This is a genomic window from Bacteroides caecigallinarum (assembly GCF_016902295.1).
In the GTDB taxonomy this organism is placed as follows: Bacteria; Bacteroidota; Bacteroidia; order Bacteroidales; family Bacteroidaceae; genus Phocaeicola; species Phocaeicola caecigallinarum_A.
Genome location: NZ_JACJLQ010000012.1, coordinates 1 through 84,503 on the forward strand (window position 1 = coordinate 1; position 84,503 = coordinate 84,503).

General features: G+C 40.3%; 73 protein-coding genes and 3 tRNA genes. 52 read left to right on the forward strand and 24 right to left on the reverse strand.

What is annotated here, in order from left to right; translation table 11 throughout:
- Positions 1-281 precede the first annotated feature (281 nt).
- From H6A27_RS05465 to H6A27_RS05480, 4 genes are all read left to right on the forward strand, one after another.
- Positions 282-1,370, forward strand: coding sequence for a LacI family DNA-binding transcriptional regulator (locus H6A27_RS05465; protein WP_204507986.1), 1,089 nt, complete (start codon positions 282-284; stop codon positions 1,368-1,370).
- A gap of 8 nt (positions 1,371-1,378) precedes the next feature.
- Entirely contained in the window at positions 1,379-2,680 is a 1,302-nt protein-coding gene (locus tag H6A27_RS05470) for a Na+/H+ antiporter NhaC family protein (protein ID WP_204401241.1), read from the forward strand.
- Between the two features lie 118 nt (positions 2,681-2,798).
- Positions 2,799-2,872, forward strand: a tRNA-Arg gene (locus tag H6A27_RS05475).
- A 28-nt stretch (positions 2,873-2,900) separates the two neighbouring features.
- Positions 2,901-2,974, forward strand: a tRNA-Arg gene (locus H6A27_RS05480).
- A 66-nt stretch (positions 2,975-3,040) separates the two neighbouring features.
- Here the strand turns inward: H6A27_RS05480 and H6A27_RS05485 are convergent.
- Both H6A27_RS05485 and H6A27_RS05490 read right to left on the reverse strand, forming a co-directional pair.
- Positions 3,041-4,003: an alpha/beta hydrolase gene (locus H6A27_RS05485; RefSeq protein ID WP_239469584.1), complete on the reverse strand. Its 963-nt coding sequence runs from the start codon at positions 4,001-4,003 to the stop codon at positions 3,041-3,043.
- Positions 4,004-4,259: 256 nt separating this feature from the next.
- Complete coding sequence (locus H6A27_RS05490) at positions 4,260-4,820, reverse strand: sugar O-acetyltransferase (protein WP_204401245.1); 561 nt, start codon at positions 4,818-4,820, stop codon at positions 4,260-4,262.
- Positions 4,821-4,976: 156 nt separating this feature from the next.
- On the opposite strand from H6A27_RS05490, the gene H6A27_RS05495 reads away from it, so the two are divergent.
- The 5 genes from H6A27_RS05495 (at position 4,977) to H6A27_RS05515 (ending at position 10,166) form a co-directional block, all read left to right on the forward strand.
- Positions 4,977-5,879 (forward strand): helix-turn-helix domain-containing protein, encoded by a 903-nt coding sequence (locus H6A27_RS05495; RefSeq protein ID WP_204401247.1) that lies wholly within the window; start codon positions 4,977-4,979, stop codon positions 5,877-5,879.
- Positions 5,880-5,942: 63 nt separating this feature from the next.
- Complete coding sequence (locus H6A27_RS05500; protein ID WP_204507988.1) at positions 5,943-7,931, forward strand: OPT family oligopeptide transporter; 1,989 nt, start codon at positions 5,943-5,945, stop codon at positions 7,929-7,931.
- A 6-nt stretch (positions 7,932-7,937) separates the two neighbouring features.
- Positions 7,938-8,777 (forward strand): alpha/beta hydrolase, encoded by an 840-nt coding sequence (locus H6A27_RS05505; RefSeq protein ID WP_239469585.1) that lies wholly within the window; start codon positions 7,938-7,940, stop codon positions 8,775-8,777.
- Positions 8,778-8,897: 120 nt separating this feature from the next.
- On the forward strand, positions 8,898-9,437 hold the full coding sequence (locus H6A27_RS05510; protein WP_204401251.1) for a 30S ribosomal protein S16: 540 nt from the start codon (positions 8,898-8,900) through the stop codon (positions 9,435-9,437).
- Between the two features lie 189 nt (positions 9,438-9,626).
- A complete protein-coding gene (locus tag H6A27_RS05515; RefSeq protein WP_204401253.1) occupies positions 9,627-10,166 on the forward strand; it encodes a sigma-70 family RNA polymerase sigma factor in 540 nt (179 codons plus the stop codon).
- A gap of 436 nt (positions 10,167-10,602) precedes the next feature.
- Here the strand turns inward: H6A27_RS05515 and rplT are convergent, their stop codons facing one another.
- The 9 genes from rplT to H6A27_RS05560 all read right to left on the reverse strand — a co-directional run bounded on the left by rplT (position 10,603) and on the right by H6A27_RS05560 (position 18,695).
- Complete coding sequence (gene rplT / locus H6A27_RS05520; RefSeq protein WP_072542913.1) at positions 10,603-10,953, reverse strand: 50S ribosomal protein L20; 351 nt, start codon at positions 10,951-10,953, stop codon at positions 10,603-10,605.
- Positions 10,954-11,061: 108 nt separating this feature from the next.
- Entirely contained in the window at positions 11,062-11,259 is a 198-nt protein-coding gene (gene rpmI, locus H6A27_RS05525) for a 50S ribosomal protein L35 (RefSeq protein ID WP_204401255.1), read from the reverse strand.
- Positions 11,260-11,335: 76 nt separating this feature from the next.
- A complete protein-coding gene (infC, locus tag H6A27_RS05530; RefSeq protein ID WP_204401257.1) occupies positions 11,336-11,929 on the reverse strand; it encodes a translation initiation factor IF-3 in 594 nt (197 codons plus the stop codon).
- A 108-nt stretch (positions 11,930-12,037) separates the two neighbouring features.
- Entirely contained in the window at positions 12,038-13,978 is a 1,941-nt protein-coding gene (gene thrS / locus H6A27_RS05535; RefSeq protein WP_204507989.1) for a threonine--tRNA ligase, read from the reverse strand.
- Positions 13,979-14,067: 89 nt separating this feature from the next.
- Positions 14,068-16,068, reverse strand: a complete 2,001-nt coding sequence (locus tag H6A27_RS05540) for a tetratricopeptide repeat protein (RefSeq protein WP_204507990.1) — start codon at positions 16,066-16,068, stop codon at positions 14,068-14,070.
- Positions 16,065-16,619: a peptide deformylase gene (gene def, locus H6A27_RS05545; RefSeq protein WP_204401263.1), complete on the reverse strand. Its 555-nt coding sequence runs from the start codon at positions 16,617-16,619 to the stop codon at positions 16,065-16,067. Before def ends, H6A27_RS05540 begins: the two co-directional genes overlap by 4 nt.
- 21 nt (positions 16,620-16,640) lie before the next feature.
- Complete coding sequence (ruvX, locus tag H6A27_RS05550) at positions 16,641-17,057, reverse strand: Holliday junction resolvase RuvX (protein ID WP_204401265.1); 417 nt, start codon at positions 17,055-17,057, stop codon at positions 16,641-16,643.
- Between the two features lie 71 nt (positions 17,058-17,128).
- A complete protein-coding gene (locus H6A27_RS05555) occupies positions 17,129-18,079 on the reverse strand; it encodes a PCMD domain-containing protein (protein WP_204507991.1) in 951 nt (316 codons plus the stop codon).
- A 112-nt stretch (positions 18,080-18,191) separates the two neighbouring features.
- Complete coding sequence (locus H6A27_RS05560) at positions 18,192-18,695, reverse strand: SPOR domain-containing protein (RefSeq protein WP_204401269.1); 504 nt, start codon at positions 18,693-18,695, stop codon at positions 18,192-18,194.
- A 301-nt stretch (positions 18,696-18,996) separates the two neighbouring features.
- On the opposite strand from H6A27_RS05560, the gene H6A27_RS05565 reads away from it, so the two are divergent.
- The 10 genes from H6A27_RS05565 (at position 18,997) to H6A27_RS05610 (ending at position 27,942) form a co-directional block, all read left to right on the forward strand.
- Complete coding sequence (locus tag H6A27_RS05565) at positions 18,997-19,200, forward strand: YtxH domain-containing protein (protein ID WP_204401270.1); 204 nt, start codon at positions 18,997-18,999, stop codon at positions 19,198-19,200.
- Positions 19,201-19,366: 166 nt separating this feature from the next.
- Entirely contained in the window at positions 19,367-19,738 is a 372-nt protein-coding gene (locus H6A27_RS05570; RefSeq protein WP_204401272.1) for a phage holin family protein, read from the forward strand.
- Positions 19,739-19,750: 12 nt separating this feature from the next.
- Positions 19,751-20,011, forward strand: coding sequence for a hypothetical protein (locus tag H6A27_RS05575; protein WP_204507992.1), 261 nt, complete (start codon positions 19,751-19,753; stop codon positions 20,009-20,011).
- Positions 20,012-20,181: 170 nt separating this feature from the next.
- Positions 20,182-20,769 carry a LemA family protein gene (locus tag H6A27_RS05580; RefSeq protein ID WP_204401276.1) on the forward strand — a complete coding sequence of 196 codons (588 nt, stop codon included), beginning with the start codon at positions 20,182-20,184 and terminating at the stop codon, positions 20,767-20,769.
- A gap of 7 nt (positions 20,770-20,776) precedes the next feature.
- Positions 20,777-21,712, forward strand: coding sequence for a TPM domain-containing protein (locus H6A27_RS05585; RefSeq protein WP_204507993.1), 936 nt, complete (start codon positions 20,777-20,779; stop codon positions 21,710-21,712).
- Positions 21,713-21,901: 189 nt separating this feature from the next.
- Positions 21,902-22,981, forward strand: coding sequence for a chorismate synthase (gene aroC / locus H6A27_RS05590; RefSeq protein WP_204507994.1), 1,080 nt, complete (start codon positions 21,902-21,904; stop codon positions 22,979-22,981).
- Between the two features lie 2 nt (positions 22,982-22,983).
- Positions 22,984-24,348: a dipeptidase gene (locus H6A27_RS05595; RefSeq protein ID WP_204507995.1), complete on the forward strand. Its 1,365-nt coding sequence runs from the start codon at positions 22,984-22,986 to the stop codon at positions 24,346-24,348.
- An 18-nt stretch (positions 24,349-24,366) separates the two neighbouring features.
- Positions 24,367-25,320: a HaeIII family restriction endonuclease gene (locus H6A27_RS05600; RefSeq protein ID WP_204507996.1), complete on the forward strand. Its 954-nt coding sequence runs from the start codon at positions 24,367-24,369 to the stop codon at positions 25,318-25,320.
- A 122-nt stretch (positions 25,321-25,442) separates the two neighbouring features.
- Positions 25,443-26,453: a DNA cytosine methyltransferase gene (locus H6A27_RS05605; protein WP_204507997.1), complete on the forward strand. Its 1,011-nt coding sequence runs from the start codon at positions 25,443-25,445 to the stop codon at positions 26,451-26,453.
- Complete coding sequence (locus H6A27_RS05610; protein WP_239469586.1) at positions 26,431-27,942, forward strand: DNA cytosine methyltransferase; 1,512 nt, start codon at positions 26,431-26,433, stop codon at positions 27,940-27,942. The genes H6A27_RS05605 and H6A27_RS05610 overlap by 23 nt, the downstream gene beginning before the upstream one ends.
- A 131-nt stretch (positions 27,943-28,073) precedes the next feature.
- Here H6A27_RS05610 and H6A27_RS05615 read toward each other — a convergent pair whose 3' ends face one another.
- The 3 genes from H6A27_RS05615 to H6A27_RS05625 form a co-directional block, all read right to left on the reverse strand.
- Entirely contained in the window at positions 28,074-31,028 is a 2,955-nt protein-coding gene (locus H6A27_RS05615) for a PEP/pyruvate-binding domain-containing protein (RefSeq protein WP_204507998.1), read from the reverse strand.
- 103 nt (positions 31,029-31,131) lie between these two features.
- Positions 31,132-32,154: an endonuclease/exonuclease/phosphatase family protein gene (locus H6A27_RS05620; RefSeq protein ID WP_455577796.1), complete on the reverse strand. Its 1,023-nt coding sequence runs from the start codon at positions 32,152-32,154 to the stop codon at positions 31,132-31,134.
- On the reverse strand, positions 32,151-33,608 hold the full coding sequence (locus H6A27_RS05625) for an aminoacyl-histidine dipeptidase (protein ID WP_204507999.1): 1,458 nt from the start codon (positions 33,606-33,608) through the stop codon (positions 32,151-32,153). The genes H6A27_RS05620 and H6A27_RS05625 overlap by 4 nt, the downstream gene beginning before the upstream one ends.
- 235 nt (positions 33,609-33,843) lie before the next feature.
- Here H6A27_RS05625 and H6A27_RS05630 point away from each other — a divergent pair, with 235 nt between their 5' ends.
- The 3 genes from H6A27_RS05630 to trxA all read left to right on the forward strand — a co-directional run bounded on the left by H6A27_RS05630 (position 33,844) and on the right by trxA (position 35,164).
- Positions 33,844-34,071 carry a hypothetical protein gene (locus H6A27_RS05630; RefSeq protein WP_154043896.1) on the forward strand — a complete coding sequence of 76 codons (228 nt, stop codon included), beginning with the start codon at positions 33,844-33,846 and terminating at the stop codon, positions 34,069-34,071.
- Between the two features lie 24 nt (positions 34,072-34,095).
- Positions 34,096-34,698 carry an OmpH/Skp family outer membrane protein gene (locus H6A27_RS05635; protein WP_204508000.1) on the forward strand — a complete coding sequence of 201 codons (603 nt, stop codon included), beginning with the start codon at positions 34,096-34,098 and terminating at the stop codon, positions 34,696-34,698.
- Between the two features lie 166 nt (positions 34,699-34,864).
- Positions 34,865-35,164, forward strand: a complete 300-nt coding sequence (gene trxA, locus H6A27_RS05640; RefSeq protein ID WP_204508001.1) for a thioredoxin — start codon at positions 34,865-34,867, stop codon at positions 35,162-35,164.
- Between the two features lie 101 nt (positions 35,165-35,265).
- Here trxA and H6A27_RS05645 read toward each other — a convergent pair whose 3' ends face one another.
- On the reverse strand, positions 35,266-37,521 hold the full coding sequence (locus H6A27_RS05645) for a S9 family peptidase (protein WP_204508002.1): 2,256 nt from the start codon (positions 37,519-37,521) through the stop codon (positions 35,266-35,268).
- A 110-nt stretch (positions 37,522-37,631) separates the two neighbouring features.
- Positions 37,632-39,002: an MltF family protein gene (locus H6A27_RS05650; RefSeq protein WP_338083596.1), complete on the reverse strand. Its 1,371-nt coding sequence runs from the start codon at positions 39,000-39,002 to the stop codon at positions 37,632-37,634.
- A 95-nt stretch (positions 39,003-39,097) separates the two neighbouring features.
- Here H6A27_RS05650 and H6A27_RS05655 point away from each other — a divergent pair, with 95 nt between their 5' ends.
- The 6 genes from H6A27_RS05655 to hisB all read left to right on the forward strand — a co-directional run bounded on the left by H6A27_RS05655 (position 39,098) and on the right by hisB (position 44,481).
- Positions 39,098-39,397: a Dabb family protein gene (locus tag H6A27_RS05655; protein WP_204508004.1), complete on the forward strand. Its 300-nt coding sequence runs from the start codon at positions 39,098-39,100 to the stop codon at positions 39,395-39,397.
- Positions 39,398-39,409: 12 nt separating this feature from the next.
- A complete protein-coding gene (locus H6A27_RS05660) occupies positions 39,410-39,901 on the forward strand; it encodes a PaaI family thioesterase (RefSeq protein WP_204401296.1) in 492 nt (163 codons plus the stop codon).
- 252 nt (positions 39,902-40,153) lie between these two features.
- Positions 40,154-41,005 (forward strand): ATP phosphoribosyltransferase, encoded by an 852-nt coding sequence (gene hisG, locus H6A27_RS05665; RefSeq protein WP_204508005.1) that lies wholly within the window; start codon positions 40,154-40,156, stop codon positions 41,003-41,005.
- Positions 41,006-41,023: 18 nt separating this feature from the next.
- The gene (gene hisD / locus H6A27_RS05670; protein ID WP_204508006.1) at positions 41,024-42,301 is read left to right on the forward strand and encodes a histidinol dehydrogenase; all 1,278 of its coding nucleotides are present in this window, start codon (positions 41,024-41,026) and stop codon (positions 42,299-42,301) included.
- An 11-nt stretch (positions 42,302-42,312) separates the two neighbouring features.
- Positions 42,313-43,350 (forward strand): histidinol-phosphate transaminase, encoded by a 1,038-nt coding sequence (gene hisC / locus H6A27_RS05675; protein WP_204508007.1) that lies wholly within the window; start codon positions 42,313-42,315, stop codon positions 43,348-43,350.
- Between the two features lie 9 nt (positions 43,351-43,359).
- A complete protein-coding gene (gene hisB / locus H6A27_RS05680) occupies positions 43,360-44,481 on the forward strand; it encodes a bifunctional histidinol-phosphatase/imidazoleglycerol-phosphate dehydratase HisB (RefSeq protein WP_204508008.1) in 1,122 nt (373 codons plus the stop codon).
- A gap of 324 nt (positions 44,482-44,805) precedes the next feature.
- Here the strand turns inward: hisB and H6A27_RS05685 are convergent.
- Positions 44,806-44,879, reverse strand: a tRNA-Thr gene (locus H6A27_RS05685).
- 301 nt (positions 44,880-45,180) lie between these two features.
- Between H6A27_RS05685 and H6A27_RS05690 the strand changes: the two genes are divergently transcribed.
- The 18 genes from H6A27_RS05690 to H6A27_RS05775 all read left to right on the forward strand — a co-directional run bounded on the left by H6A27_RS05690 (position 45,181) and on the right by H6A27_RS05775 (position 66,195).
- Positions 45,181-45,708 (forward strand): DUF4199 domain-containing protein, encoded by a 528-nt coding sequence (locus tag H6A27_RS05690; RefSeq protein WP_204401306.1) that lies wholly within the window; start codon positions 45,181-45,183, stop codon positions 45,706-45,708.
- An 86-nt stretch (positions 45,709-45,794) separates the two neighbouring features.
- Positions 45,795-46,745: a glycosyltransferase gene (locus H6A27_RS05695; RefSeq protein WP_204401308.1), complete on the forward strand. Its 951-nt coding sequence runs from the start codon at positions 45,795-45,797 to the stop codon at positions 46,743-46,745.
- Positions 46,746-46,754: 9 nt separating this feature from the next.
- Positions 46,755-47,303, forward strand: a complete 549-nt coding sequence (locus tag H6A27_RS05700; RefSeq protein ID WP_204401310.1) for a DUF6452 family protein — start codon at positions 46,755-46,757, stop codon at positions 47,301-47,303.
- Positions 47,254-47,961 carry a DUF6048 family protein gene (locus H6A27_RS05705; RefSeq protein WP_204508009.1) on the forward strand — a complete coding sequence of 236 codons (708 nt, stop codon included), beginning with the start codon at positions 47,254-47,256 and terminating at the stop codon, positions 47,959-47,961. Before H6A27_RS05700 ends, H6A27_RS05705 begins: the two co-directional genes overlap by 50 nt.
- A gap of 3 nt (positions 47,962-47,964) precedes the next feature.
- Positions 47,965-48,531, forward strand: a complete 567-nt coding sequence (locus tag H6A27_RS05710) for a manganese efflux pump MntP (protein ID WP_204401314.1) — start codon at positions 47,965-47,967, stop codon at positions 48,529-48,531.
- Positions 48,532-48,546: 15 nt separating this feature from the next.
- Positions 48,547-49,560 (forward strand): FAD:protein FMN transferase, encoded by a 1,014-nt coding sequence (locus H6A27_RS05715; protein WP_204401316.1) that lies wholly within the window; start codon positions 48,547-48,549, stop codon positions 49,558-49,560.
- Positions 49,561-49,886: 326 nt separating this feature from the next.
- Complete coding sequence (gdhA, locus tag H6A27_RS05720) at positions 49,887-51,224, forward strand: NADP-specific glutamate dehydrogenase (protein WP_204508010.1); 1,338 nt, start codon at positions 49,887-49,889, stop codon at positions 51,222-51,224.
- Between the two features lie 158 nt (positions 51,225-51,382).
- Entirely contained in the window at positions 51,383-53,089 is a 1,707-nt protein-coding gene (locus H6A27_RS05725) for a fimbrillin family protein (RefSeq protein ID WP_204508011.1), read from the forward strand.
- An 88-nt stretch (positions 53,090-53,177) separates the two neighbouring features.
- On the forward strand, positions 53,178-54,050 hold the full coding sequence (locus H6A27_RS05730) for an intermediate filament family protein (protein WP_204401322.1): 873 nt from the start codon (positions 53,178-53,180) through the stop codon (positions 54,048-54,050).
- A 19-nt stretch (positions 54,051-54,069) separates the two neighbouring features.
- The gene (locus H6A27_RS05735) at positions 54,070-55,434 is read left to right on the forward strand and encodes a S41 family peptidase (protein WP_204508012.1); all 1,365 of its coding nucleotides are present in this window, start codon (positions 54,070-54,072) and stop codon (positions 55,432-55,434) included.
- 103 nt (positions 55,435-55,537) lie between these two features.
- The gene (locus H6A27_RS05740; RefSeq protein WP_204508013.1) at positions 55,538-57,001 is read left to right on the forward strand and encodes a TolC family protein; all 1,464 of its coding nucleotides are present in this window, start codon (positions 55,538-55,540) and stop codon (positions 56,999-57,001) included.
- Positions 57,002-57,010: 9 nt separating this feature from the next.
- Positions 57,011-57,997 carry an HlyD family secretion protein gene (locus H6A27_RS05745; RefSeq protein WP_204401328.1) on the forward strand — a complete coding sequence of 329 codons (987 nt, stop codon included), beginning with the start codon at positions 57,011-57,013 and terminating at the stop codon, positions 57,995-57,997.
- A gap of 11 nt (positions 57,998-58,008) precedes the next feature.
- Positions 58,009-59,181: an ABC transporter permease gene (locus tag H6A27_RS05750; RefSeq protein ID WP_204508014.1), complete on the forward strand. Its 1,173-nt coding sequence runs from the start codon at positions 58,009-58,011 to the stop codon at positions 59,179-59,181.
- 14 nt (positions 59,182-59,195) lie between these two features.
- Entirely contained in the window at positions 59,196-60,455 is a 1,260-nt protein-coding gene (locus H6A27_RS05755; RefSeq protein ID WP_204401332.1) for an ABC transporter permease, read from the forward strand.
- Between the two features lie 103 nt (positions 60,456-60,558).
- Positions 60,559-61,959 carry an energy transducer TonB gene (locus H6A27_RS05760; RefSeq protein ID WP_204508015.1) on the forward strand — a complete coding sequence of 467 codons (1,401 nt, stop codon included), beginning with the start codon at positions 60,559-60,561 and terminating at the stop codon, positions 61,957-61,959.
- A gap of 45 nt (positions 61,960-62,004) precedes the next feature.
- A complete protein-coding gene (locus tag H6A27_RS05765; protein ID WP_420867844.1) occupies positions 62,005-64,179 on the forward strand; it encodes a S9 family peptidase in 2,175 nt (724 codons plus the stop codon).
- Positions 64,180-64,319: 140 nt separating this feature from the next.
- A complete protein-coding gene (gene lipA, locus H6A27_RS05770; protein WP_204508017.1) occupies positions 64,320-65,171 on the forward strand; it encodes a lipoyl synthase in 852 nt (283 codons plus the stop codon).
- Positions 65,172-65,238: 67 nt separating this feature from the next.
- Complete coding sequence (locus H6A27_RS05775) at positions 65,239-66,195, forward strand: hypothetical protein (RefSeq protein ID WP_204508018.1); 957 nt, start codon at positions 65,239-65,241, stop codon at positions 66,193-66,195.
- Here the strand turns inward: H6A27_RS05775 and H6A27_RS05780 are convergent.
- From H6A27_RS05780 to H6A27_RS05810, 7 genes are all read right to left on the reverse strand, one after another.
- A complete protein-coding gene (locus H6A27_RS05780; protein WP_204508019.1) occupies positions 66,186-66,890 on the reverse strand; it encodes an SAM-dependent methyltransferase in 705 nt (234 codons plus the stop codon). The two genes, H6A27_RS05775 and H6A27_RS05780, sit on opposite strands and share 10 nt — an antisense overlap.
- Positions 66,891-66,906: 16 nt before the next feature.
- On the reverse strand, positions 66,907-67,902 hold the full coding sequence (locus H6A27_RS05785) for a gliding motility protein GldB-related protein (RefSeq protein ID WP_204508020.1): 996 nt from the start codon (positions 67,900-67,902) through the stop codon (positions 66,907-66,909).
- A gap of 11 nt (positions 67,903-67,913) precedes the next feature.
- Positions 67,914-68,771, reverse strand: a complete 858-nt coding sequence (locus tag H6A27_RS05790) for an enoyl-ACP reductase FabI (protein ID WP_204508021.1) — start codon at positions 68,769-68,771, stop codon at positions 67,914-67,916.
- 171 nt (positions 68,772-68,942) lie between these two features.
- Positions 68,943-70,178: a sodium ion-translocating decarboxylase subunit beta gene (locus tag H6A27_RS05795; protein ID WP_204508022.1), complete on the reverse strand. Its 1,236-nt coding sequence runs from the start codon at positions 70,176-70,178 to the stop codon at positions 68,943-68,945.
- Between the two features lie 7 nt (positions 70,179-70,185).
- Positions 70,186-72,030 carry a biotin/lipoyl-containing protein gene (locus tag H6A27_RS05800; protein ID WP_204508023.1) on the reverse strand — a complete coding sequence of 615 codons (1,845 nt, stop codon included), beginning with the start codon at positions 72,028-72,030 and terminating at the stop codon, positions 70,186-70,188.
- Between the two features lie 27 nt (positions 72,031-72,057).
- Positions 72,058-72,318: an OadG family protein gene (locus tag H6A27_RS05805; RefSeq protein ID WP_204508024.1), complete on the reverse strand. Its 261-nt coding sequence runs from the start codon at positions 72,316-72,318 to the stop codon at positions 72,058-72,060.
- A gap of 265 nt (positions 72,319-72,583) precedes the next feature.
- The gene (locus tag H6A27_RS05810; RefSeq protein WP_204508025.1) at positions 72,584-73,348 is read right to left on the reverse strand and encodes an SDR family NAD(P)-dependent oxidoreductase; all 765 of its coding nucleotides are present in this window, start codon (positions 73,346-73,348) and stop codon (positions 72,584-72,586) included.
- A gap of 328 nt (positions 73,349-73,676) precedes the next feature.
- Between H6A27_RS05810 and H6A27_RS05815 the strand changes: the two genes are divergently transcribed.
- From H6A27_RS05815 to H6A27_RS05840, 6 genes are all read left to right on the forward strand, one after another.
- Positions 73,677-75,053 (forward strand): TolC family protein, encoded by a 1,377-nt coding sequence (locus tag H6A27_RS05815; RefSeq protein WP_204508026.1) that lies wholly within the window; start codon positions 73,677-73,679, stop codon positions 75,051-75,053.
- A 17-nt stretch (positions 75,054-75,070) separates the two neighbouring features.
- Complete coding sequence (locus tag H6A27_RS05820; protein WP_204508027.1) at positions 75,071-76,330, forward strand: efflux RND transporter periplasmic adaptor subunit; 1,260 nt, start codon at positions 75,071-75,073, stop codon at positions 76,328-76,330.
- 67 nt (positions 76,331-76,397) lie between these two features.
- Complete coding sequence (locus H6A27_RS05825) at positions 76,398-78,743, forward strand: ABC transporter permease (protein WP_204508028.1); 2,346 nt, start codon at positions 76,398-76,400, stop codon at positions 78,741-78,743.
- Positions 78,744-78,889: 146 nt separating this feature from the next.
- Positions 78,890-79,570, forward strand: a complete 681-nt coding sequence (locus tag H6A27_RS05830; RefSeq protein ID WP_154043934.1) for an ABC transporter ATP-binding protein — start codon at positions 78,890-78,892, stop codon at positions 79,568-79,570.
- 126 nt (positions 79,571-79,696) lie between these two features.
- Complete coding sequence (locus H6A27_RS05835; protein ID WP_204508029.1) at positions 79,697-82,048, forward strand: ABC transporter permease; 2,352 nt, start codon at positions 79,697-79,699, stop codon at positions 82,046-82,048.
- A 135-nt stretch (positions 82,049-82,183) separates the two neighbouring features.
- On the forward strand, positions 82,184-84,503 hold a 2,320-nt coding region (locus H6A27_RS05840; RefSeq protein WP_204508030.1), incomplete at its 3' end, for an ABC transporter permease.

An 84,503-nucleotide genomic window follows, 5' to 3' on the forward strand; every position in this document is an offset into this window, starting at 1 on the left:
AGGACTCGCTTTTCTATTGTACAAACAGGGCACTGGCATCTGTAGGTACGAACTTATTTGTGAATTACTCATATGTATAAAATTAATTTTGAATAGTTACTTAATATTTTACTTATATCACTTTTAGTTTACATAGGATTGATATTGGTTAAGAAATCAATCCGTGTGCGCACACAAAGGTACGACTTATTTTTATAATACCAAAAAAAGTTGTAATTTTGTGACGAATTTTTTATCTCCTACACAACTCAATCCTAAGCATATATAATAAGGTATAGAAAATGAAAGAAAACAAGTCTGAAAGAATACGTATAAAGGATATAGCCCTAAAAGCAGGTGTATCTGTTGGAACAGTCGATAGAGTCATACACGGAAGATCAGGCGTTTCAAAATCAAGCAAAAAGAAAGTTGAAGAAATTCTTGAACAAATGAATTACCAGCCCAATATGTACGCCAGTGCATTGGCTTCAAACAAAAAATATAACTTCGCCTGTATTCTTCCGTCACATACCCAAGAGGATTACTGGATAGATATAGAAGCCGGAATGGAGCATGCAGTATCTGTATATAAAGATTTCAATATCAGACTTAACATAATGTATTATGACCAGTATGAACCAGGAGCATTTGCTCAAGTAGGAATGAAAATGCTTGAGACAATGCCTGATGGTGTAATTATGGCGCCAAGTTCTGAAGATGAGACAAAATCGACAGCGCTTGAACTCAATGCAAGGAATATTCCTTACGTTTTTATAGATTCGAATATCAAATCACTCTCTCCACTGAGTTTCTATGGACAGAATTCCCACAGCAGCGGATATTTTGCAGCCAAAATACTAAGTCTTATGGCCGAAAAGAATGATTCTGTAGTTATTTTCCGACTGATTTACGGCGGAAGACTCGGCTCAAACCAGCAAAGAAACCGTGAAGAGGGATTCAGAGAATACATTAAGAACAACTGCCCCGGCATCAAACTTTATGAGCTGGATTTCTACGTAAACAAGCCTGAGGACAATGAAAAAATAATGGAAGAATTTTTCGCAGCTCACCCTGAAATTAAATGTGGAATAACTTTCAATTCGAAGGCTTATATCGTAGGAGAATATATGCAAAAGATAAATCGAAAAGACTTCAAGATGATTGGATACGATTTGCTGAGAAGAAATGTGAAATGTCTCAAAGAAGGCAGTATAGAATTCGTAATAGCCCAACAGCCTACAGAACAAGGACAAAGTTGTATAGAAACGCTGTTTGAACATCTTATATTAAAGAAAGAAGTCAAGCCATACAATTATATGCCTATATCTCTCATCTCGAAAGAGAATATGGATTTTTACCTTGACGCACATGTAAGGACAAACAATATCTGAATTGTATAATGAATTTAAACAAACTTACCCCTATTATAAATAAGCCAAGTGGTGCGGCGCTAATGCCTCTTGTGGTATTTCTATGCTTGTATCTGGTGACATCATTAATAGTAAATGACTTTTACAAGGTACCAATAACTGTAGCATTTCTTGTTGCATCCATTTATGCTGTAGCGACAACCAAAGGGCTTAGCCTGAATGACAGAATAATACAGTATTCAAGCGGTGCGGCAAACAAAAACATAATGATGATGATATGGATTTTCATACTGGCAGGAGCTTTCGCACAGTCTGCCAAAGCTATGGGAGCCATAGACGCCACAGTAAACCTTACGCTTCATCTATTACCAGGAAGCCTACTGCTTGCAGGTGTATTCCTTGCGTCATGCTTTATTTCGCTGTCAATAGGAACTTCCGTTGGAACAATAGTAGCATTAGTTCCCGTTGCTGTAGGAATAGCTTCAAAAACTGATGTAGGGATACCTTTTATGACAGCACTCGTAATAGGAGGAGCTTTCTTCGGCGACAATCTCTCATTTATATCGGACACCACAATTGCCGCAACAAGAACGCAGGGTTGCCAAATGAGAGATAAATTCAAAATGAATATGCTTATAGCCCTACCTGCAGCTATTTTGGTATTTGCATATTATATATTCTATGGTAATAATGTAGAGGCACTTACTTCCGCCAACGTCATAGAATGGGGAAAAGTTATACCTTATATAATAGTACTTGTTACCGCTATTGCCGGTCTGAACGTCATGCTCGTATTACTGCTTGGAATAATATCAACAGGAATTATCGGTATGGCATACGGTACTTTCGACCTCTTCGGATGGTTCGGCTCAATGGGGCAAGGTATTACCGGTATGGGTGAACTTATAATTATAACCCTCATGGCAGGTGGAATGCTGGAACTGATACGATTCAACGGCGGTGTGGACTATATTCTCCATAAACTGACCAAAAAAGTAAACGGTAAACGTGGGGCCGAATTCAGTATCGCGGCATTGGTAAGTCTGGCAAATATGTGTACGGCAAACAATACGATTGCAATTATTACCGTAGGACCGCTGGCAGCTGAAATTGCTGATCAATACAAAATAGACAAAAGGCGAAGCGCAAGCATACTTGACATATTCTCATGTGTGATTCAAGGTATTATACCATACGGAGCGCAAATGCTGATAGCAGCCGAACTGGCTTCCGTCTCACCGTTAAACATCATCGAATATTTGTATTACCCTATAGTTCTATGTATATTCGCTATACTTAGTATCATACTCAGAATACCAAAAACTGTATAATTCAATTTATACAACGACACATCGAGTAATAGTTTATACTGACTTTTTTCACAAAAAGAAGTATAAAACATTTGTATAATTAAAAAATAACATCTACCTTTGCACCGCAATTAAGGATGGTTCCGTAGCTCAGCTGGATAGAGCAACGCCCTTCTAAGGCGTGGGTCCTGCGTTCGAATCGCAGCGGAATCACTTAAATGCAGACAAACATAATAAGGATGGTTCCGTAGCTCAGCTGGATAGAGCAACGCCCTTCTAAGGCGTGGGTCCTGCGTTCGAATCGCAGCGGAATCACAAAAAAGAGAAAATCAAAAGGCAGTGCCAAATGATTTTCTCTTTTTTGTTTTTATCAAGCGGCAATCACTCCATATTGTCGCGGATGAATTTCTCTATCTTGTCGAAAGGTATCAATTCCATATTGTCGTACATATCAACATGGCTTGCTCCCGGAACAATGAGCAACTCCTTATTGTTACCCTTAAGCTTCTTGAAGGCATCTTCAGAGAAATAGCGCGAATGGGCTTTCTCGCCGTGGACAAGCAAAACCGCGCTTCGTATCTCGCCGCTATAAGCCAGCAGTGGAGTATTGATGAATGAGAGCGATGAAGTGACGTTCCACCCGTTGTTAGAGTTGAGCGAACGTGGATGATAGCCGCGCGGAGTCTTGTAGTAAGCATAATAATCCTTAACGAACTGAGGCGCATCTTCAGGCAGCGGGTCAACCACACCACCAGCCAGAGCGTATGTTCCATTCTTGACATCAACGGTACGCTGTTCGTTAAGTTTCTTGCGGAGTTCATAGCGTGCATCCTCGTCCATGGAATCGAAATATCCGTTTGCCGTCACACGGCTCATGTCGTACATGGTCACTGCCACAGTAGCCTTTATTCTGGTATCAATGGCAGCCGCATTAATAGAGAATCCTCCCCAGCCGCATATACCTATTATTCCTACTTTAGCAGAATCTACATCCTGACGTGTCATCAGATAATCCACCGCAGCACTGAAATCCTCGGTATTGATGTCAGGCGATGCAACGTAACGTGGTTCTCCCCCACTCTCGCCTGTGAAAGATGGGTCGAAAGCTATTGTCAGGAACCCGCGTTCAGCCATTGTCTGTGCGTAAAGTCCGGACGACTGTTCCTTCACAGCACCGAAAGGACCGCTCACAGCCAATGCAGGCAACGGACCTTCCACGTCTTTAGGACGATACATATCTGCAACGAGAGTTATGCCGAAACGGTTCTTGAACGACACTCGTTCTGTCACGACTTTATCGCTTGGCACGAAAGTCTTCTTGTCTTGCGCATTTAGATTTGTCATAGCACTTATTATTAGAATTTGAACAATTAAAAGTAGTTTTATCTTCATATTGGTATATTTATTGAAACATTAGGAAAAATAGTTGTCTTTCATATTCAGTGAAGCCAGCCCGCAGATAGAGTGATACGTTCGTGTTACACGCGTTGCACGACTGTGTTTCGCGCGTTACACGTTCGTGTTACGGTCGTTACACGTACGTGTAACGCTAATTTATTACAGGAGTTTCTGATATTCTGCCAGCAAATTCAGAAAAACACTATATCTTCTTGATGAAGCGTGCAGGCACTCCGCCTACTATGGTTCCTGCCTCTACATCCTTTGTCACCACAGCTCCGGCAGCTATCACGGCATTGTCGCCAATAGTCACTCCCTGAAGTATAGTAGAGTTTGAGCCTACCCACACGTTCTTGCCAAGAACAATCGGAGCAGGATAAGTAATGCCACGTTCCTCCGGCTGCAATCCGTGATTGAGAGTGGCAAACACCACATTATGACCTATCTGGCAGCCGTCGCCGATAGTCACACCTCCATGATCCTGAAAATGACAGCAGGCATTTATGAAAACATTTTCGCCCACATGGATATTCTTCCCGAAATCAGAATAGAATGGAGGAAAAACACGCAGCGATTCAGGCACTTTATATCCGAACAGTTCGGAAAGCAATTCTCTCACCTCTTCCGGAGTGTGATAAGATGAGTTCAGACGGAATGTCACACGGCGAGCCTCCTCGCTCATCTCGCCCATAAGAGCGTGTATCTCGTCTGTGCCCAGCGCCTTACCGGTCTTTACCCATGATAAAAATTCGTTTAAAAGCATATCTGTTATAATATATATTGATTCATGATACAAAAGTACATTATACACTCCGACAACCCTGTATATGGATTACGGCTCTTTGTACCAATTTTACCGAATGTTGCCAATACGGATAATATGTATTAAATTTGCTACGGAACACAAATTATTCGTAGCATGAAACAGGAAGTTATAAAAATTGACACAGTAAAGAAATTCAACGATATATTCGGACTGGAGACCATGCATCCAATGGTAAGCGTCATCAATCTGTCCGAAGCCACCCGATGGCCGGAGACTCTAACCGTAAATTATGGTATATACGCCGTTTACCTGAAAAAGACGAAATGCGGCGATCTGACCTACGGACTTCAGGAATACGATTATCAGGAAGGAACAATTGTATGTTTCGCACCGGGACAAGTAGTAACATCGTACATGAATTCTGACACCAAACCGGAAGGATACGGCATTCTTTTTCATCCGGACTTTATACATGGTACAAATTTAGGCAAGGAAATAAAGAAATATTCATTCTTTTCGTACAACTCGAAAGAGGCACTGCATCTTTCGGAAGAAGAAAGAAAGATCATTATAGAATGCTTTGGCAATATAGAAAAAGAGCTTAAAAACAAACAGGACAAACACAGTAACAGAATAATAACGACCAACATAGGACTCATGCTCGACTACTGCTTGCGTTTCTACGACAGACAGTTTGAAACGCGAGAAAAATCGAACAAAAATGTAATCGTGCAGTTCGAACAATTACTCGACGATTATTTCGAGAGCAAGGCTCCGGTAGAAAACGGATTGCCTACAGTGAAATATTTTGCTGAAAAAGTTTTTCTGTCACCAAACTATTTCGGCGACATGATAAGCAGGCAGACAGGTAAAACGGCGTCAGAGTATATTCATGGAAAGGTTGTGGACAAGGCGAAAGAAAAGCTCATATCTACACAAATGACAATGACAGAAATAGCCTACGAATTAGGATTCCAGTATCCGCAACATCTGAGCAGAATGTTCAAAAAAGAAGTCGGATGTACACCAAACGAATACAGAATGCAAAGGGTATAAGTTTTTTTATTACTTTTGGGCACGAAAAAGAATAATATTAACATCATTAATAACAAATCTCACATGAAAACAGAACAAGAAAAGCCGACGGGGCTGCCTGAAAACGCGTTCCGTCCGCTTAAACCGGGCGAGAAATATGAACCACTCATGTCGCCTTCAAAAAATTATCCCGAAGTAAACTTGTGGTCAGTAACATGGGGTATTGTAATGGCTGTAATATTCTCGGCGGCAGCCGCCTATCTGGGACTTAAAGTAGGCCAGGTGTTCGAAGCCGCAATACCTATAGCTATAATCGCAGTAGGAGTGTCAAGCGCTACAAAACGTAAGAACGCTTTAGGCGAAAACGTAATGATACAGTCTATAGGAGCTTGCTCCGGAGTAATTGTAGCAGGTGCCATATTCACTCTGCCCGCGCTCTATATCCTTCAGGAAAAATATCCGGAAATGACAGTGAACTTCATGCAGATGTTCATCAGCTCACTCCTTGGAGGTGTACTTGGCATCCTGTTCCTTATTCCATTCCGTAAATATTTCGTAAAGGACAAGCATGGCGAATATCCTTTCCCTGAAGCTACAGCCAGCACACAGGTCCTTGTTTCGGGCGAGAAAGGCGGCGACCAGGCTAAACCTCTTCTCATGGCTGGACTTATAGGAGGTCTGTACGATTTCATAGTAGGTACATTCGGATGGTGGAACGAGAATTTTACAAGCCGTATATGCAGTGCCGGAGAAATGGTGGCAGAAAAATTCAAGCTGGTATTCAAAATCAATACAGGTGCCGCCGTACTTGGTTTGGGATATATAGTCGGTTTGAAATATGCAGCCATAATATGTGCCGGCTCTCTCGTTGTCTGGTTCATAATAGTTCCAGGGTTTGCACTTGTATTCGGCGACCAGGTTCTCAACACATGGAATCCTAACATAGCCATAGCAGTTAAGGACATGTCGCCCGAAATGATATTCAGCGAGTACGCCAAGAGTATTGGCATAGGCGGTATAGCCATGGCGGGTATCATAGGTATAGTACGCTCTTGGGGAATAATCAAAGGAGCAGTCAGCCTTGCGGCAAAAGAAATGGGTGGCAAAAAATCTGAAGGAACCGTAGAACGTACGCAGCGCGACATCCCTATGAAGATTATCGCTTTCGGCTCTATATTCACATTGCTGCTTGTCCTGCTGTTCTTCTACTTCGACGTGATGCAGGGCAACGTGCTTCACACTGTAGTGGCACTTCTGCTTGTGGCTGGTATAGCATTCCTATTTACAACAGTAGCGGCAAACGCAATAGCAATAGTCGGTACAAACCCTGTTTCCGGTATGACGCTTATGACTCTTATCCTTGCATCGGTAATCATGGTGGCAGTCGGACTGAACGGAGCTACAGGTATGGTTGCGGCATTGGTAATGGGCGGTGTGGTATGTACAGCACTGTCAATGGCAGGAGGATTTATCACTGACCTCAAGATAGGTTACTGGCTGGGAAGCACTCCTAAGAAACAGGAAACATGGAAATTCCTCGGAACATTAGTTTCGGCTGCAACAGTAGGAGGAGTAATCATGGTCCTGAACGACTCATACGGATTTACAAGCGGACAGCTCGCCGCACCTCAGGCAAACGCTATGGCTGCTGTTATCGACCCTCTGATGAACGGTGTAGGTGCTCCATGGGCTCTTTACGGAGCAGGTGCTGTACTGGCAATCGTACTTACATACTTCAAGGTTCCTGCTCTGGCATTCGCCCTGGGTATGTTCATACCGTTGGAACTTAACCTCCCTCTTCTTGTAGGTGGTGCCATAAACTGGTACGTGACAACAAGAAGCAAGGACGAGTCAGTAAATCAGGAACGCGGCGAAAAAGGAACACTACTCGCATCCGGTTTCATTGCAGGAGGTGCATTGATGGGTGTAGTAAGCGCAGTGATGAGATATTGCGATATCAACCTTATCAACGAGTCATGGCTTACCAATCCTATGAGCCAGGCAGTATCGCTCGTAGCATACGCACTTCTTATTATATATTTGGTTAAAGCCAGCATGTCTATCAAAAAATAAACTGTTATGAAAAAGAATTTATTGATTATGAGTTTCATTATAATCTCATCAGTCCTATGCGCACAGAAGCCTATAGAAATAAAACTTTGGCCTGACGGTGCACCAAATGATAATGGAATAAAAGAACAAAAGGAAAACAGTCCTCTTTACGTAGCTGAACCTACATTATATATATATCCTGCAGAGAATCCTAACGGAATGGCTATAGTGGCATGTCCCGGAGGAGGGTATTTTACCCTTGCATCAGGTCACGAAGGACATGACATGGCTGCATGGTTCAACAGTTTGGGTATAACCTATTCAGTTCTTATTTACCGCATGCCTAACGGCAACAATGAAGTTCCCCTGAGCGATGCACATCAGGCTATCAGAATAATGCGCGAAAAAGCACATGAATTGAAATTCTCAAGACTCGGAATCATGGGCTCATCGGCAGGAGGACATCTTGCCAGCACAGCAGCGACACATTTCGACGAAAGTACAAGACCTGACTTCCAGATTCTGTTTTATCCTGTAATAACGATGGATAAAAGATACACTCATGAAGGCTCCAGATTTTTCCTGTTAGGCAATAATCCTGACGAGAAACTTGTGGACTTTTACAGCAACGAAAAGCAAGTAACAGCCCAAACCCCACCCGCTTTCATAATGCACAGCAGTGACGACGCCACAGTACCTGTAGAAAACAGCATAAACTACTACATGTCGCTCGTAAAAAACGGAGTTCCAGCCTCACTGCATACCTATCCTATAGGTGGACACGGATGGGGATTCCGCGACGACTTCATCTACAAGAGACAGTGGACCGGCGAACTGGAGAAATGGTTGAGGGAAATAAACAAATAAATATACAGAAAAATCCCACAACTATTTGTAAAACAAAAGAAAAGCAGTATCTTTGCAGCCGCTATTACGAGATAATAGCATAATTCAAATCATTAACATTAAAAATTTAACGTTTAAAAAATGGCAACTAAAATCAGATTGCAGAGAAACGGACGCAAAGGTTATGCGTTCTATTCAATTGTTATTGCAGACGCAAGAGCACCACGTGATGGTAGATTTACTGAGAAAATTGGTACTTACAACCCTAATACCAATCCTGCCACAGTAGATTTGAATTTTGAACGTGCATTACACTGGGTATTGGTAGGTGCACAGCCTACAGACACAGTTCGCAACATCCTTTCTAAAGAAGGTGTTTACATGAAGAAACACTTGCTTGGCGGTGTTGCTAAAGGTGCATTCGACGAAGCTCAGGCTGAAGCTAAGTTCAACGCTTGGAAAGAAAACAAGCAGAACGGTCTTGCCGCTTTGAAAGCAAAACAGGAAGAAGCAAAGAAGGCAGAAGCTAAAGCACGTCTTGAAGCTGAAAAGAAAGTAAACGAAGAAATCGCTAAGAAAGTAGCTGAAAAGAAAGCTGCTGAAGCTGCTGCAAAAGCTGAAGCTGAAGCCGCTACAGAAGAACCAGCTGCTGAAGCTACAGAAGCTCCTGCAGAAGCTTAATTCTTCTACTTGTCTTAAAAGAAATTTTAAAGATGTCTCACTAAGAGGCATCTTTTTTTATATCTATATTATAGCAAAAATCTCATTGGCAATAAAAAAATCATAATAATATAAACATTTTATATATAAAATATTTGATTTTTCTTATAATTTGCTTTATATTTACAATGTGATAAAAATCTATTATTTATGAAAGAACATAATTTAAGCAATGAAGAATGGGAGAGAATCTATAGTGTTATTAAAAACGTCGTCAATAAAATTCCATGTAATCCATGCGACAAAGAAGATTTAATACATGACGTCCTAAAACACGTAATCAAGCGTTTAAAAACAAGTTACAAAGAAGAGGGAAAACTGGAAGCATGGGTTAAAATATTAACAAAAAACTTCTATATAGACAGAATAAATGAAAAACGTAAAATAAATATGGTCTATTTTGAAGACATTAAAGCAACTTTCAGATCACCTCAATATGCCAACGATGATTTAAGGTCAACATTAGCTATAGAAATTGTAATAGAGTCCATAGAAGAACTTGAATATTTGGACAAAGAAATCATTAAAGGGAAACTGAATAAAGAATCAAACGACGAAATTTCAATCAGATTAAAAAAGTGTAGAAATACTATTAAAAGGCATTGGGCAAAGATAAAGAAAACACTGCCATTAATCATCAATAGAAAATTCATTGAAAGGTATGGGGAACCATACATATACATCAGATAATCGTCCTACTGTCGCAATTAAAGCGCATACAACTATAAAATAACAGCAGGCTATATTTATTTCAATTTCGAAAATATAGCCTGCTGTTAAAGTGTATATGTAATTATACTATTGGAGAAATACAGACATAAAAAAGCCGCACCCGAGGCGTGACGAAACTCCGATAGACATGATTTGAGAGCTCATTTCCTTTGTAATCCACCGGCATAAATGCTACCCGAAGGCGTGGCCCGCCATTAGAATATGAAGCTTGTCTCGGTATTTCTTATAATTTGATGAGTTTCCCGATTCTGCAAGTGCGGCTATATTCTTTTAGTATTACAAATATAATACAAAAAATTAATATTACAAAGATTTGCCATCATTTTAATACAAAAAAAGCTGTCCTTCCTACGAAGAACAGCTTTTTCAATAACATTATTCCTTAGAAGCTTAATTAAGCAGCTTTTGCTTTAGCAACAACAGCCTTGAATGCTTCTGGGTGATTCATAGCTAAATCAGCTAAAACCTTACGGTTGATTTCAATACCTGCTTTGTGCAAAGCACCCATCAGTTTAGAGTATGACATACCTTCCAAACGTGCAGCAGCATTGATACGCTGAATCCACAATGCACGGAAGTTACGTTTCTTATTCTTACGGTCACGGTAAGCATAAGTCAAACCTTTTTCCCAAGTATTCTTGGCAACTGTCCATACATTTTTTCTTGCACCAAAGTAACCTCTGGTTAAACCTAAAATTTTCTTTCTTTTTGCTCTTGAAGCAACGTGATTTACTGATCTTGGCATAGTTTTAATTCTTTTTTGAATGAAAGCGCCGATATTTCACAACCGGACTTAAAGCTATTACATTCAGTTAATAATTTAAATGATACAAAATACGCTTTTAAGCTAAAATTACTTCATGCAAAGAAGTTCCTTAACCTGGCTTAAGTTAGAGCTGTGTACTAATCCAGCATGTACAAGGTTTCTTTTTTGCTTTTTAGTTTTCTTAGTCAAAATGTGACTGTGAAAAGCGTGCTTTCTTTTGATTTTACCTGTTCCGGTAAGAGTAAATCTTTTTTTAGAACCGGAGTTAGTCTTGATCTTTGGCATCTTGTTTAAATTTTTAATTATTATTATTCTAAAGGCAATAACGCACTATACCTGCGCGCTATACGCTCTTGTTATTTTATTCTTCGTCCTCTTCAGTCTTTACGGCTTTTGCTTGCGGAGCCTGTGGAGCAGCCTTCTTTGGTGCAGGTCCTTTTTTAGGAGTCAAAGAGATAATCATTCTCTTACCTTCAAGTAACGGCATCTGCTCTACCTTAGCATATTCTTCAAGATCGTTTGCGAAGCGTAACAACAGGACTTCACCCTGTTCCTTGAAAAGGATTGAACGTCCTTTAAAGAATACATAAGCCTTAACTTTGTCTCCGTCCTGCAAGAAACCTATTGCATGTTTAAGCTTGAAGTTATAATCATGTTCGTCTGTCTGAGGTCCGAAACGTATTTCCTTCACATTCACTTTAACCTGCTTAGCCTTCTGTTCCTTAGCACGTTTCTTTAACTGATAAAGGAATTTAGAATAATCTATAATTCTACAAACCGGTGGAACAGCATTGGGTGAAATCTCAACTAAGTCAGCTTCATGCTCTTCAGCCATTTTCAAAGCCTGAGCCAACGGATAAACTGCTGATTCAATATCATCGCCCACTATGCGGACTTCTTTGGCACGAATCTGTTCATTGATTCGATGTTGCCCTTTTAAATTGTCATTCTTCATTAATAACTTTTATTCCAGTTTGAATTACTTTTTATAAATTATTCTTTTTAATAGTTTTTACACCGTTTTCACGAATACTTTCACATATTCATGAAAACGGTTGCAAAGTTACCATTTATTTATCATATTATGAACTTCTTCTGCAATATTTTTTGCAAAATCTTCGATTTTCATGCTTCCTTTGTCGCCTTCACCCTGTTTTCTTACAGCAACTTCACCATTTTCAGCTTCTTTCTCACCTACGATAAGCATGTAAGGAATACGTTTCATTTCGTTATCACGTATCTTGCGGCCAATCTTTTCGTTTCTGTCGTCAACCAAAGCACGGATGTCATATTTCTTGAGTTCCATACGAACCTTATCCGCATATTCATTGAATTTTTCAGAAATAGGAAGAATTGCTACCTGATCAGGAGTCAACCACAATGGGAACTTACCTGCTGTATGTTCGATAAGAACTGCAACGAAACGTTCCATTGATCCGAAAGGTGCACGGTGAATCATTACCGGACGGTGTTTCTGGTTGTCAGAACCCATATATTCCAATTGGAAACGTTCAGGCAAGTTATAGTCCACCTGAATTGTACCCAACTGCCAACGGCGTCCGAGTGCGTCCTTTACCATAAAGTCAAGTTTAGGACCATAGAAAGCAGCTTCACCATATTCGATTTTTGCAGGTAATCCTTTTTCCTGACAAGCTTCGATAATAGCCTGTTCAGCTTTTTCCCAGTTTTCTTCCGATCCGATATATTTTTCGCGGTTCACTTTATCTCTCAATGAAATCTGAGCCTCAAAGTTTTCAAGTCCCATAGAAGTGAACACGATTGAAATGATATCCATTACACGCAAGAACTCGTCTTTTACCTGGTCAGGACGGCAGAACAGGTGAGCGTCATCCTGAGTAAAGCTACGTACACGAGTCAATCCGTGCAACTCACCGCTCTGTTCATAACGACATACAGTACCGAATTCTGCGATACGCAAAGGCAGGTCACGATAAGAACGTGGAGAGTTCTTATATATCATACAGTGATGAGGACAGTTCATCGGTTTCAGGAAGTACTCCTCTCCTTCTTCCGGAGTGTGTATTGGCTGGAATGAATCCTTACCGTATTTAGCATAGTGTCCAGAAGTGACATAAAGAAGTTTGTTACCGATTGGCGGGCACATTACTTCCTGATAGTCATATCTTGACTGGATACGACGCAAGAAGTCCTGCAGACGTATACGTAGAGCTGTACCCTTTGGCAACCACATAGGCAAACCCTTACCTACTGTATCAGAGAACATGAACAAGTCCATTTCTTTACCAATCTTACGGTGGTCACGTTTCTTGGCCTCTTCCAACAAAGTCAGATACTCATCAAGCATTTTCTTCTTAGGGAAAGAAATACCGTAGATACGTGTCATCTGCTTACGGTCTTCCTGGCCTCTCCAGTAAGCACCGGCAACCGACAAAAGTTTAACAGCCTTGATTGGAGCTGTAGAAGTCAAGTGTGGACCACGGCACAAGTCTGTAAATGCGCCCTGAGTATATGTTGTGATATGACCGTCTTCAAGTTCCGAGATAAGTTCGCATTTGTAAGTTTCGCCTCTGTCGCCAAACATTTTCAACGCATCTTCCTTAGAGATACTTTCGCGAACCAATGTCTCTTTCTTAGCAGCCAGTTCTGCCATTTTCTTTTCAATGGCAGGCAGGTCACCTTCCTTGATTACTGCTTCTCCCGGATCCACATCATAGTAAAAACCGTTTTCTATGGCAGGACCGATACCGAACTGTATTCCAGGATATAATTCCTGAAGAGCTTCAGCAAGCAAGTGGGCACTGGTATGCCAAAAAGCATGTTTACCCTGTTCATCATCCCATTTATATAAAACGAACTCAGCGTCCTCATTGATAGGACGGCTTAAATCTATAGTCTCTCCATTTACGCTGCACGCCAACACATCTTGTGCCAGACGTGAGCTAATGCTTTCTGCAATCTGCAGACCGGTTACGCCTTCGTTATATTCACGAACTGAACCATCCGGAAAAGTTATCTTAATCATGATTTTTATATATTAATCTTATTTTTACTCAGTTTTATCCGCAAAAATAGTAAAAGTTTCTCTAATAGGTTTCTTTTTGATATAAAATGTTATTCTTCTTTAGCTGTAAAGCGTTTTATTATGTTATAAGCCGAGAAAATTCCCAACTCGCCCGCCTTACTCAAATCCTGTATTCCAAGCCGGTTGTTTCCAAGGAAAATATGTGTCAGTCCCCTGTTGAAATAAGCATCAGCAAGGTTAGGCTCTATTTCCAACACTTTATTATAATCGGCGATAGCCCCTCTGTAATCCTTCATTATAGTCAGTATGTTAGCTCTGTTATAATAAGCATATACAAAATCAGGAGCCAGCTCAATCACTTTATCCAGATCCTCGCGTATTTTTGCATAATCCAAAGATTTAACCTGAGCTGTCTTTTCATCTGTCAACATAATTTCGAAACTCTTTTCACGTTTTCTGTACTCCAATTCCTTGTAATGAATCAAAGCACGGCTGAAATATGCGGGGAAGAAAGTACTGTCTCTACTTATGCATTCATTCAGGTCGTTAATTGCATTATCAAAATCCTGTACAAGATAAAAATCCAAAGCACGAGCATAATAGTTCAACGCATAACCAGGATTATTGGCTATTGATGCCGACAAGAGGTCAATGGAATTGAAATGTTCTTTTACCTGCAATTCGCTAAGAGGCATTTCATTGTTGGTAATGATAAGCCTGTTAGGGAACAAACGCTTCTCATTCATCTGTGCAATAAGTTTGCTGAAGTTCACCTGTTGTCTCACCTCATCCTTGCGTTCGTAATAAGTAAGCGCAAACATAGGCTGAGGTAGTATATTGATATTCTTATCCTGTACCCTTCCACGATAGTTTGTCCTGTATTTGCTATCCGTATCATCATTGTCGGCGACAACTATCTTACGGTAGTTATTCATATTCTTATCCGACTTCTTTCTTGTCTTGTCGTTCGAAGCCGTATTATTCTTGTTACCGTTCTGTGCTTCAATCTGAGCCTTTAACACAACTACTTCGTCTGCGTCAGCCCTCCTCAAATCTCCCATTTTCCTATACGCCTCTGCCCTACACTGGTAGCCAGGTATAAAGTTCGGATATTCGTCAAGCACAGATGTATAATCATCTACAGCTCCTTTGTAGTCGCCTGTTTTGCTTCTTAGCAATCCTCTGTTGAAAGCGGCCATCAAATTGTCTGGTTCCACACTCAAGACAAAGTCAAAATCTTCAATTGCTCTATTGTCATCTCCTACTTGAGCTCTTAATAGTCCACGGTTATAATGTCCAATAAGATTGCTTTTATCTATCTCGAGCGCAATATCGTAGTCCGACATAGCACCGCGCAAATTGTTCTGGTAATACCTGGTCAAAGCCCTGCTTATATATATACCGGAATTTTTAAAAGAAAGTCTTGCCGCCTCATCGAAATCAGATTCAGCTTCGGCATATTTACTGCGCTGCATAAAGAGAACAGCTCTTGAAGCCCACGGGTCAGGATTATACCGGTCTATTTCGATAGCCCTGTCGGCATCCTTCATAGCCTGAATCGTATCTTTCATTTTCAAAGACACTTCAGTACGCATCAAATAAGCATCAGTATATTTCGGCGACAAAGAAATCAGGGTATCCAGTTCAGCTCTTGCGGTAGAATAGTCTTTTTTCTGAATTCTGCATAGTATAAGATTATGCCAAAACGCCTCATTCTCAGGTTCGATAGTCAACGCCTTACGGTAATCGGCTATCGCGCCATCAAAATTATCCTGGCGTATTCTTGAGATTCCCCTTATCTGATAAGTATTTGCCACGAACGGATTTCGTTCGATAGACTGGGTACAATCGGCCTCCGCCCCCTGCAGGTCATCCAAGTTCAGCTTTGCCAGTCCACGATAAAAGAACGGTTCAGCCAGATATGGTTTAGCATTGATTACCTGATTAAAATATTGTATTGACAATACATAATCTTCGAAATAGAGAGCGTTCTTACCTATTGTCATAACCCTGTCAGTATTGATTTGTGACAGGGAAACAACAGGCAACATCAAGCCTATATATAATATGTATAGAAGCTTTCTTATCATTTTACAGTCTTCACCTTGTAAGCACAACGGGCTTTTCCTTCAACCATTTTGTTCAGTTTTCCTTTTATCATCTGTTTTCTAAGTGGAGACAGATGGTCGATGAACATCGTACCGTCCAAATGGTCGAACTCATGCTGCATTACTCTTGCAAGATAACCTTCAACCCATTCATCGTGCGGATTAAGGTCTTCGTCAAGATAAGTGACATGTATTTTGTCAGGTCGTTTAACACTTTCATGTACTCCAGGCAGACTCAGGCAACCTTCTTCCATAGATACCATTTCCTCTCCTGTTTCTATAATATGAGCATTAATGTAAGCCTTACGGAAATCCTTGAACTCAGGCATATCATCCGAAAGAACATCAAGGTTTATTACTACAACACGAATAGGCAAACCTATCTGTGGAGCTGCAAGACCTACACCATCGGCACGGTCCATTGTCTCAAACATGTTTGCAATCAATTCTTTCAGATTAGGATAATCGGGTGTTATATCTTCTGCCTCCTGACGTAAAACAGGTTGGCCATATACGTAAATAGGTAAAATCATCTTTATATTTTTATTAAGTTATTAATATTTTCGCGATTCAAGATACGACTGCAGAATTATAGTCGCACTGATTTCGTCCACCAAAGCCTTGTTCTGCCTGTCCTTCTTTTTAAGTCCACCAGCCAGCATAGCCTGATGAGCCAACACGGAAGTAAACCTTTCATCCACAAATTCCACAGGAATGTCAGGCAGCATTTTTTTCAGTCTGTTTACAAATGGAATTATGTTCTTCATGTTTTCCGAATCCTCATAATTCATCTGCCGGGGGTGACCAATGATAATACGCTCGACTTTTTCCTTGCCGACATAATTCTTTATGAAATCTGCCAGTTCGTGTGTAGGCACAGTAGTAAGCCCGCTTGCAATAATCTGCATCGGGTCCGTCACTGCAAGCCCGGTACGCTTACGTCCATAATCTATAGCTAAAATTCGACTCATAAGTGGCAGCAAATTTACAAATTAATTCATTACCACATTATATATATAACTTAAAAAATCCTACGATACGATTAATACACAAGTCCTACATTGTCAAGCCACAGAGTATTTCCAGGCGAACCCACATAAGCTCCGCCTATACTTGAAGTGAACTGAACAATCAGGTGTGTAGGAGTTTCATCCTTGTCAGCCCATCCAGTTTCCTTTATCATAACGCTTTCTCCTTTACTGTTTCTGGCATGATATCCGCCGGTTCCGAGCGCCATAAGCTCAGGTACATATCTGCTGTCTTTCGTTATATCGCCATACATTATTTCGTAAGTGGCGCCATCTACCCAGTCAGACGAAGCTGTATATTTCACAGCAGCAGTTCCTATTCGTTTTGCTATGATATTACCTTCGGCATCCTCTGTCCTTTTCTGGAGGAAACATACCATTATAGCAGCATCTTTACCTTTCACCACCGACTTCTTGCTGAAACCTGTCATACGTATCCTATCCTGTGCGCCTGAAGCCTTGACTTTATAATCATAACGGATTGCTTTCGGGCGTTTCGTAAAAGGCACACCACAGTTCAATGCCTTCTCACCATCTTTTGTTCCGGTAATAGGCTCCTTTATATCACCAAGAAACATTGAGCCAGATGCAAGAACCGTTATATTAACTATTCCCAGAACCTTTACGCTTTCGATGTGAGTCTCAAGACGGGCACATTTTCCAGAGTTCCTTTTCTCAGGATATACACTTGTGTTAGTCTTTACTATTCCCACTACTTTGGCCATAATATTTGAGTTTCCCCACGGACACCCATCTTGGTTAACATAAGGTTCGTTACCGTCAATTTTCTTTTCAGGACCAAGCTCATACAGATATTTTACATTTCCACCGATAATCGCAGATTCTTCAATACGCCTCGTAATCCAATGGTCCATATCACCATATTTGAACAATTCGAATTTTTCCTGCGCCATAGCCGACACAGCAAGCATAGCGCAAATTATACAAACGTAATACCTATTCATAATTTAATAATAAACAAAAATCGAGTTACAAATGTACAAAAAAAAGCGATAGCAGATATGCCATCGCTTATAATATGATAATTAGGATAATAAATCCGAGCTAAATGCTACATTAATATACACGGTATAACAACCATGATCCCTGGAAATCCTGACGGTTAGGATATTTAGCCTTGAAAGCATCTCTTGCAGCGGCAGCCTCTTCTCTTGTATCGAAAGAAGCTACAATAACGCGGTACATGTTACGTTCTGCGTTATATACAACTTTTGCATTGTAACCCTGTCCATCAAGTGTAGATTTCAAGCCATCAGCATTGGCTTTAACACCAAAGCTACCGCATACTACACTGAAAGCCTTAAGTCCGTCGCCTGAAACAAGTTCAACTTTTTCTTCACGGACAGGAGCAGGAGAAACAGGAGCAGGAGTCTGAACTACAGGAGCAGCCTCAACAACAGGGGCAGTTTCCACAACAGCTTCCTGATTATTTGCGGCTTCAGCAAGTTCGTTCTGTTTAGCTTTTTCGTATGCTTTCTTATAAGCACTCTCACTCGACTTACAGGAAGTAAATGCCATTACAAGGCACAATCCGAATCCTAATACGAATAATTTTTTCATGTCGTTTTTATATTTATTTGATTTATAAATTTCCGTTATTTTGCTTTGCGCGACAAAAATACTAATATAAAGCTTTCATTGCAGTTAAAAACAGTTAATTATACGCTTATTCAAATATAATGATAATTTTTTACGGACAAAGATAGACAAAATACAATCTTTTTTATTAGATTTGTAGAAACCAAATTACAAACCAGTATATGATGCCGCAAATAAATGTACTGTTTGCTGGTTAACAACCGTTTTTAAGCTACAATACTTTTTTTCAAAGCATCATACACACAGATAAAACATAATTATCATGAAAGCATTAAACATTGTAGCTGCATTCTTAGGCGGATTGGCCATTGGTGCGGCAGCCGGAATCTTATTCGCTCCGGAAAAAGGCGAAGACACTCGTAAAAAAATTGCTGAAATCCTTCGCCAGAAAGGAATCAGACTGAACCGTGCTGAAATGGAAGACTTGGTTGACCAGATTGCAGCAGAAGTAAAAGATGCCGAGTAAAAAGACAAACAGGCAGGCAGACTGTAGCACAAAAGTCTGTCAAGTTAAGGAATTGAGAAAAACTCACTAGGGATTTTAAAAGGAAAAGCCGCTCACGCACAATGCGACTGACGGAACTTCCTTTTAAATTTCCCTTTTTTATTAATCGCAAAGTAAAGAAACAAATATGTTTGCCAACGATAAAAGCATTGACAATCTGGAAGCGTTATTCAAAGAAATAAAGAAATACATAGAGCTTCAGGGACAATACATAAAACTTGACCTGGTAGAGAAACTGACGATACTGATTTCCACACTCATACTGATATGTATCCTCATAGTATTGGGCATGACAGCTTTATTCTATTTTTCATTCATGCTGGTATATACAATAGATTCGTTTGTCAACAACATAATTGCAAGTTACGCCATTATCGGGTGCTGCATATTAATAATAGGAATTGTAATCTACGCACTGAGGAAAAAAATTATTTTCCAACCTATGGTAAACTTCCTTGCGAAACTTTTCCTTGAAGATAAAGATGGAACTAACTCTTAACATACCACTATCATGAACAATAACACCAAATACAGCATACAGGACATTACGGAAAGAAAAAACAACAAAAAGTCAGAACTAAGTGCTTCGAAGAAAAAAATACAGGAACTGACACAGAATTTATTCTCCCCGCCGGAAGCAAAAAACAAAATGGACCTGATGATGCACCATTTCAATACCGGTATGGCCGCATACGATGGAATCATGACCGGAGTGAAAATATATAAAAGGCTCAGGGCTGTTTTTTCAAGAAAAAAATACAACAAGACTTAAACGAAAGACATGATTATCCGGTAATTTTCAGAAAACATTTACTGGCAAGTACCGGATAATTATAACTAAACTAACATTATAAAAACTAAAATATCAGTAGCGGCAAATGTTATTTTTATTATGTTTGTGCAGTAATTCTTAATTATATAACAACAAACAATTAAATTCTTATGAAAAAAAATTGGAAAATAATCACTGTGATAGCTGTCATTGTAATCGCAGTATTATACAGCATTTCTACTTACAACTCATTGGTTTCACAGGACGAAACAGTAAGCACGGCATGGAGCAATGTTGAAAACCAGTATCAGCGGAGAGCCGACCTGATTCCTAACCTGGTAAACACAGTAAAAGGTTATGCCGCACACGAGAAAGAGACACTCGACGCAGTGGTATCAGCAAGGGCAAAAGCCACACAAAACACTGTAAGCATTGACGACCTCACACCTGAAAAGCTTCAGGCATACCAGCGCGCACAAGGCGAGATAGGTGCAGCGCTTGGCCGACTGCTTGCCATAACAGAAAACTATCCTGACCTTAAAGCCAACGAAAACTTCCAGGCTTTGCAGGCACAGCTCGAAGGCACAGAAAACAGAATCAGCGTTGAACGCAGAAAATTCAACGAGACAGCAAAGGCTTACAACACAACTATCCGCCGCTTCCCTAAAAACATCATAGCCGGACTTTTCGGATTCGAGAAACGCCCATATTTCGAAGCAGCCGAAGGTTCCGAAAAAGCGCCTGAAGTAAAATTCTGATAAAACTATGAGAAAACTGCATTTCGTAGCAATACTGCTCGCATTGTGTTGCTGCATGACGGTAGCTGCAAAAGAATATAAGGTAGAAGATGTCCCAATGGTACATCTTATGGACCGTACACGCTACGTCAGCAATCCTGACAATATTCTTTCCGCCTCTACTGTCGCCGCCATAGACACCACACTTTTTTCACTGGAGCAGAAGACAGGAATACAGGTTCTTGTAGTAGCCGTAGAACAAATTGAAGGCGGCGATTGTTTTGATTTCGCATACCGCCTCGGTCAGGAAAACGGAGTAGGACAAAAGGAAAAGGACAACGGATTGGTGATACTCCTCGTAACCGGCGAACGCTGCATACAGTTTGCCACAGGATACGGACTTGAAGCTGTACTGCCAGATGCTATCTGCAAGAAAATACAGGTGAGATACATGAACAAGGCATTCTCGCAAGGCAATTGGGATGCAGGAATGCTTGCCGGAATAAAAGCCGTCAGAGGATACCTTGATGGAGAAAGCGGATCTCCGGACAACCCAAATTCCGGCTCAGGCGAAGATTCCTGGCTGCTATTCCTACTGCTTTTCGGTGTCATTGGATTTACAATGTTCTATCTATGGCTTAACATCCGCAGGCAGAGACGCTGTCCGCAATGCCACAAACAGACAATGAAAGTCATTTCCAGACGCACCATAGGCAAATATCCTACATACCATATCGAAGAAATAGTGTCATGCTGCTCAAACTGCGGACACTACGTACGCAAAGAACAGCGTGTGGACGATGAAAACAACCATCATCACGGACGACGAAGCGGACCATTCGGTGGAGGTATCTTCATGGGAGGAGGATTCGGACGAGGCGGCGGCTTTGGAGGCGGTGGCTTCGGTGGAGGAAGTTTCGGTGGTGGTAGCTTCGGCGGCGGTGGTGCCGGAAGTAAATTCTAATCCGTTAGTACTTACACTTCCTTCTGCAAACTATAGTATGCAGCTCTTCACACTTAAGTTTGACGCACTACACACTATAGTTTGACGCATTACACACTATAGTTTGAAGACAAATTTGCCGGATTATTTCGGCTGTAAGTTTGGGAATCAACTAACCACAAATACATTAATATAATAGAACAAGATACAATGTACAACAACACATTTGGAAATATATTCCGTCTGACAAGCTTCGGCGAATCTCACGGAAAAGGCATAGGAGGAGTAATAGACGGCTTCCCTGCAGGAATACATATAGATATGGATTTCATCCAGAAAGAACTCGACAGAAGAAAACCGGGACAATCCGCCATAACAACCGCTCGCAAAGAATCGGATCAGGTGGAATTTCTGTCAGGAATATACGACGGAATATCTACTGGATGCCCTATAGGTTTCATGGTATGGAACACCAACCAACACTCAAGCGACTATGACAATATGAAGGATGTATTCCGTCCGTCGCATGCCGATTTCACATATACTCAGAAATACGGACTGCGCGACCATCGCGGAGGAGGTCGTTCGTCAGCCCGAGAAACAATCTCAAGAGTTGTGGCAGGAGCATTGGCTAAATTGGCTCTGAAGCAACTTGGAGTTGAGATTACGGCATATACTTCGCAGGTTGGTGAGCTGAAACTCGAAAAAGACTATAATTCATACGATTTAAGCGAGATTGAAAAGAATCCGGTAAGATGTCCGGACCCGGAAATGGCAAAGACAATGGCCGACCTTATTTTCAAGATAAAGGGTGAAGGCGACACCATAGGAGGAACCGTGGACTGCGTAATCAAGGGATGCCCCATCGGTCTGGGACAACCTGTATTCGGAAAACTACATGCCGCACTCGGAAATGCCATGCTTTCAATAAACGCCGCAAAAGGATTCGAATACGGACAGGGATTCGGCAGCATGAACATGAAAGGCAGCCAGCAGAATGACATTTTCTATAACGACAATGGCAAGATAGCTTTCCGCACAAACCGCTCCGGAGGTATTCAAGGCGGTATAAGCAACGGACAGGACATTTACTTCAAGGTTGCTTTCAAGCCGGTTGCAACAGTGCTCATGGAACAGCCCACTGTGGACAAAGACGGCAACGAAACAATCCTTAAAGCGAGAGGACGACATGACCCGTGCGTACTCCCGAGGGCAGTACCTATAGTGGAAGCTATGGCAGCCATGACCATACTCGATTATTATCTGTTAAACAAAACAACCACTCTATAACCATGGAAATAAAGAAATACATTGAAGAAAACGAACAGCGTTTCATCGACGAACTTTTCAGTCTGATACGCATACCGAGCATCAGTGCCCTGCCACAGCATAAGGAAGACATGCTGGCATGCGCCGAAAGATGGAGACAGCTACTCATCGAAGCGGGCGCAGACGAGGCCATGATAATGCCATCGAAAGGCAACCCACTGGTATATGCTGAAAAGAGAGTCAGTCCTGACGCTCCTACCGTACTGATATATTCACACTACGACGTGATGCCTGCCGAACCTCTTGAACTTTGGAAAAGCAACCCGTTTGAACCGGAAATAAGGGACGGACACATCTGGGCCAGAGGTGCCGACGACGACAAAGGTCAAGCTATGATTCAGGCCAAGGCATTCGAATATATGGTGCGCGAAGGACTATTGAAACACAACGTAAAATTCATTTTCGAAGGAGAAGAGGAAATAGGTTCACCAAGTCTGAATGCATTCCTCAAAGAACACAAGGAACTGCTGAAAGCTGACGTGATATTAGTGTCGGATACAAGTATGCTTGGCAAGGATCTTCCGTCACTCACTACAGGACTTCGCGGACTGGCATATTGGGAGATAGAAGTCACAGGTCCTAACCGCGACCTGCATTCAGGACACTTCGGCGGTGCCGTGGCAAATCCTATCAACATATTGTGCAGCATGATAGACAAGATTACTGATACCGACGGACGCATCACCGTTCCTCATTTCTACGATGATGTTGAGGACGTACCTGCTGAAGAACGCAAGATGATAGCAAGTATCCCGTTCGACGAAGGTAAATACATGAAAGCTATCGGAGTCAAAGCGTTGAAGGGAGAAAAAGGCTATTCTACACTCGAGCGCAACAGCTGCCGCCCATCGTTCGACGTATGCGGTATCTGGGGAGGATATACTGACGAAGGCTCAAAGACTGTGCTTCCGTCGAAGGCATACGCAAAAGTTTCGTGCCGACTTGTACCTCACCAGAACCACGAAAAGATTTCGCAGTTGTTTGTTGACTATATCAACGAAATAGCTCCTGAATACGTGCAGGTGAAAGTAACACCTATGCATGGTGGCGAAGGCTATGTATGCCCTATCACCCTTCCTGCATATAAGGCAGCCGAGAAGGGATTCGAAAAAGCTTTCGGCAAGAAACCGTTGGCAGTGCGCCGCGGAGGAAGTATTCCTATCATAAGCGATTTCGAACAGATTCTTGGAATAAAGACAGTGCTGATGGGATTCGGACTTGAAAGCAACGCCATCCATTCGCCAAACGAGAATTTCCCTCTCGACATATTCCGAAAAGGAATTGAAGCAGTGGTTGAGTTCCATAAGGAATACAGCGGTCAGCTATGAACTTTAAATAAAGACAAAATGAGTAATACAAGCAATAATCAAGGAAGAGCATATGAATTTATATGCTTACATTCTTTATTTAATGCAATTTCTAAAATCCGTAAAGCAAAAATTATAAGAAATAGCAGCTATGATGCGGCTGAAAATGCATGGAATACACTTAGTATTGCAGAAAAAAGCCTTTATACACTTAGTGCAAACTCTACAATTGATACTATATTCGCACTTGAACCCAATATTATTGAAATAAGTTCCGATGAAGTAAACCTTTATATACAAATTGACAGACGAGGAGAAGAAGCAGATGTACGGGATATAATCATTGAAAGACAGGATATAATCTGGGAAATAGGCTTGAGTATAAAGCACAATCATATGGCAGTGAAACACAGTCGTATAGCTAAAACATTGGATTTTGGAACAAAATGGTATGGAGTTCCATGTTCAAAGACCTATTGGGATAATATTAAACCTACTTTTGATTTCTTGGAAGAAGAAAAAAACAAAGGAACTCTTTTCCGTGATCTTAAATCAAAAGAAGATCAAGTGTATCTTCCTCTTCTAAATGCTTTTGTAAAAGAAATAACTCTACAGGTCAATAAAAACAAAAATATTCCAAAAAGAATGATAGAGTACCTTTTAAGCAAATATGATTTCTATAAGGTTATAAGCATTGACAGCAAACGGTTGACAACTATCCAATCATTCAATATATATGGAACATTAAATCGTCCAAGCAAAGTAGAAGAACCTAAAATTAAAGTTCCTGTTATAAACTTACCTACAAACCTTTTACACATTGGATTTAAGCCTCGGAGTAAAACAACTGTTATTATGTGTTTTGATAATGGATGGCAATTTTCATTTAGAATACATAATGCTAAAGATTTAATTGAAACCTCGTTGAAGTTTGATATTCAAATTGTCGGTATGCCAAGTGATGTCAATATAAAATATAACTGCAGATGGTAAAAAATTTGTTTATAAAAATTTCTTTTATATCGGTTTTAATCATTGTAATTCTACATTAAGGTAAACCATATTAATTACAACAAAACATTTATATTCCATAAAGAAAAAACATACCTATAAAAATGAATCTTATCAGTTTATTTTCCGGTGCCGGAGGACTTGACAAAGGCTTTCACAATGCCGGTTTTCGTACAGTTATTGCGAACGAATTTGACCCCAAAATATGCCCGACATTTAAAGCTAATTTCCCTAACACCTATCTTATTGAAGGTGATATTAGAAATGTAAAAGAAAGTGAGTTCCCAGAACACATCACAGGTATAATAGGCGGTCCTCCTTGTCAATCTTGGAGCGAAGCTGGCAGTCTTAGAGGTATAGAAGATGCACGTGGTCAGTTATTCTACGAATACATTAGAATTTTGAAAGCAACCCAACCATTATTCTTTGTAGCAGAAAATGTTTCAGGCATGTTAGCAAAACGTCATTCTGAAGCAGTTCAAGGTTTCATGAAACTATTTGATGAAGCAGGTTATGATGTTAATCTTAAAATGTTAAATGCCAATGATTTTGATGTTCCTGAAGATCGGGATAGAGTATTTTATATTGGATTTCGTAAGGACTTAAATATTCATGATTTTGAATATCCCACTCCATGCAAACATAAACCTGTTCTACGTGAATATATTTGGGATTTAAAAGATAACGCAATTCCTGCTCTTGAAAAGAATAAAACAAATGGAGACAAGTGTGTTGTTCCAAATCATGAATATTTTATTGGTGCATACTCTCCAATCTTCATGTCACGTAATAGAGTAAGAAGCTGGGACGAACCAGGATTCACAGTCCAAGCAAGTGGTCGTCAATGCCAATTACATCCTCAGGCTCCTAAAATGATAAAAATTGGGAAAAACGAACAAATATTTGTTCCGGGCAAAGAACATTTGTATAGAAGAATGTCTGTGCGTGAAGTTGCAAGAGTACAAACATTCCCCGACGACTACGTATTTCTTTATACGGATGTCAACATTGGTTATAAAATGATAGGAAACGCTGTTCCTGTAAATCTTGCTTACCATGTAGCCATGAGTATTCGTGCTACACTTGATAAGCATGGCATATATTATCAAAATTAATATGAATATAGTTTCACTTTTTGCCGGATGTGGTGGTCTTGACTTAGGATTTGAAATGGCTGGATTCAACGTAATATGGGCGAATGAATTTGATAAGACCATACATGAAACTTACAGTCTCAATCACCCTAATACAATATTGAACGCCTCTGATATAAGAAACATTAAAGGAACAGATATTCCTGAATGTGACGGAATTATAGGAGGACCACCATGTCAAGCCTGGAGTGAAGGTGGTAAACAGTTAGGACTTAATGATCCTCGAGGTCAAGTATTTCTCGAGTACATTAGAATTGTCAAAGAAAAACAACCAAAATTTTTCGTAATTGAAAATGTTCAAGGCATATTAGATGATAAACATAAAGAGTCTTTGAATATGTTCATTAGATTACTGAAAGAAGCCGGTTATAAAATTAATTATGAAATTTTAAATGCTGCGAATTACAGAATACCTCAGGATAGATTTCGTGTTTTCTTCATTGGAATAAGAAAAGACCTTAAAAATAATTTTAAGTTCCCTGATGCAATAAACAGTTCACCTATTACACTTCGTCAAGCCATTGGAGATATTAAAGAAGAACCCATTTATTATAACAATGAAATTGTAATAATAAATCAACAACGTCCTAATCATGATACTTTCAACGGTAATTATGACAGCAAATATATGTCAAGAAACAGAGTAAGATCATGGGATGAACCTTCATTTACAATTCAAGCACAAGCAAGAAATACTCCACAACATCCCCAAGCTCCTAAAATGGTATACGAATCAGATAATAAACGTTCTTTCGCAAAAGGATATGAAAATCTATATAGAAGATTAAGTGTAAGAGAATGTGCCAGGATACAAACATTCCCTGATAATTTCATCTTTAAATACTCAGACATTAAAGATGGATATAAGATGGTCGGTAATGCAGTACCACCACGATTAGCAAAACAAATTGCTATTCAAATAAAAAGGGCTTTTTCAGATTGTATTGCAGGTAATCGAATTCCAATTTTAACCAATGCCCAACATATAAAAAAAATACCTGTCAACAATATTGCAGCACAATATTCCTATGGTATCATAAACAAACTGATTGGGAATAATATTTATAATCTTAACATGGAAAAACATGTCTTAATCAGTATTATTTCAAAAGAGAACCTCAGTGTATATCTTGACAAATCTGCAAAAAAATATTATACAGGTAAGAACTTTCCTTCGACTATTAACCTAAAAAATCTCTTTTACTTTATGCCATATATAAAAGGAAGAGGAATAAAGGATTTATACATAATCAAGACAGCCAGAATAGGTACGAAACAAGAAATTCATCCTGAATGTCTTGATAATGATTATCGGATTATATTTGAAATAGAGTATGTAAAACAATTATTTAAAAACTACAAGCCCATTCACTTGAATATTTGGCATACATTTACTGATACAATTCTCTCTGAACTTATTAAATTAAACACTATAGAAGAGACTGATTAAAACATAATGATTTGTTTTTAAACGAACCTACCCCATACAAAAAAATATCAATAAGATTTTACAGTATAAAAAATAAATTACAATTTACTCAAGTTCCGGTATGACCGAAACTTGAGTATTTATCAGTTTATTCACTGCAAACTTACCACCCCAATCTTTTTCTTTCCATCCATTTTCACGGTTAGAGGTTTCTCAAATCTTACCCAACGCAGATACTTTGTTTCCTCCACGGCAGGCAGACTGTCAAGATACTCCTGATTGTATATTCCGTCGTTCATGAATGCGTTTATCGTGAAATATCCCACGCCGAATGATGTCAGATTCTGGAAGAAGTGAGTTCCCTGGCTCGGATCAACACGATAGTTTGTCAGGCCCGCCTCAACAATTATTCTTGCAGCAGAGATGTTAGGCCACTTTACCGGTATGCCTAACCACGTATCGCTACTACCCCATCTTCCCGGACCAACAAGAACATAATGCTTTCCCTCGTCGAGGAATTTTTTGTTCAGTTTCTCGATATCGTATGCAATAAGCTGATTGTTCGAAGCCGTATATCCATCGGTCTTTACATATATAATATCGCATATATCGTCCATCACACCATGTCCGAGCGAATTCTCGCTCTTAAGAATAATCTTATCCTCAGGAATCAGATTGAGGTCTTCGTCAAGGTCGGCCTTGATATCCACCATAGGACGAATCTGCAGCAGATAAAATACACCGCTTTTTTTGTTCGCATCGAAGTTTACCGCAAATTCTATCTCTACCGGACGGCGCATCTCTCCCTGACCGTATTTCTGTGCCAACTGCAACAGCCTTGCAAGCGGGAACACGTCATGCTGAAGTATATTGGCAAATGTTATAAGTTTTCGTCCACCGGGGTATATACCGTCACGTATAACCATGTCGTACGGATCGTAAGTGGAAGCTATATAGTTCAATGAGCCATCATCTTCGGCATCCTTTACATTAAGTTTCAATAAATTAAAACCATCGTCGAGAGAGAAGTTATGCCCCATGTTTTTAAGGTCGAGAGCATAGAAGCGTGTCTGTGTCTCGCGCAATGCAATCTCCATCTCGCTGGTTTGCAACACCTTATCAGGATGATAAGGACACACTCTCAACGTAAGTCCCCCATCGACTATATATTTTCCAAGTCCCAACGCAAGACTTACAGTTCCTTCCTCAGCCAGCTCGTCGTTTATTGGATAATAGTTTATTGAGCGTGCCACACCCGAGATAGCAGGATAATAACGGTCGCCGTATTGTGTACCGACTACCTCCTGAAGTATTACAGCCATCTTCTCCTGGTCTATGACGTTGCTCGTGGCCTGCATATAAGCCTTGCTGTCCTTGTAGAACACAGAGGCATAAACTCCCTTAATGGCATCGCTCAACATACGCAGCATCTCGTACTTATCTTCCAGATAAGGTATCATGTAGGTGGAATATATACCCGCAAACGGCTGATAATGCGAATCCTCAAGCAAACTGGACGAACGTATGGCTATAGGCGATTTTACTACATCGAAGAAAGCAAAGAAATCTTCTACAAGACGATCCGGCAACTTTGCTCTCAGGAATGCCTTGAGAATGACCTCATCGTCGGCATCGCTCAACGCAAGCTGGTAAAGACGGTTAGTGTCCATAAACTCGTCGAATATATCTGTACACAAGACCACAGTCTTTGGAATAGCTACTGACGCATTTTCAAAATCTTCGAAGTCCGGATGACGCTTTATGATATAGTCAATAAACGCCAGACCACGCCCTTTACCTCCCAACGAGCCTTCACCTATTCTGGCAAAGTTTGAGTAACGGTCGAAACGTTCGCGCTTGAATTCGGCTACCACGCCCTGGTTCTTCATCTTACGGTAGCGCACAATAGCTTCGAAAATAATCTGCCTGTGCGCGTCAAGGTCTTGAAGCGAATCCCAGGTAATTTGCTTAAGGAACTCGGCAACAGGAAATATTGCGCGCGAGTATAGCCAGCGCGACACATGATTACGGCTTATATGATAATGGAATGAATCGGCCGGAATGGAGAAAACTATATTCTGCAGTTCCTTAAGATTATGGACTCTGGCCACTTCCTCTTTTGTCTCAGGGTTGATAAATACGAAATCGCCGAAACCAAAGTTTTCCGAAACAGCCTCACGAAGGTCAATATTCATCTTCTTGGAATTCTTATCGATAAAAACAGCCTTGCATTCATCTGCATACTTGCGATTATCTTCCTCGGACGACTGAAGGATTAGAGGTACAAACGGGTCTCTATCACGTACCTCTTTGAGAAGCTTTACTCCCGCCAAAGGATCTATCTTGCCTTCATGCGGAAATCTTGCGTCGGATATTATACCCAATATGTTATTGCTGAACATTTCATACAGGTGCATTGCTTCCTCGTATGAGCGGGCAAGCACAATCTTAGGACGACCACGCATACGAAGTGTACGCTGATGCTCGTTCAGCGCCTCTGTCGCAAATTCCTGACTCTGCTTCAGGACAAACTTGTAAAGATTAGGAAGGACTGATGAATAGAAGCGGATTGAGTCCTCTACGAGCATTATCATCTGTACCCCCACTTCCTTGATGTCATGTTCGAGGTTCATCTTATCCTCGATAAGCTTTATAATAGACACAAGAAGGTCGGTATTTCCCAACCAGCAGAAAACATAGTCGAATATGCTTAAATCCTCATGTTCCATTCTTTCTTTTATGCCATGCGAGAATGGAGTAAGGACAATAATAGGAATATGCGGATATTTGGCCTTGATATCACGACCGATATCGAAAGTGTCGCTACTGTCTGTTCCAGGCATACATATCACAAGGTCGAACATGGTATTGCCCAACTGTTTCCATGTTTCTTCAGGAGTAGAGACCTGTGTGAAACGTGGAGGATACCTCAAACTCAGGTTCATATATTCAATGAAAATCTTTTCATCTATACGGCCGTCATCCTCAAGCATGAATGCATCGTACGGATTTGCCACCAGCAAAACGTTGAATATACGCTTTGTCATAAGATTGGCAAACTGTGTATCCTTAAAATAAAGAAGGTTTAACTTTAGCTTACTGAGCATAGTAAATATTGATTTATCTTGTTTCTAAAAAACAAAAATCGGCATTTATATCGGTATTTGCAATATAAAACGCAAATAAAATATAAAGTAAGTTACCATGAATTTACGGCAAATACACTTCAAGTTCCATCAGTACCGGCAAATGGTCGCTATATCCACCCTTATATCTCATACCGTTGTACGTCCTGAATGGCATGTCGCCGCCGAATTTTTCATCTTCTTCCATCAGAAAGGGAAAATCGAGTATTCTCACTTTGCCGTAATCTGTCCTTATGTTGCCGTTTCCAAGTAGATTACCATTCACAATCATCTGGTCTAAACTTCCCCACTCTCCACGATACTTATATGTTCCCGAAGGTTTCCCATCCATAAGATTATACAAATTACTGACTTCCGTTCTGCCAGACGGCTTCTGTGCCTTAAGTATCTCTACAAGTGATTTGTCATCAGGATAGTCATTAAAATCGCCCATTATTATAATATTGGGATTTAGCCTTGTACTCATAACACTGTCCGAAAGAGATTTCAGACACCTGGCAGCCATAATCCTGAAAGGTTCAGTCTTCAGTCTGCCTCCTGAACGCGACGGGAAATGTGCAAGAAACACATCGAGAGTATCTCCCGAAACTATCCTTCCTGAGACGTGAAGTATATCGCGAGTTGGCTTCCCACCTATTTCCTGAACAGGTACTCTTACAGTCTGACTTGCAAGAAGTCTGAAAGTATATGGCTGATATAACAAAAGGACATCTATTCCGCGTTCGTCCGGTGAGTCAGTCATCACATATTCATACCCTAATTCACGTAAAGGAGAATACTTAGTAAGAGTCTCGGCGCAATATTCATTTTCCACCTCACACAGTCCTATTATATCCGGAGCATTATCCATCGAAGCGGAATATATCACCTTGGATATGTTTACAGCCTTACTGAAATATTTCCTGTAATTCCATCCACGGGGACTGTCAGGTAGGAAATCAAAATCATTCTTTAAAGAATCATGACGACAATCGAAAAAGTTCTCTGTGTTATACTCCATCACTAAAAAACGCTGTTGGGCAGCAAGGCTCACCGTAATGAACCCTACTGCCCAACATAACAGCATTTTTCTTATAACCATTATCATGCTTTCGCAGGAATATTCTTAAGTACGTCAAGTAAATGTCTCCAGAACTTATCTACAGTCGGGATAAGCATCCTTTCGTCCGGTGAATGAACACCTCTCAAAGTAGGACCGAAAGATACCATATCAAGAGAAGGGTATTTCTCAAGGAACAGTCCGCATTCAAGACCAGCGTGAATGGCCTTCACTTTAGGCTCTGTAGCAAACAGTTTCTTATAGCTTTCTACTGCCACATTAAGAATTTCTGACGAAGGATTTGGTTTCCATCCAGGATAGCCGTCACCTGTAGTCACTGTCGCTCCACCAAGTTCGAATGCCGAACGCACTGTCTGCGACATGTCAATGCGTGAAGACAGAATAGAACTGCGCTGGCTTGTCACAACAACTATCTGTCCGTCTTTCATCTTTACAGAAGCTAAGTTTGAAGATGTTTCTACCAGACCTTCCATATCCTGACTCATAGCGAACACACCGTTATGCACGGCATGAATTGAATTAAGGAAATTCATCATAGCCTGTTTTTCAATAACCTGAGGCATAGCTGTCTCAGATTCAAGATCCATTTTTATATTAGGTTCAGTCACCGAAAATTCATTTTCCACCTCGGCAAGGAAGATATTCAGGTCAACGCGTACAGACTCTTTATCTTTCATCGGCACCGCACATACGGCATGAGCCTCGCGAGGTATGGCATTATGCAGGTTTCCACCGTCTATCTCAGCTATACGCAAATCATATCTTGCGGACAGCTGCATCAGATAACGATTGAGCAACTTATTTGCGTTAGCTCTTTTCTTATTGATGTCATCGCCCGAATGTCCACCGGTAAGTCCTTTCACAGTTACACTGAAGAAGAAATATCCTTCAGGTGAGTTTACCATCGGACAAGGAAATAAAGCTGTCGTACCAGCACCACCGGCACATCCTATAAACAGTTCGCCTTCGTCTTCCGAGTCAAGATTCAGAAGTATGTCGCCGTTCATAAAACCTTCTTTCAATGCAAATGCTCCTGTAAGACCTGTTTCTTCATCCACCGTGAACAGACATTCAACAGGACCATGCCGCAAATCATCTGATGCCAGTACAGCCAGCTGAGTTGCAACACCGATACCATTGTCCGCACCGAGAGTAGTACCTTTAGCCTTCAGCCATTCACCATCAATATATGTTTGGATTGGGTCGTTTTCGAAATCATGTACAGTATCATTATTCTTTTCGCAAACCATATCTATATGCGACTGCAGAATTACGGTCTTTCTGTCTTCCATTCCAGGAGTGGCATTCTTTTTTATCAGGACATTTCCGGCTTCATCCACTTTATATTCCAATCCTTTGCTTTCGGCAAAAGCGATAAGATAAGCACGGATTTTCTCTTCCTTTTTAGAAGGACGGGGAACCTGACATATTTCGTCGAAATAATGAAAAACAATCTTAGGAGTCAAATCTTTTACTTCCATAATAATCAGTATTAAGCATTTATGTATTTATTTTCTATGTAAAAATAAGTTAAATAAGCCGATTTACACCTTTATAATGACTTTTTTAAAAGCATTGTGAAGTTTTAATCGTAACAAAACTATATATTTGCACCACAAAAATAGTGAAAGGTGAGCGGAGAGGCAAATGAAAAAGGTAGTTTTTCAAATTTTGACTATCCCTAACAGTATCCTATTTATCATAAAAACTATAGCAATGCTTAAGATAATACTCGCTACACTTATAATAGTAGCTGTCTGTATAGCACTATTATGCGTAAAAATACTGTTCAAAAAGAACGGACGTTTCCCTAATACACATGTTAGCGGAAGTAAAGCCATGCGTGAAAGAGGCATCGGATGCGTACAATCGCAGGACAGAGAGCAGCGTAAAACCAATCCTAACGCCATCTCGGAAAGACAGAAAAATGAAGAAGAAGAATAATTAACTTAAATGATATAGAAATTTATGAGAAAGACTAAGAACATCCTTAAAGGATTTTTAGCTGTGGTTATGGCTGTAATGTTTGTACAGTGCGCAGGAAACAATGGTGAATCAACACAGACAGCAGCACCTGTTGCAGCTACCGGTACAACAAACATGAAGATTGCATACGTAGAAATAGACTCGCTTCTTACAAAATACCGTTTCTGGAACGACCTGAACGAACTTATGATTAAGAAGGAAGAAAATATCCGTACTACTCTTAACGAAAAGGCAAAAGCTCTTGATGCAGCAATGAAAGAATTCCAGCGTAAATATGAAAACAATGGTTTCGTAAGTGCTGAAAGCGCTCAGCAGCAGCAGAACCGCATCATCAAACAGCAGCAGGATCTTCAGGTTTTGCAGGAAAAACTTAGCAAGGACCTTGCTGACGAAAATCAGAAGAACAGTCTTCAGCTGAGAGACTCTATCAACTCATTCCTTAAAATCTACAACAAGGATAAAGGTTATAGCTTGATTATCAGTAACACAGGTTTCGACAACCTTCTTTATGCAGATCCTGCATATAATATCACACAGGAAATTGTTGACGGACTTAACGCACGTTACTCGGGTATCAACAAATAATAACTTTTTAAATAGTGTTTAAACAGCATTTAAACACTATTTAAAGCACAAAATGAAAATAAAAAAAAGGTGGATTTTTTCCACCTTTTTTTATTTTTGTATCGAACAAAAGCTATGTCTAGTTTGTTTTATAACTAAATCACGACAACATACAACGATAGACATTATGGAAACTTTTCACGAATTAATATCTTCATCAGACGTACCTGTAATTGTGGATTTCTTTGCTGAATGGTGCAGTCCTTGCAAAACCATGTCTCCTATTCTGAAACAGGTTAAAGATATGCAAGGCGACAAGGTGCGAATAGTAAAAGTAGATGTTGATAAAAATAATGCACTTGCCATGCAATACAGCATACAGTCTGTACCTACACTGATGATTTTCAAAAACGGAAAACAAATGTGGAGACAAAGTGGAGTAATAAACGCTGGAGAGTTGAATAAAATCGTAGAAATGTTCAAATAAAAAATAATTAAACACTCATTTTTCATCATTTATTGTTCAAATAAAACAGCCATCTAATTCGCAACATTATGTTTATGAATTAGTTGGCTGATTTTATTATTTTATTTTTTTATTTTATCCCATGAAGGAGGATTGACACCCATAAGATGCTTTACAAAAAAGTCATATCTTTTATGTTCACCGAAGTCATCACCCATAGTATGACGTGCTCCCGGAATAACAACAAGTTCGAAATCTTTACCTGCTTTAATCAAAGCATTAACCACCTGCATTGTTGAAGCAGGATCAACATTATCATCCATTTCGCCTACCACAAGCATCAATGGTCTGGTAAGTAAATGTGCATTATCAACATTCGAACATGCAGAATAAGACTCATCAACCGGATATCCCATCCAAAGCTCATTCCACCATATCTTATCCATACGGTTGTCATGACATCCACATGCCGAGTATGCAGCCTTATAGAACTCAGGATGGAATAAAACCGCACCTGTAGATTCCTGTCCCCCAGCTGAACAGCCAAATATTCCTACTCTGTCAATGTCCATATAAGGATACTTCTTTGCCGCAGCCTTTATCCATGCGATATGGTCTGGCAGTCCGGCATCCTTCAGATTCTTATAGCATACTTCTTCAAACTCCTTTGAACGGAAAGATGTAGTCATTCCGTCAACCTGAACAACAATAAATCCCAGTTCTGCCAGAGATGTCATCCACCAGTTATATGAAGAGAATGTTTTAGGAACATACTGGTCGCCAGGTCCTGAATAGATATATTCTACTATCGGATACTTCTTGCTTGGATCAAAATTTGAAGGACGGTAAATAACTCCCCAGATATCAGTCTTTCCGTCACGGCCTTTTGCCGAAAATACTTCAGGAGCCTTCCAGCCATTTTCCACCAATGCAGAAATATCAGCCTTCTCAAGATTCATACATATCTTGCCATTACTTGCGTTACGAAGAACAGCTACAGGAGCCTGGTCTACCTTACTATATACATCTACAAGATATTTATGGTCGGCAGAGAAGCAGCATTTGTGCATACCCTCTTCAGGAGTCAGTTCCACCATACCTGTACCGTCAAAGTTTATCTTATAGTAATGTATCAGATACGGGTCTTCATTCTTATTCATACCATTGGCAGAGAAATAGATTTCCTCATTCTGCTCGTCAACGTATTGTACGCCACGGACGTACCACTCGCCTTTAGTAATCTGATGTGTAGGTTTTCCAGTAGCACGATCATACATATAGAGATGATTGTAATTATCTCTCTCGCTAGACCAGATAATTCTCTTGCCGTCGCTTAGATAATTGCGGTATATACGCGGGTAATTTACGTATTTCTCTTCTTTTTCTTCAATCAGAGTACGCACACTTCCGTCCGTAGCCGACATTTCAAGAACTCTATATACCTTATGACCACGTTCATTATACTCGAACGTCACTGCCTTACTATCATCATTCCATGAAGGGCCAAGTAATTCATACTGATGACTGAACAGTTCTGTAGAAGGAATCAATGCCTTTCCTGTCTCTACATTAAAGATACACGGAACCTTGAATCTAAGTTCATCGCCGGGCTTGGCATACTCCTGCTTGTGTAACTTCGGCTGAAGCTGGTCTGAAGGAGACGATTCTACATAATATACATAACGTTTCTCAATAGGACGTATCCGGCATGAAACGACAGACTTAGAATCCGGCGACCATTGGATATATGAAGAATAATAATTACTCAATGTTCCATCGATACTCAATTGCTTTTCCTTACCGGTAGGGATTTCGCGCACATATACATTATCATTCTTGATAAATGCTACATATTTGCCATCGGGCGATGTAACCGGAGAACCGTTTTTCTCATCATCTACTACCATCCAATGAGGCTGCGGAGAGGCAGGCTGGACATTTCCTTCCGAAACAAGACGATTTTTCTTTAAACTATAAGCCCAATGCTTGCCATCAAAGATAAAGCGCAGTGTATCTTGCCTCTCATTAAAAAGCACACTGTTAAGAGATAATGCGTATGGTTCTACTTCCTTTCCTGATAGCTCAGAAAGTGCCGCCGACAGCTTCTCATGATTAAACAAAGGAATACGCTTTGAGTCAGAAGCATCTACCTTGACATATTCCTTGCCTTTTTCTGTATTACGGATATACCAGAACGCATCACTCTTGTTTATCCAATGAGGTACGACATCACTATACAGGACGTTTCTTGCACTATATTTCTGACGAAGGCTATAAGCACGATTATAGTCCTCTACCGTACCTTGAGCCAAAACTTCAGCAGAAAAAGAACATGCAAGTCCCAATAACAGAAAGCTCGATTTTAAATAGTTGTTCATAATTGAAATTACCTTTCAAAATAATAATAAAACATTCATTTTACATCTATTATTTAAATAAGGATGAAAGTTATACAAATAAAATTTTCAGCCATATGTTGCTTCTTATATCATTTTTTTATATTCTTGATATATACATCAGCTCGAGTAAGTACATCACGCACAAAATTGTAAGTTTCCGTACCTCTGAAATAACCACTCTTACAAACAGGATCCTTGTAATATTCTTCCTTGTTCTTCAATAACATATATACCGCTACATTTCCATCCCAAACGTACTTGTCCTTACCGTATTTCTCTGCCAGAGCCATTGCGTCAAACACATGCCCTATACCGGAATTATACGAAGCAAGAACAAACATCATTCGTTCCTTATCATCCTTTACTTTGGAAAAAATATTCTGTAACTCTGATATATATTTAACACCGCCCTTGATACTCTGTTCCGGATCACTTTCCATTCCTGCAGGAACGCCGTATGCTCTGGCTGTAGAAGGCATAAGCTGCATGAGCCCCTTCGCACCGGCCCAAGAGACTGCCGACGGATTAAAGTTTGACTCAGTATAGACCAAAGCGGCAAGTAATCTCCAGTCCCAGTTTATCTGTGATGCATATTTCCTGAACAAATCGTCATAATAAGATATTCTGCCATCCTCAAGAGAAAGAATTGCAGCTTGAGGAGTATGTTTGTTCAGTTCAAAATATCTTTTGGCACTAGCCTCATACCCCGCAGAGTTTATATTCTCTCTATGCCATTTGTCGGCAGCCTCAGCCAGTTTAGGAGAAGTCTTTCTAACCGCCCATGCAGAACGCTGGTCGAAACTGATTTCCATACTGATATCAAGATTAGGATTATATGTCTTATTGATTTTTGCCAATTCATTATTTGTCACAGTATAATCTATTTTACCTTTGGCTACCATTTCGATAAGATCCTCATTAGTTATACTGTCTTCGGTTACTTCATGTATTATTATACCTCCCCCCAATTCATGATTAAGGTTATCAAGTCGTTCTTTATACTTTCCAGGCATTACATATACCTCTTTACCTACTAACTGGGTTACATCATTCAGTGCATCCTTACTACTTCTTTGAACTAAAACCTGATGTGATATATTTTCTTTTCCACAATATATCAAATCTTTTTTTCTTTCATTTGTTATGGCAAGATTATAGGCTATAAGGTCACCTTCCCCACTATGCAAAGCATCAACAAGTTCAACCTCTGAATTCAATACTATGACCTTCAGTTCTACCCCCAAAGATTTTGCAAATCCTTGTGCCAGTTCATATTGGAATCCCATAGGAACCTCCCTGTAATTAAAATATGATGCATAGCTGTTTATTGTCAACACAATAAGCTCGCCATCTTCAATAATTTGGTCAAGGTCATCGTGAATAATGACTGTATCATGCTCTTTATTAATAACAAACGGTATGCTTATAAAAGCTAGAATTAACACTATTATTGAAGGTATTAAAAATCTACGTTTCTTCATCGCATCACATTTTAATAATTAATCACTATCTTTGCTGCATACAAAAATACGATAATAAATAAAATATACAAACTATGGTCAAGCACATTGTTATGTTCAAGCTGAAAGAAAGCTTGTCTGAAAATGAGAAAATTGAAATAATGAACAATTTCAAGTCGGCTATTGAAGCACTGCCTCAAACAATCAAATTCATAAAAGATATACACGTAGGACTGAATATCAATCCTTCAGAAAAATGGGATATCTGCCTCGACAGCACTTTCGATTCACTGGAAGATGTAAAAGCATACTCTGTTCATCCTGACCACGTGGCTGCTGCCGGAATAATAAAAGACGCAAAAGAAGACAGAGCGTGCGTGGATTTTGAAATATAATTGTAACAGCCTATGAAAAAGATTATCAACCCATGGAAAGGCATGGACGGTTATTACTGCTTCGGATGCGCACCAAACAATGAAGCCGGAGTAAAAATGGAGTTCTACGAGGACGGAGATGACATAGTGAGTATCTGGCATCCCGAAGCAAAATATCAGGGATGGGTAAACACATTGCATGGCGGCATACAGGCTACACTGCTGGACGAAATCTGCGCTTGGGTAATAGCCAGAAAGCTTCAGACTACCGGTGTAACGTCAAAAATGGAAACCAGATACATGAAATCCATTATGACTACCGATGACTATGTGGTACTACGTGCACGTATCAGAGAACAGAAACGAAACATAATATTGGTAGACGCATCAATCTTTAATATGAATGGCGAAGAATGTACAAAAGCTACATGTACCTACTTCACATTCTCTAAGGAAAAGGCACAAAAAGACATGTTTTTCAACGGATGCGAAACAGAAGAAGAGGATGTAAATCCATTAATTTGAAAGAAAAATCTAATATTTTACATTAAAAATTTGGATTTATAAATCTTTCACTATACTTTTGTCGCAAACAAGAAGAAAAAGTTATGATTTTTACAAATGCACTACATCACCATCATCATTTCCTGACGAAATAATCGGTAGGCTGATGGCTCATGCATTTCATTATAGAAAGAATTATTCAAGGCTTGCCGTAAAACCAACGGTGAGCCTTTTTTATTAAATACAGATTATAAACATTTAAAATCAATATATATGCTAAGAATTGCCGTACAATCTAAAGGCCGTCTGTTCGAAGATACAATGGCCCTGCTTGCAGAAGCTGACATCAAGCTGTCAACATCAAAGCGAACATTGCTCACACAGTCAACAAACTTCCCTGTAGAAATTCTGTTCCTGCGCGATGACGATATTCCACAATGCGTGGCAAGCGGAGTCGCCGACATGGGTATAGTAGGCGAAAACGAATTTACAGAAAGAGAAGAGGAAGCAGACATCATACAAAGACTTGGATTCAGCAAATGCCGTCTGTCGCTCGCCCTGCATAAGGAAATAGAATATAACGGTCTGGAATGGTTCAACGGAAAGAAAATCGCGACTTCATATCCTGTAATTCTTAAAAGATTTCTTGAAAAGAACAATATAAAAGCCGATATACATGTCATTACCGGTTCAGTAGAAATTGCTCCGGGAATAGGTCTGGCTGACGCCATTTTCGATATAGTAAGTTCAGGTTCCACGCTTATCAGCAACAACCTTAAAGAGGTGGAAGTGGTAATGAAAAGCGAGGCTCTGCTGATTGGCAACAAGAACATGAGTGAAGATAAAAAAGAAATCCTCAAGGAACTGCTGTTCAGACTGGATGCCGTAAAAGCTGCCGAAGACAAGAAATATGTACTGATGAATGTTCCTACCGACAAGGTGAAAGATATTATTGAAGTACTTCCAGGAATAAAAAGCCCTACGGTCATGCCACTTGCCACTGAGGGATGGAGCAGCGTACATACCGTACTTGACCAGAAATGTTTTTGGGAAATAATAGGAAAGCTGAAAGCTATCGGCGCACAAGGCATTTTAGTTCTTCCTATCGAAAAGATGATTCTCTAGTCACTAAAAACCAAAACAATGAATATAATAAGATATCCTGCACGGTCAGAATGGAAAAACCTTCTGAGCCGTCCTACACTGAATACGGCTACACTTCGCGACACAGTGCTTCAGGTGCTTGGCGATATACGCGCAAAAGGCGACAAAGCCGTTATTGAATACGAAGAGAAATTCGACAAGGTAAAACTGTCGTCGCTTGAGGTTACTGAAGAAGAATTTGCCGAAGCTGAAAAAGCTACTGACAGCACGCTGAAGAAAGCTATATGCAAGGCATTGGAGAATATCCGTAAATTCCATGCATCACAGAAATTCGAAGGACAGAAAGTAACTACCTCAACAGGAGTTACCTGCTGGCAGAAAGCGGTAGCCATTGAGAAAGTTGGTCTATACATTCCGGGCGGAACTGCTCCCCTATTCTCTACAGTACTGATGCTTGCAGCCCCCGCAAAGATTGCCGGTTGCAAAGAAATAGTTCTTTGTTCGCCTCCAAACCGTGAGGGCAAAATCAACCCTGCCATACTATATGCAGCCAAGGCAGCCGGAGTAAGCAGAATATTCAAAGCCGGTGGTGTACAGGCCATAGGAGCTATGGCATACGGAACTGAAAGCATTCCTAAGGTATATAAGATATTCGGTCCGGGAAATCAGTACGTTATGGCAGCCAAACAGGAAGTATCGCTTCACGATGTAGCTATCGACATGCCCGCAGGACCTTCGGAAGTAGCTGTACTGGCAGATGAAACAGCAAACCCGGCTTACGTCGCATCCGACCTGCTCTCACAGGCAGAACACGGAGTAGACAGTCAGTCAATATTGATTACCACATCGGAACAACTTATCAATGCAGTGCAGGAAGAAGTGGAAAAACAGTTAGCCGTACTTCCAAGAAAGGAGATTACTGAAAAATCACTTTCACACAGCAAACTGATATTGGTGAATTCCATCGACGAAGCTATCGACATGTCTAACGAATACGCTCCGGAACACCTCATAATCGAGACAAAAGACTATATGCAGGTAGCTGAAAGAATAGTAAATGCCGGCTCTGTATTCCTCGGTCCTTACACTCCGGAAAGTGCAGGCGACTATGCATCCGGGACCAACCACACTCTTCCTACCAACGGATATGCAAAGGCCTACAGCGGAGTAAACCTGGACAGTTTCACACGCAAGATTACATTCCAGGAAATCACACGCGAAGGCATAATGAACATAGGACCAACAATCGAAACAATGGCTGCAAACGAGTTTCTTGATGCACACAAGAATGCAGTCACAGTAAGACTAAAATCATAAGAGAAAATACAATGAAACCATTAAACGAACTTATACGTCCCAATATATTGTCATTGAAACCATATTCTTCTGCCAGAGATGAGTATAAAGGGGTTACAGCATCAGTATTCCTCGATGCCAACGAAAACCCATACAACTCGCCGAACAACCGATACCCTGACCCTTTGCAGACTGAACTGAAGACTTTGGTTTCAAGGGTAAAGAAGGTTGCCAAAGAAAGAATATTCCTCGGCAATGGAAGTGATGAGGCTATAGACATTCTCTATCGTACATTCTGCGTTCCCGGTGTAGACAATGCCGTAGCTATAGATCCTACATACGGAATGTATGAAGTATGTGCCGACATAAACGATGTGGAATACCGCAAGGTACTGCTTGATGAGAACTTTCAGTTCAAGGCTTCAGACCTTCTGGCAAAGACTGACGACAAGACAAAGCTTATCTTTCTCTGCTCGCCAAACAATCCTACCGGCAACAACCTCTGCAAAAAAGAGATAGAAACAGTACTGCAGGAATTCGGAGGAATAGTGGTTATAGACGAAGCTTACATCGACTTCTCGGATGAAGTTTCATTCACCACGATGCTTGACAAATATCCTAACATGGTAGTCCTGCAGACATTCTCAAAGGCATGGGGATGTGCAGCCATCCGTCTCGGTATGGCGTTCGCTTCGGAAGAAATCATATCTGTGTTCAATAAGGTGAAATACCCTTATAACGTAAACCACCTGACACAGACAGAAGCCATCAGCATGATAGGAAAAGAATATCAGATAAAGGAATGGGTGAAGACACTGCTTGCCGAAAGAACCAGACTGATAGAGAAATTCGGCAAACTTGCATGCTGCGAACATATCTACCCTACCGATGCAAACTTCTTCCTCGCAAAGGTGACCGACGCTAAAAAAATCTACGACTATCTTGTAGGAAATGGTATTATTGTAAGGAACCGTACTAACATCACCTTGTGTCACAACTGCCTCAGAGTAACCATAGGCTCGCGTCCGGAAAACGACAAGCTTATAGAGGCTCTTGAAAACTATAAATAAGGAGAAGCAATGAAAAAGATATTATTCATAGACCGCGACGGCACACTGGTGATAGAACCACCTGTCGATTATCAGCTCGACTCTTTCGAAAAGCTTGAGTTCTATCCAAAGGTTTTCCGAAATCTGAGCTTTGTGCGCGAAAAACTTGACTACGAATTCGTAATGGTAACCAATCAGGACGGATTAGGTACCGACTCGTTTCCGGAAGACACATTCTGGCCTGTGCACAACCTCGTAATGAAGACTTTGGAAAACGAAGGAATCACATTCGACAATGTATGTATAGACAGAAGTTTTCCTGAAGACAATGCACCTACCAGAAAGCCACGCACAGGAATGCTTACACAATACATAGACAATCCCGAATACGACCTGGCCGGAAGCTATGTTATAGGCGACCGCGCAACAGACGTAGAACTGGCGAAAAATCTGGGATGCAAGGCCATACTCCTACAGGACGACAAAGAAATCCTGAAAGAAAAATCACTGGAAGAATATTGTGCACTTGCCACAAAAGACTGGGACAAGATAGCGGAATTCCTGTTTGCCGGAGAGAGAAAAGCTGAAGTAAGACGAACCACAAAAGAAACCGATATCTATATAAGCCTCAACCTCGATGGGAACGGAGCTTGTGATATAAGTACAGGTCTGGGATTTTTTGACCACATGCTGGAACAGATTGGCAAACATGGAGGACTGGATCTTACCATAAAAGTAAAAGGCGACCTTGAAGTGGACGAACATCACACCATTGAAGACACAGCCATAGCCCTCGGAGAATGTATCTACAAGGCATTAGGCAACAAACGCGGAATAGAACGCTATGGTTATTGCTTGCCTATGGACGACTGTCTGTGTCAGGTTGCACTAGACTTTGGTGGACGCGCATGGCTGGTTTGGGATGCAGAATTCAAGCGCGAGAAAATAGGCGATATGCCTACGGAAATGTTCCTACACTTCTTCAAGTCATTAAGTGACTCGGCACGAATGAACCTCAACATAAAGGCTGAAGGCCAGAACGAACACCACAAGATTGAAGGCATCTTCAAAGCTCTTGCAAGAAGTATAAAGATGGCAGTAAAACGTGATGTATATCACTTCGAAGTACCGTCAAGTAAGGGATGCATATAAAACCATAAACTGAAGTATCGGAGGAGGCTTTACGCCTCCTTTTTTGTTAATAAGATTTTCAGATACAGGCAATTAGTTAAACCATGTTATAAAACACGTGTTTTTGCGCACAAAACTTGCAAATTCAGGAAAAGTCCGTACCTTTGTAACGTGTTTTTCATAGTATTAGATTTTAAGGTTAACAAAGGTTGGAGTACGGCGGTACTCCTTTTTTTATGCCCGTACTTTAAATACACAATCCGTATATTACGTTTCATAACAATAAATGTATGATAAATGTATATAAACAAAAAAATCAGATTGAATATTCAACCTGATTTTCTGAGCCTCTTGTCGGATTCGAACCAACGACCCCGAGATTACAAATCACGTGCTCTGGCCAACTGAGCTAAAGAGGCAGGTGGGTAAGCTTACCATATCGCGCCGCTACAACCAACTACCTTTGCTGCGATCAAGCCCTGGAGGATTCGAAGGGAGCTGGCCGTATGGGACTTACCCGTGTTATGTTTTGCTATCGATTGAACCATATTGGTGTTTCTCGATTGCGGGTGCAAAGGTAGGCATTTTTTTTAATTACACAAGCATTAACCGATAAAAAAATAAAGTTTTATCCTCAAAAAGATGTTTTTTCGCCGTTTTATATACTTCCTATGCCGAAAAAACTTACTTTTGCACAGTAATTAATTATATATAGAGCACATGGAAGACAAACCTAAGACACTACAAGAACATGCAATGCGTTTCGGTACGATGATGGGAATATTCTGGATAATAAAATTCTCATTCCTGCCTATGGGATTCAAGATACCACTTCTGCAACTTCTGTTCATCTTCATGACATTGTTTGTCCCCATATTAGGATATATATACATCCGTAAGTATAGAGAACGTTATTGCGGGGGGGAACTTTCTTTCCTGCGTGGACTGGTATTTTCAATTTATATGTATTTTTTCGCATCTTTACTCACGGCTGCCGCTCATTATATATATTTCCGCTTCATAGATAATGGTTATCTGTTGGGAACATATATGGAACAACTTGAAAATCTGAAATCGTCACTAATCGGTGATATGGAGACATCAATAGACCAACTCATCCAAAATCTCGACATAATAGCATCAATGTCTTCGCTGCAACTAACACTACAACTAATATTTCAAAACATATTCTACGGAATACTTCTTTCACTGCCAACAGCATTATTGGCCATGCGAAAGAAGAGGTAGTTGATTATTATAATATACAAGAAATCCTTCCGGATATAAACACATACCAACATCAATCGAGAAACTTAAAAAAAAAACTTATATAAATGGACATATCTGTAGTAATTCCCTTATATAATGAAGAAGAATCATTGCCGGAGCTTCAGGCATGGATAGAAAAAGTAATGAAAGAACACGGCTTCAGTTACGAAATAATATTTGTAAACGACGGAAGCACTGACCGTTCATGGAGCGTAATAGAAGAGCTGGGTAAAAAACACAATAATATTAAAGGTATAAAGTTCCGCCGCAATTACGGAAAATCTCCTGCCCTATTCTGCGGATTCGAGAAAGCGCAAGGCGACGTCGTAATAACTATGGATGCCGATTTACAGGACAGTCCTGACGAAATACCGGAGCTATACAGAATGATAACCGAGGACGGATATGACCTTGTGTCGGGATGGAAACAGAAAAGATACGATCCGCTGTCAAAAACAATTCCTACAAAACTTTTTAACGCCACTGCAAGAAAAGTATCAGGCATCAAGAATCTGCATGACTTCAACTGTGGACTTAAAGCATACCGACGTGAAGTGATAAAGAACATCGAAGTTTATGGCGAAATGCACCGCTACATTCCTTACCTGGCAAAGAACGCAGGTTTCAGCAAAATAGGAGAAAAAGTGGTACACCATCAGGCACGAAAATACGGAAAGACAAAATTCGGAATAAACAGATTTGTCAATGGATACCTTGACCTTATTTCACTTTGGTTTCTGTCAAAGTTCGGAGTCAAGCCAATGCATATTTTCGGTTTCCTTGGTTCTATAATGTTTTTCCTCGGATTCATCGCCCTTATAGCTGTTGGAGCCATGAAGCTATACAATATGCATGCGGGCAACTCGTACAGCCTCGTTACAGACAATCCTTATTTCTTCCTTGCACTCACTACAATGATATTAGGAACACAGCTATTCCTGGCAGGTTTCCTTGGCGAACTCATTGCAAGGAATTCAATGGAAAGAAACAAATATCAAATTGAAAAAGAACTATAATAAACAGCAATGAATAGATATCCAATACTCTTTATTGTAATTACACTGTTTGCAACCATTGTCCTAAATAGTTGTGAAGGAGAAAGTTGTCCTCCCAATGCACTTGCATACGCAAAATTCTCCATGGTAAACCAACACGGAGTTGCCGTAAGTTCTACTGTAGCTACAAGTATAATTGGTCAAATGACTACAGATGTCACTGTTTACGACACACTTGAAAATGGTGAAATCATAGAAAGGATAGTGACTGACTCAATAATAAACGATACTCTTATAAATAAAGAAAGCAATATGAGTTCTTTCAAAGTTCCTTTGAGTTATTCCGACAAGACAACATTCATAATAGACTACGACGGACAACAGCAAGACTACATCACTATAAAGCACCGAAACATTCCGTATTTCATGAGTGTTGATTGCGGAACCATGATGTTCCATGAAGCAACAGAAGTAACACACAGTAATGGAATAGATTCAATAATAATAGTAAATCCAAATATTGATAATTATGAGAAAGATAATTTCAGGATATATTTTACAGTTTCTGATACTCAGTAGTTTACTGCTATGTCCTATGTACGCTTTCTCACAGAAGAAAAATGACAAGGATAAGGAAAAGGCTGAAAACGTAAAACTATATCAAGGGACTACCATAGGTGTCGAAGTCGCCGGTCTTGGAAATTACGTTTTAGGAAGCGACATATTAAGCAGTGAAGTAATGATACAGGCAAACCTACTGAATCGCTTTTTGCCTATAGTTGAAATAGGTTACGGCAAAGTCAATACCACAAGCGACGCGACTGATATACACTACCAGACTGCCGCACCATTCTTCAAGATAGGAGCTGATTACAATTTCTTCTACAACAAGCCTCACTCGCCCGGATACTTATACGCAGGTTTGAGATATGGTTTTTCATCATTCATGTATGATGTTGACGGACCCGAAATGACTGATCCCAATTACGGAAGCTTGATAAAATATCCATTCTCATATCATGGAGTAAATACTAAAGCCAACTGGCTTGAGATAGTCGGCGGAATGAAAGTAAAAATATTTAAAGGCTTCTGTATGGGATGGAGTGTAAAATACAAGAAACGCCTAAGCTATACCCATTACGAAAATACCGAGCCATGGTACATTCCGGGATATGGTAATAATGCCGCAACAGGATTCAGCGTATCATATCATCTGATGTATAATCTTCCTTTTTAATATATGAGCATAATTGAAATTTGGCTTCTTGCAGTAAGTCTTGCCATTGACTGCTTTACAGTTTCGGTGGCAAGCGGTATTATTTTACATAAAATAGAGTGGAAAACATTCCTGAAGATGGGCTTTTTCTTCGGACTTTTTCAGGCTATGATGCCATTCTTCGGATGGATTGGAGCAAAAGGATTTCACCACTATATTGAGGCATATGACCACTGGATAGCTTTCGGGCTATTGGCTTTTCTTGGCGTTAGAATGATAAAGGAATACTTCAGCGATGAAGAATCGGAAAGTTTCAATCCACGAAAGCTGAAAGTTATCTTGACATTGGCCATAGCTACAAGCATAGACGCACTGGCTGTAGGTATTTCGTTCGCTTTCACAGGTTTCAACACTTTACGTTCACTCGCCCATCCATTGGCGGCCATCGGATTCGCATCGTTCGCAATATCTATCATAGGTAGTCTGATAGGAGTATTCTTCGGCAAAAGATTCAACCTCAGAATGGAAATATTCGGAGGATTAGTACTGATAGGTATAGGAGTTAAAATTCTAATAGAACATTTATCATAAAAGCTTTATCGAGATATGAATAACAAATCATTGAAATGGCAAATACCATTCCTCATTTTACTGATAGTGGGTACAGTTCTCATTCTTAAAAAACAGCCACCGTTTCATACAGACCAGGGATTAGTGTTCGGTACAATGTACAAGATAACATATCAACATGACGAAAACCTAAAACCTGAAATCGAAGCCGCTCTCCAAGAGGTGGACAACTCGCTTTCACCTTTCAACAAGAATTCCGTCATTACACGCATTAACAGCAATACAGACATGACAGCCGACAGTCTGCTGACTGATGTATACATTTTGGCAAAACAAATATCCGAAGAAACGGACGGGGCTTTCGACATAACCGTAGCGCCGCTCGTAAACGCATGGGGATTCGGATTCGACAGTTCTACCAACGTAAGTCACGAAACTATAGACTCGCTGCGCCAGTTCGTAGGTTTTGAAAAAATATCATTAAAGAACGGGAAAATAATAAAACAGGACAGCAGGACAATGCTTGACTGCAGCGCCATAGCCAAAGGCTACGGTGTGGACCACGTGGCACGGCTTCTTGACAGCAAAGGAGTGGAAAACTATATGATAGATATAGGCGGCGAACTCGTTCTGAAAGGTAAAAATCCGAAGATGAACACCTGGAGGATAGGTATAAACAAGCCTATAGACGACTCCTTGTCTGTCAATCAGGAGCTCCAGACTGTAATTGAAATAACAAATGCCGGACTTGCCACATCAGGCAATTATCGCAACTTCTATTATAAGGACGGAAAGAAATACGCCCACACTATCAATCCTCGTACAGGCTATCCAGTACAGCACAACATTCTGTCGTCAACTGTCGTTGCAAAAAACTGCGCAACAGCCGATGCATACGCCACCGCATTTATGGTTCTCGGCCTTGACTCTGCAGTTGCCATTTGCAACGCGCACCCGGAAATAGACGCCTACTTCATATATTCGGACAACAATGACTCCACCCGTATATTCTACACAGAGGGGATGAAAAGATTTATAAGGAGCAAATAAAATTAAAAATTTCACGACGAAGAAAGCGTAACACGTTCGTGTCACACCCGTTACACGTTCGTGATGCGTTCGTCACACGTTCGTGTCACACGCGTCACACGAACGTGTAACGCTTTTTATATAAATGCATTTATCCTCTTATTTGCCGACGCATCAATAAAAAAATAACGAATCTCCACTATACCGCCACCACTACCCGTTACTTCAACTTACTTTTTATCATTATTTTACACAAATAAGCACAGAAAAATTTGGTTAGAACACAGAATTTCATAATTTTGCATGTAGAAAACATTTCATTTTGTCAGACCTTAATATTTTGAATTATGAATATCAACCAAATCATGGCTTCACTGGGGGCCAAGCATCCAGGTGAATTGGAGTATCTGCAAGCAGTAAAAGAAGTTTTGCTATCTATTGAAGATGTATATAATCAACATCCTGAATTCGAAAAAGTATCATTGATAGAACGTCTGGTAGAACCGGACAGAATAATTACATTCCGTGTACCTTGGGTTGACGACAAAGGCAAGGTACAAGTAAATCTTGGTTATAGAGTACAGTTTAATAATGCGATAGGCCCTTACAAAGGAGGTATCCGTTTCCACGCATCAGTAAATCTGTCAATCCTGAAGTTCCTCGGATTCGAACAGACATTCAAGAATGCGCTCACCACTCTGCCTATGGGTGGCGGTAAAGGCGGTTCAGATTTCTCGCCACGCGGTAAGAGTGACGCTGAAATCATGCGTTTCTGCCAGGCATTCATGCTTGAACTGTGGCGTCACGTAGGCCCGGACATGGACGTACCGGCAGGCGATATCGGTGTCGGCGGTAGGGAAGTTGGCTACATGTTCGGTATGTACAAGAAACTGACTCACGAATTTACAGGTACATTCACCGGCAAGGGACTTGAATTCGGAGGCTCACTTATCCGTCCGGAAGCTACAGGTTTCGGAGGATTATACTTCGTAAAACACATGCTCGACAAGAAAGGTATCGACATAAAAGGCAAGACTGTGGCTATTTCCGGTTTCGGTAATGTGGCATGGGGTGCCGCGACAAAAGCAACTCAGTTGGGAGCGAAAGTCGTGACAATTTCAGGACCTGACGGATATATCTATGATCCAGACGGAATAAGCGGCGAAAAGATTGACTACATGCTCGAACTTCGTGCTTCGGGCAACGATATAGTTGAACCTTACGCAGAAAAATTCCCTGGTTCCAAATTCGTTCCGGGTCGCCGTCCGTGGGAAGTCAAAGTCGATATTGCACTTCCATGCGCAACCCAGAATGAATTAAATGGCGAAGATGCTGGAAATTTGATAAAAAATTCCGTACTTTGTGTCGGAGAAATCTCAAACATGGGTTGTACTCCTGAAGCAATAGACGCTTTCATCGAAAACAAGATAATGTATGCTCCTGGTAAAGCTGTAAACGCCGGTGGTGTTGCGACATCAGGTCTCGAAATGAGCCAGAACGCAATGCACATGAGCTGGAGCGCAAAGGAAGTTGACGAAAAGCTTCATCAGATTATGCATGATATACATGAACAGTGTGTCAAGTACGGAACTGAACCTGACGGTTATGTAAATTATGTGAAAGGTGCGAACATTGCAGGATTCATGAAAGTGGCACATGCAATGATGGCACAAGGAATAGTATAAAATTAAATCTTCAGATTTAAGATATCTCGTTTAGTTGTATTTGTATTTTGTATTGTAGCTTGCGCTGCCCGCCTGAGAAGGTATGGCAGCGTTTTTTTGTTCTGAAAGTAGTCCATTATTTATCTTACGGAGTTATATCTATAATAATTAATATAGATATGAAAATAAAATCATTATTATTATTGTGCATTACATTATTAATTACAGAATGTACAAAAGTGGGAATCAGTGTCAATAATCTTTCTGAAAATCATAACATTACCATTACAGGGAATTCTATATCAGGATTCATGGACAAAGATTCAAGAATATACGACATGAGTCGCATACCGGAAAATGGAAGCATAATATTTTACAGCAATGGAGGTATAAAATCGGAAGGAGACATTCTAAGTTATATCAATGGAGAATGGACTGGCCTAACTAACAACCAATGGAATCAAGACTATGAAAGCGCCAGTTTTATTGCATATTATCCCATAATAAGGGATGTCAATGATTTATACAATGATGACGGAGAGCTTATAGATGTTGTATGTTGTAAAGACACAATAAGCTTTGGAGAAACTATTAATTTAAGTTTCACTCATATCTTTACAAAATTCACCATCAATATTGAACAGGAACTTAACAACAATATTGAACTGATCAGCATAAACATTCCTCAAAAATTAGCCAATATAGACCTGACAACAGGAAAATACTCTACAACAGCAGATAACAACAATCTTATCACACTAAACAGAAATGATAACTGCATATATGAATTTTTAATACCAAGCATAAGTGGTATGAACATATCGTTTGATATAAACTTTAATGACAATACATCTGAAAACGTTTTTATTAAAGAAAACATATTTAAAAGCGGATATGAATATGTTTGCAATGTCCGCAAGAAAAAACAGGAAAATGGTATCTATACTACAATGGATTTCATTGCTTTCACTCACTTAATAAATGGCGAAACAGAATATGAGGGGAAAAAACTCGAAGATTTCTATACAGAAACTGACGGCAGAAGAATATTTAATCTGTATAATGATTTGAACTTTACGGAAGAAGAAGCTGCGAAAGTTTCTGTAATAAATGAACTGGACGATATCTTCGATGGTAATAATCATACACTATCAAATCTAACTGTAAATAAAAATAATAACATTAATATTGGTATATTTGGTTTAATCTCAGAAACAGGATATTTAAAGAATATAATCCTCAACAACTGTAGCTTTAAATTACAGCCTGGAACATATCGTGGAGTCGCCAGTATATTTGTTGGACAAAATAAAGGAATAATAGACAACTGTCATGTGATTAATGGAACTATAGATATGTTAAAAGACAATACAATGTATTCAGGATTTACAGCATTAAACAGCCCAACCGGAACGATATTAAACAGCAGTATATCCAATTTACAATTGGATGGAAGTCATGGCGCATTAGGGATCTTCGTATATCAAAACAATGGAAATATTATAAACTGTAGAATAAAAAACAACACTATTAAAAATGCAACAGGTAATAATTCTTCTACGATTTGTGTTTACAATTCAATGAGGTTATATAATATATTTGTTACCGAATATAAACAAGACTATTATGGAATCTGTTATGAAAATGACCCTGGACATTATTATAACTGTATTCTACCTGAAGAATATAATGGGAAAGCAATATATTCAGATCATAAAAGCGAGACAGCATTAAAAAAAGCTGTATATTATTCAGAAAGTCCGGATGAATATACAAGAATAGCAAACGAATTAAACCAATGGATAGAAGATAACAAATCGAAATATCCAGAGCTAACCTTCCGCAAATGGAAAACAAATCCTTCAGAAAAAGTTATATTCGAATAAAGACCTTATTATATTTTTTTTGGAGACCAAAATCATACTTCTTGATATAAATGTTGTATTTTTGCGACATATAAAAAATAATAAGAATATGAATAAGAACAAATCTCTGATTATTACAATAGTAGTCCTTGCAATAATTATAGCAGGCGTATCATTCTTCGCTATTCATCAAATGCGGCAAAACAAGGAAATGTCCGAACTCTTTGCCGTTGAAAAACTGGAAATGGAAAACGAGTACAGCACTTTTGCCACACAGTATGACGAACTGCAAATTCAGATAAACAACGACTCTTTAAGAGAAAAACTGGAAAGCGAAAAACTCAAAACTCAAAGGCTGCTCGAAGAACTGCGCCAGGTAAAGACAAGCAATGCAGCAGAAATAATGAGACTTAAAAAGGAGTTGAAAACTGTGAGGGCAGTACTTAGAAGTTATGTAATACAAATAGACTCGCTTAATAAAATAAATGCCGCTCTACAACTTGAAAATAAAGAAGTAAAAAGCAAATACAGTGCTGCAACAAGACAAATCTCAAATCTTTCTAAAGAAAAAGAATCTTTGAACGAAAAAGTCACACTTGCATCACAGCTTGACGCGACCAATATTGTTACTGAACCACTTAACAAACGAAATAGAGTGGCTAAAAAAGCTAAAGACGTAAAGACGTTAGCCATTTCGTTTACAATAGTAAAAAATATTACAGCAAAAACCGGTAATAAAACTTTGTATATAAGAATAGCCAAACCTGATAACGAGATTCTTACGAAAAGTGAATCGAATACATTTGCGTACGAAGACAGAAAAATCTCGTATTCTATCAAGAAAATGATAGAATATACAGGCGAAGAGCAGAGTGTAACCGTATATTGGGATGTTGAAGAATTCATGCCGGCCGGAACATACAAGATTTACATCTTTGCCGATGGCAATATGATTGGACAGGGTTCATTCTCACTGAAGTAATTTTGGCTTAATTTTAATTATGAACAAAAAGACAAGAAAATACTTATACGGTATAGTGGGCGGACTGGCAACAGCCACTCTTATTTCATCATGCGGCGTTGACCGTTCAGGAGAATATTACGCGCTTATTTCCACACAAACATGGATGTATGAAATAATGCAACAGGAATATCTGTTCTATCAGGATTTACCTAATGAAGAAAGTCTGGACTTTTTTAAAAAGCCATCGGAATTTCTGAACAACCTTGTCTCACAAAACGACAAGAAATCGAGCTCCAATTTCTCACACGTTGATTCTGTATATAACACATCTCGAGCATCATCCAATACACCTACATTCGGATTTGAAGGAACTATAATAAGGACAGATGATGGTTCATACGGAATAAGAGTTCTATATACACAAGAGAACTCTCCAGCAAAAGAAGTAGGACTTGAAAGAGGTGATTTAATAATTGCAGCCAACAATAAGAAAATAAACAGTTCTGACCTATTTTATATCACTTCACCTGGCAAAGCATACGAATTTACACTTGGTAAATTAAACGGGACAGGATTCGATACACTACAAAATGTACAAATGCCGGCACCAAGAATTGTTGAGAACAAAAACCTTTATAAATCGGATATTATCGACATTAACGGTAAGAAGGTGGCTTACATTCTATACAATGAATTTGGGAATAATGATTCGGAAAGTATAAAATCATTTTTTAATCAGTTATCAGGACAACCAATTAATGATGTTATCCTCGATCTAAGATATAATCCCGGAGGTTATGTAACTACAGCCCAACTCTTATCTACAAATCTGGCACCGCAGGAAGCCATTGGAAACGTATTCCTGAAAATGACTCATAACGACAAAATCAATAAAACCGATATTTTGAAATTCGAGCAGGAATTGCTTGCAAACGGTTCTGCCATAAGTTATGAAAATCTATATATAATTACTTCAAGCAATACCGCTTCTGCTTCGGAAATAGTGATAAACTGCCTTAAGCCATACATGAAAGGAAGACTTCTACAGGTAGGTACAGCAACATTCGGAAAGAATGTGGCTCAACAGTTGTACACCGACGAAAGCAGAGCGCCAATGATTGAATTTTGGCTGACTAACAGCCTGCTAAGCAATTCAGAGGATTACAGCGACTACTACACCAATGGATTAATACCTGATTATGAAATATCTGAAAATTTCAAAGGAGAGCTTGGAGAGTTCGGTACAAGTGCTGACTCATTAATGATTCCGATAATAAAACATATCGAGACCGGAAGTTTTCCTACATCTGAAACTTCAGAAGCAACCTCAAGAAGTCTTGAAAAGAAATATAATCTTAACAGTTCAATATCTTTAAAACCTAAATCAGCGATAGTAAAATAAAAATATTGAAATCTTTTCAACAATATCCTTTGTTATTTTGTTATTAAGGCATATATTTGCAATGTTGCATAAACAACCAAAACAACAAAACATTTCATTTGGTATGAAAAGATTTCTAAGCTTAATCCTATTGGCCGGAATAACAATAAACGGTTTCAGCCAACGCATACTGTCACTCGACAGTTGCAGAAACCTTGCTATCCAGAATAACAAGGAACTGCGTATCGCACAGGAGAAAATAAATGCCGCACACTATAATAAAAAGGCTGCATTTACAAACTACCTGCCTAAATTCGACATCATGGCAACCTACATGCGTACGCAAAAAGAAATTTCACTGCTAAGCGACGAGCAGAAAAATTCAATCAGCAACATCGGTACGGCAACTGGTGCACAGTTACAACAACAATTTCAACAGATAGCAGCCGCCAATCCTATTCTCTCATCTCTTCTTGAACCTCTGCAGGGTATGATACCCGGACTTACCGCCGGCCTTAACGGAGTTGGTCAAAACCTTGTGGACGCTTTCCGTACTGATACAAGAAACATGTTTGCCGGAGCCGCTACCTTAACCCAACCATTATTCATGGGCGGAAAAATCATCGCTTACAACAAGATTACAAAATATGCCGAACAGCTTGCCCGGATGCAGCATGCCACAGGATTGGAAGATATTATCCTGAATACAGACAAGGCTTACTGGCAGGTTGTATCACTTGTAAACAAGAAGAAACTGGCTGAAAGCTACCTAAACCTTTTGGTAACACTCGACTCGGATATAGACAAGATGATAGCCGAAGGTGTAGCCACAAAGGCAGACGGCCTGAGCGTAAAGGTTAAGAGAAACGAGGCTGAAGTGACTTTATTGAAAGTGGAAAACGGATTAAGCTTGTCGAAAATGGTATTATGTCAGATATGCGGGTTGCCTCTCGATACTGACATATCATTAGAAGATGAGGATATGGAAAATCTTACATTGCCTAATTTATATACAGAAAGCAATGTAAACACGGCTTTGGAGAACAGACATGAACTTAAAAGCCTTGAGCTGGCATCAGAGATATACAGACAGAAAGTAAACGTGGTACGTTCGGAATTTCTTCCTTCGCTTGCACTTACAGCAAACTATGCTGTGACTAATCCTTCACTTGTCAACGGTTTCGAAAACAAATTCAGAGGTTTCTGGGCAGCCGGAGTGGTATTGAAAGTTCCAGTGTTCCACTGGGGAGAAGGTATCTACAAAGTCAGAGCCGCAAAAGCTGAAGCAAACATCGCAAGATACCAGCTTGAAGACGTGAAGGAAAAAGTGGAACTTCAGGTGACACAAAGCTCATATAAGGTGAACGAAGCCACAAAACAGCTTCACATGGCAGAACAGAACATGGACAAGGCAGAAGAGAACCTTCGTTTCGCGACTCTTGGCTTCAAGGAAGGTGTAATACCGACAAGCAACGTACTCGAAGCACAAACAGCCTGGCTTTCTGCACAGTCTGGCAAAATAGATGCTCAGATAGACATGAAAATGAGCGAATTATATTTACAAAAATCAATGGGAACATTAAAATAATAAAAAGATATGGCTGATAAATCACAACACAGCAACGTTTTGCTGGCATTTTTCACATTGGTGGCTGCTATAGTCATCGTTAGCGTTATTGGATTCTTCACTCTTGGTAAAGGTCCGGAAATCATACAGGGACAGGCTGAAGCTACCGAATACAGGGTTTCAAGCAAGGTACCGGGACGTATTTTGAAATACTTCGTAACAGAGGGTGATCAGGTAAAAGCCGGCGACACACTTGCCATACTTGAGGCACCGGACGTGATGGCCAAACTGATGCAGGCTCAGGCAGCAGAACAGGCTGCACTTGCCATGAACCAGAAAGCAAACAAAGGAACTCGTGCCGAACAGCTTCAGGCCGCATTCGAAATGTGGCAGAAGGCTAAAGCCGGTCTGGAAATAGCTGAGAAATCTTATAATAGAGTAAACAATCTGTTTGAGCAGGGAGTGGTTTCAGAACAAAAAAGAGACGAGGCTAAAGCCCAGTACGAAGCAATGAAAGCTACAGAAAAGGCTGCAAACGCACAATACACAATGGCAAAGAACGGAGCTCAGGCAGAAGATAAGGCTATGGCTGCCGCTCAGGTGGAACGCGCTAAAGGTGCTGTGGCTGAGGTATCATCTTATATAAACGAGACTTATCTTGTAGCATCTGCAGACGGCGAAGTAACTGAAATTTTCCCTAAAGTGGGCGAACTGGTCGGTACAGGAGCACCAATCATGAATGTTGCACAGATGGATGATATGTGGGTTACATTCAACGTAAGAGAAGATTTACTTAAGGACTTCACTGTTGGTGGAGAAATAAAGGCTTACATTCCTGCACTTGAAAAAGATGCCGTACTAAAAGTTTACTATATGAAGGACTTGGGAAGCTATGCCGCATGGAAAGCAACAAAGACTACAGGACAGTTCGACCTCAAGACTTTTGAGGTAAGAGCAAAAGCTGTTGAGACTGTAGAGAACCTGCGTCCTGGAATGTCTGCCATAATTGAAAAATAAATAAACTGAATATGTCGAATACCGCCTATAGATTAATAAAGATAATGAGGCGAGAGGCGCTCCGTATTGCTACAAAACCTATGTATCTGTTTTGTATGATTATAGCACCTATACTCTGTTATGTGTTTTTCGCCACTCTTATGAGTAACGGATTACCTACAGACATGCCTGCCGGAGTGGTGGACCTCGACAATACATCTACCACAAGAAACATTATCAGAAACCTGGATGCATTCCAGCAAACAAAAATAGTGGCACATTACAGTAGTGTGGCAGAAGCGAGAAAAGCCATGCAGAAGGGAGAGATATATGCTTTCTATTACATTCCTGAAGGAACAACCGAAGAGACTTTGGCAAGCAGACAACCTAAGGTATCGTTTTATGCCAACTATTCATATCTAATTGCCGGCTCGCTGATATACAGGGACATGAGAACTATGTCCGAACTGGCAGGAGGAGCTGTAGGAAGAGCGACGCTATATGCCAAAGGAGCTACAGAAGACCAGGCTATGGCATTTCTGCAACCGATAGTTATAGAGACTCACGCCATCAGCAATCCCTGGCTGAATTATTCCATCTATCTGTGTAACACTCTTTTCCCTGGTGTGCTTATGCTGCTGATATTCATGACCACAGCATACACATTAGGAACGGAGATAAAGGAAAATACAGGAAAAGAACTTATGGCACTGGCAGACAATTCCATAGTTATGGCGCTAATAGGAAAGATTCTTCCTCAGACACTGATATTCTTTATTATGGCAACATTCCATAATATTTATCTGTACGGATTTCTGCATTTCCCATGTCACGGAGGAATCTTCTCTATGATAATGGCAGGACTGCTGCTTGTATTGGCGTCGCAGTCTGTAGGCATTTTCTTCTACGGTTTGTTCGGTTCGATGCGTCTTGCCCTCAGTGCGGCATCACTGTGGGGAGTACTGTCATTCTCCATTTCAGGATTTACATTCCCTGTGATGGCAATGCACCCTACCCTCCAGGCTCTGAGCAACCTGTTCCCGTTGAGGCACTACTTTCTGCTATACGTTAACCAGGCACTGAACGGTTACCCTATAATCTATGCCTGGCATTCGGTAGTTGCACTAATGCTGTTCCTGCTATTGCCTTTCTTTGTACTGAAGAAACTAAGGCAGATTATGGAAACATACGTATATCTCCCTTAACACCCTATTGAATTATGAAACATCAACCGTTTAGAAATATTGTCCGTCAGGGTATTTCAAGTCTGTTCCATATTTGTGCCCGAGAATTGAAGAATGTATTCAAGGATCAGGGGGTACTTATATTCTTCATTCTTGTCCCTCTGGCATACCCTCTGGTCTATGCATTTATATATACACAAGAAGTGGTAAGGGATGTTCCTGCTGCCGTGGTCGACAACAGCCGTTCGTCGTTGAGCAGGGAATTCATACGAATGGTAGACGCCACTCCTGACATCAAGGTACAGTCCTATTGTGCCGACATGGAGGAGGCACAGAACCTTATCGAAGAAGGAAGGGTGTATGGAATAATATACATTCCCGAAGAATTCGCGCGAAATATCTCACAAGGGAAACAGACTTCGGTAAGTATCTTCAGCGACATGAGCGGTTTGCTATATTACAAGTCTCTGCTTATGGCTACCACCAATGTGTCACTCGACATGAATAAGGATATAAAAATCCAGCGAATGGGAAATACCACCGCACGCCAGGATGAAATAAGTACTGCCCCGCTGGAATACGAAGAAGTGTCACTGTTCAATCCGCAGGACGGCTTTGCCAGTTTCCTTATACCAGCCGTTCTGGTGCTGATAATCCAGCAGACATTGCTACTTGGAATAGGACTTTCTGCGGGAACTGCAAGGGAGACAAACAAATTTCAGGACCTAGTTCCGTTAAGCAGAAAATATAATGGAACATTACGAATAGTTTTAGGAAAATCTTTGGCATATTTCCTGATATATGCCATTGTATCTGCATACGTGCTGTGTGCCGTTCCTAAAATGTTCAGCCTGGTTCAGTTGCCGGATCCTATAACTTTATTGTTATTCATGCTTCCGTATCTGCTGGCTTGTATCTTCTTTGCCATGACATGTTCCATATTCATACATCACCGTGAATCGTGTATGATGATATATGTATTTACATCTGTACCTCTGTTGTTTATTTCAGGTATATCATGGCCTGGAGCTGCCATTCCGGATTTCTGGAAGGTTGTTTCATGGATATTCCCTTCTACATTCGGCATAAACGGATTCGTGAGAATCAACAGCATGGGAGCTACCCTGTCTGACGTACTTCCGGAATTCAGGGCATTGTGGCTACATACCGGAATATATTTCATAACTACCTGTATAGTTTATCGCAGACAAATACAGATAAGCCACAGACATGTGGAAGAGAAACTGAAAAAAGCAAGGAAACATTTCAGGCTTATCAAAAAGGCAGAGAATTGATAATAAGTTCATCTTTATTAACTATTCATCTTATAGTTATAAGAGATAATACTATTAGCTTTGCAAATGGTTTAAAAAACGTTTGCAAAGCTTTTTTATTTGTATGAATCAGATGAACAGAATCAAACTTTACTTCATATTAATATTACTATTCACATCTTCATTTTTAAGTGCCAGTTCTACCATTAATAGCATAAAGGGAGATGAAAAAACTAAATTCAAAGTAGAAATAAGGAATTCTATAGGCGATCCACAAACAAATGTTTTCCTCAAGATTACCGGAAGAAGCGAAGTTTTTAAAGCTGATTCTTGTGGAATTATCAATTTCGAATATGATATTCCGGAAAGCTATTCACGAACTGCAAGTATTTACCTTGATGAGGACCCTAAAATTCCTGAAAAGACGTTTACTCTTGACAAAAACAATACATATTTGGATTTCTGTATAGATTCAAAAAGTGACATTCTTAGATTTAAACAGGATAACAGTACATTCTATATTGAAGGTATTGTTACTGACGAAAAGGGTGAACCTATTACAGGTGCTACCGTGAGCATACAAGGTACAGGAAGACACACATTTACAGATGAGATTGGTCTGTTTTCTATTGATGCGGATTTCAACCATTACATAATTATCAGGGCAGATGGAATGGAAAATCTGTCAATGACTGTCAGTCCTTTTCTTATGAATCAGCACGATGCATACAACATTGTAATGCGTAAGAAAAGTGGAGAAAAAATATACTCCAGCGTAGAAACCATGCCACAATATCCTGGTGGGATGAAATATTTCAAAAGATATATAGACCGAAATCTGAAATATCCTGAAGAAGCAAAAAAGAATAAAATTGAAGGTGTGGTTGTTATGCAGTTCGTCGTTGAGAAAAACGGTGACATAACAAATCCAAGAGTCATGAGAAGACTTGATGAGTCACTTGATTCTGTAGCAATGAACTTGATAAAAGGAATGCCAAGATGGATTCCGGCATCGGACTATGGGATTAAGGTAAGATGTAAATACTCAGTACCTATAGCCTTCAAGATACCGGTTCCAAAGCCCGTTGTAGTTGATAGTATTCCTATAAAAGGAAAGGCGCTTGCCGATAGCACTACAATTGTACAAGACAGCATTATAATGAAACCTGACACACTTGCGACTGACAGCCTGATTACTAAAACCATCATTAATGACAGTATAACTAATGACAGCGTTATTATAACAAACGATTCTATAGCTAACGATTCTACTTTAATAAAGAAAGAGATAGATAATGATAGAGTAATCAAGGACAATAAGACTAAAGTAAAGAAAAGAAACATTTTCGTAAGATTTTTCAGATGGTTGTTCGGAATAAAAGACAAAGAAGATAAAACCATTGAAAATGAAAAAATAAATGTACCGGACGATGAAGAAAGTAAAATCGAATCATCTGATATTGATGATAAAGACAGACCGGAAAAAGAAAAAATAGCAACAGTAAACGAAGAAGAAAAAATTTAACATTAAATATTTTTACGCATGAAAAGATTATTCACTTTATTGCTGATGATTGTCGGATTGACATTCGGCATACAAGCAGAAAAGGTAACACTAAAGGATGTGGCAAACGGTACGTACCGGGCAAAAAGCATATATGGCTTAAGACCAATGCTTGACGGTGAACATTATACCCAAATCAGTTCAGACAAAAAAAGAATTGTTAAATATTCATTCAAGACAGGAAAAGAAGTAGGTACTGTTTTCGATGTAACTACAGCAAGAGATTGTAACATCAAATCATTCGACGATTATATAATGTCGCCGGATGAAAAACTAATCCTTATTCAGACTGAGACAAAGCCAATCTACAGACGTTCATTCACAGCTGAATATTATATCTACAATGTTAAAAATAATAAGATAGAGCCACTTTCAAAAAATGGCCCCCAGCAGGTTCCGCTTTTCTCACCGGACGGTTTCCAGATAGCATTCGTCAGAAACAATAATATTTTTCTTGTCAAACTGTTGTTCGGTAATAGCGAATCACAAGTTACAAAAGATGGTGAATACAATAAAATACTGAACGGAATTCCGGATTGGGTGTATGAAGAAGAATTCGGCTTCAACAGAGCTTTTGAATTCAGCGCAGACAGCAAGATGATTGCATATATAAAATTCGATGAGAGTCAGGTTAAACAATTCTCTTTCCCATGGTATAAAGGAATGGCACCGGAAAAGAGTGAATACGAATACTACCCGGGAGCTTACGAATACAAATACCCTAAAGCAGGCGAAATTAATTCAAAAGTTACAGTTCATAGCTTTGACATAAAAAGCAAGGTGACAAGAACAATGGACCTGCCATTGGATAATGATGGATATATTCCTCGTATAAAGTTCACCTCAGATCCTGAAAAACTGGCTATTATGACGCTGAACCGCCATCAGAACAGATTCGATATGTATATGGCAAACCCAAGAAGCGGAATCTGTAAACTGACTATCAGAGACGAAGCAGAACAGTATATAAAAGAGCCGGCCTATTCTAATATTGAGTTTTATGACGAAAATATAGTACTTATGAGCGAAAGGGACGGTTATAACCATCTTTACTTATATACTATAGGCGGAAACCTTGTAAAACAAATTACTAAAGGCCAATACGAGGTGACTGATTTTCTCGGATGGGACCAAAAGACAAACGAATTCTACTATAGAGGATATAACAACAGCCCTCTTAGAACAGCCATATTCAAGGTTAACAAGAAAGGAGAAGTAACCAAACTTTCGAATAGAGAAGGTACTAACAATGCTATTTTCAGCAACAATATGATGTATTACATTAATACTTTCTCTAATATGACTACTCCTACCCTTATCACCATCAATAACAATAAGGGAAAAGAAATAGTTACCTTGCTTGACAACAACGAGCTTAAAGAACAGACCAAATCATTAAACATGCCACAGAAGGAATTCTTCACATTCAAAACAAGCAATGGAACTGAGCTGAACGGATGGATAATGAAACCTGTAAATTTCAATCCTTCAAAAAAATATCCTGTAATAATGCACCAATACAGCGGTCCAGGCTCACAACAAGTTCTCGATAAATGGGGAATAGGAAGTTTTGGCGATGGAGGTATGTTCGAAGCATATATGTGCGATAAAGGATACATCATGGTATGTGTTGACGGACGTGGAACAGGTGGACGCGGAGCAGAATTCGAAAAATGTACATATATGTATCTTGGAGTAAAAGAAGCAGAAGACCAGGTAGAAACAGCCAGATATCTTAGCTCACTTCCATTCGTTGACGGAAAGAGAATAGGTATATGGGGATGGAGTTTCGGAGGCTACAATACATTAATGTCAATGAGTGACGGTAGCGGAGCATTCAAAGCCGGAGTTGCCATTGCGGCACCAACCTGCTGGAAATATTACGATACAGTCTATACTGAAAGATTTATGCGTACACCTAAAGAAAACGGTGAAGGCTATGAAGCAGGTTCTGCCATAAGCAGGGCAGCAAACCTTAAAGGTAATCTTTTGCTTATACACGGAACTGCCGATGATAATGTCCACTACCAGAACTGCGCTGAATACGCAGAAGCTCTCGTACAGGAAGGCATACAGTTTGATATGCAGATTTATACAAACCGTAACCACAGTATATTTGGTGGAAACACAAGAAATCACCTTATGACAAGGGTTAGCGAATTCTTTATCAACAATCTGTAGTTTCGCAGGCTCAACTCCAAAGTTGACAAGGCTCCGGTTGACAAGTTGACAAGGTTTATAACTTAATGGAAACCTTGTCAACTCGTTAACTCGTCAACTTGTAACTTATAAATAATAGCCTACCTATAAACAAACATACTATGACACACATCAGAAAACCCGAATGGCTCAAGATAAGCATTGGAGCCAACGCAAGATACTCCGAAACAAAGAAAATAGTAGATACACACAAACTCAACACAATATGCAGCAGTGGCCGTTGCCCCAATATGGGAGAATGCTGGGGTAAGGGAACCGCCACATTCATGATTTGCGGCGCAATATGCACACGCTCGTGCAAATTCTGCAACACTTGTACAGGCAAGCCTCTCCCTCTTGATGAAAACGAGCCAAATAATGTAGCAGAGTCAATCAGACTAATGAAACTCAACCACGCGGTTATCACATCCGTTGACAGAGATGACCTTGAAGACCTCGGAGCATCACACTGGGCTAAAACACTGCTGAAGATAAAAGAAGTCAATCCTGAAACTACCATCGAAGCTCTGATACCGGACTTCCAGGGCAAGCCGGAACTGATAAGTCAGGTAATAGAGGCAAGGCCTGATATTCTGTCACACAACATGGAGACCGTAAAAAGAATCAGTCCAATGGTCAGAAGCGTAGCAAAATATGACACAAGCCTCAACGTGATAAGACAGATTTCGGAAAGAGGGATTACAGCCAAATCGGGAATAATGGTAGGACTTGGCGAGACTAAGGAAGAAGTTCTGGAGACTATGGACGACTTACTTGAAGCAGGATGCAAGATACTGACAATAGGCCAATACCTACAGCCTTCGCACAAGCACTATCCCGTAGCCGAATATGTCACTCCGGAACAGTTTGAAGAATACAGAATAATTGGAGAAAACAAAGGCTTTAAAACAGTTGAAAGCGGACCATTAGTACGTTCATCATATCATGCGGAAAAACATATAATGAAAAAATGAACAATCCGAACGCATTGTTTGTTGAAACTTTGATATATAATGAAAGCAAAACGAACAATACACGGGTATGAATTTAAGAAACAAAATAGTATCTATAGGGCTTTTACCTATTATTATCACTCTTATAGGTCTGCATTTCTTCCATAACACAGAAATGTTGGGAGCAGGATTATTGCTAAGCATAATTATGCTTACGTACAATATCACCAGGATGAAGGATCTGAACTTTTTTCTTCTGCTCGGCACATTAGGTATTGGAACATGTTTTATCCTAAGACTATTCTGGGGTTACAAATATGTTCCGCTCAATACTATCACTCCTACACTTGAGTTTTCACTCATGGTGTTCGCTTTCATATACTATACAGCTCCCGAACTATATAATGGAATGGTGAACAAATTGGGAATAAGAAATTGTTTCTCATATAAGCTGGAGACAAAAATAATCATCATACTATCATCCATTCATCTTATACTTCTGTATATAATAAAAACACTGAATCACGACTGGAGTCCTGAAGGGCGTTTCTTTATGATTAACATTATTCCAGTATCAATCTATATAATATGCCTCATTTTGAATACCATAGGAATACATATAGCTGCAAAGATTGATTTATCGAGACACAATATCATACGAATAGCCCCGATATGCAACGGCAAACTCTTCCTGTCACAGAGAAACCTTACACCGGAGTCATTGGATATCCCCATCGAAAGGAGCATGGACGGTACTATAGAAGAAGGTAAGAAATATGCTCTAAAAGCAGTAAAGAAAATTACACTGAACAATGTCCAACCACGCTTGATACTACATTACAATGACGAATGTTCCTGTGGGACATGTAATGACATTCTGCTGTTCATATTACCGCTGAAAACGGAGAAAGACATAATGTTGGACGGAAAATTCTTCAATTTTGAGGATATTGAGAAGAATACACATCTGCTGAATCCAAGTATAAAAAAAGAGCTGGAACATCTTAGAAATGCTGCCAGCTTATGGAAAGATTTTTATTTGTAAATAAGGAAAATACACGGTATTTTAGACAAGTCAGGGAATTTGCCGTTCCATTCTTTCAGCGTACGGGTTCTTATATACTCATTTTCGCAAGTTATATTCGCTGCTATACACAACTTTGTCTGCGGACGGCAAGCCTTGATTATATCCTCCATCATCTTGTTGTTTCTATATGGTGTTTCGATAAACAATTGTGTCTGATTTTCAGAATAAACCCTACTCTCCAGTTCTTTAAGTCTTTTCTGTCTGTCATTTGCATCTATCGGCAGATAACCATGAAAAGCAAAACTCTGTCCGTTAAATCCTGATGCCATTACTGAAAGAATAATTGACGACGGACCTACAAGCGGAACCACCTTATAGTTCTTACGCTGTGCTATTGCCACCACGTCAGCTCCCGGATCGGCCACCGCCGGACAACCAGCTTCAGAAATTACTCCCATAGAATTTCCTTCAGCCAAAGGTTTCAGAAAGCCTGATATTTCTTCAGGAGAAGTATGCTTGTTGAGTGTAAAGAAAGTCAGGTCATCAATAACTATAGAACGGTCCACTTTCTTTAGGAATCTGCGAGCTGAGCGTACATCCTCTACTATGAAATATTTTATCTCAGTTATAATGTCCTTGTTATATGCCGGCAGAACTTTTTCAACAGGAGTATCTCCCAATGTAACCGGCAATAGATATAATGCTGTTTCCATATAATTCATCCAAACATTAAATGTCAATATCCATCAACATTCCTTCGTAATCAGTATTATTCAGAAGTTCTTCAAAAGTAACACTCGGGTTCTTTTTCATATATTCGTCAATATACTGCATTCCAAGCCATATTCCAATCATAGGAGGTACATCCTCCTTCAATATCCTGTTCGGCATAGGTTGCAAATAGGCACGAATAATCATAGGATCTGTACTTTCCAGATGATTCGCCTTATTAACCCACTCTATGAATTGTTTCTTGTTTTTTCCGCACCACTCCAACTGCGTATCATTATAGCCGAGTACTTTTGTTCCCAAATCCTCACTACCCAAAGCTTTCTCCGTAATCCACGCAATTTTGCCTCTATACATCATCAAGTCAAACAATGTACGATGATTCCTTTCCCACGGAAATGGATAAAGACTTAATAGATAGAAGGACAAACAGTCTGGAACAATCCTTTCCGGATTCATCGAAGCTCTCTGATAGTTATAGTAATAACGCTTGTACATAGGATAATCCTCTCCCATGTATTTATCAAGACTTATACCTATGAGACTGTCAGACACCACAACAGACTGGTTCAAAGCTGAAATCTGTGAATATACCACCGGTATCGGAAATGAGGGCATCCTCTTCTTCAGATACACAAATCCCTTTGTAAGATCTTTTTCAAAACTGCCGAGGTCCTTATACTTATCTTCTACATCAAGCATCAGATTTACAAGAGAAGTATCAGAATAATATGCGCAGAGACGGTCATTGATTTTTTCATCATTCACCGATCCAAGTGCAAGCACATCCTCGATAAGAAGTTTTGTAGCATGAGGGAAATCCATGTTCATTTTCTGCAGAGAAGTGAAGCTGTTCAGTGCCGAGGCTTCGAACTGCAATCTGTCATATCTATGTATTTTTACCCTTCCTTCAGATAAAAAAAAGTCTTTCTGCCCGTCATCACGACAGGCAGAAAGCACTAATAAACTTAATATTATGATTAAAATGTGTCGCATTAATAAGCTAATTATCCGTAGATAATATTACCATTTTCATCCTTATATTCATCAAGTCCCTTTTCGTATGTAGCCATCGCACGAAGACTCATACCAACACTTGAGAAACCACCATCGTGGTAAAGATTCTGCATTGTAACCTTCTTAGTAAGGTCAGAGAACATAACGATACAATAATCAGCACATTCGTCAGCAGAAGCATTGCCAAGTGGAGACATACGGTTTGCAAAGTCGAACAACTTGTCCATACCCTTTACTCCTGATCCGGCAGTAGTCATAGTAGGCGACTGTGAGATAGTGTTGATACGTACGTGATGTTCACGTCCGTAAATATATCCAAAGCTACGTGCGATAGATTCAAGCAGAGCCTTGGCATCAGCCATATCGTTGTATCCGTAGAATGTACGCTGAGCGGCAACATAACTCAATGCAAGAATCGAACCATATTCGTTAATAGCATTAAGTTTCTTGGCAGACTGGATCATCTTGTGGAATGAAACAGCAGAGATATCAAGAGTCTTGCTCAACATATCGTAATCCAAGTCATCGTATGTACGTTTCTTACGAACATTTGGAGACATACCGATAGAGTGTAAAACAAAATCTATCTTTCCTCCCAATACTTCCATAGAACGCTTGAAGACATTTTCAAGATCTTCAACACTTGTTGCGTCGGCAGGTATAACCTCACAATTCAATTTTTCTGCCAAAGCAGAAACTTCACCCATGCGTACTGCTACAGGTGTGTTTGACAATGTGATTATAGCACCTTCTTCAACAGCCTTTTCAGCAACTTTCCATGCTATAGACTGTTCGTTCAGGGCACCGAAGATAATTCCTCTTTTCCCTTTTAGCAAATTATAACTCATATATTCAAAATTGATAAATTCGTGACAAAGATAGGCATTTTATTTTACAAACTTTGTATTATTCCACCTCTTTTCTTAAAGGAAACATAAAATCTCCGTTTAAACACTGTTTAAATACTGTTTAAACACCGTTTAAACGGAGATTAAATATCTACTCCTTATAAATACAGTTTAGCCAAGGAAAGAAATAAGTACACCGGCAGCCACCGCAGAACCTATCACTCCGGAGATATTACTTGCCATACAATACTGCAACACGTGGTTTTTAGGATCATATTTCAATGCTATCTCGTTTGCCACACGGCTCGCCATAGGCACGGCACTCAATCCTGTTGCACCGATAAGCGGATTGATTTTCTTCTTTGTAAACAGATTATAGATCTTGACAAAGAAAATACCGCCTGAAATTGAAAGGCCGAAAGCAAGGAAACCTCCAATCACGATACCTATTGTTGTCCAGTTCAGGAAAGCGTCAGTAGTCATTGTTGCACCAACCGAGATACCGAGGAAAATGGTTGCGGCATTCATTATGCTGTTTGATGCAGCATCGAACAAACGTGAAGTGTTCGAACCTATTTCCTTTACCAGATTACCGAACATCAGCATACCTACCAATGGAACAGCGCTTGGCACAAACAATGCCACAATAGTAGTAACCGCTATAGGGAATACTATTTTCAGAACACGCATGTTCTTTATTTCTATTGTTGGCGGATATTTCTTTTCCTGTTCCTTCATATTAATACTTAATTCCTTCTTGCTGCACCATAATCTGACAACCAAAGGAATTATCACCGGAACAAGAGCCATATACGAATATGCAGCAATAGCGATAGGACCAAGCAAATGAGGAGCCAGCTTGATTGTAGTAAATATCGCTGTAGGACCGTCAGCTCCACCTATTATACCCAATGAAGCAGCTTCCTGGGGAGTAAAGCCAACCATAATGGCAACAAGCAATACTGCAAAAATACCCAGCTGAGCAGCAGCACCGAAAATAGACAGACGTAGATTACGCAGCATAGGTCCGAAGTCGGTCAGCGCACCCACACCCATAAATATTACCGGCGGAAGGAAACCTGTCTTGATGAGCATATAATAAATGAAGTTCATCAGTCCCAGTTCGTGTGCTATCTCATGCAAAGGCATTTCCCATATATTCTTCATCACGCCATTCACCATCACCATACCGTTTTCGTCGGCCTGTATCACTCCCATCTCCCCTCCCGGGAAATTGGCAAGCAACACTCCGAAAGCTATCGGCACAAGCAACAGCGGTTCGTACTGTTTCTTTATACCCAGATAAAGCAGTACGAAAGCTATGGCATACATTATAATAAACCGCGGATCGGCAATGATATTGCTGAACGCAGTCATGTCGTATAATCGTTCAAAAATCTCTTCCATACATCTATCACTTTATCTTCATTAATACATCATCTTCAGATACAGAATCACCAGAGTTCATGCAGATAGCAGTAACAGTACCGCCAAACTCGGCATTTACGGCTATATAAGTCTTCATTGCCTCAATATAGCAGAGAGTGTCACCCGGATTAACCTTATCACCAACCTTCAAAGGTGTTTCCTGAGCCGATTTAGTGAGATAGAATTTTCCTTCAAGTGGAGAAAGCACATCCTTGCCCTCACCCGATGCGGCAACCGGCTGAGCGCCATCCGCAGACGCGGACTGTGCTGGCAATGCAGTGTCACCGAAAGCCACAGTCACACGATAAGGCTTTCCGTTCACATCTACAGTGAGCACCTGAGTACCTTCCTTAGGCATTGAACCGCCTTCAGCCTCAGCACGGCGTTTTTCTACGTCTGCCAGGAAGTCTGCCTTAGCCTTTCCGCTCTTGTATGCCTCATACTGAGCCGGATGCATAGCATATTCGAACAGTTCTTCGTCGTCCTGACCTGTTTCCCATCCTTTTTCAGCCATCATCTGACGGTATTTGTCAAGCTGATCCGGATAATTGTCCTGAGGATTGCCTGTAAAGAATGTTCTGCCTTCGCTCTTTGCCTTTTCAACTATCTCATCTGCCAACGGACCTGCCAATGCTCCAGCCTTGCCGAGTATCATATCCCATACATCGTCTGCTATCATAGCCCAGCGTTCCTTGCCTTTTTCCATCTGAATGACATTCATCATTGCCAGGTTCTTTACATACTGGCTGAAAGGAGTAACCAGACAAGGATAACCTACACGAGGCCATACGTATGAAACTTCGTTGAACAGTTTGATGAGCAATTCGTCCTGAGTCATAAGCGGCAGATTGTTCTTTGCCTTATATTTATTGATTGATTCCAGATTTGTTTCCAGGTCAGCCATCAGACTACCCATCATACCACCGGGAAGTCCCGGACCTACAAGCAAAGAATTCATCATACGGTTTCTCGGACTGATATACAAGCCTAAGAAATCGTCCATAAATTCCTGTATCATGGTTCTGGCTTTCATATATGCATGCATATTGATTTCCTTCACCTTGAAACCGGCATCTTTAAGCATAGCCTGCACACTGATTACGTCAGCATGTCCGGTACCCCATGACAGAGGGTCCATACCGCAGTCCACATAATCGCATCCGGCCTTGCAAACTTCAAGAATTGAAGCCATATTGAATCCGGGACCTGCATGAGAGTGATATTGTATTGTTATATCCTTGATTTTCTTGATTCCGGCAACAAGTTTTCCGAGGAACACAGGACGTCCGATACCTGCCATATCCTTGATACATATTTCATCGCATCCTGCATCGATAAGCTTCTTAGCCATATCGAGATAATATTCCACTGTATGTATAGGAGAATAAGTGATACAAAGGCAGCACTGTGAAATCATTCCCGCATCGTGCGCATATCCTATTGACGGGATTATATTACGAACATCATTCAGTCCGCAGAAAGTACGTGTAATGTCAGTTCCCTGAACTTTCTTTACCTTATAGAACAGTTTTCTAACGTCTGCCGGAACAGGACTCATTCTCAGTCCGTTCAATGCGCGGTCAAGCATGTGTGTCTGGATACCTGCCTCATGAAAAGGCTTTGTCCATTCTCTCACAGCCTTATTAGGATTTTCACCAAACAGCAGATTTACCTGTTCGAAACCGCCTCCGTTAGTCTCTACTCTGTCAAAGCATCCCATTTCCACTATCACAGGAGCTATCTTTACCAATTGGTCAACACGTGGTACATATTTTCCGGCACTCTGCCACATATCGCGAAAGACCAGACTGAATTTCACTTCTTTTTCCATTTTCTTAATGTGTTTTCATTTCTTTAATCAGTTCAACTTCTCAATTTTCATTACCTTGCCCTTACCACCTGTAAGTTTTTCCACTGCAATGTTAATCGCCTTCACGGAATCCTCTTCCAACGAAACGGTTGCCACTGCAGGCTTACGTTTGACTTCCTCTTCGGGAGGAGCCAATTTGTTCACAGCCTTAATAAGCAAAGTACTAAGCCAGATAATAATGAGAAGGATTACGAATACCGTACACATACCTACGAGCATCAGCATCAGACCTGTTCCAATATTTTCCATATATATCTAATTTTAATGTATTACCGACACCATTTAAAGCCATGCCGCTTAAAAGGCATCCAAATATACCAATTAAATATATTGCATTGATACAAAAAACTTTAAAATTATCAACATTCATAACTTTGAAATATATTTTACACTTTCAAATTATAATGCCAATCCTTATTAATTATCTATAATATTACATCCACAAACCTCCAAAATAAAAAAAGTCTCTGAGACATCATCTCAAAGACTTTTTTATGAAACAATTATACAATCCTCAACCGGCTACAAGTCCGCCATCCACCAAATAATGACCACCTGTACAGAAACTGGAAGCATCAGAAGCCAGAAAATAAACCATTTCAGCCACTTCCTCCGGATATCCGGCTGATCCACGCGCATACAGTGAATTTTCTTGGCGCCAATAATCATCTATTGTACAATTGTTCACTGAAGCAAACTGTTCAAACAGATTATCCACAAGCGGAGTACGGATAGTGCCTGCACAAACAGCGTTTACACGGATATTCTTCGGACCCAAATCAATAGAAAGACTACGGGTTATCTGACCTAATGCCCCTTTTGTCATACCATAAGCAAAGCTATATGGCTTACCTACAAACCATTGGTCAGAAACATTTATCACAACCGAACCACCTCCTGCTTTAATAATATTAGGTATAGCCTCACGCAAAGTGTTCACCGTTCCATAAATATTGGTCTGAATCATCAAATCCAATTCTTCATCAGCAATATCAAGCAAAGTATTGGCACGGTGTATTCCCGCATTAGCAAAGACACTATTCAATTGACCGAATTTAGAGACTGTTTTCTCCACTGCATTACGAATGTCAGCACGTACACGAGTATTACCTTCTATAAATAAAAGATGTTCAGGGCAGTCCAGTTTTTTCAACAACTCAGCGGCGGCATCAGTGTTGATATCCATAAAACCGACGTTCCAATCCTGAGAAATAAATTTCTTTACTGAGGCAGCACCAATTCCAGTGGAACCACCTGTTATAAAAATTGTTTTTGACATAATAATATATTTTTAATTAGATGCGTATAAAATTAGCAATAAAGATATAATTATCGATACTTTACACATCTTTTTTTATTTATATTCCCAACATTTTATTAATTACCAAAACTTTATATATCTATCAAACAAAATTCCGACAACAACCACAGAATCAGATAAACATCACATTTTATCATTTTACACTCCTTTTGTAATCCATCTTTACACTACTGTAAAGAAACCTTACAGTTACCGGAAAGACTGTTTTTCATAATGTACGGAATATCAACAATTTACACGTTTGGCACGGTTATGGCATTATAGTTAGTGTAAAAACAACAGAAAAATGAAAAAGATATTTACACCAATAATCCTGATCTTGGCCGCAACGCAATGTTTGGCTTCCGGGAGCGACAGCATATCAGCTGCAGATACTTCCCGAACAATGACATTGCACGACTGTATGGAATATGCAATAGAATATTCCACCAAAAATGAAATACAAAGACTTGACAATGCCGATGCGCGCACAGAGAGACGTGACGCCATACTCAAGACATTCACCCCATCCGTTTCGGCAGGAACATATGCCTACAGTAACTTCGGACGTGCCGTGGACCCTGAGACAAACACCTATACCAATACCACATCTTTCAACAACGGTTACTCGCTGAGCGCAAGCATCACGCTGTTCAACGGATTTTCCGCCATCAACAATATCAGAATTTCGCAGACAGCCGTAAAGATGGGAATCTCGCAGGAAGAAAAGCTGCGCGACGAGCTGTGTCTGGCAGTTATGGAAGCCTACTTCAATGTACTGTTCCACACCGAAATGACTGAAGTCCTGCGCCGACAGGTGGAAAACTCGAAAGCAAGTCTCCTATTGATGCAAAAGCAGTATGAGACAGGGCAGAAAAGCCGGCCTGATGTGGCACAGATGGAAGCCGACCTTGCCGACAGGGAATATCAGCTGGAGACATCATTCAACAACAGCCAGGATGCACTGCTCACACTGAAATCAGTAATGATGTGGCCTGTGGAGGAAGAACTCAGGATAGACCGCACGATGATAGACGAAAAATATTCGGCACTGGTGGAAGAAGAGGACCGCGCGGACGAAATAATGGATTACGCGGTCAGCTCGCAGCCATCAGCACTCATAGCAAAAGGCACAATGGACAAAGCCAAATTCGCTCTGAACACGGCCAGATGGCAGTTTCTTCCAAGCCTGTCGCTAAACGGTGGTTGGTCCACCAGTTACTACAGCTATCCCGGAAAAGCCAACTACACTGCTCCTTCGTTCAACTCGCAATGGAAAAATAACTCCGGCGAATACATTCAGCTGAGTCTTTCAATTCCTATTTATGACAGACTTTCCAGATTCTCGAACCTTTCGAAAAAGAAAAACGAGTACCGACGCGCCGAGGCACAATACCGCCAGACGGTACACGACATCAAGTCCGAAGTACAGCGTGCCATACAGGACAAGACAGGCGCCCGTAAGTCGCTTGTACTTGCCATGAAACGTTCCAAGGCACAGGAAGCCACATTCCTGTTGCACGAAAAGAAGATGCGTCAGGGTATGGTATCCCCTATTGACTATCAGACAATTACAAATTCTTTTCTGAACTCACAGGCGGAAGAGTTGAACGCATTGCTGCAATATTATCTGAAACGCAGCGTGGTGAAATATTATAAAGGAATAAGTTACATAGAACAATAAAAAAAGTATAACATATCATGGACAGAGCAATAGAAAAGAAAAAAGGAATGGCACTGGTATTCAGCAAAAAAGCGTTACCATACTGGGGTGGCGGACTGCTGTTGTGCCTTATAGGATATATCCTAATTAGAGACAATGTAAGTACACTGAGAGTAAACGCAGAGACTCTATCAATAAACAAGGTAATGGAAGGCGAATTTAATGACTATATCCGCATCTCAGGACAGGTACAGCCGATGACAACCATACAGCTTAGCCCCCTGGAAACGGGAGTAGTGAAAGAGATATTCATGGAAGAAGGTTCGCACGTGAAAGCCGGCGACAAAATCCTGCGTCTGACTAACGAAAACCTCGACATGCAGATTCTTAACTCGGAAGCCGATCTTGCAGAAAAGGAGAACCTGCTCCGCAACACAATGATCTCCATGGAACAGCAACGTCTGAGCGTAAACCAGGAAATGCTGCAACTGGAAATGGAAGTAAGACGCTATCGCAGGGCTTACGAATCGCAGAAATCGCTCTATGCCGAAGACCTGATAGCCAAAGAGGACTTTCTGAAGGCAGAAGAGGACTATCTGCTGGCAAAGGATAAACTGGAACTCGTAAAGGAACGTTCCATACAGGACAGCCTTTATCGCAGCGTACAGGTGGAACAGATGCAGGAAAGTCTGAGCAACATGAAAATCAACATGCAGATGATACGCAGAAGAAAAGACAATCTTGTAATTACCGCGCCTATTGACGGCGAACTGGGGTTGCTTGATGTTGTTCTCGGTCAGTCTGTGCCGTCGGGCAGCAAAGTGGGACAGATAAACACTCTTGACAGCTACAAGATTGAGGCTCAGATAGACGAACACTATATCGACCGTGTCACTTCAGGCCTGGAAGCGGATTTCGAAAGACAGGACGAATCGTTCCATGCCGTCATACGCAAAGTCTATCCTGAGGTGCGCGACGGAAAGTTCAAGGCCGACTTCAAGTTCAGCGGAGTACAGCCTGAGAATATCCGTACAGGTCAGACATACTATCTGAACCTTCAGTTGGGACAACCGGAAGAAGCCATAATGATTCCTCGCGGCACATTCTACCAGAAGACAGGCGGACGATGGATTTACGTGATTACTGAGGACGGTTCGAAAGCTTATAAAAGAGAAATACGTATAGGTCGTCAGAATCCTCAGTATTACGAAGTGCTTGAAGGTCTGCAACCGGGAGAAAAGGTCATCACTTCGGGATATGACAATTTCGGCGACAATGACTGTTTGGTGTTGAATTAATAAACTTAAAACCAACGGTCAACGAAGTTAAACTCACAAACTTAAAAACTCACAAACTTAAAAACTAATGAAGAGTTATTTCAGATTCCTGTCACGAAACAAGCTATATACCACAATCGAAGTTTCCGGTATGGCAATAGCCATTGCGTTTGTGGTGTTCATAGGCTCGTTTGTAATACGGGAATATAATACCGATTCGGAAATTAAAAAACAGGGGAATATATATATCGGACATTCCGAAAGACTGTTTTTCGGATGTGCCACAATAAAAGAGCAGCTTGAAGGAAAATTTCCTGAAGTGGAGGATATGTGCAGAATGATGAATACGCACATCTTCGGAGGACTTAAAATGACTTTTCAGGCAGGCGATTATACCGATCGCCAGAAGGCATCAATAGTAGATGAGAATTTCTTCAGATTCTTTCCGTTTCCATTGGAATCAGGAACACCGGAATCTGTTCTGAAAGAAAAGAACTCGGTAGTCATTTCACGTACATTTGCCAATAAGGTATTCGGGAAAGAAGATCCGATCGGCAAATCCGTCAAAATTGATGTTAACGGAAATACGGCCAATCTGAACATCACCGGAATTTTCAGCGATTTCAAAAATACAATATTCTATTCGCCTGAAATAATTTACCGTATAGATTTGGTCAGGGATCTTGACAGTTCACTTACAGGAAACGGTAACGGTTCAACTGTCCTGTTTATAATGACGGCAGGAGGAACAGACATTCAGTCACTTGAAGACAAGATGGAAGAAATTGTCCGGAAAGAAGACTTTCTGTATGTATATGGGCTGTGTAAAGACTTCCTTCTTACCCCTTTCGACAAAATAAGCTACAGTGCGGTAGAAGCTACAGCTCCGTTCGAAGGTCTTATAGATGCAAGCTTCATAAAACTGTTTACAGCAGCCGGAATATTTCTCCTGCTGTTCGCCGTACTGAATTATATTTCGCTCACTGTTGCACAGACAGGATTCAGAGCAAAGGAAATGGCTTCAAGAAGGCTTCTAGGTACACAACAATCAGGAATAATCGCCAGATATATATCTGAATCGTTCATTCTTACAGTGATATCCTTTGCCTTTGCGCTAATCTTTGTAAAACTGATATCCCCTCATCTGAGTGAACTTATTGGAAAAGAAATTTCTCCTCTCAAAGATATGGGATGGATGGAAATACTGTTTATTATACTGCTGCTCGTAGTTCTATCGGTATTGTCAGGCATTATACCTGCGCTTCTTGTTTCAAAGTACAAGCCAATAGACGTAGTGCGAGGTAATTTTGCACGAACCAGCAAAATGACTTTAGGTAAAATCCTGATAGGTTTCCAGAGCGGAGTGGCATTCATTACGTTAGGTCTTGCGGCAGTCATGTTCATACAGCTGAAACACATGACTGAAAAGCCAATGGGATATGAAAAAGAAAACAGAATAAGCATACAGAACGCAAGCAAACCTTCGGATTATCACATTGAGGAGCTGAAATCACTGGCATGTGTAGAAAAGGTCGGTTGGCTGCAGTTTGAGCCCATGACTTTAGGAACATCAGGAACTTCGTTCAAGATTAACGGCATAGACCAGAAATTTGATATGTATTATGGCGACCAGTCCGCTTTCGAAATACTCGGTTTCAAGGTGTTACGCAAAAACGGAGAAGCACTCAATCAATGTGCCTGGCTTCCAGAATCGACAATGAGAGCATTGGGACTTGATTATGACTGTACGCAAGTCAATCTGGATTCCGGTGGAATGTTTCCCGTTTGCGGTATTTTAGAAGACTATCATAAAGGAACTGCAAATTCGGAAAGAAGAGGAGGATTTCTGGACATAGCGTGGATTAAGGAAATGGAGAAAGAAGAAGATTTCAGAACCCTGCGGACACTTGTAGTGAAAGTTTCCGGCGACGAGAACAAGGCAGAGAACGAAATAAAGGCTTTCTACAAAAGTAAAGGTTTTTCGGAAGATGAAATAGTAGTGGCAACTTATAACAAGATGATTTCCGACCTGTATTCTTCAGAAAAACAAGACCTGAAACTCATAGCAGTATTCACCATGCTCACCCTTCTGCTGACGATACTGGCCATGTTTGCCATGAGTACATATTATGCACGCCAGCACTCAAAAGAAGCCGCTCTGAAAAAAGTTATGGGAAGCGGCAGACTACAGCTTTTTATCGAGACTTCATCAGGGTTCATAAAGTCAGTAGTAATCTCCATCATAATTGCATTGCCGGTTACATGGATAGCCGTCAGCAAGTGGCTTGAAGGATACAGCTACAGGATAGACAATCCGGTATATGTTTACATTTTAGACGCAGTGATAATGATTGTCATAGCCCTGCTGTCAATAAGCTGGCAGATGATAAGACTGATGAATACCAACCCCGTGAAATCATTGAAGAACGAATAAAAAACGTTAAAAAAAACGTGGGCATGTTTTAATCAAAACGTGGGCAAGTTTTAATCTAAATGTGGGCAAGTTTTAATAAAACGTATCAACCCCTATTTTATAAGTAAAAAACATAGAAATAATAACAACTAAAAACTCTAAAGATCATGATTAAAGTAACTAACCTCAGCAAAGTTTTCCGTACAGAAGAAATTGAAACTACAGCATTGAACGAAGTGTCTTTCGAAATAAACGAAGGTGAATTTGTAGCCATCATGGGTCCGTCAGGATGTGGCAAGTCAACACTGTTGAACATCCTCGGTCTGCTGGACAATCCCACAGGAGGCAGCTACGAACTGTTGGGACAGGAAGTGGCAAACCTGAAAGAACGCGAACGTACCAAATTCCGCAAGGGTAACCTTGGTTTTGTGTTCCAGAGCTTCAACCTTATAGACGAGCTGAATGTGTTTGAAAACGTGGAACTGCCTCTGAAATACCTCAACATCGGTGCGGCAGAACGCAAACAGCGTGTTACGGAGATTCTGAAAAGAATGAACATCAGCCACCGTTCACACCACTTCCCGCAGCAGTTGTCCGGCGGTCAGCAGCAGCGTGTGGCAATAGCCCGTGCTGTAGTGTCAAACCCAAAGCTGGTACTTGCCGATGAGCCTACCGGTAACCTCGACTCAAAGAACGGTAAGGAGGTAATGGATCTGCTGACAGAACTGAACTCGGAAGGCACAACTATAGTAATGGTGACACACTCACAGAAAGACGCTTCAGTAGCACAAAGAATCATCAACCTCTTCGACGGACGTATTGTGGGTGATGTAAGAAATGAATTGTAATTTCAGGTTACGAGGTATTAGATACTAGATACTAGGGACGAGATACTAGATACTAGGGAACCTAGTACCTAAAAAACCTAGTCAACTAGTATCTAGTACCTAGTACCTAATAAAACTCAAAATGATATGAATGAATATAAGACATACTTTAAGTTCCTGAGCCGAAACAAGGTTTTCACATTGGTTAATCTTGCAGGACTAAGCATCTCGCTCATGTTCATACTGCTGATATCGAACATGGTATTCAGGCAACTTACTGTAGATAAAGATATGAAGGATGCCGACAGGACGTATATAATGGCAAGCGAAGAAGATGCATCTGGACATTACAATTTAGGGGACAAACTGCAAAGCCGCTATCCCGAAATAGAGGAATGGTGTGCCATTTCCGGATGTGTTGAATATCCGGTAATGTCTGAAGAAAAACAGATGAGTTTGTATGTAGGTATGGCAAAGAAGAACTTCTTCAGTTTCTTCGGTTTTCCTCTTCTGTATGGAAATCCTGATGATGTATTGATTTCGAATGACAATGCTGTCATAAGCCAGTCGGCAGCTATAAAGATGTTCGGAACCACAGATTGTATAGGCAAGACCTTCAAGACTATACAGCCAATGGCAACAAACGAATACAAAGTTGCAGGTATCATGAAGGATATAGACAACTCTGTCATTCCTCGCGAATGGGAAATCATTTTGCCATTCGAAAATATAAAATACTATAATTATGCCTCTGCAATAGAGAATACACACATGAGTAATTCAGGTGGAGCAAATCTGTTTTTCCGTCTATTACCAGACACAGATCTTAACACCAAGGCTGACGATATAGTTTCATATCTCAAAACATTTTACTGGATATACGAAGGCGGAACATACAAAACTGTAAAATTCATTCCTGTCCGTGAGTTTTATTTTTCAGACATACAGTCTTCAATAGGCCTGAAACAGTACAATTATAAGGTTGTTGTGACCTTTATAATAATAGGAGTACTCGTCCTGCTGATGGCTATATTCAATTACGTAAGTATGAGTGTGGCGCAGACCAGTTACAGGGCAAAGGAAATGGCGACAAGACGTATCTTAGGCTCTTCACGAAAAGATATTTTCTGGCGAATGATACTTGAATCGTTTATACTTACAGCAGCATCTTTCATCATATCCTTCATACTTGCACTGGCAGTGGAACCATACGCCATGGATTTGCTTAAAGTAAAACTCGACATACTGGGCGACGTATCATATATTACAGTAATATCATACATCCTGCTTGTTGCGGTTCTGGCATTCGCGTCAGGCATTGTTCCGGCATCAATATTGTCAGGATACAATCCTATGGATGTAGTAAAGGGAACATTCCGACGCAAGACAAAGCTGGTGTATTTCCGCGGACTGAACATATTCCAAAGCTGTCTTACTATAGCGTTGCTGACTTGTTCTTTCTATTTCAGCATGCAGATATACAGAATACTCAATGCTCCGTTGGGTTATGAATATGGCAGTATAATAGACTATCCGGTCATGGCTGGCAATGAGCAGATGAGACTGTTCCGGGGCGAGGCGTTGAAACTGCCTTTCGTAAAAAGAGTTTCTTTCGCTTGCGGAACACCAAACGATGGAGGAAATAACAATACAAGCTATTTCAACACTGCCGACACACTGAAATGTATGAGTTTCCAGACATTTATCGCGGATTCATCATTCTTGCAGATGTTCGACATAAAGATTACTGAAGACCGCGGACTTGTAAACACCGACGACAGTTATTTTGTCAGCGAAAACGCTATGAAAGATTTGCTTTCAATCGGTCAGGGTCCTGATTATTACATCAACAGATATGGATATAAATGCAATATTCTCGGACAGTTCAAGGACTTCAAGATACGCTCGCTGATGGATGAATATCATCCGCTTCAGATGAGGATTCTTCCGGTAGAAAAGGTTTCACCGTGGAATGTACTGGTAGAAACCACATCGGCTAATGAGGAATATAAACGTCAGCTCGATGATTTGTTTTACGAAATAATTGACAGAACACCTTTCGACTCCCAATGGTATCATGACGAAGTGCTCAACACATACGACAATATAACACGTCTGAACAAGACTATCGTCATATTCACATTTGCGGCACTCATCATATCATTATTGGGACTTACAGCCATGAGCCTCTACTTCGTATCACAACGCAAACGCGACATCTCCATACGCAAGGTTTTCGGCTCAAACTCATGGATGGAACAATGCAACCTGATGAAGTTCTCAATGAAATCACTGCTCATAAGTCTGGTTATAGCTGTTCCGCTCATCTATTTTGGAATACGTCAGATAGACAAGTTTGTGGAATATGATCCTCACTTCCAGTGGTGGATACCGATAACTGCTTTTGCCCTGGTGGTTATCTTTTCGTTAGGTTCCGTCTGGCTTATCAGCCTGAAAACCACATCGGACAATCCGGTGAATAATCTTAAAAGTGAATGAAAGGTGACGAGATACTAGATACTAGGAACGAGATACTAGGGAACCTAGTACCTAAAAAACCTAGTCAACTAGTATCTAGTACCTAGTACCTAAAAAAACTCGTCAACTCATAACTAAAAAACTCAAGAACTTAAAATGAGAAATATTATCAGACTATTCAAAGGTGCAGGAATACTTAACCTGTTAGGTATGACAGTAGCCTTTGCAGCAATATACATTATAATGGTTCAGGTGAATTACGACTGGAACTACAACAGCAAAATCAAGGACTTGGACCGTATATTCGTTGTGACACATAAGGACTGGTTCGACGAAGGGAAATACAGTGTGAACATGAGCCGCCCTGTTATGGAATCATTGATAGAACAATCGTCGATGGTTGAATCGTATGCTGTTCTACAAGGAAATATTCAGACTGAAATAAAAATAGCAGACGACAATGACAACAGGGCATTCGAGCTTAACACCATGCAGGTGACAAGCGGCACATATGATGTATTCGGAATAGAAGCCGTTGCAGGTACTTTCCAGGGTATAGGTGAAGAAAATGTAGTGGCACTCAGCGAAAGAGCGTCACGCAGACTGAACCTGAAACTTGGAGATGCAATCCAGCTGGAAGGCGAAAAGGACAAGAGAACCGTTTCTGCCATCTTCAAGGATATGGCTATGAACTCCATATTCGGAGAAACAGACCTTCTGTACAGTAATATTTATGAGAAAGAGTCATTGGACAATTTCGGCGAATGGTCGTACAGATACTTTTTAAAACTTAATGACAAGAACAACGTTAATGCTTTCAGCGAAAATGCCATCAGCTTCACTAAAAATCTGGTCAACGAAATGATTAGTTCCAATCCGGACGTGGAAGTTCCTACTCAGGAAGAGATAGACGAATACATAGGCAGGAACGCTGTAAAACTATTCCCGCTGGAAGGATTTCAGTTCGAGTTAAGAATTACAGACAATACCATAGTTTACCAATGTAACATTATCACTACAATAACATTGTTCATAGTATCAGTGCTCATTCTTGTCATAACACTGATAAACTATCTGAACTTCTTTATGGCACAGATTCCGGCAAAGCTGCGTTCTGTAAATACAAGGAAAATTCTTGGCAGTTCCAGACTGTCGCTCGTAATGGGCTTTATGGCAGAATCGGCTATATTGGTGGTGGTTTCGCTTTTCCTTTCATATATTGTGATAAAGATTATAGGCAGTTCCACATACGCCGAACTTATAAGCTGTCCGCTGGATCTTGGATATAATGCCGCAGTGGCGATACTGACGGTTTTTGTCGCACTGATAATGACTGTTGCGTCAAGCATATACCCTGCAATGCACGTCACTTCATTCTCTCCTGCCCTTGCCATTAAGGGAACAATGGGCACAGTAAGCAGAGGCAAGTCATTCAGATATATACTTGTAGGATTCCAGTTCTTTATATCTATCCTGTTCGTGCTGTGTGCATTCTTCATCAAGATGCAATACGACTACATGATGAACTACGACATGGGATTCAATAAGGAATCGCTGTTCACGGCATACGTTCCGGTAAACTCAAATAACCGAGATTTATACACTACCGAACTCCAGAAGAAGACAGCTATAAAGGAAGTAGCATGGGGAGCATCATCTCTGGTCAGCGTATATAGAATGGGTTGGGGAAGAGAATTCAACGGTAAGAATATAAGCTTCATCAGCTATCCAGTCTCATACAACTTCCTGAAGTTTATGGGTATAGATATTGTTGAGGGACGCGACTTCACACAGGCAGACGAGAAATGCGAGAAAGGAATTTTCATATTCAACGAAATTGCTAAAGAGAAATTCGGATTCAGCCTTGAGAGCAAAGTTAGCGGACATATAGGTGAAACTGATATTGCCGGTTTCTGCGAGAACTTCAAGTTCAAGCCACTTCATTATAAGGAAGAACCATTCGCGTTCTACGTTTTCGGGAAAAAGCCATGGTGGCCTGTAACCCACCTGTATATCCGAAGCAATCCGGGTGCCACTTACAGCGAAGTACTTCAGGCTGTGAAAGAAGTGGTAGCCGATATTTCACCTAACTTCAATACCGAAGAAATAAACTTGAAGTTCTTCGACGAGGAACTTGGAACACAGTACCGCAAGGAACAGAAACTAATCAGCCTTATAACGCTGTTCACCATACTTGCAGTAATCATATCACTGATGGGAATAATAGGTCTGCTTATGTTCGAAACAAAGTTCCGCAGAAAAGAAATAGGTCTGCGAAGAGTTCATGGGGCAAGCATACGCGAGATACTGGAGATGTTCAACCGCAAGTTCTTCTACATACTGCTTATAAGCTTCCTGATAGCTGCGCCTGTGGGATATATTGTAATGGATTATTACTATAGCACATTTGCCTACCGCTCTCCGTTGCACTGGTGGGTATTCCTGCTGGCATTCGTCATGGTAGCGATAATTACCG

Bases quoted from the DNA above. Each gene is read 5' to 3' on its own strand.
- H6A27_RS05465 (WP_204507986.1), top strand. From the start codon at position 282: ATGAAAGAAAACAAGTCTGAAAGAATACGTATAAAGGATATAGCCCTA.
- H6A27_RS05470 (WP_204401241.1), top strand. From the start codon at position 1,379: ATGAATTTAAACAAACTTACCCCTATTATAAATAAGCCAAGTGGTGCG.
- H6A27_RS05485 (WP_239469584.1), bottom strand. From the start codon at position 4,003: ATGACAAATCTAAATGCGCAAGACAAGAAGACTTTCGTGCCAAGCGAT.
- H6A27_RS05490 (WP_204401245.1), bottom strand. From the start codon at position 4,820: ATGCTTTTAAACGAATTTTTATCATGGGTAAAGACCGGTAAGGCGCTG.
- H6A27_RS05495 (WP_204401247.1), top strand. From the start codon at position 4,977: ATGAAACAGGAAGTTATAAAAATTGACACAGTAAAGAAATTCAACGAT.
- H6A27_RS05500 (WP_204507988.1), top strand. From the start codon at position 5,943: ATGAAAACAGAACAAGAAAAGCCGACGGGGCTGCCTGAAAACGCGTTC.
- H6A27_RS05505 (WP_239469585.1), top strand. From the start codon at position 7,938: ATGAAAAAGAATTTATTGATTATGAGTTTCATTATAATCTCATCAGTC.
- H6A27_RS05510 (WP_204401251.1), top strand. From the start codon at position 8,898: ATGGCAACTAAAATCAGATTGCAGAGAAACGGACGCAAAGGTTATGCG.
- H6A27_RS05515 (WP_204401253.1), top strand. From the start codon at position 9,627: ATGAAAGAACATAATTTAAGCAATGAAGAATGGGAGAGAATCTATAGT.
- rplT (WP_072542913.1), bottom strand. From the start codon at position 10,953: ATGCCAAGATCAGTAAATCACGTTGCTTCAAGAGCAAAAAGAAAGAAA.
- rpmI (WP_204401255.1), bottom strand. From the start codon at position 11,259: ATGCCAAAGATCAAGACTAACTCCGGTTCTAAAAAAAGATTTACTCTT.
- infC (WP_204401257.1), bottom strand. From the start codon at position 11,929: ATGAAGAATGACAATTTAAAAGGGCAACATCGAATCAATGAACAGATT.
- thrS (WP_204507989.1), bottom strand. From the start codon at position 13,978: ATGATTAAGATAACTTTTCCGGATGGTTCAGTTCGTGAATATAACGAA.
- H6A27_RS05540 (WP_204507990.1), bottom strand. From the start codon at position 16,068: ATGATAAGAAAGCTTCTATACATATTATATATAGGCTTGATGTTGCCT.
- def (WP_204401263.1), bottom strand. From the start codon at position 16,619: ATGATTTTACCTATTTACGTATATGGCCAACCTGTTTTACGTCAGGAG.
- ruvX (WP_204401265.1), bottom strand. From the start codon at position 17,057: ATGAGTCGAATTTTAGCTATAGATTATGGACGTAAGCGTACCGGGCTT.
- H6A27_RS05555 (WP_204507991.1), bottom strand. From the start codon at position 18,079: ATGAATAGGTATTACGTTTGTATAATTTGCGCTATGCTTGCTGTGTCG.
- H6A27_RS05560 (WP_204401269.1), bottom strand. From the start codon at position 18,695: ATGAAAAAATTATTCGTATTAGGATTCGGATTGTGCCTTGTAATGGCA.
- H6A27_RS05565 (WP_204401270.1), top strand. From the start codon at position 18,997: ATGAAAGCATTAAACATTGTAGCTGCATTCTTAGGCGGATTGGCCATT.
- H6A27_RS05570 (WP_204401272.1), top strand. From the start codon at position 19,367: ATGTTTGCCAACGATAAAAGCATTGACAATCTGGAAGCGTTATTCAAA.
- H6A27_RS05575 (WP_204507992.1), top strand. From the start codon at position 19,751: ATGAACAATAACACCAAATACAGCATACAGGACATTACGGAAAGAAAA.
- H6A27_RS05580 (WP_204401276.1), top strand. From the start codon at position 20,182: ATGAAAAAAAATTGGAAAATAATCACTGTGATAGCTGTCATTGTAATC.
- H6A27_RS05585 (WP_204507993.1), top strand. From the start codon at position 20,777: ATGAGAAAACTGCATTTCGTAGCAATACTGCTCGCATTGTGTTGCTGC.
- aroC (WP_204507994.1), top strand. From the start codon at position 21,902: ATGTACAACAACACATTTGGAAATATATTCCGTCTGACAAGCTTCGGC.
- H6A27_RS05595 (WP_204507995.1), top strand. From the start codon at position 22,984: ATGGAAATAAAGAAATACATTGAAGAAAACGAACAGCGTTTCATCGAC.
- H6A27_RS05600 (WP_204507996.1), top strand. From the start codon at position 24,367: ATGAGTAATACAAGCAATAATCAAGGAAGAGCATATGAATTTATATGC.
- H6A27_RS05605 (WP_204507997.1), top strand. From the start codon at position 25,443: ATGAATCTTATCAGTTTATTTTCCGGTGCCGGAGGACTTGACAAAGGC.
- H6A27_RS05610 (WP_239469586.1), top strand. From the start codon at position 26,431: ATGGCATATATTATCAAAATTAATATGAATATAGTTTCACTTTTTGCC.
- H6A27_RS05615 (WP_204507998.1), bottom strand. From the start codon at position 31,028: ATGCTCAGTAAGCTAAAGTTAAACCTTCTTTATTTTAAGGATACACAG.
- H6A27_RS05620 (WP_455577796.1), bottom strand. From the start codon at position 32,154: ATGATAATGGTTATAAGAAAAATGCTGTTATGTTGGGCAGTAGGGTTC.
- H6A27_RS05625 (WP_204507999.1), bottom strand. From the start codon at position 33,608: ATGGAAGTAAAAGATTTGACTCCTAAGATTGTTTTTCATTATTTCGAC.
- H6A27_RS05630 (WP_154043896.1), top strand. From the start codon at position 33,844: ATGCTTAAGATAATACTCGCTACACTTATAATAGTAGCTGTCTGTATA.
- H6A27_RS05635 (WP_204508000.1), top strand. From the start codon at position 34,096: ATGAGAAAGACTAAGAACATCCTTAAAGGATTTTTAGCTGTGGTTATG.
- trxA (WP_204508001.1), top strand. From the start codon at position 34,865: ATGGAAACTTTTCACGAATTAATATCTTCATCAGACGTACCTGTAATT.
- H6A27_RS05645 (WP_204508002.1), bottom strand. From the start codon at position 37,521: ATGAACAACTATTTAAAATCGAGCTTTCTGTTATTGGGACTTGCATGT.
- H6A27_RS05655 (WP_204508004.1), top strand. From the start codon at position 39,098: ATGGTCAAGCACATTGTTATGTTCAAGCTGAAAGAAAGCTTGTCTGAA.
- H6A27_RS05660 (WP_204401296.1), top strand. From the start codon at position 39,410: ATGAAAAAGATTATCAACCCATGGAAAGGCATGGACGGTTATTACTGC.
- hisG (WP_204508005.1), top strand. From the start codon at position 40,154: ATGCTAAGAATTGCCGTACAATCTAAAGGCCGTCTGTTCGAAGATACA.
- hisD (WP_204508006.1), top strand. From the start codon at position 41,024: ATGAATATAATAAGATATCCTGCACGGTCAGAATGGAAAAACCTTCTG.
- hisC (WP_204508007.1), top strand. From the start codon at position 42,313: ATGAAACCATTAAACGAACTTATACGTCCCAATATATTGTCATTGAAA.
- hisB (WP_204508008.1), top strand. From the start codon at position 43,360: ATGAAAAAGATATTATTCATAGACCGCGACGGCACACTGGTGATAGAA.
- H6A27_RS05690 (WP_204401306.1), top strand. From the start codon at position 45,181: ATGGAAGACAAACCTAAGACACTACAAGAACATGCAATGCGTTTCGGT.
- H6A27_RS05695 (WP_204401308.1), top strand. From the start codon at position 45,795: ATGGACATATCTGTAGTAATTCCCTTATATAATGAAGAAGAATCATTG.
- H6A27_RS05700 (WP_204401310.1), top strand. From the start codon at position 46,755: ATGAATAGATATCCAATACTCTTTATTGTAATTACACTGTTTGCAACC.
- H6A27_RS05705 (WP_204508009.1), top strand. From the start codon at position 47,254: ATGAGAAAGATAATTTCAGGATATATTTTACAGTTTCTGATACTCAGT.
- H6A27_RS05710 (WP_204401314.1), top strand. From the start codon at position 47,965: ATGAGCATAATTGAAATTTGGCTTCTTGCAGTAAGTCTTGCCATTGAC.
- H6A27_RS05715 (WP_204401316.1), top strand. From the start codon at position 48,547: ATGAATAACAAATCATTGAAATGGCAAATACCATTCCTCATTTTACTG.
- gdhA (WP_204508010.1), top strand. From the start codon at position 49,887: ATGAATATCAACCAAATCATGGCTTCACTGGGGGCCAAGCATCCAGGT.
- H6A27_RS05725 (WP_204508011.1), top strand. From the start codon at position 51,383: ATGAAAATAAAATCATTATTATTATTGTGCATTACATTATTAATTACA.
- H6A27_RS05730 (WP_204401322.1), top strand. From the start codon at position 53,178: ATGAATAAGAACAAATCTCTGATTATTACAATAGTAGTCCTTGCAATA.
- H6A27_RS05735 (WP_204508012.1), top strand. From the start codon at position 54,070: ATGAACAAAAAGACAAGAAAATACTTATACGGTATAGTGGGCGGACTG.
- H6A27_RS05740 (WP_204508013.1), top strand. From the start codon at position 55,538: ATGAAAAGATTTCTAAGCTTAATCCTATTGGCCGGAATAACAATAAAC.
- H6A27_RS05745 (WP_204401328.1), top strand. From the start codon at position 57,011: ATGGCTGATAAATCACAACACAGCAACGTTTTGCTGGCATTTTTCACA.
- H6A27_RS05750 (WP_204508014.1), top strand. From the start codon at position 58,009: ATGTCGAATACCGCCTATAGATTAATAAAGATAATGAGGCGAGAGGCG.
- H6A27_RS05755 (WP_204401332.1), top strand. From the start codon at position 59,196: ATGAAACATCAACCGTTTAGAAATATTGTCCGTCAGGGTATTTCAAGT.
- H6A27_RS05760 (WP_204508015.1), top strand. From the start codon at position 60,559: ATGAATCAGATGAACAGAATCAAACTTTACTTCATATTAATATTACTA.
- H6A27_RS05765 (WP_420867844.1), top strand. From the start codon at position 62,005: ATGATTGTCGGATTGACATTCGGCATACAAGCAGAAAAGGTAACACTA.
- lipA (WP_204508017.1), top strand. From the start codon at position 64,320: ATGACACACATCAGAAAACCCGAATGGCTCAAGATAAGCATTGGAGCC.
- H6A27_RS05775 (WP_204508018.1), top strand. From the start codon at position 65,239: ATGAATTTAAGAAACAAAATAGTATCTATAGGGCTTTTACCTATTATT.
- H6A27_RS05780 (WP_204508019.1), bottom strand. From the start codon at position 66,890: ATGGAAACAGCATTATATCTATTGCCGGTTACATTGGGAGATACTCCT.
- H6A27_RS05785 (WP_204508020.1), bottom strand. From the start codon at position 67,902: ATGCGACACATTTTAATCATAATATTAAGTTTATTAGTGCTTTCTGCC.
- H6A27_RS05790 (WP_204508021.1), bottom strand. From the start codon at position 68,771: ATGAGTTATAATTTGCTAAAAGGGAAAAGAGGAATTATCTTCGGTGCC.
- H6A27_RS05795 (WP_204508022.1), bottom strand. From the start codon at position 70,178: ATGGAAGAGATTTTTGAACGATTATACGACATGACTGCGTTCAGCAAT.
- H6A27_RS05800 (WP_204508023.1), bottom strand. From the start codon at position 72,030: ATGGAAAAAGAAGTGAAATTCAGTCTGGTCTTTCGCGATATGTGGCAG.
- H6A27_RS05805 (WP_204508024.1), bottom strand. From the start codon at position 72,318: ATGGAAAATATTGGAACAGGTCTGATGCTGATGCTCGTAGGTATGTGT.
- H6A27_RS05810 (WP_204508025.1), bottom strand. From the start codon at position 73,348: ATGTCAAAAACAATTTTTATAACAGGTGGTTCCACTGGAATTGGTGCT.
- H6A27_RS05815 (WP_204508026.1), top strand. From the start codon at position 73,677: ATGAAAAAGATATTTACACCAATAATCCTGATCTTGGCCGCAACGCAA.
- H6A27_RS05820 (WP_204508027.1), top strand. From the start codon at position 75,071: ATGGACAGAGCAATAGAAAAGAAAAAAGGAATGGCACTGGTATTCAGC.
- H6A27_RS05825 (WP_204508028.1), top strand. From the start codon at position 76,398: ATGAAGAGTTATTTCAGATTCCTGTCACGAAACAAGCTATATACCACA.
- H6A27_RS05830 (WP_154043934.1), top strand. From the start codon at position 78,890: ATGATTAAAGTAACTAACCTCAGCAAAGTTTTCCGTACAGAAGAAATT.
- H6A27_RS05835 (WP_204508029.1), top strand. From the start codon at position 79,697: ATGAATGAATATAAGACATACTTTAAGTTCCTGAGCCGAAACAAGGTT.